Below are 115343 nucleotides of genomic sequence, written 5' to 3'. Positions count from 1 at the left end.
CATCTGCTCATGCACCATCGTGTGGCGCGTCACGCGATAATCGAAGTCGTCCTTCTGCGCCTTGGTCGGCAACTCGCCGTAGAGCAGCAGATAGCAGACCTCGAGGAAGTCGCCGTGTTCGGCGAGCTGATCGATCGGGAAGCCGCGATGCAGCAGGATGCCGGCATCGCCGTCGATGAAGGTGATCCCCGATTCGCAGCTTGCGGTTGAGGTGAAACCGGGATCGTAGGTGAAGGCGCCGGTGGTGCTGTAGAGCGAGCCGATGTCGATGACGTCCGGCCCGACCGTCCCGCTTCGCACCTTCAATTCGTGCGTCTTGCCGGCGAGCTCGAGCCTGGCGGCCGACTCGCGCTTTTTGCTGCCCGGTTCCGGTTTTGTCGCAGCTTCGCTCATTCTCAACTCCTTTTGTTCCTCATGCCGGCAAGGCAATTCCTGCAAACGACACGTCGAAGTCACCGGAATGCGCGAACTCGCCACCGCATTTTAGGAGGTGCGTGCCAGATTGGGCCAAGCCCAATGTTGCACTGCGAAACACACCTTTCAATGCCAATCTTCTTGGGCCAGCTCGCTCCTAATCGATTTGATCCCCAATGCGCGCCAGGCTTTCCTGACGGCCCAGCACGGCAAGCACGTCGAACACGCCGGGCGAGGTGGTGCGGCCGGTCAGCGCGGCTCTCAGGGGCTGCGCCACGGCGCCCAGCTTGTGCCCGCCGGCCTGCGCGAAGTCGCGGATCGAAGCCTCGGCCGAGGCGGCGTTCCAGTCGCCCTGAACAGAAGACAATGCGCCATGCGCGCCGCGCAGAATCGCGCGCGCATCCGCGTTGAGCAAGCCCGCCGCCTTCTCGTCCAACGGCAACGGCCGCTCGACGAACAAGAACGCCGCGCCGTCGACCAGTTCCACAAGAGTTTTTGCCCGCTCCTTAAGGCCGGGCATGGCGGTAAGCAGTTGCGCCTTGCGCCGGTCATCGAGCTTTGCCGCGAGCGCCGGGCCGCCTTCGAGATAAGGCAAGGTGGCGACGAAGATGTCGAACAGCGCCCGGTCGTCCATCTTGCGCATATGGACGCCGTTCAGCGCCTCGAGCTTGGCGAAGTCGAAGCGGGCCGCGCCCTTGTTGACGTCGCCGATGTCGAACCAGGCGATCATGTCCTTAATCGACATCACCTCGTCGTCGCCATGGCTCCAGCCGAGCCTGGCCAGATAGTTGAGCAGAGCCTCGGGCAGGTAGCCCATGGCGCGATATGCCTCGACGCCGAGCGCGCCGTGCCGCTTCGACAGCTTGGCGCCGTCGGCGCCGTGGATCAGCGGGATGTGCGACATCGATGGCACATCCCAGCCCATGGCGTTGTAGATCACCGTCTGGCGCGCGGCATTGGTCAGGTGATCGTCGCCGCGGATGATGTGGGTGACGCCCATGTCGTGATCGTCGACGACGACGGCATGCATGTAGGTCGGGACGCCATCGGAACGCAGGATGATGAAGTCGTCGAGATCCTTGTTGGGGAAGCGCACCTCGCCCTGCACGCGGTCGTTGACGATCGTCACGCCCTCGGTCGGCGCCTTGATGCGGATCGCGCCCTTGACGCCTGCCGGCGCCTCGGAGGGGCCGCGGTCGCGCCAATGGCCGTTGTAACGCGGCGGCAGGCCTTTGGCACGTGCGGCCTCGCGCATCGCCTCCAGCTCCGCCGGCGTCTCGTAGCTGTAATAGGCCTTGCCCATGCGCACGAGCTCCTCCGCCACCTCGCGGTGACGCGGCGCGCGCTCGAACTGCGAGACGGCTTCGCCATCCCAGGAGAGGCCAAGCCAGGTCAGCCCGTCGAGAATGGCGGCCGTGGCGGCTTCGGTGGAGCGCTCGCGATCGGTATCCTCGATGCGCAACAGCATCGTGCCGCCGGTGTGCTTGGCATAGAGCCAGTTGAACAGCGCCGTGCGCGCCCCGCCGATATGCAGGTAGCCTGTGGGCGAGGGGGCAAAACGGGTGACGACCTTGTCGGACATGGAACTCTCGAGGAAGCGCTGAAAAATGCATGTTTCGCGCAGACTTCCACGCGACCGGCGTTCATGTAGCATAGGCGGTCTGGGGCGCAAGGGGCAGACCCGATGGCTGGACGTGGCCGGGGCGCGGAGGAGGGCGGGGGAACGACAGCAGGCGTCAGCGAACGCCTGATGTTTGCTCATGCCGTGCCCGAAGAGGGAACGCCGCTTTCGCTTCCGGCGCCGCGTCCGCCAGCCGGGCTTCTGCCGACTGGCGGCGGCATGTTACCGCCAGCATCGCCGACAGCCAACGACGGCCGGATCCGCAGACAGCTTGGCCGCGTTTCGCTTCCTGCTCTGCGCCGAAGCGTTGCGGTCGCCGCCACCACCGAGCTCGACCGTGGCGTCGGCTTTCTGCTGGTGCCGGTGTTCCTGGCAGCCGGCGTGATCTGTTACTTCTCGCTGAGCGCCGAGCCGGACCTCTACAGGCCGCTCGCGGCGGTCGCCCTGATGGCGGTCTGCGCGGCGGTCTCGCGTTCCCGGCACAGAACGCACCTTGTCTTCATGGCGGCGTTTTTCTGCGCCTTGGGCTTTCTCGCGGCCAAGGTGGAGACCTGGCGGATGGCGACCCCGATGCTGGGTTCCGAAATCCAGACACGGCTGACGGGCCGCCTCGTCACCGCCGAGGCGATGGCCAACGGCCGTGTCCGGCTCACCATAGATCTGATATCCACGGAGCGTCCGAAGCTGCGCTACGCGCCGAACCGCATCAGGCTGTCGGCGCGCAGGATCCCGTCCGGCATGACAGCCGGGTCGATGCTGACCGGCTATGCCAAGCTGCTGCCGCCGACAGGTCCGGTCAGGCCGGACAGCTACGACTTTTCGTTCGACAGCTATTTTGCCGGCATCGGCGCCAGCGGCTTTTTCCTGGGCGATCCGAAACTTGTCGCGCCGACCCCGACTGCGGCAACGGAAGTGCCGTTTGGCGCGCGCGTGGCATCGGCCATAGAAAATGCTCGCGAGGGGATTGCCGACCACATCAGGAGCAGCATCGGGGGTTCCGAGGGCGAGATCGCGGCGGCGCTGATCGTCGGCGTTCGTGCCGGCATTCCGGAACAAATCAACGAGTCGATGCGGCGGACCGGCATCTACCACATCATTTCGATCTCCGGCCTGCACATGGCGCTGGTCGCCGGCACGATCATGGTCCTGCTACGGGGCGCCTTCGCGCTGTTTCCGGATTTCTCGTCGCGCCGGCCGGTGAAGAAATATGCCGCTGGCATCGCGCTGGCGTCGATCGCCGCCTATCTCGTGATCTCCGGCATCGTGGTGGCGGCCGAGCGAAGCTTCATCATGCTTGGCGTGATGCTGGTCGCCGTGCTTTTCGACCGCGCAGCGCTGACCATGCGCAACCTGGCGATCTCTGCCATCGCCGTCATCCTGGTCTCGCCGCATGAAGTGGTCGGCCCGAGCTTCCAGATGTCCTTCGCTGCCACCGCCGCCCTGGTCGGCGCCTATGCCGGCTTTGCCGACTATCGCGCCGGCAAAACGACCGCGCCGCCGGCAAAGCGTTCGTTTCTCGGGTTCCTATCGCGAAAACTGGCGATTGGAGCGGGTGGCGCCGCCGTGACGTCGCTCATCGCGGGCAGCGCGACATTGTTGTTTGCCATCTGGCACTTCCAGCGGGTGTCGCCGCTCAGCCTGCTGGCCAATCTGGCGGTCATGCCGATCGTCTCATTGGTCGTCATGCCGTTCGCCGTGCTGAGCGCGCTGGCCATGCCCTTCGGCTTAGACGGTCCCTTCCTCTTTGTCATGGGCAAAGGCCTGACGGCGATGATCACCATTTCGGCATGGATTTCCGAGCGCTCACCGGTCGACGCCGTCGGGCTGATCTCGATCCAGTCGGTGCTGCTGGCGACGGTCGCGCTGGTCATCGCGACCATGGCTACCACCTGGCTGAGGCTTGCCGCCGTACCTTTCGCGCTCGCTGCGCTGCTGGCCATTTCGCACGTCCGCACACCGGACGTGCTTATCTCGGAGGATGCGCATCTGGTGGCGATGCCGATCGGCGGCGGCGAGCTTGCCGTCAATCGCGAACGCTCCAACGAGTTCACCACCGACAACTGGAAACGGGCGCTGAAAGCCGAGGAGATCGTGCCCCCGGAAAGGTTCGCCAAAGATACGCTGGACATTGCCGATCCCGTCGACCTGCCGCCCGGCTCGCCCTTCTATTGCAGCGGCGATCTCTGCATCGGTCGGCATCCTTCCGGCGCGATCGTCGCGCTCGCCGAGACCCGCGACACCGCCCGGCCGGCCTGCGGCTTCGCCGACCTCATCGTCATCAACGACGCCACGGCCTATAACCCTTGCCGCGATCCGCGTGTGCTCGTCGTCACCAAGCGGCAGCTGGCGCGCGACGGCAGCGCCGCCGTTTTCTTCGATCCGCAATCGGCAACCGCGCGGCCAACCGTCCGCTACGCGGTCGTAGAACCATACCGACCCTGGCACGAGCAGCGGAAATACACGCGCGAGGCGAGGGGACTGGCGCCCTATAAGCAGCCGGAAAAACCAGCCGCCGCACCGGCCCAATAGATTGTCGTCCGGGCGAAGACGGCGAGCAGTTCTGCTCAGTAGCGGCGAATAAGTCCGACGAGCTTGCCCTGAACCTTGACCCGGTCCGGTCCGAAGATCCGGGTCTCATAGGCCGGGTTGGCGGCCTCGAGCGCGATCGAGGCACCCTTGCGGCGGAAACGCTTAAGCGTCGCCTCCTCATCGTCGACCAGCGCCACCACGATCTCGCCCGGGCTTGCGGTGTTGGCATTGCGGATGATGACGGTGTCGCCATCGAAGATGCCGGCCTCGATCATCGAGTCGCCCTTGACCTCCAACGCGTAATGCTCGCCGCCCATGATCATGTCCGGCGGCACCGAGATCGAATGCGTCTGGTGCTGGATGGCGTCAATCGGCACGCCGGCGGCGATGCGGCCCATCACCGGAATGGATACGGCCGCCGCGGCCTCGTCGTCATTGCTTGGCGTCGGAGTGCGCGATGGCGTCGTCGGCTTGACCTGGCGACTGAGATTGCCTTGGCCGCCCTGGATGACGCTCGGCGAAAACTTCTTCGCGGCATTCAGGCCAGGCGCGATTGAGTCGGGCAGGCGCAGCACTTCCAGCGCGCGCGCCCGGTTCGGCAGCCGGCGAATGAAGCCGCGTTCTTCCAGCGCCGTGATCAGCCGGTGGATGCCGGACTTGGAGGCAAGGTCGAGCGCCTCCTTCATCTCATCGAAGGATGGAGGAATCCCGCTCTCCTTCAGGCGTTCATGGATGAACATCAGGAGTTCATGTTGTTTGCGCGTCAGCATCGGCGGCCCCCACGGGTTCTGAAACCAGAATCAGAAAAACAAACCCAGAACAAACACTATCTGTTCCAGTTGTGTTCCGCAACCGTTTAAAGTTTAGTGAATTTGTTAAGGCTGCCGAAACAATGTCGTATCCGGTGACGGCCGGCTGCCCCTCGTGGGGCAGCGGCATTGATTTCGCTCGATTTTGGAGTTCCCCTTACGCTGAAATACAACCCGCCACGATCACGAAGCCGTGGTTGGGATCACGTCGGCTCTACCGTAAGCGCGTGGCACCGTGAACGAAACGAACCCAAAATGCCAACCTTGGCGAAGTTCCGATCCGCAGTCTTCGCCGTCTATGGACCAGCTAACATAGGACCAAAGGTTCTTGCCCTGTCGCCGACGGTGGTGAGACAACCCCCTTGGCCAGATCGAAATGGAGGCGGCAGCACAATGAGGGGAATTCCTGATCTCGCCGAAGTCGAGGCGATGGATGCCGCGGATCCGCTGCGCGCCATGCGCGATCGCTTCGTCTTGCCGGAAGACGTCATATACCTCGACGGCAATTCGCTGGGCGCTGCTTCGATCGACGCCTTCAGCGAGATCGAGACTGCCGCGAGGCAGGAATGGGCGCGGGATCTCATCCGCGCCTGGAACACCGCCGGCTGGTTCGATATGCCCATCGAGTTGGGTGACCAGCTAGGGCGCCTGATCGGCGCGAAACCCGGCCAGACGGTCGTTTGCGACACGACTTCGATCAATATCTACAAGGTCCTGCATGCGGCACTTGCAATGCTGCCCGAGCGTTCGGTGATCGTTGCCGAGGGCGACAGCTTTCCGACCGACCTCTACATGGCGGAAGGCGTCGCATCGACGCGGCCCGGCACGGTGCTGCGGCTCGAAGGCACCGATGCCCCGACGATTGAGGAACTGGTTGACGATCGCGTCGCGGTCATCCTGGTCAACCACGTCAACTACAAATCCGGCCGGCTGCGCGACATGGCGGCGCTCACCCGCAAGGCTCATGAAGCCGGTGCGCTGATCGTGTGGGACCTCTGCCACACGGCGGGTGCGCTGCCGGTGGATCTCGACGGCTCTAATGCCGATTTCGCCATTGGCTGCACCTACAAGTATCTCAATGGCGGGCCGGGCTCACCGGCCTTCATCTACGCCGCGAGCCGCCATCACCGCGACATTCGCCAGCCGCTCAGCGGCTGGTGGGGCCATGCCCGGCCTTTCGCGTTCGAGCAGGGCTACGCTGCGCGCACGGGCATCCGGCGGTTCCTGTGCGGAACGCAACCGGTGCTGTCGATGCGCGCGCTGAAAGGGGCGCTGGATATGTGGAACGATGTCGACATAAGGGCCGTGCGGAGAAAAAGCGTCGCGCTGACGGACCTGTTCATCCGGCTTGTCGAGGCCAGATGCGGCGGCTTCGGTCTTGAGCTGGAGAGCCCGCGCTCAGGCGCAGAACGCGGCAGCCAGGTATCGTTCGCCCATCCAAATGGCTACCAGGTGATGCGCGCCTTGATCGAGCGCGGCGTGATCGGCGATTTCCGCGCGCCATCCACCATCCGTTTCGGCTTCACGCCGCTCTATGTCGGCTACCGCGATGTCTGGGATGCGGTCGAGGTGCTGGAGGACATCCTGCGCACTGGCATCTGGCAAGACGCACGCTTTGCCGTCAAAACAACCGTTACCTGACTTTGAATCGGCGATGCCGAACAAATGACCTGATCGCGGAGACACCGTTGCTGGGACATCGTATTGTCGACTGGGATGACGCCTATGCAAATGGCGCCAATATCGCGGGCGGCGACCGCTGGCCGGCTGCGTGGGATCGGCCGGCGCGGGCGTTTCGCGAAAGGCTGCTGTCAGAGGGCAGGGCGCGGCTCGATGTTGTCTACGGCGAAGCGCCGCGCAAGCGCTTCGACCTGTTTCTCCCGTCTGCGGCGCCAAGGGGGCTCGTCGTGTTCATCCACGGCGGCTATTGGATGGAGTCGGACAAGAGCTCCTGGTCGCATCTGGCTGGAGGCGCGCTCGGCCGCGGCTTTGCCGTCGCCATGCCCTCCTACACGCTGTGCCCGCAGACCAGGATCAGCGGCATAGTCGGCGAGGCCGCGGCAGCGATCGAGAAGGCGGCGGCCATGGTCGATGGTCCGCTGATGCTGACCGGGCACTCGGCCGGCGGGCATCTCGCCAGCCGAATGGTGACCACGGTCTCACCGCTATCATCCGATGTGGCGCGGCGCATACGCCAGGTCGTTTCGATTTCAGGCCTGCACGACCTTCGGCCGCTGATGTTCACAGCGCTGAACGAGACCCTGAACATCGACGAGCCGGAAGCGCGGAGCGAAAGCCCGGCATTGTTGCGGCCTCGACAGGGAGCCTGCATCACCTGCTGGGCCGGCGGCGGCGAGCGTGCGGAATTCCTGCGCCAGAGCGCGTTGCTCGCCAACATCTGGACCGGGCTCGGCGCCTCCACCCGTTCAGTGGTCGAGCCGGACCGACATCATTTCAACATTGTCGATGGCCTCGCCGACCCGGATCATCCCCTGACCCGTACGCTGGTGGACGAATAAGGGCTACGATCGACTTCGTCGACGTATCAGGATCGACTTCGTCGACGCCTAGCGCAGCATGAGCACGCTGCATTCAGCGCCGGCTTCCGCCGCCGGCGCAAAGGGCTCGCGCACGATCAGGCCGTTGGCGTCGGCGAGCATCCGCAGCATCGAGGAGTCCTGGATTCCGAAAGGCGTCGCGACCAAGGTGCCGGCGTCCTCGCGCACGACGGCGCGCACATAGTCCTGCCTAAGGTCGTTGGCCCGCATCGCGGTGCCAAGCCGGGCCGTTCGCATATCCTGATGGTGATCGCGGCCACCGAGCCGGGCAAGCAGCGGTTTCAGGAAGAGTTGCGAGCAGACAATGCTTGCCACCGGATTGCCGGGCAGGCCGATGCAGCGGATATGGCCAAGCCGGCCAAACATCAGTGGTTTGCCGGGGCGCATGGCAATCTTCCAGAAATCGAGCTGCATGCCTTCGCCGGTCAGCACGCTATGGACGAGGTCGTGGTCGCCGACCGAGGCGCCGCCGAGCGTGACGATGACATCGGCGTCCGCCTCGACCGCTTTCCGGACCAGCGCGGCAATCGCCTCCTGGCGGTCGGCGGCGATGCCGAGATCGAGCGCGAGCGCGCCGACCGACTGGGCGGCGGCTCCAACGCCGTAGGCATTCGACGAAATGATCTGGTCGGGGCCGAGCGCGCTGCCCGGGGGCAGCAATTCATCGCCGGTGGCGATGATCGCGACCAGCGGCCGGCGCACGACGTTCAGGGCTGGGTGGTTGGCCGAGGCCGCCAGCGAAAGGGCCGCCGCATCGAGCACGCGGCCCTTTTCGAGCAGCACGTCGCCCCGGCCGAAGTCGAGCCCGCGGCGGCGCACATTGCGTCCTTCCGCGGTCGGCTCCGTCACTTCGATCCTGCCATTGCCGAGATCGCGGACGTTTTCCTGGATGACGACCGTGTCGGCGCCCTCCGGCAACGGCGCCCCGGTGAAGATGCGCACGGCCTGGCCTTCCCCGACGGTTCCGGAGAAACCGCGCCCGGCAGGCGCCATGCCGATGACCTCGAGTAGCGCCGGCGCCGAGGCGACATCGCAGAAGCGCGCGGCATAGCCGTCCATCGCGGAGGCATCGAAAGGTGGCTGCGTGCGCAGCGCGACCACCGGCTCGGCCAGCACGCGACCCGCCGCGTCAGCCAGCGGAACGCGCTCGCCCGGCAGAGCCGTCACGCCGTCGAGCAGGCGTTCGAGCGCCTCGGTGACCGGGAGCAAGGCCATTATGAACCTGCCTTGTAGTCGCCTGATTTGCCGCCGGTCTTCTCGACCAGCCGGACGCCGGAAATCACCATCCCGCGGTCCGCTGCCTTGGCCATGTCGTAGATGGTGAGGCAGGCGACTGAAGCGGCGGTCAGCGCCTCCATCTCCACGCCCGTCTTGCCGGTGACGCGGGCGAGCGCGGTGACCTTGAGACCTGGCAAGGAATGGTCCGGCTCGATCTCGACGGCAACTTTGGTCAGAAGCAGCGGATGGCAGAGCGGGATCAGTTCGTGCGTCTTCTTTGCGGCCATGATGCCGGCGATACGGGCAGTCCCCAATACGTCGCCTTTCTTGGCGTCGCCGGCCAGGATCATCTCCAGCGTTTCCGGCTGCATGGAGACAAACCCTTCAGCGACTGCCGTGCGCGTCGTCTCGGCCTTGTCGCCGACGTCGACCATATTGGCTTCGCCTTTAGCGCCAAGATGAGTAAGGGAGGCCATCCTCAAACGGCCTCGGCACGCGCCTTGCCGGTGAGCAGCAGTTGCGTGGCGGCGGCCACGTCGGCCTGCCGCATCAGGCTCTCGCCGACCAGGAAGGTGCCGATCTTGCTCTTCTCCAGCCGGCGGCAATCCTGATGCGTGAAGATGCCGCTTTCACTGACCAGCAGCCGATCCGCCGGCACCATGGCCGCCAGCCGCTCCGAGACGTCGAGGCTGGTTTCAAAGGTTCTGAGATCGCGGTTGTTGATGCCGATCAGCCGCGACGAAAGGCGAAGCGCGCATTGCATTTCGTTTTCGTCGTGCACCTCGACCAGAGCGTCCATGCCGAGCTCGAAGGCGGTCGCTTCCAGGTCCTTGGCAAGCGCGTCGTCGACGCTCGCCATGATGATCAGGATCGCGTCGGCGCCCCAGGCGCGTGCTTCGTAGACCTGGTAGGGATCGAACAGGAAATCCTTGCGCAGAGCCGGCAGGCGCACCGCTGCCCGAGCGGCTGTCAGGAATTCGGGAGCGCCCTGGAAAGACGGGGCGTCCGTAAGCACCGAAAGGCAGGCGGCGCCACCTTGCTGGTAGGCCTGTGCCAATGACGGCGGATCGAAATCGGCGCGGATCAGGCCCCTGGAAGGGCTGGCCTTCTTGATCTCGGCGATCAGCGCAAAACCGCCGTCTCGGCGCTTGGCTTCCAGCGCGGCAAGGAAGCCGCGCGGCGGCTCGGCGTCCCCGGCCTTCATCTTGATCTCGGCGAACGACACGGCGAGCTTCGCCGCGGCGATCTCTTCACGCTTGTAGGCTTCGATCTTGCGCAGGATATCGGACAAGGGGTCTATCCGTTCGAAATCTCGATGAGCTTGTCGAGCACCGCAAGCGCGCGGCCGCTGTCGATCGCTTGCGCCGCCGCCGCGATGCCGTCGGCCAGCGTCGTCACCTTGCCGGCCACAACCAGCCCGGCGCCGGCATTCATCAGCACCGTATCGCGATAGGCGCCGGCGGCTCCGCCAAGCATATCGCGCAATTCCTTGGCGTTGTAGGCCGCGTCGCCGCCGCGCAGCTCTTCCTTTGTGTGTCGCTTCAAGCCGACGGCTTCCGGCGTCAGGGTGAAGCTGCGGATTTCGCCGCCGGCAAGCTCAGCCACCTGGGTCTCGCCCGTCGTGGTGATCTCGTCATAGCCGTCGCCATGGACGACCCAGGCGTGATCGGCGCCCAGCGCCTTGAGCGTCTCGGCCACGGGCATGATCCACTCCGGCAGGAAGACGCCGACCATCTGGCGGCTGACGCCGGCGGGGTTCGACAGCGGTCCGAGCAGGTTGAAGATGGTGCGCGTGCCGAGCTCGACGCGGGTCGGCCCGACATGCTTCATCGCCGGATGATGCGCCGGAGCGAACATGAAGCCGACGCCGGCCTCATGGATGCAGCGTCCGATCGTCTCCGGCGGGATGTCTATTCTGACGCCCAGCGCCGTCAGCACATCGGCGGAGCCGGTCAGCGAGGACAGGCCGCGATTGCCATGCTTGGCGACCGGCACGCCGGCCGCGGCAATGACGAAGGCTGAAGCGGTCGAGATGTTGACCGAATGCGAATTGTCGCCGCCGGTGCCGACGATGTCGATGGCGCCTTGCGGCGCCTCGACGCGCAGCATCTTGGCGCGCATCGTGGCGACCGCGCCGGAAATCTCGCCCACCGTCTCGCCGCGCACGCGCAGCGCCATCAGGAAGCCGCCGATCTGGCCGGGCGTCGCGTCGCCGGACATGATGATGTCGAACGCCTCGCGCGCCTCCTCGAAGGAAAGCGCGGTGCCCGATGCGACCTTGGCTATGTGTGTCTTGAGAGCGCTCATCGTGTCTGTGCTTGCGAAACCGCGTTCGGATCGATGCGAACGTCATATTGCGACTGCAACTGCGCCACCAGCTGGTCGAGCAGATCGTCGGACATGCCGGCGCCGAAGGATTTCTGCGCGTCGTCCGGCACCGCGCTGCCATCGGCGCCTGCCGGCTCGAAGACCTCGGCGACCTTGAACAGGATCTGGCCGTCGCCGGTGGGCGAGGGGATCAAACCGGTACCGCCTTCGCCGACGCCGAACATGGCCGCGGCGCCTTCCTTGCCGAAATCGGCATCGTCGGCTTCGCGCTTCAGGCCGCGCTTGGTCTGCTTGTCAAGCTTGAGCTCGCCGGCGATGACGTCGAGCGCGGTGCCTGCCTTGAGGCGCTTCTCCAGCTCCTGAGCCTTGGCGTCGAGCCGCTTGTTGGTCTCGGCCTCCGTCCAGTCGGCGACGACCTTCTTGCGGACCTCATCCAGCGTGCGGTCGCGCGCCGGCGTGACCGACTGCACTTCGTAGAAGACGAAACCGTTGCCGGCAGTCGTCAGGCCTTCGTTCTCGGTATTGGGCTCCGCCGCGAACACCGACTTAATCAGCTCGGCCGATTCCGGCAGGTCGTTGACGATCGTGCCGTCCGGCCGCTGGCCGGTACGGTCGATGGCGTCGATGGTGACGACCTTGAGCTTCAACTTCTCGGCGGCCTGGGCCAGCGAGGCGCCCGAGGCGCGGGTGTCCTCGTAGCTGTCATGCACATCGAGCAGGATGCGGCTTGCCTCGCCAAGCGCCAGGTCCTTGCGGATCTGGCCGGACACTTCCGAAAGCGGCTTCACCACCTGCGGCTTGATCTCGGTGACGCGCAAGAGCACGGGACCGAAGGCGCCCTGGACGACCTGGCTCACCTCGTTGGCATTGAGCGAGAAGGCGGCATCGGCCACCGCCTTGTCGGCGATCTTGTCCTTGGCCAGTGTGCCGAGCAGCGTGTCGGCCTGCGTCTTGCCTTCGGCGGTGACGAGCTTGTCGAAGGTAGCCCCAGCCTTCAGCGAATCCAACGCGGCCTTGGCCGCATCCGGCGTCTTGAACACCAGCTGCTCGATGGTGCGCATCTCGGGCGTCGTGTAGCGCGCGATGTTCTTGTTGTAGTCCTCGCTGATCTGCTGGTCTGTCACCGCGGACGGATCCATGATGTCCTGCGGCTCCAGCCGGACATAGGAGAACTTGCGGTATTCCGGCGCGGCATAGTTCTTCTTGTTGGCGTCGAAATAGGTTTTGAGGGCGCTGTCGGACGGCGCCTCGATCGGCTGCACCAGCGTCTTGGGCAGCACGACATAGTCGATCGTGCGATCCTCGCCGCGATAGAGAGAAACCGCCTTCAGGAAAGTCTGCGGAACCTTGAGGCCGTCGGAGATCGCCTCGACGATCTGCTGGCGCACGGCCACCTGCGAGCGGTTTCTGAGATAGTCCTCGGGCCGCATGCCGAGCTGGCGCAGCAGATACTCGAAGGTGCGCCGATCGAACTGGCCGCCGGGGCCTTTGAAGGCCGGATCCTCGCGCGTCAGTTCGGCCAGCCGATCCTTGGAGAGGCCTAGCCCCAGCTTGCGCGCCTGTTCGTCGAGCACTGCGCCCGAAACGAGTTGCGCCAGCACCTGATTGTCGACACCGAGCAGCTTGGCCTGTTCGTGGGTGACGCGCTGGCCATATTGCTGCGACAGAAGGCTGAGCTGGCGGTCGTAAGCGAGGCGGTACTCGTTGATCGAGACCTCCGTGCCGCCGGCCGTGATCACCGCGTGATGGCCGCCCAGCACGCCACCCACCATGCGCGTGGTCGCGCCCCAGGCGAGGAAACTCACCACCAGCAAGGACAGCAACGCCTTCGCGACCCAGGTGCCTGCCGCGCTTCTCAATATACCAAGCATGCATACTTCCGATTTTTGCGCATTTTCGCGTGCGCCGAGTCTGAAACAAGCGCAATAGCGCCCTTCCGGCCCACTGTCGATTGCTTTGTGACCTGATTTTGGTAGTGAGGGCGCTGCTTAATGTCGCTCGGAGAACGCCCCCATGACCCCTGGAATCCGCCCGCTTGTCGCCGGCAATTGGAAAATGAACGGCACCAGCGCCTCGCTCAACGAGCTGCGGTCGATAGGCAACGGGTTCATGAGCGGGCTCGACGCGGAGACCGAAGCGGTCGTGTGCGTGCCGGCGACCTTGCTGCAGCGCGCCGCCGAGATCCTGTCGCGCACGCCGGTGCGTGCCGGTGGAGAGGATTGCCATCCCAAGGAGAGCGGCGCCTTCACGGGCGAGATTTCGGCCGAGATGCTCAAGGATGCCGGCGCAAGCCACGTCATCGTCGGTCATTCCGAGCGCCGCGAGCTGTTCGGCGACGACGATGCAATGGTCCATGCCAAGGCGTCGGCAGCCTGGCGGGCTGGGCTGGTGGCCATCATCTGCATCGGCGAGACGCGCGCCGAGCGGGAGGCGGGCGCCACCCTTGACGTCCTGTCGCGCCAGCTTGACGGTTCCGTGCCGGCGAGCGCCACCGCCGCCAACACCATTATCGCCTACGAGCCGGTCTGGGCGATCGGCACCGGCCTGACGCCGACCGCCGCCGATGTCGCCGAGGCGCATGCGCATATCCGGGGCAAGCTGACCGCGCTGCTCGGCGATGCCGCGGCCAGGACGCGCATTCTTTACGGCGGCTCGGTCAAGCCTTCCAACGCGGTGGAACTGCTCGGCGTCGACAATGTCGACGGCGCGCTGGTCGGCGGCGCCAGCCTGAAGGCAGCCGACTTCCTGGCCATAGCGGAAGCTTATATGAACATGGCTTAGCCTGCGTTGATATTCAGGTGATGCCGGCCTGCGAACGATGGTTTCCTGCGCTTCCGGTGCTCACGTACTTTAGTACGCTCCGCTCCGGTTCTCGGAAACCACCGTTCTCGGCTCGGCCTGACCTGAATCTCAACACACCCTAGCCGTCTCCCGGGCTCGCGTGGGCTAAATCGTTGTAATGGCCGCATTGGTTCCCATATTCCCGGCCACGGGCTTGGAAATGCCGCCAAAGCATTGTAAGGAGCCGCCTCCAAATCATCGGTCGTATGCGCGCTCGCGCAAGGCCTCGCCAGGATAAATTATGGAAACCGTACTGATCGTCGTCCACCTCATGGTCGTGCTCGCCCTCGTCGGCGTGGTGCTGCTGCAGCGCTCCGAAGGCGGCGGCCTGGGCATCGGCGGCGGTTCCGGTTTCATGACCGCTCGTGGCGCCGCCAACGCGTTGACGCGCGCCACCGCGATCTTGGCGGCAGCCTTCTTCGTGACGTCGCTGGCGCTGTCGATCCTTGCCCGCTACGGCGAAAAGCCGATCGACATCCTCGACCGCCCGGCAACGTCCAGCCAGGGCAACGGCGTGCTCAACCAGCTGCCGGGATCGAACGGACCGGTGGGCAGCTCGCAGCCCGCAGCCCCGGCCGGCGGCTCTGCTCCCGCGGCTCCGGCTGGCGGTGCGACGAGCACCACGCCGCTTGCCAACGGCGCCACAGCGCCGGCTCCGGCCACAACGCCTGCTCCGGCGCCCGCGAATCCGAGCACCGCGCCGGCGACCAACGGCGTCACCTTGCCGGTCACCCCTCAGGTTCCGAACCAGTAGCCGGACAAGCACTGCCGCGATCTGTTGTTCTTTGAACACAGTCGCGGCAAATGCGCGCCCGATCCCGAAGATTCAACCGGGCGTGGCGCCTGCCTCAGCTTGAGGCGATGACAGCTAATCGATTATAGATTGCGCGCGGCACTTTTGGCGTCCTTGGGGGACGCCGGGCGACGCCGTGGGCAACACGCATTGAACGATCGGATCTTCGCCATGCAGCTTCGCAGCTTCATCATTTTGGGAGTCTGTGCCGTCCTCGGCATGGGTTCCGCGGCCCTTGCCGGGCCGGCAAACATGGTCTCCTCCCCGTCGGTAGAGAAAACCGACGCCATTCCCGTTGCCGCCGCCAAGAGCGACGCATCGCAGCTGAGGCTTCTCAAGAAGAAGAAAAATCCGACCTCGGATGATCTCGCGCAGATCGGCAAGCTCGAGGCCAAGATCGCCGCCGACAAGCAGGCGGCAAACGATAAGGCGCTCGAGGCTCGCAAGATGGCGATGCGCGAGGCCGCCAAGGCCAAGGCTGACGCGGCGCGCCAGGAATGGCTCGCCAAGAAGGGCACTGCCGCGACGGCTGAGGTCGCCGACGCCAAACCGGCCAAGAAGACCACCAAGATCATCGCGCCGCTGGACCCGGTGGCGCAGATCATGCCGGTCAAAGCCGAGGAGCCTATCCCGGCTGAGGTCATGAACATCACCGCTACCGGCAACAATGGCGAGTTGCGCAGTGAGCAGCCCGGCCAGAAGCAGACGAGCAGCGGCGGGCTGTTTGCCGGCCTCTTCGGCGGCTCGTCGGTGACCTCGATCAGTTACCTGCCCGAGACCCGTGCGCTTGATTCGGCGCTGGCCAAGAAGGCCGCCAAGCGGCCGTTCAAGGTGAAGCCGGAATTCGTGCCGCAGGACGTCACGTTCACCGGTTATGAGCCGGGCACCATCGTCATCGACACCAGCGCGCGCCGCCTCTACCTCGTCGAGTCGTTTTCCACGGCACGCCGCTATGCCATCGCGGTCGGCCGCGAAGGCCTGCAGTTCAAGGGCACGGTAGCCGTCGGCGACAAGCAGGAATGGCCGCGCTGGATACCGACGCTCGACATGCAGAAGCGCGAGCCGAAGCATTACGGCCAATACAAGGACGGCATGCCCGGCGGCGGCGAGAACCCGCTCGGCGCGCGCGCCATCTATCTCTATGACGGCAAGAAGGACACGCATCTGCGCATCCACGGCACAATCGCGCCGCAGTCGATCGGAACCAGCGCCTCCAATGGCTGCTTCCGCATGATCAACGAGCACGTCATGGACCTCTACAGCCGCGTCAAGATCGGCACGAAGGTTGTTATTATCTAAGGCTTTCCGTCAAACTGCCGAAAGGGCCGGCATCGCCGGCCCTTTTGTTTTGACTGAATCCAAGCCCGTGCGGGCCCCGTCGCCATTTTGGGAAAAAGCGTTCGCGGCGGTTTTTTCTCTGGCGGAATCAATCAGGCCGCGTTAAGCGATGACTCCCATGGCGCGATATGTATTCATCACAGGCGGCGTGGTTTCCTCACTCGGAAAAGGCATCGCCGCAGCAGCTCTTGGGGCTCTTCTGCAAGCGCGAGGCTATCGCGCGCGGATCAAAAAGCTCGATCCTTATCTCAATGTCGATCCCGGGACGATGTCGCCGTATCAGCACGGCGAAGTGTTCGTGACCGATGACGGCGCCGAGACCGACCTCGATCTCGGCCATTACGAGCGATTCACCGGGCGCTCGGCGAACCAGCAGGACAACATCACCACCGGCCGCATCTACAAGAACATCATCGAGCGCGAGCGGCGCGGCGACTATCTCGGCGCGACCGTGCAGGTGATCCCGCACGTCACCGACGAGATCAAGCATTTCGTACTGGACGGCAATGACGACTACGATTTTGTGCTGTGCGAAATCGGCGGCACGGTCGGCGACATCGAGGCGATGCCGTTCCTGGAAGCGATCCGACAGCTCGGCAACGACCTGCCGCGCAACAACGCCGTCTATGTGCATCTGACCCTGATGCCTTACATCCCGACGGCCGGCGAACTGAAGACCAAGCCGACGCAGCATTCGGTCAAGGAACTGCGCGGCATCGGCATCGCGCCTGACATCCTTTTGGTGCGCGCCGACCGGCCGATCCCGAAGGAGGAGCGCCGGAAACTTTCGCTGTTCTGCAACGTGCGCGAAAGCGCCGTCATCCAGGCGCTGGACGTGCCGCATATCTATGACGTGCCTTTGGCCTATCACCAGGAGGGCCTCGATTCGGAAGTGCTGGCGGCCTTCGGTATCGACCCGGCGCCGAAGCCCCGCATGGAGCCGTGGCAGAAGCTTTCCAACCACATCCACAATCCGGAAGGCGAGGTGACGATCGCCATCGTCGGCAAATACACCGGCCTCAAGGATGCCTATAAATCGCTGATTGAGGCGCTGTCGCATGGCGGCCTCGCCAATCGCGTCAAGGTCAAGCTCGACTGGATCGAAAGCGAGATCTTCGAGAAGGAAGACCCGGCGCCGTGGCTGGAGAAGGTGCATGGCATCCTCGTTCCCGGCGGCTTCGGCGAGCGCGGTTCGGAAGGCAAGATCCTGGCGGCAAAGTTCGCCCGCGAGCGCAAGGTGCCTTACTTCGGCATCTGCTTTGGCATGCAGATGGCCTGCATCGAGGCGGCCCGCTCTCTGGCGGGTGTCGACCATGCGTCGTCGACCGAGTTCGGCCCCACCGACGAGCCCGTCGTCGGTCTGATGACCGAGTGGCTGAAGGGCAATATGCTTGAGAAGCGCAGGGCCGCAGGCGATCTCGGCGGCACGATGCGGCTTGGCGCCTATCAGGCCGAGCTCGCCAAGGGCTCGAAGATAGCGGATATCTACGGCGACACGCAGATTTCCGAGCGCCACCGTCACCGCTACGAAGTCAACATCGACTACAAGCAGCGGCTCGAAGATTGCGGCCTGGTGTTTGCCGGCATGTCGCCCGACGGCGTGCTGCCGGAGACGGTCGAATATCCTGACCACCCATGGTTCATCGGCGTGCAGTATCACCCCGAACTGAAGAGCCGCCCGCTCGACCCGCATCCGCTGTTCGCGAGCTTTATCTCGGCTGCAGTGGATCAGTCGCGGCTCGTCTAGGCGTGCTGATATTCAGGTGAGGCCGGCCTGCAAATGGCGGCTTCCTGCGCTTCCGGTGCTCACGTACTTCAAGTACGTTCCGCTCCGGTTCTCGGAACCCACCATTTTCGACTCGGCCTGACCTGAATCTCAGCACGCCTTAGCTCCGGCCTGCGTGCCAGCTATGCGGACCGTAATGCAAACTTATGTCGCGCTGCTCTACAGCATCATCCTGGGCGAGGGGCGGCGGGTGGTCATGTCCGACCTGAAGGCCATGGCGGAAAGCCTCGGGCTGAAAAACGTCCGCACGCTGGTTGCGACAGGCAATCTGGTGTTCGAGGCGCGCACAGGCGAGCTTTCAAAGCTCGAGGGCCGGCTGGAAAAGGCGTTCGAGAAAAGCTTCGGCCGGCATGTCGACATCATCGTGCGCCGTGCCGAGGACTGGCTGAAGCTTGCCGCCGCCAATCCATTTCCGGGCGAATCAGCGGACACGGCCGATCAGGTTGCGGTGCGCGTGATGCGCGAGCCGCTGCCGGCGGACACCGTCGAGGCACTCCAGGCCTATGCCGCCGCCGACGAAAAAGTATTCCTAGTCGACGGCGATATCTGGCTTGTCTTCTCGCGCGAGCGGCCGAGCTCGCGGCTGCTTGCCGCCGCCAATCACAAGCGCCTCGGCATCGGCACGTCGCGCAACTGGAACACGGTGCGCCGTCTGGCGGAGTTGGTAGGCAGTAGGCAGTAGAGTGGCATTCTCTATTGCCTAAGCCCTACTGCCTACTGCCTTGTTTCAGGCCTTGGCGGTCCTTGCCCCGGCGCCAAGCGCCATGGTGCGCAGCACGTAGTAGACGGCGCCGGCGATCGCCACGCCAAAGAACCAACCATAGACGCCCCACCAGGACGGCAGCCAGTTGGTGAAGTTGGGCAGGATCGAGGAGAAGATGGCGCCGATGCCGGCAGCGATGAAGGCGTTGACATGCCACCCGCTCTGGAAACGGAACTCGCCGTCTTCGCGATAGAGTGCTTCGACGTCGACTTCGCTTTTGCGGATCAGGTAGTAGTCGACCATCATCACGCCGAAGATCGGTCCCATCGTCGCGCCGATGACGTTGACGAAGGAAGCCGCACTGCCTTCCCATGGCGCGAAGGGATAGAGCACCAGCGCGATCAGCGCCGCGATGTAGCCGCCCTTCTTGAAGTCGATCTGGCGCGGGAAGACGTTGGAGAAATCGAACGCCGGCGAGACGAAGTTCGCCACGACGTTGATGCCCAGCGTCGCCACCGCGAAGGTCAGCGCGGCAAGCGCCGCCAGGAACCAGCTGTCGAACTTGGCCGAGATCTGGTCGGGATGCAGCAGCACCTCATGGTAGACGTCATAGGCGGCGATCGTGGTGACGCCGGCGACCAGCGAGAACAGGATGAGGTTGACCGGCAAGCCCCAGATGTTGCCCTTGCGCAGCGCTGCATTGTCCGGCGCGTAACGGGCGAAATCGCAGAAGTTGAGGTAGAGAGCCGAGAAATAGGTCACCCAGATCGCTGCCACCGCGAACAGCGCGGTCCAGGACCCAGGCTCGCCCGGAACGCCGGCATCCTTGGTCTTGTCCAGCAGCACATCCATCGGGATGTCGCTGGTGAAGGCGAAAGTGCCGGACTTCACGCAAAGATAGATGGCCAGGATCAGCATCATGATCCACACGGCCGGGCCGGCCCAATCCTGGAAGCGACGGACGGTTTCCATGCCCTTCTGGATGATCAGCAACTGCAGCGCCCAGATGATGATGAAGCAGATCACCTCCAGCGTCGAGTGTCCCAGAAGGTGCGAGCTCTTGTTGAACTCGTCGAACCATTGCAGGCGCGTCAGCAGCGCCACGATTGCGCCCGACGCCGCGGCCGTCTGGGCGCCGTACCAGAAGCAGGCGACGATCGCCCGCACCAGCGCCGGGACGTTGGCGCCCCAGATGCCGAAGGAGGCGCGGGCAAGCACGGGGTAGGGTACGCCGGTCTTCACGCCGGCATAGCCGACCATATTCATCAGCGCATAGATAATCAGCGAGCCGATGCCGATGGCGATGATGAAGTTGACGAAGCCGCCGCAGAACAGAAACAGGCTTGCCGCCAGGTAGTAGCCCCAGAGGCTGTGGACGTCGGAGGTCCAGACGTTGAAGATCGAAAACGGTCCCCAGTTCCTGACCGTTGCGGGAGCCAGATCCTCATTGTAGAGGTCAGGCGATGCGCCTTGAATGGTCATTGCAAATGTTCCCCTTTTTGCAAAACGCGCCCTCACGCGTTGACCGCGGAGGTTAAGCCTGACGCAGGGTAACCGGCAAGCAACCCATTTGCCGGCTTTCGCCTTAAAGATATTCAATGAGAATCGCCGTTATCCGGCGGCTCCAGGCCTGCATTGGCTGAGTCGCCAATTGATTTTCGCGCATGTCAGGCGCGGGCCCGCGTTTCGAACTTTTTCCATCGGCAACCAAATTTGTTTGGAACCGATTCGCGGGACGTGCGTTTATTGCGGTTCGACTGCGCTGCGGTCGACCGGGAGGATAATTATGGATCGCTTGCATTTCTTTACCCCAGTGCGAATTGCGCGTGGGCAGGGATACCCTGTGGAGGAAGTCGATAGCGTCTCCGAGGCGATGGTGTTCCTGCGGAAGTGGCCAACGGGACGGCGCGGCCCGGTTTATCAATGCGCCCTGAATTGCTGTGCGGCGGCACTGTCTGGCAAGATGTCGGCCGAGGAAGCGCGCAAAGCCTTTGTCGGCTTTGCCCGCATCACCCGGCTGCTCGACGACGACATGGCGCTGCCGCTGGGCGGCGCATCGATGGACAATGTCCACGCCTTGAGGCGCTAGCGCCGTCACGCCCCCGCGGCTGCGCCTGACAGATGCGATGATGAGGCGTCGGCTTATGGCCGACGTCGCTGTGCTGTCGTCGGCTCAGTTTTCCTTGAAAGAGCGTGTGAGCGAAGCCTGCACCGGGGCCAGCATATAGTCGAGCAAAGTGTGCTCTCCCGTCAGGATCATGACCTCCGCCGGCATGCCGGGCGACAGGTGCACGTCATGCAGCTCTGCGAGATCGGCGGTGTCGACCTTGACCTTGGCGAGGAAATAAGGCTCGCCGGTCTTTTCGTCCGTCAGCCGGTCGGCCGACACCGATGTGAGCAGGCCATGGATTTGCGGCAGATGCCGGCTCGGATAGGCCGACAACACCACGCGAGCCGGCATGTCAGGATGTACCACGTCGATATCCGCCGGCTTGATGCGTGAATCGATGACCAGATTGGGCTCGTTGGGAACGATATCAAGCAGCGCCTGGCCGCTTGCGATCACGCCCGATTCGGTCGTCATGCGCAGGTTCATCACCGTTCCGGCGATTGGTGCGACAATGTCGGTCCTGGCCAGCACATCCTGGCGCGAAGGTAATTGGCTGCGCAGTTCAGCCAGGTCTCCTCGCACTTTTGCGAGATCCTCATTGGCGCTCTCGCTGTCCTGTTGGCGCAGGTTGAGGAGCTGGAACTCGGTCTCGCCGATCTGCTGGTCGTTGTGTGCCACTTGCGCGCGGTTCGACGCCTGATTGGCGCGGATCTCGGCCTGGGACCGCTGCAGCGCCAGTATCCGCGGCAGCCGCTCCAGTCCCTGTTTGTACATTTCCTGCGCTGAGGCGATCTCCTGGTCGATCAGCCTGAGCTGCTCGGCCTCGGCGGCAATCACCTCCCTCGATCCTGTACTTTGCTCCTGGATTTGCGCGATGCGCTTGTTGAGGATTTGCGTGCGCCCCGCACGGGTCGCCAGGCGGCTGTCGAGCAGCGCCTGTTCCTCGGCTACCACCTTTCGCGCCGTCTCGCTGTCGATCGATGTCAGCTCCTTGGGGAAGGTGATCCGGTCCTGCCCGGCAAGCTCCGCGACCAGGCGCGCTTCGGTCGCCAGCAGTCGGATATAATGGCCTTGCAACTCGTCATAGCGACCTTGGGCGTCGGTCGTCTTCAGGCTGATCAGCACCTGGCCGGCGTTCACCTTGTCGCCTTCCTTTACGTGGATCGCGCCGATGATGCCGCCCTCCAGATGCTGGACGGTCTTGCGATAGCCCTCGGGGCTGACAACGCCGTTGGCGACGACGGCGCTTGCCAGAAGAGCGACGCTTGACCACGCGGCGGTGCCGCCCACGAAGACGATCGCCGACACATAGCCCAGCATGCGCGCTGGCCGCGTCCGTCGGTTCAGGTCGCGGCCGCTGGCGCGGAGGGCAGGTGACCGCCGCCGGACCAAGCCTGAAACCAGCAGCAGGACGAGCACGCCGGCGGCCGCAATCATTGTGACGCGCGTCGGCTGGTTCAGGCCGCGGAACCAAATCGATGCCGCGGCGACCAGATCGCCTGCGGAAATGGACAGCCTGTCCGCCAACGCGCCCAAGCTATCCATCAGCCTGTCCAGCATCGTCGAGAAGTCGCCAAGTCGATCACCGCCCATGGCTCACTCCCCTGCCTTCAGGTTTGCTGGCGCATTGGCGGCGATCTTGTCCCGTATGGCGGCCGGCACCGGGATGTGCCTGGGCTGGCCTGCCAGCGCGCCGAGCACCTCGTCGCGCGTGCCGAACATCGAAAGGGATCCGTCGCGGATGAGGGCGATATGGTCGGCAGTGCGCAGAAGATTGGTCTGATGGCTGATGATGACCACCGTGCGGCCCCGCTCCTTGAGCTGCTGGAGCACGTTGAACAGCGCCACTTCGCCTTCGCCGTCGAGGCCGGTGTTCGGCTCGTCGAGGACGATCAGCGGCGGGTCACCGAATAGCGCCCGGGCCAGCGCGATGCGCTGGCGCTGGCCGCGCGATATCCGGGCCCCATGCGGTCCGACTTCGGTGCGATAGCCGCTCGGCAGCCGCAGGATCATTTCGTGGATGCCGGCGAGTTGAGCCGCGGCTATGACCGCTTCGCTGTCGACGTCGCGCAGGCGGGCGATGTTCTCGGCGATCGTTCCAGGGAACAGCTCGACCTGCTGCGGCAGATAGCCGATATGCTGGCCGAGTTCCTCCGCAGGCCAGTTCCAGACTTCCGCGCCATCCAGCCGGACGTGGCCGAGCGAGGGCCGCAGCGTGCCGACAATGAGACGGCAGAGCGTGGTCTTGCCCGAGCCGGATGGGCCAATGACGCCGCAGGTCTGGCCGGGTTCGACGCCGAAGCCTATCGCGTTCAGCAGCGCCTGCGACGTCCCTGGCGCACAATAATGCAGGTTTTCGAGCTTCAGCCGGCCTTGCGGGCGGGGCAGGCTGACGCCGGCTGTTTGCATCGACCTGGTCTCGGCGAAAAGCTTCATCAGGTTGCGGCGCGCGGTCCGCGCGCTGACCAGACTGCGCCAGGCGCCTATCGAGCGCTCTATCGGCGCCAGCGCGCGGCTGAGCAGGATGGAAGCCGCGATCATCGAGCCGGGTGTCAGCTCGCGACGCAGGACGAGATAGGCGCCGAGCCCCAGCACGGCCACCTGAAGGGCGAGACGCAGCGAACGCGACAGGCTGCCGATGATGGTGGTGCGCTGTAAAATCCGGGTCTGGATGTCGATCAGCGATTGCTGGTTTTGCTCCCACCGCCGCAGCGCCGGCCCGGACATGCCGAGCGAGCGCAATGTCTCGGCGCCGTCGACGAATTGACCGACGGCGGCCTGGCTGCGGCGAAGCCCCGCTGCCGCATCCTGGCCTTTGCGGCGGGTGAGGAAATCGTTGGCGAGCGCGGCGCAGAACAGGAGCACGGCGCCGGCAAGGCCGACTACACCCAATGCCGGATGCAGAAACCACATGAACGCCAGGAAGACCGGCGTCCATGGCGCGTCGAGGAAAGTCAGTATGCCATCGCCGGCAATGAAGCCGCGCAGATCGCCCACGTCCTTCAGGCCGGTTTCGAGGTTGCTGCCGGCCAGGCGCGCCTCCATGGCGCGTTCGATCACCGGAACGCTGAGTTGGTCGTCCAGCCACTGGCTGATATGGCCGAGCATCATCCGGCGGGCGTGTTCCAGCAGGCCATAGACGGCGATGGCGCCGATCACGGCAAGGGTAAGCCATAGCAGCGTGTCGATCGACCCGCTCGACAGCACCCTGTCGTAGATCTGCAGCATGTAGACGGTGCTGGCGAGCAGGAGGAGATTGGTAAGCAGGCTGAAGAGAAGGAGGGCGGGCACCTGATGGCGGGCCAGATGCATCACTTCCTGGAATTGCGGTCTTGGCTGCATCACGGATACCCTCCGCTTCGATGCCGTTTGTCAGTGCCCGGCCCTGGCGTTGAATTGGCGTCTGGGCCGGTGTCGTTACGGGGGCAGCATTGGCTGCCCCCGTAAGGTCAGGCGTCAGGCGATGTCGACCAGAATGTGCTGCACCGCTGTCGTGTCGCCATCCGCGTCCGCGATCTGGACGCCGAAGTCGAGGTGCGCGTCCGGTGTCGTGGTCTGCGTCGAGGTGAAGCCGAGGTCCACGATCTTCAAGACGTCGTTGTCGGTCGGGTCCCAGTTCACCAATGTGGTTTGAGAGCTGCCGCCACCCGAGCCAGTGGCTCGGTTCAGGTCGATCGCCGTGCCGTCGCCGGTGATTCCGTTGCCGGACTGCATGATCTGGGCACCCTGGATCACCCAATTCTCGCCGACACCATTGTAGTCGTTCCTCTCGATGATGATGAGGCCGTCGTTATTATCGAGTGGGAAGTCCGCTGCGTATGCGGTGGGCACCTGCCCCATTTTGTAGATGTCGGCGTTCTCGATGTAGATCGCCTTCGTGGTATGCACGCTACTGTCCGTGCTGCTGACGAGCTGAAGGATGACCATCAGGTCCTCACTGGTGCCGATCCCGTCGAACTTGATGGCCATGTCGGCCGCCGTCTGGCTGGGGGTGACGATCTCGGTGCCGATGCCGGGGCTGGTGTCGAAGAACCGCAGCGTCAGCAACTCGCCTTTCTGGATGGTGTCGCCCGCGACCCCGTTCGTGCTCTGGGTGGCAGACACCCAGTCCTCGTGGTTGCTGGTGACCAGATCGCCAGGGTTCCACGCGGTGTCGGTGGGTGTCGCGTTGTCGCTGTCGCCGGTGGAGTTAAGACCGAACTTGATGGTATTGGTGACCGAGTTCGCCGTGAACTGCACGAAGAAGTCCCGGTCGGTCGTTTCGGGAGTGCTGTCCGCCTCGAAGAGCTTCTCCACCACAATGTTCGGGTGGCCGACATTGCTCGTGGGTTCCTTGGATAGAAGCTCACTGGTGTGCAGGATGTCTTTGGTGAAGCCCTCCACCGCGTCGTTCAAGGTGATGGTGTAGGTGTCAGCAGTCTTGTTGAAGACTAGGGTGCCGCCCGCCGTGGCCGTTTGGTCGCCGGCCGTATTCGGGTCGCTGTCGTACGATATTTGCCAGTTGAAAGTTGCCTGGGTGGCGTCTTCCGACTGGAGCGTCGCGGACGAGCTAATGAACGGCGTCTGCGTGTTGGGGACAAGACCTGTGAGGTTGCCACCAAGGCTGAGCTGGATGCCGCTAGCCACGACGTCCTGGTCGACAAAGTCCGAGTGCGTGGTGTCGTAGAACGCGGCTGGGTGGGCATCCGCGCCAACATCGTAGCCGAAGGCCCCGGTGGCCGACGCGTTGAGCGTGTTGGCCAGCGTCTCGTGCTGGATACCTGGGGTAACGGGGTCCCCGTCGAACGGCACCGTGATCGTCGGCCCGTCGTCCTTGAAGACGAGGTTCTGGCCGATGTTGAGTGTGGCCGCCTGTTGATCGCCATCCTTGTCGATGATAGTCGCGGTGAGTTGAATCAGGTTATCCGCGTCCAGCGTCTTGCTCTCGTCCGGGTCGCTGGTCGGATGGACCACTGCCCGGAGCTGATCCAGGGTGACGCTACCGGTACCGCTAACGGAGACTGTGAACACAAGGTCGTTGCTTGTGGCGGTGCGACCTTCGATGATGGCACCATTGAGCGAGAGGACGACCGCCTGGCCGGTTAAGGTGTCGGTAAGTCCGGTCGAGCCCGCTGTAAAGGTGAGCGCATAGGTCACCGTGCCGGCTCCGTCTGCCCCGAAGGCCGAGCTGAAGTTCGCTGCAAAGCTCTTGGTGTCGTTGGTCGTAAGAACCGTGTCATCGACAGTCAGCGTCGGCTCGGTGCCGGTCGTCGAGATGCTCGGCCCGTCGTCCTTGAAGTTGAGGTTCTGGCCGATGTCGAGGGTGGCCGGTGCGTGGTCACCATCCTTGTCGGTGACGGTCGCGGTGAGTTGGATCAAATTGTCGGCTGCCAGAGTCTTGCTCTCGTCCGGGTCGCTGGTGGGATGGACCACCGCGCGGATCTGATCGAGGGTGACGTTGCCCGAGGCGTCGACAGAGACCGTGAACACGAGGTCGTTGCTCGTGGCTGTGCGACCTTGGATGGCGCCGCCACTCAGCGAGAGGACGACAGGCTGCCCAGTCGCGGTGTCGACAAGTCCGGTCGAACCTGCCGTAAAGCTAAGCGCGTAGGTCACCGTGCCCGCCCCGTCTGCCCCGTAGAGCGGGCTGAAGTTGGCGGCAAAGCTCTTCGTGTCGTTGGTGCCAAGAATCGTCTCGTCAACGGTCAGCGTCGGCTCGGTGCCGGTCGTCGAAATGCTTGGTCCATCGTCGTTGAAGTTGATGAAAGAGCCGACTTGTTCGTTGTAGGCGTTGGCCACGTTCCCAGCAAAGTGCACTTCCTTGACGTCGAAATAGTCCTTCTCCGTGTCGATATTCTTGATGGTGAATCGGTCGAACGTTCCGCCCGAGCCGCCCGCGGTCGTGAAATCGACGGTCACGCCCTCGCGGACGTTGTGCAGGACCATTCCGGTGCCGCTGAGATCAACTGTTATGCCCAGGGCGGCGGCCGTCGTCGCGACGCCGTTCAGCTTGAACGTCACTCCGGTGATATTGATCTCGGTATCGTTGTCGTCACCCGGCAACACGGAGCCTTTCGCGTTGTCGTTATTGTTGTAGGCGTGGACCTCAATATCGGCCACGGTGTTGGTGGGTGTGGACTGCGAGATCGAGAAACCTGCGCCGGAGACGTTCTCGATGTGGTCGGTGTAGTTGGGCGCGAGCGGCGTGTCGGTAAAGTTCTTGCCAGCGCTCTGGGTGCCGCCATTTATCAGATCGATCTGAAGCTCACGGCCGAAGCGTACATCCTGGGATGAGACGCCCAGGCCTTGCGTGCTGACGTTGACTTCAGCCTGCACCCCATTGTCGTGAGCGGTGACAAGGATCTTCTGTGAGCTCGCGACGTCGGCGTCGAGGATGTACCAATTGTTGTGTCCGGGAGGGGCGTCGCCGAGCTGGCTGAAATTGAGCACGGTCGTTCCCGTGACCGATGCGAACACCTTGTTGAGCAGATCGATTTGGTCGTTCGGGTTGGTTGCATCCGGATGGAACAACGGCACATACTGAACCAGGTACAGGTCTGCATTGGTGGCGCTGGTGCTGGCCAGCCCAAACGAGAAGGCGAGTGGGCCGGTCGGGGCGGGCATGGTGGCCGCGTTTGAGGTCCCAATGACGCCGATCACAACGTTTGGGTGAGTTTGATCTTGGAACAGCCAGACATAATTGCCATCGACCGTCCGGATGCCGCTGTTGACGCCGACGGTGGTCGAAAACGGAGTTCCGGAGGCATTCTGCGTGAGAATAACCGAGGTGATGGTTTCGCCCGCATTTGCCGTGGCGATCACGAAGTCGCTCTGGAAGGCGACCTCGGGTGAGGCCAGCCCTCCCGGACCGTCGAGGCCCAAGAGATAGGTAAGCGTGTCGTTGGTGCTGTGCGGCGGAAGGGCCGGGTTGATGTCGTCATCCTGCGGGCCGGTGGTCTCGTCGATGATGATGTCTTGAGCTGTGATATCGAGTGCCATTGGAAATTCTCCCTGGTTTCAATGCGGCAGCGCGATTTCAGCCCCAACGCTGGCAACCGGCCGCACGGACGCGCATCCGCTGGCCAGGCCAGCGCTACGCGCCATCGTTAAAGAAAACTGGAGTGGTGAATTGACTCTCGGGAGGGGTAGAGGGGGTTCGGAGGAGCCGCCGCTGATCCTCCGCTCCTTGCCCCGTCAGACATTGCTGGGGGGATGCGTCCTGTGCGCATCGGCAATCCGCCCACGGCGGGCGCCGAAGATAAATGATGAGGGCATACTAACCGCCCCTCCCCAACAGGCATGACTGCCTGCACGCCTCCACTGCCCATATTATGAGCAGCTAATGTTTACTCTTATTTGTGGAAAATTAAAACTGGACTATTGATTTTTTAATAACTATGTGACTGGGGAAAATGGTCCCTCTCGAATGGGACTTATGTCCCTGTTCATCGAAGTATCTGAAAATAAAAGAGAATGCGGTATATTGCGCTGACAGATTTGATTATGACAGGGGCAAACAGCATTGAATAGGCTTATGCAGACGACGCTCGCCATAGCACCAATGATGGATCGGGCAGATAGCTAAGTAATATCAGATGGTTGCGGGCAGCCGTGTGCAAAAATCGCACACAAACGTTCTGCTTCTCTTCTTTTTTCGTTCCCACGACGGAGCCGCCGACAGTCCCATTCGGACGCTCTCTTGCCGCCGATGTTGGCCGTTCCATCGCGAATGTTCGCTGCGATATCCATGGGCCTTAAAGTCCGATGCGGCATCCAATTTCCCTGGGGTTCCTGGAACTTTCGGAATCTGGGTCGCACCTCAGCCCGAATTGCGGGTGCTTATGGACAAAGCGGGGTATTAGGTTCGGTTTTTGGTCGGTTTGTAAGGCACCGGCTTATGATATGGGCGGTGTTCGGATAGCGCGCTTCATCACACATTTCCAATATGAACGACAGCTTTGCGCCTCACTTTGGTCATTAAAGTTAGCTGTGCCCCTGCCTAAAAGCGGACGTCGCAGGCGACCGCGCTGGAAGTCATCATAGCGCCACTAGCAGACGATCCGCTTGGCGCCAGAAACGGCCCCTACTTCAACAGGTCGAGAGGCCGCGCCCCGCCTGCAAATTGTTCATGTGAGATGAAGGTTCTGCACTTCGTAGGTCCAGACCCGAAACCCTTTGAGAACATGCGGGCCGAAGGAGTTGATGAGCGGAATGTCGGCCGCATCGCGGCCGCGGGCGACGACGATCCTGCCAATCCTGGGCGTGTTGTTTCGGGGATCAAAAGTATGCCAAGCACCGTCCAGGAAGACCTCGATCCAGGCGCTGAAGTCCATGGGGTCGACGACCGGGACCCCGATGTCGCCGAGATGTCCGTTGACGTAGCGTGCAGGAATATTGAGGCAGCGGCACAAAGTCAGCGCGAGATGGGCGAAGTCGCGGCAGACGCCTATGCGTTCCTGGTACGCCTCGAAGGCCGTTCGCGTCGATCTGGCCTGCATGTAGTCGAATTGAATATGACCGTGGACGAAGTCGCAGATTGCTTGCACGCGGCCCCAACCTGGGGCAGTGGCGCCAAACATGTCCCACGCCGCCTGGCTGAGACGATCGGTTTCGCAGTAGCGGCTGCCCATTAGGTAGACAAGGCAGCCGTCCGGCAAATCCCACACCGCTACTTCGCGGGCAGCTGGCAGCAGCCTGTCTATCTTGCCGTCATCCTCGATCGTTGCATCGCCCCATATCGTCAGGTCGCCCGCGGGCGCGACAAGCCGGCGGCATCGGTTGCCAAAGAGATCATGGTAGGTCGATGTCGGAACATCGGGCGTGGTGAAGACCGTTTCGGGGATCCTGATGTCGGCCGCGCGGTCGTCGTGGACCGATAGCAGGCATACCAATGCGGTCGGTTGCTGGCAGGTCAGCGTGATCTCATAGCCGTAGCGGATCAGCATGTGGATCTTTCCTGCCGGAAATCAGCGGGGGTCAGAGTGCAGGATTCGCGACGGTTGCGGGAGTAGGCTTGGCAAGCAACATCATGGATGGACATCAGCAAGGCCTCGAATGCTGAAAGGTATCTTGTTTCAGCAGGCCCGGTCTCGGCCAAGGCGATATCCGATTTCGCGAGCGCCTGACATCGACCAAGAAGCAAGCCGTCATGATCGGTGAGGCCGACGGCGTTGCGCGCTGAAAACGTGGAAGTCGGTCCAGGAGCGACCAACTTCCACTCGACGGCCATTTGATGGTCCATAGAAATTGCGCCCGGACGCGCCGCCCTCATTTTCCCAGACCGCAAGCGCGGCGACGTTGCGGGTCCGACAGCTTTCGTCGTTATGGCCACTCATGATGTTAGCCGATCCTCATTACTCGCCTTCCCCGGCGAGAACGCCCGAATAGAGCGTTGCGCCATTCGCATCGGCGATCGTCATGGCGTCCGGCCGCTGCGGCATGTTCAGGGTCCCAGCCAAAAGCCTGGCGATTTCGATCGCATCGTCGAGGTCGGCGGCTTCCGCGGCCTCGCGGCCGAGCACGGCATGCGCATCGTCCGCTTCTCGGGTGCGATAGAATTCGATCATGATCTTCATCATCATCCATCTCGCTGTGTCAGTTCTCGCCTTAGCCGCGAGGGGTACTGATGTCAGGAAGTCTGGTGTGGGCGCCGAACACGCTTTTAGGCTTGGGCAGGGCCTTTTCCTGCTTCGGCTTCCTGATTTCCCGGCTCGAGCGTTTCGGTCCCTTTGCCATGTGCGAACGTCCTTTCGATGAGCGTTATGGTGTCACCCGGCGATGTGGCGACCGGTTCGAGACTGTCTTGCGTCGCCACCCGTTCATGAGGTTCGCCGTCGTTGCGGATGCGGTACTGCGCCGAATCTTCCCTCGGCGGGAGTCTGGCTGTGATCCGGTAGATTTCCGAAGTCTTTGGAAACGTGCCGAAGCCGCCCTTCAGCCGGACAGCCTGTCCGAGGGCAAATAGATGCGTTGCGGCTTCGCGGCGGACCGGGTGTGGGTTGCGTTGCATCATCGTGGTTCTCATCATTGTCTCTGGTCCTGCTCCAGTGCGGCTTTGAGCGATGCCGGTTCGATCGGCACCATCTGCCGCGTAGCACCGCTTGCGGAGATCGCCGGCAGGTGAATGAAGGTGGCGACGCGGCGCCACGCGATCAGGGAAGCTCCTTCGAGGGCTTCCTCGTCGTGATCGACGCGGTAATCCCCGGGTGGTTGCGGTGCATCAAAGCCGGGCAGCGAAAACGCCGACTTGAAGCGAACGATAGTTGGTGTGGTGCGGCTGGTCATTTGTTGCGGCTTTCAGCGGAAACCCGCGCCTGCGCGTTTCCCTATCATTCCCACTCGAACCACCGGAATGATGCCCGACGCTGCCAGTACATTCGTGGTCAGCGTCGATGTCATTCCAGGGGTTCGAACGGAACGAAATGTGCGCCGGACCGGCGCTGCACTCGTTTTCGAGAATTCGGTGGTGAATGGCGGGGCTCTGACACAAAGCCAACTCGACCAAATCAACGAGTTTTACCTATGCGCCTCATTTGAGTTCTAAACAAGGTCGAGACGCTTTTTATTTGTCCCTTGAAATAACAGACGCACGCCCGCAGAATTCAAGCCGGCAGAAAATTTCCCACAAGTACGGATGAATTTCTGCGCGGCTCGAATTATTTCATTCGAATTCTTGGCCATCGGCGAGAAATAATTCTGGCACTCCTATCTATCGAGTGCCAACCCGCCTATACAGAGGCAGGGGCCGCCCAATGCCGGCCACAGAAAGAAGTTCCCATGAAATTCCGGCCACTCCACGACCGCGTCGTCGTTCGCCGCGCCGAAGGCGATACCAAATCCAAGGGCGGCATCATCATTCCCGACAATGCCAGGGAGAAACCGCAGGAAGGCGAAGTGATCGCCGTCGGCCCGGGAGCACGCGACGAAAGCGGCGCCTTGATCGTGCCCGATGTGAAAGCCGCCGACTTCATCCTGTTCGGCAAATGGTCCGGCACCGAGGTCAAGATCGATGGCGAGGACCTTCTGATCATGAAGGAAGCCGACATCATGGGCATCATCGACAAGAGCGAGACCGGCATCGTCGACAAGACAATGGCCGTCAAGAACGCCGCCTGACCGGGCAGTCTTCACGGCAAGCCGCGCACTCCAATTTTCGAACGGGATCAACGATCATGTCTGCCAAGGAAATCAAATTCTCCACCGACGCGCGCGACCGCATGCTGCGCGGCGTCGAGCTCCTGAACAACGCCGTCAAGGTGACGCTCGGCCCCAAGGGCCGCAACGTCATCATCGACAAGGCTTATGGCGCGCCGCGCATCACCAAGGACGGTGTGACGGTGGCCAAGGAAATCGAGCTTACCGACAAGTTCGAAAACATGGGCGCCCAGATGGTGCGCGAAGTGGCCTCGAAGACCAACGACCTTGCCGGGGACGGCACGACCACCGCCACGGTGCTGGCCGCCTCGATCCTGCGCGAAGGCGCCAAGCTGGTCGCTGCCGGCATGAACCCGATGGACCTCAAGCGCGGCATCGACCAGGCGGTCACCGCCGTGGTTGAGGAAATCAAGGCGCGGGCCAAGAAGGTCAAGTCGTCGGCCGAGATCGCGCAGGTCGGCACCATTGCCGCCAATGGCGATGCCAGCGTCGGTGAGATGATCGCCAAGGCCATGGACAAGGTCGGCAATGACGGCGTCATCACTGTCGAGGAAGCCAAGACCGCCGAGACCGAGCTCGACGTCGTGGAGGGCATGCAGTTCGACCGCGGCTATCTCAGCCCGTATTTCGTCACCAATGCCGACAAGATGCGCGTCGAACTGGAAGAGCCCTATGTGCTTATCCACGAAAAGAAGCTCGGCAACCTGCAGGCGATGCTGCCGATCCTCGAAGCAGTGGTGCAGGGCGGTAGGCCGCTGCTGATCATCTCCGAGGACGTCGAAGGCGAGGCGCTGGCCACGCTGGTCGTCAACAAGCTGCGCGGCGGCCTCAAGGTCGCGGCCGTCAAGGCGCCGGGCTTCGGCGATCGCCGCAAGGCGATGCTGGAAGACATCGCCGTGCTCACCGCCGGCCAGATGATCTCGGAGGATCTCGGCATCAAGCTCGAAAACGTCACCATCGACATGCTCGGTCGCGCCAAGCGCGTGCTGATCGACAAGGACACCACCACGATCATCGACGGCGCCGGCGCCAAGGCCACCATCCAGGCGCGCGTCGCCCAGATCAGGGGTCAGATCGAGGAAACCACGTCCGACTACGACAAGGAAAAGCTGCAGGAGCGGCTGGCCAAGCTCTCCGGTGGCGTTGCGGTGATCCGCGTCGGCGGTGCTACGGAGTCGGAAGTCAAGGAAAAGAAGGACCGGATCGACGATGCGCTGAACGCCACGCGCGCGGCTGTCGAGGAAGGCATCGTGCCCGGCGGTGGTGTGGCGCTGCTGCGCGCCAGGTCGGCGCTCAAGGGCCTGACCAGCGCCAATATCGATGTCACCGCAGGCATCTCGATCGTGCTCCGGGCGCTCGAAGCGCCGATGCGCCAGATCGCTGAGAATTCCGGCGTCGAAGGGTCGATCATCGTCGGCAAGCTTGCCGACAGCAAGGACCACAATCAGGGCTTTGACGCCCAGAACGAGGTATATGTCGACATGATCAAGGCAGGCATCGTCGATCCGGCAAAGGTGGTGCGCACGGCACTGCAGGATGCCGGCTCGATCGCAGCGCTTTTGATCACCGCCGAAGCCATGATCACCGACATTCCGGCCAAGGATGCCGCACCTTCACCTAGCGGCGGCGGCATGGGCGGAATGGGATACTGAGACCTTGGCGCCAGGAGACGGCCGTGCGTGAACCGACGCTACCCCCAGCGTTCGGCAGGCTTGGGGTCAAGTCGCCGGTCGCCATCGTGGCGGCTTCGGCCACATCCAGCAATATGACGAACCTGGCGGCCCGTATGCGAGAAGGTCTCTCGTCGCGCAGGGGCCTGGCTTTGAACCTCGGCGTGGCGCTGTGGACAGTACTTGTCCTGGCGGCGGTATTTTTCATTCTGCAAACCTGAACCGATCGGCGGCGGGCGAAAACGAAAGGACGCGGAATTTGGTAAACCGCCACGGGCTTCGTATGGACCATCCGGACAGCTGGACCGTTTTCGACGTCTTCACCGGCCAGGCCGCCGAGTCCGATCACAAGATCATGGTCGGCATCAATGCCGGCCAAGCGTACGAGATGGTAGCCGGCTGAGCGATCAAGACGCCAAGCGGCGGGAAGAGGCCGGCCGCTGACTTGTACCGATGTACCAACGAATAAATCCGCCGGAATGTCGGGGGCCTACAGTGCCATTGTCGCTGGCCAGAACATGGGCACCGGCGCTTGAGAGCGTCCATCATACTCCCGCCCCTCGATGGGAGCCGGATTATGGACAACGATCATTCCGCCGATGTGATTTCGACTTTTGACTGCAATATCGTGCGCGACGCCTTCAGAACATCGGTCATCGAAAATCACATCCCTGAGAATCAATGGCAGGGAAACGCCGCGCTTCTGATCCGCGATTAGGCCGGCAACTCCGATTTTGATTCGGCACTGCTGGCCTGGATCGTACGAAAGTAACCTTGTCGCCGTGCATAACTTGCCGGAGCGGGCAGCTGCTCCGCGCTCGCTTTCATTTTTTGCCTGAAAGGATAACGAGATACTTGAAACCCCGGATGCTCCGGTCGTAACGATCGAGCCAATCGTCGAGGCCGCAAAAGTCCTATCGAAGCGGCTGACGACCAGAAGCGACGAAGCCGCAAGACGAAAGATCGCCGACACCGACGGCACGATGCGGTGGGCGCGTCACCTTGCTGAAAGCAACCGCCTGCTTTAATGCGCCTACGTCGGCTTTGGATCAGGTCGAGACTTCAAGGCGCTCACGGTAAACGTCCGCTATCGCGCATCCGAAGACCTGAAGCTCCCTTTCGGCATCCGGCCCCGAATGAGAAAAAATCGACTTTCCCTTCAATCGCACCGGGATCATGTCGCACCGTCATCTGGGTGGCGTGGTCGTTCCGGTGGCTGCCACGAACGGCAGATAAGCGCCTAAGCGGACGTTTTGCGGGGCGGACCGGAAGGACGGCACAGCGATGCTCGTCGGTATCGCGCAGTTCGGCTGCGCCAGGACCTGAGGATACTAGCGACCGTAGGCGAACTTCGGGGTGTAGCTCGCGAGCTATACGTGGCCGATGAGTTCGACATCGCTGTGCATCTTTGCGCCTGCGGTTGCGGTACGAAGTTACGACGCCGCTCGGCCCTCCTGAATGGCGAGTGACCTATGCGAACGGTGGGCCTACAGTCGTTCCCTCAATCGGGAACTGGCAGTTGCCGCGCCGCTCGCACTCCGTCATCACAGGCGGAAAAGTCCTGTGGGCAGGCCAGTGGAGTGAATAGAACATCAACGCGGGCCGCATCGCGGAACAGCACCGAGGCGAGACCTACTATGCCGCTCGCCCGCACAATCGCAAATGGTGGGTCCGATTTGGCAAGTGGCTGCGCGGCCTGTTTAGTGGTGGCAGGAACTAAGGTCGGTTACCGAACGGCAGCTATCTGCAGGGTCCGCTCCAGGACCGGACAGTCAGCAGTCGGCCCCAGAGCGGCGACCCGCACCGTTTCTCCTTCGGCCGATCAAGGCCGAGGAGAACTCAAATGGGCCATTCTCAGTTCGATGATGCTAGCCGGGAGCGCGCAGCTTGTAACGCTGGAAAGAAGGTGGGAACCAAGCGTCCGCTCACGCAGAAACAGATCTGGGCCGTCCGCTTCTTCCTCGATCGCGAGCGCCGTATTCGTGACCGTGCGCTGTTCGATCTTGCGATCGACAGCAAGCTTCGCGGCTGCGACCTGGTTAAGATCTGGCAACGAGATTCGGCGGCAACGCGCCTGATGTCGGGCAGAGATCTTCGCCTCGCCTTTTCCCGGAAGCAGACATTGCCGGAGACCATACGGGTAGGTCGAAGTCGCTTCAGAACCAGAAACAAACGACAATAGCTTAGATACGGCTGGGCTTGCGGTGCAAGTCAGCCCATTCGCCGGGAGCTCATCGCCGACTAAAGGACGGTCAAGCGGCTTTCATGGCGTTGCAGATTTCTTCGACCAGCATGGCGGCCGAAATCGAGCCCGGGTCCGGGTGGCCCAAAGAACGCTCGCCGAGACGTGCGGCGCGGCCGACGGTTGCGACCATGTTGCGTGTCGCTTCTGCTCCCTGTCGGGCAGCCGTGACTATGGCATCAGCATTCTGACCATCGAGTGCGGCATCGGCGGCCGGTCCCCAGGCATCGAGCATCGTCTTCTGGCCGGGTTCCGCCTTGCCACGCTGGACGATGCCGTCGCGCATCGCCGCAATGATGGTCCGCAGTTCGCCATTCGGCATTGATCCGCGCGGACCTGCGGCCTTGCCGGCGCGCAGAAGGGCGGTCGCATAGAGTGGCCCTGAGGACGCGCCGACTGCGTTGAGAAAGCCTTTGGCGGCGGCATTGAAGACGTCCTGCAGCGTGCCCTCGGTAGCCTGGGCCGCATCGGCCGCGGCTTTCATGCCTTGTTCCATGGCAATACCGTGGTCGGCGTCCCCAATGACCCCGTCAAGGGCGCAGAGCCTGTCGCGCTCAGTTGCCATCCGCGCAGAGATGGTGCCGAAAAGAATTTTCAAATCCGCGGTCGTAAACTCCATCTCGCTCAACTCCGGAACATGGCGCAGTCGCAGGGATGGTCGATCATGCGCTGCAATTCGTCATCGAGATGCATGATGGTAATCGACGCGCCGGCCATGTCGAGCGACGTGCAATAGGAGCCGACAAGCGTCTTGTGGACCGCCAGTCCGGCAGACTTCAAGCGCTCCGCGATCCGCGCGTTCAGGATGTAGAGTTCCATCAGCGGTGTTGCGCCGAGCGAGTTGACCAGAACAGCGACACGAGAGCCGGCCGGCGCCTCCATTTCCGCCAGGATCGCGTCCATGATTTCGTCGGCGACATCATTGGCCGAACGCAATGGCCCGCGCCGCACCCCCGGTTCGCCATGGATACCCATGCCGATTTCCATTTCGCCAAGGGGAAGATCAAAGCTCGGCTTCCGCGTCTGCGGCAGGGAACAGGACGAGAGCGCCACGCCCATGGTGAAAGTGCGGTCGTTGGCGTGCCTGGCGATCCGCTCCACCTCGTCCAGCGGCATCATCATGTCGGCGGCAGCACCAGCGGCCTTGAAGATGAACACGTTGCCGGCCACGCCGCGGCGCTTTTGCCTTTGGTCGCGCGGCGCCGACGCGATGTCGTCGGTGGTCAGCACCGTGCGTGCCTCAATGCCTTCCATCTCCAGCAGCTCGGCGGCCATGTCGAAGTTCATCACGTCGCCGGCATAGTTGCCATACATGAACAGGACGCCTGCACCGCCGCTCGCGGCCGTCGCCGCGTCCACCGCCGGCTGCGGAGGGGGCGAGGCGAAGACGTTGCCGATCGCTGCGGCATCCACCAGTCCCTTGCCGACATAGCCCAGGAAGGTCGGCTCATGGCCTGAGCCGCCGCCGATCACCAGCGCGACTTTGCCGGGCCGCGGGCCATTCTTGGCAACGACCGCGCGCGGGGCGTTGTCAGGGCGCCAGAGATGCTCGGGATGGGCGGCCATGATACCGACCAGCATTTCGTCCACGGCGGCATTGCCGTCGTTGATCAGCTTCTGCGTCAGGCTCATTCGTGTCTCCCTGTATCGTCTCCGATCGTGAGACTAGAGTGTTTCGCGACGGCGGGGAAACGGTCTTCTTCTGGTCCAAGCAAGGTCGCGAAGCATGAAGCCGCGAAGTCTCAGCGGGCGTTGTACTTTGCGTCGACCTGGTCGATAGCGGCAACATTGCTTGCCGACCGCCCCTGCGGATCGAACGTCTCCTTCAGGAAGGCATCGGCGATCGACTTCGCCAGTTCCGTGCCGATGACGCGCGCGCCCATGGTGATGATCTGGGCATTGTTCGACAGCGCGGCGCGTTCGGCCGAATACGTATCGTGGGTCAGCGCCGCGCGGATGCCTGGCACCTTGTTGGCCGAGATGCAGACGCCGATGCCGGTGCCGCAGATCAGGATAGCCCGGTCATATTTGCCGGCCAGCACATCGCTCGCGACCCGGTCTGACAGGTTGGCGTAGAATAGATCGGGACCGGCCCCGGTGCGCGACACCTCCGACACCTCGTGCCTGTCCTTCAGGTAATCCGCGAGAACCTTGGCCAAGCCTTCGCCGGCGCTGTCGCCTGCAACCGCGAGCTTCATGATCGTCTCCTTCATAATGTTGCGGCGCATCTGGACAGGATGTCGAAATAACCCTCGACAGCCCAGGCGGAGCGCCCGATGAACAGCCCGTCGACATGCGGGCATGCGATTAGTTCGGCGCAATTGCCGGGATTGACCGAACCGCCATAGAGGCAAGGGACACGGCGCCCGAGCACGTCTTGGGCAGTAGCGACGATCTCCGCTTGGCGGGCGTCGGCATAATCCGAGGTTGCTGGAATGCCGTTTGCACCGATCGCCCAGACCGGCTCGTAGGCGAGCAGGATCGGCGCGCTCTTCTGCATGGCGCCGAGCTTGGAGAGTGCGCCGCGCACCTGCCTGTCGAGAACCTCGCTGGAAAGGCCGGCCTCGCGTTCGGCCAATGTCTCGCCAATGCAGATCAGCGGAATGAGGTCGTGGCGCACCGCGGCTTCCGTCTTGAGGGCCACGGTTTCGTCGGTTTCGCCGAAATGCTCGCGCCGCTCGGAATGGCCGAGCTCGACGATGTCCAGGTTGCAATCCCTGAGCATCACCGGCGAAATCTCGCCGGTCCAGGCGCCTTCGTCGGCCCAATGCATGTTCTGCGCGCCGACTTTCACGGACGTACCCTCAAGCATCGCCTTGACCTCGCGCGCGGCGGTGAAGGGCGGGATGACGAAGCGTTGGATGCGCGGATCGCCTTGCGGATCGGCAAGCAGCCCGCCGGCGAAGGCCTGCGCCTCGGCAAGCGTCTTGTTCATCTTCCAACTCGTGCCGATCCAGATTTGAGGCATCTGTGTCATTGGTCAGTCCTTTGGCGGCGATCCGAATGCGGGCGGGTGCGGCATGGCGCTGTCACGCGCCGGAACCGTCGCGGATGGCCAGGAAATAACGGTCGGTTCCGACCTGCCCGCCTTTCAGCGCGACCTCCAGCCCGTCGATTGCGGCGATGCTGGAGTGGGCGACGCAGAGCGGCGAGCCGGGCGACGCCGGCAGCGGCATCCTGACCGTCAGCGCATCGACTCCCATCTGCCCGAGTGCATGGCTGGAGGTATCGCCGCCGGCGATGATCACGCGCTTTAACTGATGCGCAATGGTGAGTTCGCGCAGCAATTCGCCAAGGCCGCGGCCGAGCTTGTGGCGCGCGCCTTCCTGGCGGTCGATCTCGGCGCCGCGATCGGCGGCAGGGCCGAGCGCGGTGTAGAGGATGACGCTTCGACCCGCTTCGAGGCTGGTCCTGCCGGCGGCGATCGCCTGCGCGATCGCCTTGCCGGAATGCTCCGAGACAAGCTCGACCGGGTCGACCTCGATGCCGTCGAAACCGTCGCTCATCGCATGCCGGATCTGCCGCTCCGTCGTCGGCGAGCAACTGCCCGACACCACAGCGATGCGCCCGGCGGCGCCCGGTGCGGGAAAATCTGTGCCGGCGCCCGAAACCGTGCTCGCCCATTCGGCAAGCAGCGCATATTCGATGCCGGAGGAGCCGACGACGAAATATCCGCCCGGCTTGCGGGCACGCCAGATCTCCTTGCCGGCCAGCGCCTGGGTCTCGGGGCTGTCGACATCGATCAACACGATTGCGGCGCCTTCGGCGGCCAGCCTGTCGAACGTCTCCGCTCGCGCGGTCGAGCGCAGCGTCGCCAGATCGAGCAATCCGGAGGCAAGCCCGGTCTGTCGTGACAGGTGGACGAGCAGGTCGGATTCGTTCATTGGCGTCGCGGGGTGCCGGCTCATCACCGGGTGTCGGTCGATGCGATAATATCTGTTGCGATACGCGGCGAACAAATGGCCGAACGCGGTGTAGCGTTTGAGCTGCGGCGCACCGACCACCAGCGGCACGCTTTCTTGAGCGAAGACCGAGCGGCCGATCTCGATCGCCCTGCCGATGCTGCCGATCGTCGGGCTGGAATCGAAGGTCGAGCAGACCTTGTAGTGACAGAGTTCGGCTTGAAGCGCTTTCAGCCAGACGAAAGCATCCTTGAGATGCGTGTCCATCCATTGCGGGGATTCGCTTCGGCTGGTGCCGGCGAGCCCGACGGCGCGACAATGGGCGAAACGCTGAAGCAGGCCGGCATCCGGCTTGCGTATGAAAAGCACGGTCGGCACGCCGCCGAGTTCCAGCGCCTCCATCACGTCGGTCGAGCCAGTGAGGTCGTCGCCGTAGTAGCTGAGGAGCAGGTCCTGCATGCTCAGGCCGCCTTGCCGTCGGCGAATTTCTCGATCGAGCGCGCCAGTTCCACATGGGCTTTGGCAAATTCCGTCAGCGGAATGCCCTCGACCGCTGCATGCCAGGCCTGCAGCACGGCGCGCACGCCGGCGCCCGGTCCGTCCGGATGGCTGACGATACCGCCGCCGCAGAGGTAAAGCAGGTCGATCGTGCGCCCTGTGCGTCGATAGGTTTCCGGCGCCTGTCCACCCCATTGGCCGGAGCAGGCCACAGGCAGCGCGCAATCCTCAGGCGAAAACACCGGCGTCGTCACCGCCTCGAAAGAGCGGATGAAGGAGTCATCCGGCTCCCAGTATTTCGAGCCGATGCCATTGATCTGGAACTGATCGACGCCCAGCAGCCGCCAGAACTGCTGCCAAACCTTGAAATCCATGCCGAGGCCGGGGTGGCGGGTCAGGATGTCCCAGCCATTGCGATGCGCATGCAGCGCCAACCCGGAACGCTTCCTGAGGAAAGCCATGCCGCCGAAGCCGATGGAGTTGATGTTAACCACCGCGCAATTGCCGCCGGCCTCGAGCACCAGATCGTGGTTGCGCATCATCTGGTCCGGATCGGCATGCGAGATGCCAAAGGCATACATCACCTTCTTGCCGGTCTTCTGCTCGTGGTCGAGGATCAGCGGCATGATCGCCTTCACGCGTTCCGGCAGCGGCGAATAGGCCGGGCTCATCAGCTTCTCGTCGTCCTTGATGAAGTCGACGCCGGCCCCGATCAGCTCGCCCACGATTTCAGCCGTCTCATGCGGCCTCAAACCAAGCGCCGGTTTGACGATGGTGCCGATGATCGGGCGGCCTTCGACGCCGGTCAGCCTGCGACTGCCGGAGATACCGAATTGCGGGCCGGGATGGGCGCCCTTGAATTCTTCCGGCAGCTTCATGTCGATGACCCGGACACCGGACAGGCCCCTGATCGAATAGGTGCCGCCGATCGCAATCGTCATCAGTGCCGCGAGATCGGTGCCGATCGCGTCCAAGGGGAAGGCGATGTCGACATCGGCACGCTTGAAGGGACCGCTGCCGGCCTCGGGAATGGAAGGTTGCGCCGTATCCGGCAGATGACGGATCGCCAGCACGCGCGCCGCCACGCGCGCCTTCAACTCCTCGGTTTCACCCGGCAGCGCGACGAAGGTGCCGGTCGACTGGTCGCTAGCGATCTTAGCCGCCAGTCCCTCGATGCTCCCCGAGGTCTCGATGCGATAGGTGAGGGTGATCATGGCCGGCAATACCCATTCGAAATGCCTGGAAAAGAATTCCCTGAGTCCAAAATCTGGTATAATGAGTACATAAGCATTGCAAGCAATATCCTGGCTGGCGCGGCGCCAAAGGACGATGGACATTCCGCAAATTGCGGTCACGGTGCTAGATTGGAAGCAGGGCCAAGGGAGTGATTCGCGGCGATGAACCGTTCGGAACCGATCGTCCGACGCAAGCTTTCCGATGAAGTCTTTGCCAGGCTGAAGCGGCTGATCACTAGCGGTGAATTGCAGCCGGGCGATGACATGCCGTCCGAGCGCGAACTGATGGAGCGCTTCGAGGTCGGCCGGCCGGCGATTCGTGAAGCGATGCAGGCACTGAGCAATATGGGCCTGGTCGCCATCTCGCATGGCGAGCGTGCCAAGGTACTGCAGCTCACCGCCAAATCGATCATCAAGCAGGTCGACGGCGCGGCCAAGATCATTCTGTCGTCATCGAAAGACACGCTGGAGCATCTAAAGAGTGCGCGCATCTTCTTCGAGCGCGGCATGGTCAAGGAAGCGGCGGAGAAGGCCACGCCCGAGGACGTTCAGCGGCTCAGGGCAACCGTCGCCGAGCAACGTGGCGCGCGCGGCGATGCCGAGGCCTTCATCTCCGCCGACATGAAGTTTCACACCCAGATCGCGGCGATCTCGGGCAATCCGATCTATGTCGCGGTCAGCGAGGCGATGCTCGGCTGGCTGAAGGAATACCACACGGAAATGCTGATCTGGACCGGCAAGGAAAAGTTCACGCTGACCGAGCACGAGGAGATCATCGGCCGCATCGAGAAGAAGGATGCCGACGGCGCCGAGAAGGCGATGATCAAGCATCTCGAGCGCTCGCGCGCCCTGTATGTGATGAACTCCGAGAAGTAGCTTCAGCCGATCCTGGCTACGGCATAGGCGGCCATTGCCAGGGGCCCCGAAACCGCGCCTGGAGCAAGCCTGCGCGCTCCCGCTCCATCCCAGATCGTAACCGGACCCGCCGCTCCGCCCGCGAGCGCCGAGGCGTCGACGGTCACATCATCCGATGTGACGTTCGCCAGCCAGACCGTGATGGCGCCGGCTGGTGAGCGGCCCGCCAGAACGGCCACGCGATCGTCGCTCACGCGCATGGCAATTTGCGAATGACCAGCCAGTGCGACCAGGCCCTGCAACACGTGGAAGACCGGTCGCGGCTTTCCCTCCTCGGCGGGCTCGCCGGTTGTCGCCAGCACACCGAATGGCCCGGTGAAGCCGGAGAGCGTCAGCATCTCCAACCTGGCCGGCGCGACGCGCGCGGCGTAGCCGATCGTCCACGCGGCGGCGAACAAGCCGGCATGACGCGGATCGCGATTGGCCATTGCGATGCGCTGGCCGTTTGGATTGTCCTTGGTGGCGCCGCCATAAGGATTCTGCCGCATGGCGATCGTCGACGGGCCGATGCGATAAGGCTTCGCCCCATAGATCGACCTTGTCGACTGAGTGATGAAAGGCAGCGCCTCCAGCGACTGCATGACACTGAGATCGTCCGCCGCGTGCACGATCGGACAGGTGCAATGGGTGATGAAATCGAGCTGGCCGGCGGGAACGCGCTTGCGGTTGAGCTCGGTGAAATAGCTGAACATGCCGCCGCCGAGACGGATGTCCGGGAAGGCGCGCCGCGCGGCGCCATAGACGTCCTCCAGCGGCGGACAGGCCGGCCACGCGCTGCCCGGCGGTGTCGACTGCCGGTCGACAGACGGCGAGACCGCGACGGCATCGAGCCGTAGGCCGGCCCGGCGCACCATGTCGGCGACACCGGAGAGCTCGGCGTCGAGATCGCCGGCGCAGGCGACCACGCATTCGAGCGTTGTGGAGGCCGGGTATGCTGCGGCGAGCCTGGCATAAGCCTGCAAGGCGTCCCGGCCGTGGCCGCGTGTCGAATCGTAATGGAGGAGGAGCTGCTGTGGGCCAAGCTTCTTGAGCAGCGGAAGGTTGCCCAATGCCGCTTCGACATCTTCCGGATAAATGACCAGGCCGACATCGGGCAGCTTCGCGCCGGTCTCGCCTGGTTCGATGCGGACCGGCTCGGCGCCGATCGCCTTGGCAGTCTCCTTGGAGCCACCGGTGATGCGCAGGCCGATCGTCTGTCGCATCGGCTGGCCGGCCGGCAGCATATAGGGCCATGGCAGAGCGAGCGGCCGCACATAGGTCTTGTAGGAGGCATCCGACCAGTTACGCTGGTCTTCCATCTCGAAAATGTCGCCTTCCATCAGGCATTCGGCGCTAACGCCCGGCCGCACCTGATGAGTGATGGCGCGCATGTCTTTGAAAGGCTGCCAGGGGTCGATCAGCAGCGGCAGCTTGGTATTTACGATGGTGCCGTCCGTGTGCTCGACCTTCACCGGGCTGCCGGCGAGGCCGGCGATCGGATGCAGGATGCAGAAACCGCAACGGTTGGTCTCGAAATCGCTCTGGGGCAGGGCGGTAACATCGAAGCTGAGCCGGCCATCCGCATGGCCGTCGATCGCGGCTTGGAAGCCGAGCCTGCTTCCGTCCGGCCCCTCGCAGCTTGCCGAGTAGCGCACCCAGAAATGGTCGTCCTTCTGTTCGATGGCCAGATCCGCCAGCGCAGGTTCATAAGTGCCCCAGTCACGGTCGCGCACGATATAGGCGATGGCGCGCAGCACCTCGGTGCCGGCGTGGCGAATGGTGCGCAGATTGCCGTTGACGAAATCGGCGCTAAGCGGTCCTGCGCTGAGCCTGACAGGCTCGGCTTCGACCGCGTGCGTCCCGTAGAGCAGGAACGGATCAGCGGTCATTTGAGCAGCTCGTTGATCCGTACCGGTTGCCGGCTGGCCGCACCGGCATAGGCGGCCTCGACCAGCGCGAATGTCTTGAGGTTATCGGCGCCGCAGGTGGCGGGTTCCTTGCCAGCGGCAAGGCAGTCCACCCAGTGCTTCTGGATCGCCGCGACGCTTTCCTGGATGTTGTGCCACGGCCGCGACGCCCAGGAAAGCAGCGGCGGCGAGACGTCGGTGACGCTGGTGCCGCTCCTGCCGGTGACCGTCAGGCGGTAGCCCTGCGCCAGGCGGATCGTGCCGTCCGTCCCGTCAAGCTCGATCAGTGTCTCCGGGAACGGCTCGGTGGCAAGCTTCGTCGCATAGCTGCAATCGACCACGGAGGTTGCGCCGCCCTCATGATCCATCAGCATCGTCGCCACGTCTTCGCCGGCGATGGCTGGATTGACGCGCGCAGTACGCGCCGTGAGGCTCAATACGTCGCCGAGCAGGAAGCGTGCGATGTCGAGGATGTGGATGCCGAGATCCTCGATGATGAAGCGCTTGCCCGTTGCTAGATAAGGCTGACCGGAAAACACATCATAGGCCGAGCGGAACGAGATGCGCCCGAAGAACGGCCTGCCGATCTCACCGCTGTCGACAACCGCGCGCGCCGCCTGGATCGGCGACTGCCAGCGGAAGTTCTCGTGCACCATCAGCGGCACGCCGGCATCCGCGCAGGCTTTCACCATGGCCTTGGCGTCGGCCAGCGACGGCGCAAACGGCTTCTGACAGATCACGGGCACGCGGTTGGCCGCAGCCATCTCAACCAGCGGCCGATGGCTGCCGACGGTGGTGGCGATGTCGACGAAGTCGAGCGTCTCGCCGGCAAACATCACGGCCGCATCGCCATAGCGCCGCTCGATGCCGAACTGGTCGCCGACGATCCGTAGTCGCTCGGGGTCGCGATCGCAGATGGCGACGATCGAGGTGCCGTCTATATCGCGCCAGCCATGCATCTGGTTGACGGCGAAGAAGCCGCAGCCGATCAGCGCTCCACGCAACTCAGCCATGCTCAACCCACCTTCGCCATCTGCATCAATGTCACGCGGCTCTGCAGCCGGCGCTGCGCCTGGTCGACAACGACGGCGACGATAATGACGAGACCCTTGATCACCATCTGCCAAAACGAGCTCACCCCCATCATCACCAGCCCATCGGAAAGGATGCCGATGACGAAGGCGCCGACGATGGTGCCGCCGATCGTGCCGCGGCCGCCCGACATCGAGGTGCCGCCAAGCACCGCCGCCGCAATGGCGTTGAGCTCGAAGCTTTCGCCCGTGGCCGGATGCGAGGCCATCAGCTCGGACGAGATGATGAGGCCGACGATCGCCGCGCAGAGGCCGGAGAACATGTAGACGAACATCTTCACCATATTGACCCGCACCCCCGAGATCCGCGCGGCGCGCTCGTTGCCGCCGACCGCGAAGATGTGGCGGCCGAGCGGCGTATAGCGGGCGAGATAGGCCGCTCCCAGCGCCACCACTACCAGTATCCAGATCGAGACCGGCAGGCCGAACAGTTTGCCGGCGCCGAGATAACCGAAGCCGGTGGTGCCGAGCTCCGGCTTGCCGACGAGGTTGGGGAAGGTACGGCCGTCCGACGACAAGAGCGCCAGTCCGCGCGCGACATAGAGCGTGCCGAGCGTGGCGATGAAGGGCGCGACGTTGAGCCTGGTGATCAGTAGCCCGTTGACGGCGCCGATCAGGATGCCGACGCCAAGCGTGATCAGCGCGATCTCGATGACGTTGAAATAGACGGTGTAGCCGATCTGCAAGTCGATGCCGTTGAGCACCAGATAGCCGGCAACCATGCCGCACAGGCCGACGATCGAGCCGACCGACAGGTCGATGCCGCCGGTGATGATGACAAAGGTCATGCCCATGGCGAGGAAAGCATTGAGCGCCACGTGCTTGGCCATCAGGATGAGGTTGCCCGCCGAGAGGAAATTCGGCGCCGCGATCGAGAAGAACACCAGCACGGCGATCAGGGCGATGAAGGTCCGGAGCTTCATCAGCGTCAAAAGCATGGAGCCGCTCGACACGGATGGCGCGGCAGCCTTGGCTGGGATGTCGGTCATCGGGTTTGCTCTCCGTGTACGGGGCCATGGCCAAGCGCTGATGCGGCGACGATCGCCGCTTCCGTCGCCTCGGCGCGGTTGAACATTCCCGTCAATTTTCCGTTGCTCATCACCGCGATGCGGTCGGACAATGCCATCACCTCGTCGAGGTCCGAAGTGGCGAAGAGGATTCCCAGGCCGTCGCGCGAAAGCTTGCGCATCGTGCGGAAGACATCGGCCTTGGCGCCTACATCGATGCCGCGGCTGGGCTCGTCCATCAAAAGCACTTTCGGTCCGGTGAGCAGCGCCTTGCCGATCACAACCTTCTGCTGGTTGCCGCCGGACAGTGATGACACCTCCTGCGCCGGGTCGGCCACCTTGATCGCCAGCTCGCGCACCATCTGCGTGACAGCCTGCTTCTCGGCGCCGCCGCGAATGTGGAACAGGCTGACGAAGCGCGACAGGCTGGCCAAGGTTAGGTTGCTGGCGACGGACAGGATCGACACCAGGCCCTCGCGCTGACGATCTTCCGGGATCAGCGCCAGGCCGCGCCGGATGCGCCGCGTCGTGTCGCGCTCCTTGACCGGCTTGCCGTCGATGAAGATCCTGCCGCTGGCTTGGCCGTGGCGACCCATGATGCAGTCGAACAGTTCGCTGCGCCCGGCGCCCATCAGGCCGTAGATGCCTAGGATCTCGCCGGCGCGCAGCGACAGGGAGACATGGTCGACCGCCAATCCGCCGGTGACGCGCGGCAGGCAGATCTCCTCGGCGCGGAAGATCTCCTCGCCCGGCTGATGACCATCGGCCTTGGCGAAATCCTTGGCGTCGGAGCCAATCATCTGCCGCACGATCCACTGCGTGTCGACGTTCTTCATCTCCTCCTGGCCGGTGATGCGGCCGTCGCGCAGCACGGTGATGTAGTCGCCAATGCGGATCAGCTCTTCCAGCCGGTGCGAGATGTAGACGATGGCGACTCCGCGCGCCTTGAGATCGGCGATCACCTTGAACAGGATCTCGACCTCGGCCGCACTCAGCGCCGAGGTCGGCTCGTCCATGATCAGGACGCGCGCGTCGAGCGAAACCGCCTTGGCGATCTCGACCAGCTGCTGCTGGCCGATGCGCAGATCCTCGACCGGCATGTCCGGCCGGATGCCGGCTTCGAGTTGTTCGAGGAACTCGGCAGCGCGCCGCTCCTGCGCCTTATGGTCGATCTTGCGGAAGCAGTTGGTCAGCTCGCGGGTGGCGAAGATATTCTCGGCGACTGTGAGGTTGCCGAACAGGTTCAGTTCCTGGAACACCATGCCGATGCCGCGGCCGACTGCATCTCCCGAGGACGAGAACGAAACCTCGTTGCCGTCGAGCAGGATTCGGCCGGCGGTTGGCCGTTCAACGCCGGCGATGATCTTCATCAGCGTCGACTTGCCGGCGCCGTTCTCGCCGACCAGCACGTTGACGGCGCCCTTGCGCACCTCGAAATTGGCGTGCTTGACCGCCACGGTGCCGGCATAGACCTTGGAGATGTCTTCCAGCTTGAGTATGACGTCGTGATCGGAGCTCATGACTTCGGCCCGATCTCGGCCTCCGCCGGCGTCACCAGCGGCAGGTTCTGGCTGCTTTCGATCGTGTAGGCGCCGAGCACCTTCGCGGTCCGGCCCTCGAGTGTATCACGCGGCAGCTTGGACAGCACGGTCTTGTCGGCATGGGCATTGAAGGCCTTGCCGAACTGGGCGAAGTCGATCTGGTTGGTGAAGTCGTTGAACTGCACGAAGTCCAGGCTGTCGCGAAGTGCAGTGCCGCGCATCGCCGGCCCGATCTGCACACGCGCATCCGCTTTGCCGTCGCCATCGACGTCGACATCGATGGTCGCCGCGCGCGATTGCGTGTTGGCGGCGACGATCTTGCCTTCGACCCGAACCGCGAAAGTCCATGGCGAATTCGCCTGCTTCTTCGCATTGCCGTATCTGGCGCCGGCGGCGACTTGATCGGTCTTGGCCAGCGCATGGACCTCTGCGAACGGTCCTGCCTTCTGCTGCAAATAGGGAATGACCTTCGAGACCCAGATGTCCTCGACCATCTTGTCGGGATTGAAGGCCGTACTGTTGGCGCTATCGCCGCCTTGCGCCGACAGTGTCGGCAGGATCTTGCAGGCGCTAATGCTGAGACCAACGAGCGCGGCAACGGTCAGCCCAAGGGTGAGCCAGGTCAACTTGTTCGGCATGGCGTTCGAAAGACACCCGGATAGTGAAAATGGAGGCGAGGGACGAACGCGTTCGTCCCTCGCAGCTTCTATCGGGCTGGCTCAGTTCTTGAGCGCGAAGGTCTCCAGCTTGGGAGCATTGTCGCCGTTGATCAGCACGCAGTCCATCAGCTGCTTTTCCTTCTCCGGCGACTTCTTGTTCTTGATGAAGTCGCTGGCCTGCTCGACGGCCATCTGCGCCTGGGCGTAGGCCGGCTGCAGCACCGTCGCCTTGATGCCGCCTGACGTGATGGAATCGCGCACATCGTTCGAGCCGTCGAAGCCGACGACGATGACGTCCTTGCGGCCGGCTGCGGCCAACGCCGCATAGGCGCCCATCGCCATCGTGTCGTTGCCGGAGATCACGCCCTTGATGTCCGGGTTGGCCTGCAGGATGGACTCCATCTTGGAATAGGCCTCGGTCTGGCTCCAGTTGGCCGACTGCTGCGCGACCTTCTTCAGGTCCGGATAGTCGTCGATCACGTCGTGATAGCCCTTGGAGCGGATGCCGGCATTGGTGTCGGACTCCTTGCCGACCAGTTCGACATAATTGCCCTTCTCGCCCATCAGCTTGACGAATTCCTGCGCGCCGAGCTGGGCGCCCTGGTAGTTGTTGGAGACGATCTGCGCCACGGCGACGCCGGTGGCGTTGATCTCGCGGTCGATGAGAAAGGAGGGGATGCCGGCGTCCTTGGCTTTCTGCACGGCCGCGACAGTGGCGTCGGCGCCAGCATTGTCGAGGATGATCGCCTTGGCGCCGCGACCGATCGCCGTGTCGATCAGCTCCGACTGCTTGTTGGCATCGTCGTCATGCACCAGCACCAGCGTATCGTAGCCGAGCTCCTTGGCCTTGGCCTCGGCGCCGATGGCTTCCGCCTTGAAGAAAGGATTGTCGTGCGAAGGCGTGATGATGGCGATCAGGTCCGCCGCATAGGCAGGCATCGCGGTGCCGAGTGCGAGCACGCCGGCGAAAGCCGCAAGCGTCATTCTGCGATTGAGTTTCATAAAGTCCTCCCGTTGAAAAACCTGCCCCGGACGGCCGAGGCGATTGTCTGCGTCTGAATTAGTTAGGCAGTGCGGGCCGCGCCGCTCGGATTTTGAAAGTCTTTGCCGGCTTTCATCCGAACCTTGTCTCGCTGCTCTCCCCGCCGCCCGTCACTCCTTCGTGGTCGGATTTCCCAAAAATCCGAGCCAGGGCAGCTAAAGCTAGCTGGTATGATGAGTCAACCACTAATTCAGGTGATCTGTACCTAACCTCGACTTCGCATCAGGTTATGCGCTGGATGCTGGCTGCGATCTCTTCCGGTTCGAAGACCCGCTTCCAGTCGTCGCGCATGAGCACCGGCTTGCCGAATTCGATAGCCTTGTTGCAGGCGTCCGAGAACACACCCTTGGTTTCACCGAAGATGACGGCGCCGAGCACGTTCATGTGGCCAAGCAGGAAGTCGAGCGCCGCCTGCCTGTCGACGCCGCGCGCCACCACCTCGTCGACGGCTTCTTTCATGACGACGAGCAGCGAAGCACATACCGTCTCCGACAGACCAGGCTCCAGTAGCGCCATTTGCTCAACGGTCAAGCGATGCGAGCGCATCACCGGCGCCCAGATGATCCGAGCGATCTCCTCGCCCTTGGCATAGTCCTGCTCCGGACCCTGCATCAGGGCGCTGACGAAGTGCTGCTTGGCCTTGACGCCGCCGAAGAAGTCCTTCTTGGCCGCCATGTCGGTTTCGTCATTGAAGATCGGCGGATGGCAGGGATGGGTGACGAAATAGGTGAGGTCGGAGCGCTTCGGCAGATGGCCGGCAAAAGGCGCTGCCGCATCGAGCACGATCACCATCGTTCCCGGGACGAGTTTGCTCTCGATGCCGGCCGAGACCTTGCCGATATGCGTGTCGGGAACCGCCAGGATCACCACGTCGGCACCCTTGAGCGCTTCATCGACGCCGACCGTGTCGATGCCGAGCCCGGTCTTCAGGCGCTCCTTGCCCGGCTCGCTGATCTCGACATGGCGGATGGTGTAGGGCGAGCCGCGAAAATTGGTCGACAGGCGATAGCCCATTTTGCCGCCGGCACCCAATAGCGCAATCGTTGTCATCAATCTGCTCCTGACGTTCAGACGAGGGGCCGCGCCAATCGTCATCTCGCATACTGGTATGATCACTCTACCAGAGTTTGGCAAGAGGAATTGTCTATGACTTGTCTGTCATCTCGGCTGGACCGTCGCCGCCGGCGCTTTCGTCGTCGCCTCCGGGTCCTTGTCGCCGTCCGCGAGGTCGGCGGGCGTGCGCCGTGCCATTGCCTGGCGCCCGGCCAGCGCAAGCACGAAGATAACGACGATGCCTTGCACGATGTCTTGCGCGCCCGGAGGCAGACCGATGATCTGCATGGTGGTGACGATGAGGATGAGCAGGATGCTGGCGAAGAGCGTCCCTAAAGCCGTCGCCGATCCGCCGAAGATCAGCGTTCCGCCTAGCACCACCGCGGCAATCGACTGCAGCAGATAGGGCTGGCCCATCTCCAGGAAGGCGCCGCCGATATAGGCTCCGAGCAACAGACCGTCGAGCGATGCCAGCACCGAGGAGATGACGAAGGCCGATGCGACCACCGGACCGTTGCTGATGCCTGCGAGCCGGGCCGCGGCGCGGTTCTGGCCGACCGCTGACAGCAGTTGCCCGAACACCGTGTAGCGCAAAACGAAGGAGGTTGCGGCGACGCCGAGAATGGCGATGACGGCCATGATCGGCACGCCGGAGATACGGCCAGTCGCCAGTTGCTTCAGTGCCGGGCTGACCGCGAAACCCGGGATCGCCTTGTTCGATAAGAGCGTTGCGGTCGCCAACACATAGCCGGTCGCCAGCGTCGCGATGATCGCCGGAATGCCGAGCCCGACGACAAGCAGCGAATTGAGCGCCCCGACGGCCAGGCCGAGCAGGATCGCGGCGATGACGCCGATGGCCAGGTTGGCATCCTGTCCCTTGATGGTGAGCAACGCGACGAAGGCGCTGAGCGTGATTACCGAAGCGACGGAGAGATCGACGTTGCCGCGCCCGGTGGTCACCACGAACATCTGGCCGATGCCGACGATCGTCAGGAAAGATGCCGACAAAATGACTCCGGACAAGCTGGACAGGCTGAAGCGGTTGGTGACCACGGAGAGCACCAGCCACAACACAAGCACGCCGATCGCCGCCCAGATCCAGCGGTTCCGCTGCGCCCAGATGCCGAAGCTGGCAAATGCGTTCATGACTCGCTCCGGCGGTCTGCGGTCAGGCTGCGCAAGGTGAGCAGCGCGATCAGGATCAACCCTTGCGTGGCGGCGTTGTAGTCGCTGCTGACGCTGAGGGTGCCCAGAAGTGCGCCGATCAGCGAGAGCGTCACCGCGCCGGCGACGGCGCCGACCGGCGAAATGATGCCGCCGAGGAGCGAGCAGCCGCCCATCACCACCGCGGCGACGCTGAGCAGCGTGAAGGAATTGCCGGAGTTGATGTCGCTCGCCGTGTTGATGGCCGTCAGCGACAGGCCGGCAGCGCCCGCGAACAGACCGGCGATGAGATAGCGCACCAGTGCATAGCGGGTCGGCGACCATCCTGAGCGGATCATCGCAGCCGGGTTGTTACCGAAGCCACGCAGCACCACACCGAGCGGCAACCGGTCAATGGCGAGCACGATCAGTGCCACGGTTGCGATCATGATGATCGACGTCGGCATGAAGCCGATCGACCAGCCGAAGAGGGTGATCAGCCAGTCCGGGCTTGCGCCGCCGGGTGTCGGCTGCAGCGCGTAGCCGATGCCGACCCAGATGAAGGATGCGCCCAGCGTGACGACGATGGCCGGGATCTTGCGCGCCTGGATAACGCCGCCAAGGCCGGCATAGGCGGCGAGCGCGGCCACCAGCGCCAGCGTGCCGAGCCATGGCTGGTCGTAGAGCAGTGTGGCGCTGAGCACGCTGACCAGGCCGGCGAAGGCGCCGACGCCGAGGTCGATCTCGCTGCCCCCGACGATGAACATCTGCGCCGCCGTCACCAGCACCAGCGACAGCGCCGGCATCAAGAGAAGATCGAGCCCGAAAGTCGAGGCGACAGCCGGATTGATCGCGATCATGATGGCAAGCACGGCGGCAAGCCCGATGAACGGCGCGGCATTGACCAGTTTGCGCCCGAGTCCCGCCATGACGGTCCGCTTGCTGGGGGTATTGGATTGGCCGGCCGCCGGTTGCGCGAAGGAGGCACCGACGATGGCTTGCTCGGTAATAGCCTCGCCCGCCAGCTCGCTGACGATACGGCCGCCGGAAAAGACCAGCACGCGGTCGCAGGCAAGCAGTTCCGCATCCTCGGTCGTATGCCAGATCAGCGCTCTGCCGCCACGCGCGACTTCGTTGCAGAGCCGATAGAAATCCTGTTTGGTGGCTATGTCGACGCCGCGTGTCGGATCGTCGAGCAGGATGATCGGCGTGTCAGCGACCAGCGCCCGCGCCACCAGTGCCTTCTGCTGGTTGCCGCCGCTGAGCTCGGTGATGTTGGACTGAAAGCGCGTGTCGTCGAGCCGCAGCTTGCTGGCGGCGCCTTTCGCCGTATCGCTGTTGGCGCGCTCGGAAACGACGCCCAGCGCCGACCGGCGGGCAAGCGCGCCAATGCTGATGTTGCTGAGCACGCTCCACAGCGGGAACACGCCTTCCTTCTGCCGGTCACCGGCGATGAAGCCTGCCTCGGCATACCTGGCGACGGTCGCCTGCTGTTTCCGGTCGGGCTTGAAGATCGCGTGCAGCAGATCCTTCTGGCCGCTGCCCTCGAGCCCGGCCGACCCGACGATCTCGCCGCGCACGATGTCGAGGTCGCGGCCGAGCTCCGACGTCAGCGCTCCCGAGAGCCGCACCAGCACGTCCTGCGAGGATGCCGCGGCGACGCTGTGCTGATGGATCGGATTGGCGTCGCCACCCATCAACTGCACCAGCTTGCCGATCGAGGCATTCGAGGCGTGGCCCTGCCAGGCCATGCGGCCGTTGCGCAGCACCACGACTTCGGTGGCGATGTCGATGATCTCCTGCAGCTTGTGGCTGATGAAGATGAAGGCGAGTCCGGCCTTTGCGCGTCCGCGGACAAAGGCTCTCAGCTGCTTCGAGCGGTCGAGGTCGAGAGAAGAGGTCGGCTCGTCGAGCACGATCAGCGTGACGCTGGGCGTCGCCGCGGCGCGTGCGATCTCGACCATCTGACGTTCGGCAATGGTGAGATGGCCGACCTCGGTATCGGCGTCGATGCCGTTGCCCGGGAAGACGGCGTCGAGCGCCGCGCGGGCGCGGGTTCGGTACAAAGCCCGCCAGCCCGGCCGGCTTGCCGAGTCGCCAGGGGTCTCCAGGAAGAAATTCTCGGCGACAGACAGGTTGGCGCATAGCGACAGCTCCTGATGCACCATGCGGATGCCACGGCGCTGCGCTTCGCCAGTGTTGTAGGCTGCGAAAGGAACCTCTTCGCCGGCAAAGGAAATCGCGCCTAGCGTCGGCCACATCGCGCCGCACAGAATGCGCATCAGCGTCGACTTGCCGGCACCGTTGCCGCCGACGAGCCCGATCACGTCGCCGGCCCGCACAGACAGGTCGATCCCCGCATTGGCCAGCGTCGGCCCAAAACTCTTGGTGATCCCGCTCAGCGAAACGACGCTCGGTCCAGCAGGGGCGGCAGCGGTGCCCTGTACGGCAACGGCGATGTGGGACATTCGTCCTCCGGTTTTGCGCGGACAACGATCGGGCGCGGCCGTGCGGCAGCGCCCGATCCCGAACTGCCTGGCTTATTTGCTGAGCAGGTTCTGCTTGACCCAGTCCAGCGAGTAGCTCGGGCTGATGATCTGCCCGCCCGGCAGCTTTGCATAGTCCTTCAAGTTGCTCGCATCGACCGTCGCCACCGGCATGATCATCAGCTTGGGCGCATTGGCGCCCTTAAGCAGCGACAGCCCGAGCCAGAAAGCGGCGCCGCCGATGCCAGGCGTGGTGTTCATCGAAACCGTTTGGTAGCCGTTCTTGGCGTTCTCCTCGGCCCACCATTTGACGAAGTCGGTGCCGCCGCCGCCTTCGATGATCGGCATCTTGTCCTTGTAGTCGCCGCCATACTGGACGAAGGCCTGGGCGATGCCGACATCGTCGCTGCCGCCTTGGCCGAGCACGGCGTCGACATGCGGCAGCGAGGGCAGCACATTGGCGATGGCCGCCTGCGCAACCGAAGCGGTCGCCTGGCCGTAGACCGTGGCTACCACCTTGATGTCCGGATACTTGGCCAGCACCGACTGTTGCGCATTGAACATGTCGTTGTCGGGCGCCGAGCCCTTCACACCGCGCACCTGGATGACATTGCCCTTACCGCCGAGCATCTTAAATACGGCTTCGGCCTGGGCCGCCTTGTAGCCCTTGAAGTCGAAATTGAGCTGGTAGTTGCACGGCGCCGATGCGACGGAATCGAAGGAGATCACGATGATCCCGGCTTTGCAGGCCTTCTCGATCACGCCGTTGACGGCGGTCTCCGAGGCCGCGTCGACGGCGAGCACGTCAACCTTCTTGAGGATTAGTTCGGCGATCTGGCTGTTCTGCTGCGCGACCGAGCCGTCGCCGTTCATGACGATGTAGTCGGCGATTTGCCCGGCGGCCTTGGCTTCCTTGGCGGAGGCTTCGAACGCCTCCACCATCTGGTGCCGCCAGGTGTTGCCATAATAGGCGTTGGCCAGCGCGATGACCGGCGCGTCCTGCGACGCCATTGCCGGTAGAACCGAAACACTCGCCAGCGCGGCGGCAAATGCCGCCACAGTTGCAAACTTCATGGATATCTCCTCCCAAAAAAACCGCCCAACCCGGTCGGTCGTCTGTCATTTCCCTTACAGCGTCTCTTCCGAAGATGCCATACCATCTACATGTTATACCAGCATACCAAATAGGCAAGCCGGTAGCGGAACTTGTTCGCTTCCGATCGTCGGGAACGAAATGGGCCTGTCGGTTAAGTCTGTCCTCAGTCTGCGGGCCGGCTTCGGTGCCGGCCCTGCGGCATCCTGCGCGCCGGTTTGTGGCTCACGCAAGGTGGACATTAGGTCATCATATATGTAATGTCAATTGACCGGCAGGGCTTGTTTGCCCGTGCGACTCGCTGTCGATATGCCAACAAGGATTACGGAGGGGCGGATGGAACCGGTCCAGAAGAAGAAGCTGTATGTCGAGGTGCTCGACCGGCTGTTGGCCGCGATCTCGACATCGGAGTTTCCGCCCGGTTCGCAATTGCCGTCGGAGAAGGAACTGATGACGATGATTGGCGTGGGCCGGCCGTCGATCCGCGAAGCGATGCAGTCGCTGCAGCAGATGGGCCTTATCAGGATTTCGCATGGCGAACGCGCACGCGTAATCAATCCGACGCCCGAGGTGATTGTCGACCAGGTCTCAGCGGCGATGGTCATGATGCTGGCGACGAACTCCCGCGGGCTCGAAGAACTGAAAGAAGTCAGGCTCTTGCTGGAAACCGGTCTGGTCAGGATCGCGACACGGCGCGCCACGGCCAAGGGCCTGGAGCGACTTGCCGAGACCTTGCGCCATTTGCGCGAGGCAAAGACCGATCAGGCGCGATTTGTGACCGCAGACATGGAGTTTCACGCCGTCATCGCGGAGATGAGCGGGAATTCGATGATCGCAGCTGTGGCCAAGGGAATGCTCGAGTGGCTTTCCCGGTTCAAGCGGGATCTCGTCGCCATGAAGGGCGCCGAACGCCTCACAGTCGAGGAGCATGAACGAATATACAAGGCGATTGCCAGCGGCGATGCGGAAGGCGCGAGCGCCGCTATGGCTGAACACATTGGCCGCGCCAATGAACTCTATTCGAAGTTGGCCGGCGGTGCCGGCGGCTAAATTGCGCGCTTCTGAAAACTTTTTTGCCACCCAAAACTCATGTGATGACATAATGTCATTTTGGTGCTAACGCTCCCTCCATGAGTGATGTCACAGCTGGAATAGCCGCATCGAATGGTCGTCTCTGCGCCACCTATTTGATCGAAACCCGCTATCCGTTAGAGGTCGCCGCAACCGCAATGGCCGGCGAACAATCCAGCGGGACCTTCCGTGCCGTTCCGGGAGAGACACCGGAGCTGCTGAGGAGATTTGGAGCGCGCGTCGAATTCATCGACGATGTCGTGGAAGTCGAGAATGAGGCCTTGCCATTTTCGCGGTCTCCGAAAACCCTGAAGGCCGGCAAGCCGCTCCGGGCAAAGGTCGGACTCTCCTGGAATATCGAGAATACGGGGACCGTCCTTGCCTCGGTTTGGTCGACAGTTCTCGGCAACTTGTTCGAGCTGCATCATTTCTCGGCCATGCGGCTGCTGGACGTTACCTTTCCGGATCTTTTTACGGACGCTTACTCCGGGCCGGCTTTCGCCGTGGAGGGAACGCGTCGGCTGACCGGCGTGGAAGGGCGCCCCTTGATCGGCACGATCATCAAGCCGAGCGTCGGTCTCACGCCGGAAGAGACGGCTGCCCTTGCCGATACGTTGATTGCCGCCGGTATCGATTTCATCAAGGACGACGAATTGATGGGAGATCCTCCGCATTCGCCATTCGAGCAGCGGTTCGAAGCGGTGATGGCGGTTATAGACAGACATGCCGACAGAACCGGTCGCAAGGTTATGTACGCGGCCAACCTTTCGGGAGATGTCGACGCCATGCGGCGTCGGTTGGATATGATCGGTCGGCGCGGCGGGACCTGCGCCATGCTCGTCTTGAATTCCGTCGGTCTGTCGGGCGTCATCGACGTTCGCCGACATTCAGCTGTCCCTCTTCACGGGCATCGCGCAGGCTGGGGCCTTTTCAGCCGTTCTGTCGATATCGGCATGAGCTATCTCGCCTATCAGAAATTCTGGCGGCTGGCCGGGATCGACCACATGCACGTCAACGGGCTGTCCAACAAATTCTGCGAGCAGGATGCGTCGGTGATGGCCTCGGCCCATGCCTGTCTCACGCCGATGTTTGGGCGCGCGGACCGTCCCGACATGGTCATGCCGGTATTTTCGTCCGGACAGACTGCGGTGCAAGCGGCCGACACCTTTGGCAGGCTCGGCTTGAACGATTTCATCTATTGCTGCGGCGGCGGCATCATGGCGCATCCGGGTGGGCCGGCTGCAGGCGTGCGAAGCCTGCATGATGCTTTCGACGCCGCTGCCGCAGGCATTCCGGCACGCGACTATGCCGCCAACCATCCGGAACTCGAGGTCGCGCTGCAGGCGTTCGGGTGAATCTGCGCCATCCGGGCGCCATCAACGTGAAAATGGGAGAGAAGAAATGAGGACATCCGTAGCGGTGCTTGGAGCCGGAGGGAAGATGGGCTTCCGCGTGACCCGCAAGCTGGTGGACGCGGGCTACGATGTCCGCGCCGTGGAAGTCGGCGAGGCAGGCCGCAAGCGGCTGGCCGACGCCAACCTCAGCGCCGTCGCCATGGAGGAAGGCATTCCCGGCGCCAAAGTCCTAGTGATGGCTTTGCCTGACAACATCATCGGCCAGGTGATGCGGCAGATATCGCCGATGTTGGCCAAAGGCACTATGATCCTCATTCTGGACGCCGCGGCACCCTACGCCGGCGATCTTCCCGGGGATCGGCCAGACCTGACCTACTTCATCGGCCACCCCTGCCATCCGCCTTTGTTCAATGACGAGACGGAGTGGGCGGCGCGTCGCGATTATCACGGCGGCATCGCCAGGCAGTCCATCGTCTGCGCCCTGATGCAAGGCCCGGAGGAGCACTACGCGCTTGGCGAAGAGGTGTGCAAAACGATGTGGTCGCCGATCATCGAAAGCCACCGGGTCACGGTCGAGCAACTGGCGATACTCGAGCCGGGCCTGTCCGAGATGGTTGCGATGCCCTTCGTCGACACGATGGTCGAGGCTGTGGAGGAATGCGAGCGTAGATATGGCATTCCCAGACAAGCCGCTCTTGACTTCCTCATCGGCCATCTGAATGTCGAGATAGCCATGTGGTTCGGCTTCTCTCCGAAAGTGCCCTCGGACGCCGCGCTGCGCCTGATGCGCTTCGCAAAAGGCGTCGTGGTCCGCGACGATTGGCGCGAGGCCCTCTCTCCAGCCAAGGTGAAGGAAGCCTCCGAACTGATCGTCTACGGCAAAGGAGCCTGAGCGCTGCCTCCGATGCCCAGGACCATATCGGTATCGACTGCGCTCTTTGACGGCTATTCGATGGAACTGGCCATCGGGGAAATCGCGCTGGCCGGCGCCATCCATGTCGAGCCGGCCTTCATTCGCGGTTATGTCGATTTCGAAGAGGGCATGTTCACCACCACGAACGCCTCAAGGCTGAGGGCGACGGCGGAAGCTGCCGGGCTTGGGATCAAGGCCGTATCGGCTCATCTCGACCTTTCGGGGCCGGATGCGGTGGATGCCTTGTCGCGGCGCATCGCCTTTGCTGCCGGTTTAGGCGCATCCTCCCTGATTACCAATGCCGGGCCGATGACAAAAAGGGCGGGCATACGAAAGGCGATCGATGCCGTTCTGCCGAGGCTGGAGCAATCCGGTGTCGCTCTTGCGCTCGAGAACCCTGGACATGGCAGGGGCGATTTACTTGGCAATGCTCGGATGGGAGCAAGCTTCGTACGCGACATCGGATCGCGCCTAGTCCGCCTCAATCACGACGCCGGAAACGTCTTCACCTATAGCCATGAGGCAACGCAGCCCGCAGAAGATATCGCGACAGCCATCGACACGATTGGTCATGCACATCTCAAGGACGTTGTCAGCCGCGACGCAGGATGGACGTTCTGTGCTCTCGGCGAGGGCGCTGTCGATTACCTGAAATATTGGCGGATGCTCCCTCCGGCGCTTCCAGTCAGCATCGAAATGCCATTGCGATTGGAGCGCCCTCAGCGCCGCGACCCGCAACGGCGAAAGACCCCTGTCGATATCCCGACCATTCGGGCCACGCTGCAGCGCTCACTGCGTTTCGTGAATTCGCTGGAGGCCGCCAGGAACAGCGCTGTGTGAGCCGCGACGGTTTTGTCCAGGCGATGTTGGTCCAGCCGTGCCGAATGGCTGCTATCGCATTTACGAGGCCAGAAGCTGTCGGTCTTCTTGCGGTCCCAGACTCCAACCGAGTAAGTACGTAGGCGTTCCTCCCGTGGCCAATCATGCCCGAAGGAGAAACGAAATGGGACATTCCCTTTATGACCCCACCGCTCACGATCGCCGCGCATGGAACGCGGGCAAGAAGGTCGGAACGAAACGCCCGCTGAAACTCGACAGATATGGGCGATGCGCTTTTTTCTCGATCGGGAGCGGCGCAGACCACCTGCTTTCCATCTGTCGAAATGAGCGGCGATGGTTTGAATCTGGCTGTGATTGAAACCGTCCTAACCGGGCCGATCAAACCGGTCGCGCAACATGCTCCAAGGCAGCAGCATGTTGGGCGCGTAGCGCAGCAAGCCGTGAAGGGGGATCGGCGCCGGCGGCGCAAATGGCAACGGCAGGTCGCGCCCTTCTGTCCCGGCGGCCCACTCGGCGAGCACCCTGCCCATGGCCGTGGTCATGGCGATGCCGCGTCCATTGCAGGCACGGGCCGCCATCAGACCTGGGCCGAGGTCGATCAGATGCGGCAGGAAATCCGGCTCGACGGCGGCGATCCCCGACCAGCTATACTCAAGCGGTGGCAAGTCGGGCAGTTCCAGCCGTCTCGCCAGTCGCCGCCAGATTGTCCGCGGCACGCGCCTGTCGGCGCCCGCGCTTACCACATGCATGCCGCCGCTGATGAGCCGGTTCTGGGCATCGAAGCGGAAGGTGAGAAGATTGCGTCTGGTGTCGGAGAAACCCTGGTCTCCAGGCAGCAAGCGCTGGCGCGCCTTCGACGGCAGCGGCGCCGTCGCGATCTGGAACACCTTCAGCGGAAAATAGGTCCGCTGCAATGTCGGATTAAGCGCGCCGCCATAGGCGTTGGTGGCGATCAGCACCTTGCCGGCACGCAGCGAGCCGGACGGAGTCGTCAACGTCCAGCCGTCGGACAATCGGTCGATCGATGTGACACGCGAGTGCTCGAAAATCCGTGCGCCGGCGTTCTCGGCCGCATCGGCCAGTCCGCGCGCGAAATGGACCGGATTGAGCACGCCGCCTGAGCGGTCCATCCAGCCGCCGGCATAGCCTCGCGCGCCGGTCAACGCTTCGGTCTGGTGGCTGTCCAGTATCACCGCCGGCCGGCCGCGCTCCGCCCATTGCCTGGCGCGGGATTGGATTCTCTCGAGAGCAGCCGATGAGTGCGCCGCTTGTATCCAGCCGTTCTGGACGGCGTCGCAGGCGATGCTATGCCGCGCGATCAGGTTGAACACGAGGTCGGCGCTGCCCGCGGCGACCCCGATCAGCCGCTCGCCGCGCTCGGCACCGAGATGCGCCAGGATCGCGTCCGGATCCATTTTGGCGAAGTTTGGCACGATGAAGCCAGCGTTGCGGCCTGTGGCGCCCCAGGCGATGATCTCTGCTTCGAGCACAGCCACCGAAAGGCCTTTGCTGGCGCCATGCAGTGCGGTCGACAGGCCGGCAAAGCCGCCGCCGACGACGGCAAGATCGACATCGAGGTGATCTTCCAGCGCGGGTCGGAGGCAGTGGTGGCGGCCGACCGCGTGCCACAGGGAAAGCGCTTCGTGCCGCGCCATTGCGTTCAGGATCCACTTTCGCTGGCTGTGGCTTTCGTCCGCTTGCCGAAACGCGCCCGACGTGGCCGCTCACCAAATACGCCGTTCGGCCGAACCAACAGGATAACGCATAGCATAACGCCGATGGCGACGATTTGCAGTGATGCGGCTCGCGCCTGTTGTTCCGGTGCGAAGAGCACGCTCGTGAGCGCGCCTGAACCCGCCCATATCGCCCAGACCAGTACGCTGCCTGCAACGGCGCCGGCGTTACTCCCAGAGCCGCCGACGATCAGCATTACCCAGACCTGGAAGGTGAGGATCGACAGGTAATTGTCGGGAGCGATGAAGCCGATGAAATGCGCCTGAAGTGCGCCGGCCAGCGCCATGATAGCGCCGCCGACGGCGAAGGCCTGGACGCGGTAGAAGCGCGCGCTCTTGCCGAGCGAAATCGCCGCTCGTTCGTCCTCCCGCAGCGCCTTGAGCACACGGCCCCATGGGCTGCGTGACAGATGCTCCAAGGCCAGATAGGCGATCAGCGTGACAGCCGAGACGACAGCAAGGTTCGACAGATTGAACAGCAGCGGAGTTTCGGCGAGGCTGCCGAAGGGACGCGGGATGAAACCGATGCCGAACGGCCCGCCGGTCAGCTTCTGCGCGTTGAGTGCGACCAGTTGCACGACCACCGCGACACCGAACGTGGTGATCGCTAGATAGTCGGACCGCAGACGCAGCGTCGCTATGCCGGTAAGGGCTGCGGCAACGCCGCCCACCACCATGGCGCCGGCCCAGCCGGCAAGGATCGGCAGGCCGAAACCGCCGAGGCGCGCGGGGTCGTCCGGTGTCGTCAGCAGCGCCGATGTGTAGGCGCCGATGGCGACGAAACCGGCGAGGCCGACATTGAACAGGCCCGTCAGCCCCCATTGCAAATTGAGCCCCAGCGTGACCAGCGAGAAGATCAGTGCAGTGCTCAGGAAGAAGGCGCCATAGCCGATGAGATCGATCATCTTTCCCCAACTCCGAAAAGGCCGATCGGCCGCACGAACAGCACCGCCATCAGGATGATGAAGGAGACGGCGGCGCGCCATTCGGCACCGATCAACTGCACCGCGCCGGCTTCGGCGAGCCCGATGATCAGGCCGCCGAGTACCGCGCCCGGGATGCTGCCGATGCCGCCAAGAATGGCGGCGGCGAACATCGGCAGCAGCATGTCGAAGCCCATGAACGGTCGGATCTGCACCAGAATGCCAATCATCACGCCGGCCACGCAGGCAAGCGAGCCGCCGACGATCCAGGTGACGCGCACCACCTTGGCGACGTCGATGCCGACAATGCGGGCCAGCGCCGCGTTCTGGCTTAGCGCCTGCATCGAGCGGCCGGTCTGCGTGCGCGTCATCAGCAGATGCACGCCGAGCACAAGCACGGCGGTCAGCAGCAGCAAGGCGATCTGGTCAGGCGTGATGCGGATGCCGAAGCCGATCGGCATGGCGATCTGGATCGCGCGGCTGAAATAGGTCGGCCGTGAGGTGAAGGTGAACTCCAACAGGCTGCGCAGCGCCATGGAGGCGCCGAAGCTCGCCATCACGACGATGATTGCCTGGCCTTGCGAGCGCAGCCGCGAGAACAGCACCTTGTCGAGCAGCAGCGCCAGCAGGGCAGTGAACGCCATGCCGACGACCAGGGCGACGAGCAGCGACCAGCCGAAGGACAGTGGCCCGATCGGCGCCACCTTGCCGAAGGTCGCGCCGATGGCGCTGACCACGGCCAGCGTCGCATAGGTTCCCCAGGCCATGAAGTCGCCGTGGGCGAAGTTGGAGAAACGCAGGATAGAATAGGTGAGCGTCACGCCGATGGCGCCGAGGCCGATCATGGAGCCGGTCAGCAATCCGTCGACGATGAATTGCAGGCTCATGCCGCGCCTCCCTTGTGATGCTGGGGGCGCTGGCGGAGATAGAGTTCGGCGACGACCGGATCGCTCCACAATTCGGAGGCGACGCCCTCATGCCGGTCCTTGCCCTCGACTAGGACATAAGCGCGGTCGCCGATGGCAAGCGCTGCCTTGGCGTTCTGCTCGACCAACAGAACGGTGACGCCGGATCTGCGGATGCCGGCCAGCATCTCGAACACGACCGACACGAATTTTGGCGACAAGCCGGCCGACGGCTCGTCCAGCACCAGTACCTTGGGGTGGACGATCAGCGCCCTCGCGACGGCGAGCATCTGCCGTTGCCCGCCGGACAGATTGCCGGCGGCGGTGCGGCGCTGGCGGACGAGGTCGGGGAAGGCGGCATACATCTCCTCGATGCGGGCGGGGATTTCCCGCCGCTCGAGGATGCCGCAGGCTACTTTGAGATTGTCCTCGACCGACATCAGCGGAAAGATGTTTTCGGTCTGCGGCACGAAGGCAAGGCCAAGCCGCACCATGGTGTGGGCGGGTGCTGCGGTGATGTTCTTCCCGTCCAGGAAAACCGTGCCGCCGGTAATCGGGACGAGGCCGGCGATCGCCTTGATGAACGTGGACTTGCCGGCGCCGTTGGGGCCGAGGACGACGACGATCTCACCCTTGCCGACCGTGATCGAAGCGCCGCGCACGATCGGCATGCCGGGTTCATAGCCGGCTTCGAGATTGCGGACATCGAGGACGGTCACGCTCATGCGGCGCCTCCCAGATAGGCTTCGATGACGCGCGGATCGCGGGCGACTGCTTCCGCCGTGCCCTCGCTGAGCAACTGACCGCTCGCCATTACCAGGACGCGGTGGCAGAGCCGCGCCACCATGTCGATATTGTGTTCGATCAGCAGGAAGGTGATGCCTCGCGCATTGATGTCGTGGATCCGATCGATGATGACCTCCAGGAGCGTCGCGTTGACGCCAGCCGCCGGTTCATCGAGCAGGATGATCGCCGGGTCGGCCATCATGACACGGGCGAGTTCGAGCAGCTTGCGCTGGCCGCCGGACAGCACACGCGCCGGCTCATACGCGAGGTGGGTGAGGGCGACGAGCTCCAGCAGTTCGAGCGCCTTTGTCCGGGCGGCTCTTTCCTGCGCCGCCACTCGCCAAGGCGTGACGAAGTTGGCGAGCAGCCTTTCACCGGTCTGCCCCTGCGCTGCCAGCATGATGTTTTCGATCAGCGTCAGGTTGGGCAGCGGTCGTGGAATCTGAAAAGTGCGGCCGAGCCCTCGACCGATGCGCAGGTGAGCGGCTTCACCGGAGATGCGCGTGCCGTTGAGAAAGATATCGCCGCTGTTCGGCAATATGCTGCCGGCCAGCAGATCGAACATGGTCGTCTTGCCGGCACCGTTCGGTCCAATCAGGCCAAGGATTTCTCCGGCTTTGACATCGAAGGAGACATCGTTGACGGCGACGAGACCGCCGAACTGCCTGACGACGTTCCTTGCCGTCAGGACCGGCGCACGGCTCTCCCGCCCCTGCCGTCTGGTTGCCTCGCTCATAAAACCCTCTGGCCGAAGACGCGCGTTGTCGCCTTCCCATTTTGATTTGTGATCACACTTGCTTTGATCACGCTATTCGGCTTTAATTTCCTCCGCAAGCCGAAAACCGGGCCCAGAGCGGAATTCCATGCACAAGACTGCCACCGAAAGGAACAACGAGACGATCGCGGCCCAGCTTGCGCCGGTGGGCCGCGAAACGGTGCAGGATCGCGTCTATTCCGAACTGCGACGGGCCTTGATTGGCGGCCTGTTCGAACCAAGCCAGGTGCTGACCATCCGCGGTCTGGCCGATGCGCTGGTCACCTCGACGATGCCGGTGCGCGAGGCGCTCGGGCGGCTGATCACGGAAAAGGCGCTGGAGGCGTTGCCCAACCGTTCGGTGCGCGTGCCGCCGATCACGCTGGATCGCCTCGACGATCTCTTGCGAGCCCGCATCCTGATCGAAGGCGAGGCGATAGCGCTTGCCGCCGCTCGCATGGTGCCGCGCCAGATCTCCACAATCGAAACCATTCTCGGCGAATGGGATGAGATGCGGGCGCTGAAGCACAAGAAAGATGTCGACCGCGAAGTGACGCTCAACCAGAGCTTTCATTTCGAGATTTACCGCTCCTGTGGCTCGGCCGTACTGATCCCGATGATCGAGAGCCTGTGGCTGCAATCGGGGCCATGCATCCGCGTCGCCATCTACGCCTTTTCGGAAGCCGGTGAGGTCGACACCGCCCAGTATCACCGCCGCATTGTCGAGGCGCTGGCCACGCAGGACGCACGGGCGGCGCGCGAGGCGCTGGTCGCCGACATCAGCCGGCCCTTCACCTTCTTGCGCAGCAAGCTGCAATCCGCGGCTGGGAAAGATCAGACATGACCTCTATCCGGATCACCGAGCCACGCTCGAAGCTTGCCGTCACGGCGCTGTTACTGCCCGAGAAGGCGCCGGAAAACGCCGCTTTTCTCACGGCGTATCTCGCAACGCCACGCGTCGTCCCAGGCATCCACGCCATGTGGACTGGACCTGAAATTTCCTGTCCGGTTCCATCAGCCGACCTCGAAGGCCAAGCCTATGCCCGGCCGCTGCCGGCGGAGAACGCGACCCTGACGCCGCAGCCCGGCGATATCGTCTTGTCCTACGTGCCGCCGCACATGTGGGGTGGCAACCCCAATGCCATCTTCGACATCGGCCTGTTCTACGGGCAAGGGGCGCGGCTTCTGTTCCCGATCGGCTGGCTGGCCGGCAGCGTGGTGGCGCAGGTGCGCGCCGAAGAGAGCGATCAGTTCGCCGCCGCATGCGGGGCGATCCGCCGCAACGGCGCCTGCGATATCAGCTTCATCGTGGTGGAGGCCTGACATGACCGACGACAGCTTCGAGCTCTTCGATCTTCGCGTCGAGGCGATCGTCCCCGAAGGCAAGCCGATTTATTGCGGCGCCAAGGCCGGCGACTATTTCGAGCTGAAGGGCGAAACGCTGTCGATGCCGGCAGGGCAAGGCTTTTCGATCTATTCGCTTGCCGCCGTGCTGCCGCTGCTTGCGGCAAAGCAGCGCCCGACCCAGAAGAATGATTGGATGACCTCGGACGCCGAGATCGCTTGTCCCGACCCCAATTGCTCCAGTCGGCTCAGGATCGTCAGGCTGGCCAAGCGGCGATTCAGCCATGCCGAAACCACGGCCGAGCCGCTGCCGAAGGAGAATAACGAGGGATGAGTGCTAAGACCTTCGAGCTCGGTCCAGGCTACAAGATCTCGCGCGTCATTCGCGGTGGGTGGCAACTCGCCGGCGGCCATGGCGCCATCGACGGCAACCAGGCGGTGGCCGACCTCATCGCTACCTTCGATGCCGGCATCTGGACCTATGACTGCGCCGACATCTACACCGGCGTCGAGGAACTGATCGGCGCCGCCCGCCTGCGGCTGGCCGATGAGCGCGGCCTTGATGCGGCGGCCAGGATGAAGGTGCACACCAAGCTGGTGCCCGACCTCGAGCGGCTGGCCACCATCAGCCGCAACTATATCAGGGGCATCGTCGACCAGTCGCTGCTCAGGCTGAAGACCGAGCGGCTTGATCTCGTGCAGTTCCACTGGTGGGACTATGCGCAGCCTCGTTACGTCGAAGCGATGGGTTGGCTGGACGAGCTTCGATGCGAGGGCAAGGTGCACAATCTCGGCACCACCAATTTCGACACGCCCCGGCTCGCTGAAATCCTGGCCGCCGGCATCCCGCTGGTCAGCCAGCAGCTGCAATATTCGGTGCTCGACCAGCGGCCTGCGCACAGCCTCGCCGCAGTTGCGAAGACAAACGGCGTCAGCTTCCTCTGCTACGGCTCGGTGGCCGGCGGCTTCCTCAGCGAGAAATGGCTTGGCGTGGCCGAACCCACCACGCCGCTCGAAAACCGCTCGCTGGTCAAATACAAGCTGATTATCGATGATTTCGGCGGCTGGGATCTGTTCCAGCAAATGCTGCGGGCGCTCAAGTCCGTCGGTGATCGCCATCGGGCCGACATTGCCACCATCGCCAGCGCATGGGTGCTGGAGCAGCCGCGAGTGGCCGCCGTGATCGTCGGTGCCCGCAACCAGGCGCATGCATTGGCAAATGCGAACATCATGGACATCGAGCTCGATGCCGACGACCGCGCACGGATCGCTGCCGTCATCGCGCAAGGCGCCGGTCTTGAGGGCGATGTCTACGCGCTGGAGCGTGACCGCCACGGCCGCCACGGCTCGATCATGCACTACAATCTCAACGCGGGCCGGGTTTGAAAACGATGGACGGAAAGCTGTTTTCGCGGGCCAGTGCCGAAGTCATCGACCTGCATCGCTTCTTCGCCGACTGGTTCGTTGCTGCGCGCGCCGATAGAGTGCATTTCGGCCGCTTCGAAGCCGCCATGGGGGAAGGATTGACGGTGATCGCACCAACCGGCCAGATCCTCGACCGTAAGGCCGTCGTTGAGCATGTCCGCTCCAGCCGCGCCACATGCGACGATGGCTTCGCCATCTCGATTGAGGACATCAAGCCCGGCTGGCAGGCCCGCGACACGATCGTCATCCTCTATGTCGAGGCGCAGTTGCGTGGCGGCAAGCACAGCCGCCGCCAGTCGAGTGCCGTCTTCACTGCTAGTTCATCGGCGCCCAATGGCGTCCAATGGCGGCATCTGCATGAAACCTGGCTGCAGGTGCCGGAACACTGACACTTTCGAGACGTCAAACCAGTTCGTGTAACTAAAGGGGAACAACAATGAGAAAGACGATACTCCAACTCACCACCGCGCTCGCTCTCGTCACGATTGCCAGCGCCGCGCAGGCCGCCGATTGCAAGATCACCGTCGGCCTCGTCATGGAACTGACCGGTCCCGCCGGCGAATACGGCCAGGCCGGCGCCAAGTCTGTCGAAATGGCCTTCCGCGACATCAACGACGCCGGTGGCGTGAGCGGCTGCGATCTCGTCACCGACACGCGCGACAGCCAGAGCCAGGGCAACATCGCGGTCGATGCCGCGACCCAGCTGGTACAGGTCAAGAAGGTGCCGGCCATTATCGGCGGCATCATCTCCTCGGTGTCGATCCCGATCCTGACCTCGGTCACCGCGCCGGCCAAGATCGTCCAGGTCTCGCCGGCTTCGTCCTCGCCGACGCTGACGGCACTCGGCCGCGAGGGCAAGACCAACGGCATCTTCTTCCGCACCATCACCTCGGACGCGCTGCAGGGCGTGGCCGCGGCCAAATACGCCCTCGACAGGGGCTTCAAAAAGCTGGCGATCATTCACGTCAACAACGATTTCGGCGTCAACATGGTGGCCGAATTCTCGCGCGCCTATAAAGCGCTCGGCGGCACCATCGTTTCCGACACGCCCTACAATGAGAAGCAGTCGAGCTATGCCTCGGAAGTGACGGCAGCGATGGGAGGCGAGCCGGACGGACTTTATCTCGTCAGCACGCCGGTCGATGGCGCCACCATCGCCCGCACCTGGATATCGCAAGGGGGCGTGCAGAAATTTCTGCTCAATGACGGCATGAACAGCCCTGACTTCATCGAGTCGGTCGGTGCCGACTATTTGAAGGATGCCTATGGCACATCGTCCGGCACCAGCCCGACCGCATCGACCGAGTATTTCACCAAGAACTACAAGGCGTTCTCCGGTATCGAGCCCTCGAATCCGGCGGCCGACCGCTCCTATGACGCCGGCGCCATCGTTGGCCTTGCCATTGCCATAGCCGGCTCAGAGGATCCGGCCAGGATCAGGGATGCCATATACAAGGCGGTCGACCCGGCCGGCACGCCGATCTTTGCCGGGAAGGAGGAGTTCGCCAAGGCACTCGGCCTGATCAAGGACGGCAAACCGATCCGCTATGAAGGCGTCATCGGTCCGGTCGTCTTCGACAAATTCGGCGACATCACCGGTCCGTTCCGGTTGTGGAAGATTGTCGACGGCAAAGTGACCACCGATGGTGAAATGACCACCGACGATGTCAATGCCCTGCAGGCCAAGCTGCAGTAAGCTGGACAGTGCTACCGGCATCGACAGCATTTCATCGCGATTGCTGCCGGTATCGCTTGAGGCGGACCGATATCACTTGCGCGGCATGCGATCGCGAATAGGATCGGCCGGCTGCAATTCTTTTTTCGTTTACCAGGACGGAGCCGCCGACAGTCCAAATCGGGCGCTCTTTTGCCGGCGATATTGGCCGCTCCATCGCGGACGTTGGCGGCGATAGCCGTGAGCTCAATGTCCGAGGCGGCATCCATTTGTCTGGGGTTCTTGGAAGCTTTCGAACTTTCTGGGTCGCGCCTCAGCCCGAATTGAGGGTGCTCATGGACAAAATGGGACACTGGTCAGCTGACGCAATTCCAACGAGACCATGGCCTGATGAGCCGATGCAAGTGGCCGCTCCGCATAACTAGCGGCTACGCGGGCCATGGCAACGCCGCGCTCGGCGTTGTCGCGCGATTCCTCCGTCGGCATTCCATGGTGAGTTCTCGAACCCCACGAACATGACCGCCAGCCCGATGGATGCCGCCAGGCGACGGTTTCACCGCGACTGAATGCCGAGCCGACCAAGACCGTGTCGGCGCAGAGTCGGTGGCGTTGAAGGCCGGCAAGGAAAACATCGCGATCGTCACGCCGACTTTCCTGATCGCGCATAGCGCCCGAGTGCGAAAAGCAGCCGCAGCTGCCCCATATCGCCAAAGTCTCCCCGTCAGTACCATTCGGCAAGCGCGCCATGCTAGAACCATCCAGGGAAGGCAACGCGTGCCGCCGTCGCCAGCGGTGGGATGTCCTCGTCGGGGACCGAAGAATAGGGCCACAATAGCTTGGCCCTGATCGAACTCCAACTGCCGGCTGCCGCCATTGCCTTGTCGAGGGCGGCGTCGCTGACGGCGTAGCGTGCCCGAAATGGTAGGACGTGGTCCGCGAGAAAGGCCTGTACGCGTGCTTGCATCTCGAAGGCCGCTTGTTCCCCGGCTCGTATCTGCGCCCACCACTGCAGTGCGCCTTTCGGGCTAAGGCAGGCGATGTTCGAATAGCTGCCATGCGCACCGTTCGCGTAACCGGTTGCCAGCGTGTGGCCTGGCACGAACACCGAAAGGCCCGACAGTTCGCGCCGCATGCCGGCGTACCAGGTGGCGTCACCGCCGGGGAGTTTTGCCCCGACAAGCGAGGGTACCGCGGTGCCCAATGCGGCAATACTTTCTAGAGTCAGCCGCCGCTTGGCGTGGGGCGGGTTATAGAGCACCAGAGGAGTGCTCGGCGCTGCCTCGGCCAAGCCCGAGACGAAACGCAGCACTTCTTCGTCGCTTGGTGGCCACCAGTCCGGCAAGGTGAATTGCACTCCCGAGAGTCCCAATCCCGCAACCCGCTTCAATCGCTCGCATGCAACTCGCGGATTGGACTGGCTGATGCCGATCTGGAATGGGATTCTCGCGGCACCGGCGACTGCCGCCACCATCTCGCTCAGCCGGTCGAATTCTGCTTCAGTCTGGCAATGGAATTCACATGCCGTGCCGTTGGAATAGACGCCGTGAACGCCGGATGCGCAGAGCCGCGCGACGGTTTCTTGCGTGACGCTCCAGTCGATATTGCCATCCAGGCCCACGGCCAGCATCACGGCGCCCCAGATGCCGCGCGGCGCGTGTTCGGGGAGGGCGGAGAGATGATCACTCATGGTCCGACTAGCGCAGCGTGAAGGAGAGCGGCATGAAGTCTCCAAGATTGACCTCTATGCGACCCCTCCTTGGAGCGATCAGCAGCGGCGACAACGTGGTGATCACCATGCCTTTTTTGAAGCTGCCGAAATGATCGTCGGCCATTCCGGCGAAAGCGATGATGGGAGAAGGGGCGTCGCCAAACGAGTATTTGGCGATCTCGCGCTGGCTGATCGCTCCGTCGCTGGAAAGCGTGATCGCCATCCCGTCGACCTTCGGCGCTTGCGCCAGTGTCTGCCTGCCGATGACGTAACCGCCTGTGACCATATTGTCGGCCAGCGGCCGAACGGGCCGGCTTTGGTCCGGTCGTCGATGCGAGAGCCGATGAGCTCGATGCCGAGAATGAAATGCTGGATGGTCTGCAACACGGCCGAGCGGCCAGCTTTGGCGATCTCAGGCGTCAGGTCGGCGCCGAGCCTGACAGCCACTTCGATCTCGAGCCCGGCGAGGTCGCGTTCGCCAAGTTCGATCGTTTCGCCATCGCCGATAAGCATTCCGGCGGGGATCGCCGCAGCCATCGCGATACCATCGGGCGGCATGGCCACCTTGGCGACGGGCACGCGCTCTCGGAGCTGCTTCAACACCGCGCCTTGAACGGCCATCGCATCGCCGCGCGTCAGGTCGACCAAACGCGACCCCGGTACGCGTCGACGCGGGTTTCTGTGAGCCTCGGCGATGGCCTCGGCAATCGTATCTATGTCAGCCGGCATCAGCGATTGTTTCCTCGCGGCGGGATTTGTCCGAGGCGTGGGCTGCCTCGATGATGCCGATGAGATTGCGCCCATAGGCGCCCGTCACCGGTACCGGCTTGTTGTCGACGATAGCGTCGCGCAACGCTGCCCATTCGCGTTTCACCGCATTGTGCATCCAGGCGGGCTCGAACGAATCCGGCAGGTCGGTCCACACGGTATCGCGACCAATCATCGTGCCGCGATCCATGTCGATGCGTAGCGTGCCGCGCTCGCAGACGAGATCCATCGCAAAGCCGACCGCACCGTTGCGATAGCCAATACTCTGCACCTGGCCCAGGCCGCCACGTTTGAAACGCAGCGCCAGCATCGACGTGTCATCCGCTTCCTGTTGATGGAATTTTGCGCCGAGCATGGCGCTCACCGAGATGACTTCGTCATCCATCAGCCAGACGAGACGGTCGAGCGCGTGAATGCCGGCCGTCATCAGCATGCCGCCACCGGTAGCGTTGCGCAGGTGCCAGTCGCGCCGGTTGTGCTCCATCCAGAGCTTGATCATCCAGCTCGACGCGATCAGCGGCCGTCCGATCTCGCCTGCCTCGATGACCTTCTTGGCTGCCATGCAAGGTTTCGAGAAATGCAGGAGGTGGGCGACCATCAGCTTGACGCCGCTCTGCGCCACAGCCGCATTGATTGCATCGCATTCGGCTACAGTTCGCGCCATCGGCTTTTCGAGCAGAATGTGCTTGCCGGCCTTGGCCGCGCCGATCGCCATTTCGGCATGCAGCGCGTGCGGGGCAGCGATAACGACGGCATCGACGCCGCTGTCTTCGAGAAGTTCGCGCCAGTCGGTGTAGCCCTTGCCGCCATACTCGGCCGTGAAAGCCGCCAGCGCCGTCGCGTTTCCACGGCAGGCTGCGACGAGGCGGATGCCGTCGACCTCCTTGATTGCGCGTGCATGCGCGGCGCCAAAATCGCCCGCGCCGATAATGCCTAATGCAATCATCGTCCTGCCTTCTGATATGCGGCGTCGATCAGCGACATCGCCGCAACATAGTCGTCTATGGAGATTGCCGGCGCAGCGTTTCGCCGCAACCGTTCGAATGTGTCGCGCATGCTGAGGCGGTAGCGAGTAGCCGGCAGTTCGACCGGCAGGTCCACAACCGCAGCGTCGTCGAGAGTTGCGCAGATCGCCTTGTCGCCACGGTCGATGAGGGTGGCGTTGGCGGCGACGATGCGCCATTCGAAATCCCCACCAGGGAGCATTGAAGCGAAGGTATAGCCCGCCTCAATGGTGAACACCGCGCCGGCATTATCCTCGAGCACCAGCAATGCGTAGTCCTCAACCGGAGCCCTGTGGATGCGGTTGCCCATCGATACAGCTTTGAGATGGAGCTCTCCACTGGCCAGACTCAGCGCTGCATCGACACCGTGGATGCCCAGATTGCGCAATGCGCCGCCTCCGCCAATCGCGGGATCGACCACCCAGCCGACACCATCGGCGGCATAACGCTCTGGCGGCCCGTTGACGACGCGGAAATGGCCGTGCGCGACTTGGCCGGCGCGGCCTTCCCTTCGCAGTCTCTCAAAGGCGATCACCGCCGGGCCAAAGCGATTGGGCAAAGGCACGCCGACGAAGGCTTTTCGTTGATGGGCTAGGTCTCTCAGTTGCATCAGCGGCGCCGTGCCGGTCGCTGCCGGCTTCTCGAGGACAAGCGGGACGCCGGCTTCGATTATCCTGCGCGCCCTGGCCGGCACGTTCGAAGGGTGTCCCATCAGCAAGATCAGATCCGCAGGTGTTGCAAGGATGTCTTCGAATGCAGCAATCGCCCTAAGCGAGTTGCGCGCTGCAAAGCCCCTTGCATGCGCCTCGTCCTCATCCCACACGCCGATGATTTCAGCGCCGGCATCGCGCGCCGCATCGAGATGCAAGTCGGCGTGCCAATGGCTAATGCCGGCCAAAACGATTTTCATCTCCTGGTATTTCCTGGTGCACTTGCAGGATATCCTACAAGTCGTTATAGGACAAGTCGTCAGCCTCTCAAGCGAAGTGGTTATCGGCGTCGGACAGCAGTGGAAACAGGAAACAAGATGCCGGTATTGAAGTCGATCGAACCGCTTAGCCGACCACCGCTTTTGCATGTGACCGTCCAGGAGAGCCTGCGGAATTATATCGAGGCGAACAGGCTCAAGGCAGGCGACCCGTTGCCCCCGGAGACCTTCCTGGCGCAGCGGCTCGGCGTTGGCCGCAATTCGGTCCGCGAAGCGATCAAGGCGCTGGAATCGATCGGCATCCTGGAGACGCGTCGTGGCATCGGCGTGTTCGTCAAGGAATTCTCCTTCAAGCCACTACTCGACAATCTGGCTTATGGCCTGCAGGACTCGCTGCGCGATGTCGAGGAACTGCGCGAGATTCGCCGTGTGCTCGAGACCGGGCTGATCTCCAAGACCATCGAGATGATCAGCGCCGAAGACATCGACGAGCTTCGCCGGTTGACCGAAAGCATGCGCCAGCGCGCGGAGCGCAGCGAGAGCTTTGCCGAAGAGGACCAGCAATTCCATCAGATGCTGTTCCGCTGCCAGAACAACCACATGCTCAGCGCATTGATCGATATCTTTTGGGTGGCGTTCAACAAGGCCTCGGATTTCACCAATCTCGACAATCCGACGCCGCTCGCCACCTGGCGCGATCATCATGAAATCGTCGAGGCGGTCGCCGCCAAGGATGTCGACCGGGCACGTAGCCGGCTCGACGATCACTACAGAGGCATCCAGCAAGTTATCGCCAAAAACCGCACAACCTGAAAAATGCCAAGGGAGGAAACCATGCGCATCAAGACGATAGCCATCGCTGCCGCGCTGCTGTTCGGCACCGGCCTGCCGACCATCGTGCAGGCGCAAAGTCCAAAGACCATTGCGGGTGGTTTCGACGTCGGTCCCGGCGGCTTCCCCAAGAACTTCAACCCGCTAGTCGCGACTGGCGGCTTCACGTGGCTCAGCACCTATTTTGAACCGCTGGTCATCTGGAATGCAGGGCTGACCCAACTCGAAGGCGACCTGGCCAAGAACTACACGGTGAGCGCCGACCAGCTGACCTATACGTTCAACCTGGTCAAGGAGAGCTGGCACGACGGCAAGCCGTTCACGTCGAAGGACGTGAAATTCACCATCGACCTTGCCAAGAACAAAGCTTCCGGCAGCCTGTTCGCGGCACGCCTCGGCGATATCGCTTCGGTCGAGGCGCCCGACGACAGCACCGTAATCATCAAGCTGTCGAAGCCGAACGCCTCCTTCCTGTCCATTCTTTCGCAGGTGCTGATCCTGCCGGAACATGCTCTTGCCGGAATGCCGCCGGAGTCGCTGGCAACCAGCACCTGGTGGTCGACCAATCCGGTCGGCACAGGTCCGTTCAAGTTCAAGAAATACGTCACCGACCAATATGTCGAACTGGCCGCGGATGACGATTATCGTGGCGGCAAGCCGAAAGTCGACGTGCTGATTAACCGCTATTTCGAGAGCCCGGCCGCGGCGGTCGCGGCGCTGCGTGCTGGTGAGATCCAATTCACCTATGTCGAGCCTGACGACGCGGCGTCGTTCAAGACCGATTCCAACTTCAAGGTGATCGAAGGCGGCTCCTACGTGGTCAACTATATCGGTCTCAACCAGCAGGTCGACCTGTTCAAGGATCTCAAGGTTCGTCAGGCGATCATGTACGCCATCGACCGTAACGCGATCATAGAGAGCCTCTATGGCGGCGCAGCCAAACCAGCCAACTGCGGCTTTGTGGCGCCGCAACTGGTCCCCGAAGGGCTGGAAACCTACGCCTACGATCCGGCCAAGGCCAAAGCGCTGTTGGCAGAGGCGGGCTGGGACAAGATCAACGGCGACAAGCCCATCACGTTGCTGACCTATTACGGCTCTCCGCAGGCTGCCAATGTCATGGCAGCCATCCAGTCCATGCTGTCGCAGGTCGGCATTAACGTCGTGCCGCGTGTCGTCGATACGCCGACCTACAATGGCATCGTCTACAAGGGAGGCACGCCGGACTGGAACGCATTTCCCATGGTCTATGCCGGCCTGCAGAATGGCCCGAACCCGGCTGGCATCAATCCGGGCCTGAACAAGTCGCAGATTCCGCCCGCCGGCTTCAACACCATGCGCATCAAGTTCGACGATCTGAGCGCGGCTTTGGACAAGGCGCTCGGAGAAACCGATGCATCCAAGCTCGATGCCGCTTGGCGGGATGTTTGCAAGGTGATGAACAAGGACCTTCCGTGGGCAACGCTGTGGGTGGCCAATCGCTACGGCGTTGCCTCCAATAAGCTGAAGGATTTCGTCTGGACGCCTGCACCCGCTGGCGGTCCTTACGCCGCTCATCCCGAGGCCTGGGACATTCAGTGAGCAGGCGGGTCTCCCGGCCCGCCACAAGGGCCGGTTTCCTCTGGGATTCGGCCCACACCATCCACTTGCGGAAAGCCAATGCTGAGCTTCATAGCCCGCCGCTGCGCCACAGGACTGTTGATGCTGGTTGCCTTGAGCCTCCTCATCTTCATCTTGTTGCGCCTGTCGCCTGGCGATCCGATCGACGCATATATCAATCCTTCCGTGCCGATGTCGGCTTCCGATCTCGAGACCCTGCGCGATCGCCTCGGTCTCGATCGGCCGCTGCCGCTTCAGTATTTCGGCTGGGTGCGTGCGGCTCTGTCGGGTGATTTCGGCTATTCGACCCAGCGCAACGGCGTGCGGGTGTTGCCGCTGGTGATGGAGCGCATCGGACCCACGGCTCTCCTGATGGGCACGGGGCTGGCGATCGCCATCATCGTCGGTATCGCGAGCGGTATCTACAGCGCCGTGCGCCGCAACGCCTGGCCCGACATTGCGATGTCGGTGCTGTCGTTCATCGGCATATCGAGTCCGGCCTTCCTGACCGCTCTGCTTGGCCTCTATTTTTTCTCGGTTCTGCTGCGCTGGGCGCCGTCAGGCGGCATGCAGACCGCGGGCGCGCCATTCTCGATCTCCGATGTGCTTGCCCACCTAATTCTGCCGGCATGCCTGCTGTCGATCGGCCACGCGGCGCTGATCATGCGTTATATGCGCGCTTCGCTGCTCGAAGTGCTCAACCAGGATTATGTCCGAACCGCCCGGGCCAAAGGCGTGCGAGAGTTCTGGGTGATCATCAAGCACGCCACCCGCAACGCGCTCTTGCCGGTCATCACGCTGATCGGGTCGACCATTGGCATCGCGATCGGCGGCGCGATCTTCCTGGAGAGCGTCTTCAACTGGCCAGGCATGGGCTTGCTGCTGGTCAATGCCGTCGGCACGCGTGACTATCCCGTCATCATGGGTGCCACGCTGGTGATCGGTGTCTGCGTCATTCTGGTCAACATTCTCACCGATGTTGTCTACGCCTTTGTCGACCCGCGCATCCAGGTGGGGTGATGACGATTGCCGAGATCGAACCACCCATGCAGCGCATCAAGGGTCCATTGCGCCGCGCACTCGGCCGCTTCATCGAGAACCGCGCCGCGCGGGCCGGTCTGGTCATCGTGATCCCCGTACTGATAGCGGTCATGACCTACCACTGGTGGTGGCCATACGCTCCTAACGCCATCGACCTGAAGGCCATGAACAAGGGACCGTCCGCCACCCATTGGCTCGGCAGCGACGGCGTCGGGCGGGATGTTTTCGCGCGACTTCTGCAGGGTGGTCGCATCTCGCTGCTGGTTGCCGTCTGCTCGGTCGCGATCTCCACCGTTATTGGCTTCCTCATCGGTGCTATCGCGAGCTTCGGCGGCCGCATCATCGATGCAACCGCGATGCGCTTCGTCGATCTCGCCATGACCTTGCCGCCAGTCATCTTCTTGCTGGTTCTTGCCTCGATCGCCGGCACCGGCATCGCGCCGACAATCCTCGTCATCTCGCTGCTATCGTGGCCGGTTCTGTCGCGCATGGTCAGGGCCCGCCTCCTCGAACTGCGCGAGCGCGATTTCGTCGTTGCCGCGCGCGGCATGGGGGCAGGGCTGCCGCATCTCCTGTTTCGCCACGGCCTGCCCAATTGCATGGACATCCTCGTCGTCTACGCAACTTTGCAGATCGCCAACGCGATCCTGTTGGAAGCTGGCCTCTCTTTCCTCGGCCTCGGCATCGCACCACCCGAAGCGAGCTGGGGCAATATGCTCAATCTTGCCCGCTCCACCGTCGTCCTCGAACAATACCCCTGGCAGTGGATGTTCCCCGGTGCCGCCCTCGTACTCACGGTCCTCGCCATCAATTTCATTGGCGATGGGCTGCGTGACGCTTTCGATCCCCGATCCGATCTCAACTGAAGGTTTTAAAATGCCACTTTTTACCGGCGTCGTGCCGCCAGTCGTTACCCCCCTCAACAACGACTACAGCATCGACTTTCCGTCGTTCACCCGGACGCTGGAGAACCTGCTCGACGGCGGCGTCCACGGACTGTTCGTGCTTGGCTCGACCAGCGAGGTGGTTTTCCACGACCAAGCCGGGCGCAAGGCGATCATCGAGCACGCAGTGAAGGTCAACAACGGCCGCGTTCCGATCTTCGCCGGCGTCATCGATCCGACCACCGACCGTGTCATCAACCATTCGAAGATCGCCAGATCGGCCGGGGCCGATGCAATCGTGGTCACCGCGCCCTTTTACACGCGCACCAGCCAGCCGGAGATCATCGATCATTTCCGCTACATCAAGGATGCGATCGACATCCCGATCATTGCCTATGACATCCCGGTCTGCGTCCATATCAAGCTCGATCGCAAGACGACGGTGACGCTTGCCAAGGAAGGCACCGTGGCCGGCCTGAAAGATTCCAGCGGCGACGATGGCAATCTGCGTTATGTACTGAAAGACATGGCCGGCGATGCCGGCTTCTTCGGCATGACCGGCTCCGAGATCATGGTCGATACTGCTCTCGCCATGGGTGCGCATGGTGTTGTGCCGGGCATCGCCAATGTCGACCCGCACGGCTACGTCAAGATGTGGAACCTGATGCAGGCCGGCAAGCATGCCGAGGCCCGCGTCGAGCAGGAACGCCTGCTGAAGCTGTTCGAGATCGTCTGGATCGCGCTCGGGCGCACCAGTGCCGGTTCAGCCGGCGTCGGCTCCTTCAAGACCGCCATGCGCAGCCTCGGCATCATCGCCACCAACAGGATGGCCCGCCCGCAGCGCGATCTCAATGCCGAGGAAACCGCCAAGGTCGACGCGATCCTGCGCGACGTCGGCCTGCTTGGCTGATCATGGAAGCGCCGATCCTCCAGATTGCCGGATTGCGTGCCGTGTTTCGCATTGCGGGGCGCGACATTGCGGCCGTACAGGACGTTGATCTCGAGATCGGCTCCGGCGAGACCGTGGCGCTGGTCGGCGAGTCCGGTTCGGGCAAGTCAGTCACCAGCCTCTCCATCATGGGGCTCCTGGCGCCGAAGATCGGCCATATCGCTCACGGCCATATCTCGATCAGACGACGCGACGGTTCCGTCACCGAGCTGACCGGGCTGGACGCGGAGCAACTGCGCCGCGTGCGCGGCAACGATATCGGCATGGTGTTTCAGGAGCCGATGACCAGCCTGAACCCGGTTTACACTATCGGCGAGCAGATCGCCGAGCCGATGCGCATCCATCTTGGCAAATCGCATCGCGAGGCGGCAGCCGAAGCGGTGCGCTTGCTGATGCAGGTCGGCATCCCGGACCCCGCGCGGCGCGCGAAACAATACCCGCACGAACTCTCGGGCGGCATGCGTCAGCGGGCCACCATTGCCATGGCGCTCGCATGCAACCCGACATTGCTGATTGCCGACGAACCGACGACGGCGCTTGACGTGACGATCCAGGCGCAGATCCTCGATCTGCTTGCCACTCTTCAGGCGGAACGCGGCATGGGCATCCTCTTCGTCACCCACAATCTTGGCGTTGTTGCGGAAATCGCCGACCGCGTGGCCGTCATGTATGCCGGCCGCATCGTCGAGACCGGCCCGGTTGGCGAAGTCTTTGCCCGGCCGCGCCATCCTTACACGACAGGCCTGATGCGATCGGCACCGCGACTTGGCCAAGCAACGGTGCTGAAGGCGGCCGGCACACCGCTGCCGACGATTGCCGGCAATGTCCCCTCGCTGGCCATGCTGCCCGGAGGCTGTTCTTTTGCTCCAAGGTGCCCGATGGCGATCGACTCCTGCCGCGCCGCCGTGCCGCCGCTGTTGCAGGTATCGCCGACACAAACGAGCCGCTGCATCCGCTGGGAGGAGCTATGAGCGCGCCGGCTCCTTATCTGTCCGTTCGCAACCTGACCAAGCATTTCCCGCCGACAGCGTTCTCGCGCGGACCTGTGGTCAAGGCACTGCAGGATATTTCATTCGACATTCCACGTGGTCAGGTGGTCGGGCTGGTCGGCGAATCCGGTTCCGGCAAGACGACAATTGGCCGTTCCGTGTTGCGGCTGATCGAGCCGACCTCAGGCGAGATACGCTTCGACGGCAAGGACATCGTCAAGCTCGGGGCAAGGGAGCTTCGACGTCAACGGCGCAACATGCAGTATATCTTCCAGGATCCCTTCGCCAGCCTGTCGCCGCGCATGACTATCGGCCAGATCCTCACCGAGGGCCTGGATATCCAGGGCATCGGTAGTCGGCCCGAGCGCCGCGCCCGCGCCGAAAAGGCGCTCGCCACCGTCGAACTGCCGGTCGATGCCTATGACCGATACGCGCATGAATTCTCGGGCGGCCAGCGCCAGCGCATCGGCATCGCGCGAGCCCTTATGCTGGAGCCCGAGTTTATCGTCGCGGACGAACCGGTCTCGGCACTCGACGTGTCTATTCAGGCCCAGGTGATCAATCTTCTTCGCGATCTCCAGGTCCGGCTTGGCCTCACCATGCTGTTCATTTCGCATGACCTCGCCGTTGTCGAATATATCTGCGACACGGTCATCGTTCTCTATCTCGGACGCATCATGGAAGTCGCGCCCGCGACCGATCTCTATGTCCGGCCTGGGCATCCCTACACACGGGCATTGCTGTCGGCCGTCCCATCGCCAGATGCGTTCGCCAGGAAGCAACGGCAGATACTGAAAGGCGACATCCCAAGTCCCGCCAATCCGCCGTCGGGATGTGTTTTCAGAACGCGCTGTCCCGCAGCGATGGCTGCCTGTGCCGGCGCCGTGCCACGGCTACGGGAGATAGCTCCTGGACGTATGAAGGCATGCATTCGCGACGACATAGGCTGAACATGGCAGCCTAAAAATTGGAGTAGTTCTGATACGTTTTTGGGACATTCACAGTCAGCGCGCAGTTGAGCGGGGAGGTGTCCGTTTCTGTACCCGCAATGGGGCGGAGGAGGTTGGAAATATAGGGGATAAGTCCGGGCCAGAGATGCCGCAACTTCGTGGTCAGGTTGATCGAGGACGCCGCAAAGGGCGCGTAACGAGCCTGCTGCTGTCCATGACGAAAAGAGCGGGCCGGCACGAAGAGCCGGTCGTTGCGCCCACTCAGTCGCAGGCGGGAGCAAAAAAGGCCATCCCGGTATATGCGGAGGTGGACGGCCTTCTTTGCAATACTTCACACCTTAATAGGCCTTCTTCGCGGCGCTCCTCCTGTGCTTCACCGGGCATTTGTGCTTCTTGGTCGCCTTGCAGGCCTTCGTTACGTGCTTCTTAGCCTTCTTCATGGTCATAGCATCCGAAGCGGGTGCAGAGCCAGTTGCGGCCGTCGCTGCTGGCGCTGGCTTCGTAGCCGCGGCGGCGTCGTTAGGGCTGAGAACTGGCATCGAGACGGCGAGCGCGAATGCAAGACCGACGGCAGACAGAAGAGACTTTTTCATGTGTCTATTCCTTGTTTGGCAAGTCGGGGGTTGAGCGTCACCCATCAGGATCGATGGGTGTTACTCCAAGCAGCTTCAAAGCTTTCGCGAGCATCCGGATTCCCTGCGCCTCCTTCTTCTTGGCGCAGTACCGGTTTCCCTTTCTCTGAAGAGCTTTCGCCGCGGTGACCTGCGTTGCCGCGGCATGCGTTTTGAGGGCTTCGTCGACTTGACGGCTGAGAATGGTGCAACGCTCGGTCCGGGTGAGCGGCGCCGCCTTTGAGGTGGAGGGTCCGGTCGCTGCCGTAGCGAGCGACAAGCTGAGCAACGCACCCATCAAGTTGATCGAGATTCTGTGCATCGCTTGTCGCAAACCCGAGCAAGTGCAGCACTGCTGCAGCCGATGAACTGATCCCTCCAGAGCATGATACGCTTGAATGATTTCTGCAGTTTTTCCTGAATGTTTCTGGATTGTGTCTGCCCTCGTGCGGAAGGTTCGCTGCCGCAAATGCCGAAGGAGCATGCGCCAAAACTTGGTGGTGGCATGACACGGATCATTCACGCCTGCGGTGGTGCCAATTGAGCTGTCGGGCAGGAAATCAATAGTTAGAGCCGGCGGTCGGTTTCGTTCGATAGCCTCCGACAGTGCGGCGAGCGGGCGGAGGGAGTTAGCCCGCCTTTAAAGATAAGCGCTGCTATTTGCAGCCGTTACCGGCCGTTCGCACCCAGTGACTGCGGCGAGTAAAGGTCCTATTTTTGTTAGATTAGAAATCCATCTCGGTGGATCATTAGCGGTTCCTAAGCCGGACAACACTAACCTCTGCCGATTGGTAGGGGATCGCGGATGAATGCCTTCAGGCGAACAATAGGCTTCGGCCTAACCTATCTGCGCTCTTTCCCTTTCGACCGCATCAAGATCGATCGTAGCTTTGTCAGCCTGATTTGTGAAAGCAGCGAAAGCCGGGCGATCGTCAAGGCCGTCGCCGAACTTGGGGCCACTCTCGGCATGACCACGACAGCCGAGGGCGTCGAAACTGAGGAACAGTATCAGTTGATCAGGGAGAATGGCTGTACCGACAGGGTTGGCTGTTCGGTCGCCCCTACCTCAGTCTAAGGTCTTTGCCCTATTCGAAGAAGCAGCCCATTTGAGAGCTTGATAATCGATCAATGGAGCAAGATTGGCGTGCGATGCGATCCATACAGGTCGTACGGCTAGCCACGGCTTGGTTCAGGCAGGCGGGTTCGCCGGTTCGTGAGGTCCCCCGGTCAGACGCTTGTGCTTCTCGAACAGGTGCAGCTTTTCGGGGTATCCAAGCCTCAGCGCCGCGTTGCAGGACGGGCATTTGAATGAGGATATGGTTTTAAACCACGTGCCTTTTCGAACGATGGGGCGTTCGCACCGTGGGCACTCAAAGGTGAGATATTCGTCGTTAAGCTCTTGGGGAATCGGCAATCCGGCACCTTTAGGCTGATGGATGCCCACCATCGTCGCAGGTAATGGTGGGCATCCATGAACTGGCGATGAAGGGACTATGCTCGCCAGCACTCCCAAATGAAGATCTACGGAATATGTTGCGTCGTCGGGACTTATGAGTTGGCGGATAAGACGTCTGTCCGACGCGTATTACGACTGACGGGCAAGACACAGGTGTCGGGGGAACAACTCGGGCTTTTGCGCTGTTCCCGAGTAGCCTGCCGCGCACGTTGCCACTTCGCGCCCCAGGCTACTCCAGTACTGCCCGCTGGCTCTGGCCGGCGGGCTTTTTGTCGGACGGCGGCCTAGCCGTGCACAGCCTCCGTTTGCGGTATGTAGAGCGCATTCCCTGATGGGACTTTCGCCGCGACCTGAAGCGTGAACAGGAGATGATTTTCATCGTCCGTCACTTTCATGATCCGAGGCTTCGTATACTTCCAGAAAGAATGTTTGCTCTCGTTTATCATCTCGCCGGCAGCCCGCACGGCTCCTTCCTTGCCGCGGGAGATTGACACCATCTACGTCGGAGATGAATTAGCTGTTGTCGACGTCGAAATAATAGGTCGTGATGATGCTCTGCCCTTGGTCGACAGGCCCAAACCATCCGGTGCAACTTTGTTTCTCGCAGCTTGGCAACCAGAGAAGGCACGGGACAGTGTCATCGTGTTTGAGGGATCAATCGAAACCGGGGGAATTCTCATGAAGAAGACTTACGAGCAGCCGACGCTGGGTCGCAAGGCGAAGCTTTCCGCAATCGTCGCGGTCCCACCTGTGCCGCCGCCTCCGCCCTGATCTATCGAAGCTCAGGCGAACTGGATAAGCCCGCTACTTCCGGCCGGCGGGTTTTTTAATGCGCGGATTTCCATGGAAGTCATTTACTCAGGATAGGACTCGCGCCTGAGACGAATACCACGCCCGCCGATTCGAATGCTTGACGGATGGCTGCGACCTTCAACGGGCGCGGCGTCCTAATACCATTCTCAAAATCGCGTATGGTGCCCTCACTCAGATTGCACTTGGCACTCAGACGGACTTGTGACCAGTTAAGCAGGGCTCGCGCGGCCTTCGACTGCTCTGGAGTCAGCTCGGCCACCATCTCAGCTGTCCATGTCTAGCGGCTTATGTCCCGACTGACCGTGCCAACTTGCCGAAGGTCCGCGAGACCCTTATCAGCGGCAGCGGCTTTCTTGCTTGTTGCCATCGGAGTTCTTCCGGTTGGGTGAAATCACCCTTGACGGGTACAAGCTAACTCCGCGGCGAACCGCCGGTTCCAAACCATTACGGCGTTGCCGACCAGACCGGGCCAGCCACTCCGCCTTTGCTTTGCCAAACCCTTCGGCGGCGCACGCGATCCCACAGCGCTTTTTCTGATCGCAAGGTTCCGAAGCCGCCGCACATGTTGGGCCCGGTCGGCCATCAGTACGATAGCGAGTTTGCCGGCCCCACGCTGCGCCCCGATGCGCCACTGGATGGCGCCCAAAGTGCCTCATACATTACGAACGTGATCAGGGGTTCGAGTCGGGAGAGCACTACCGCCTTTCCCCCACTCGGAGAGCGTACGATGTTTTCTACAGCGTCGGGCGTGATGGGTCTGTCTTGGTGCTGCGAAGACCGGTAGGACCGGGAGAGTCTGACACGCAAGCTACCTGCGACGCGAACGGCAGTTTTGCGACCCATCTCGATCATCGAGGTGACTTTTGCCGCTTCTTAAAAGCAGACTTCGCCTGCGAAAGGATGGCGGCGTCCGGTGACACCTGAAAGCGGTTTCATCTTCAAGGCCACAGCGCCATCATGCGGGGCAAATCTACCTACTGGTGGCTGGCGAATCTCGGGTCGAAGGCAGACTGGCCTCGAGGAAGCGATGCCAGGCGCCGCCAAGAACAAGCGCGGTTTCGGCCGCACCGAACCCCGCCGAGGAAAGGCCTTGCGCCAACTTCGGGAAATCGAGGCTCGATCTGAACCAGGATGGCTGCTGCGGGAAACTTGCCGCCGCCTGTGTCTCGCGGGTCCAGCGGCCTTCGCGCATCCAGCGCACCACGCTGTCGGGCTGGTCCTGGCAGAGATCCGAGCCGATGCCGAGATGGTCAGGTCCCATGATCCCGGCCGCTTCCGCAGCCATTTTCCCGAACTGCTCCAGCGTCGTGTCCGAGCCGTTCGGAAGGTGCAGCGGGTAGAGCGAAAGGCCGAGCAGCCCCTCCTTTGCGCGCAATGCCTGCAAGAGGGCCTTGGAGACATTGCGGTTGCTGTCGCGCAGCCAGCGTGGATTGGCGTGGCTGACGACCACCGGCTGCTCGGAGAGCGCGATCGTCTCCAGCGCGGTCCGCTCGCCGGCGTGGGACAGATCGATGATCATGCCGAGCCGGTTCATCTCGGCGATCACCTCGCGCCCCATCCGCGTCAGGCCGCTGTCCTCCTTTTCCATCCAGCCGCAGCCGAGCAGCGACTGGTTGTTGTAGGTGAGCTGCATGAAGCGGATGCCGAGATCGAAAAGCATCTCGATCAGGCCGATGTCGTCCTCGATCGGCATCGGGTTCTGCAGGCCAAGCAGGATCGCCGTCCGGTTCGAGGCCCGCGCCTCCTCGATGTCGCCCGCATCGCGCGCCAGGAGGATCAGGTCCTCATTATCGCGAAGCCAAGTGCGCCAATCGACGAGATGGCGCACCGTCTCGCGAAAGCCTTCGTGATAGCCGACAGTGGCGTGGACCGCGGTCAGTCCGCCCCGGCGCATCTCCTCGAAGATTGCGCGCGACCACTTGCAGTATTGCAACCCGTCGATGAGCACCTGCGGCGCGTCGCTGGTCATTCGGGCGCGCCCGCGTGGATGTAGGACGTTTTGACCTGGGTGTAGAACTCGACCGCGGCGCGGCCTTGCTCGCGCGGCCCGTAGCTCGAGGCGCGGACGCCGCCGAACGGCACGTGATAGTCGGTGCCGGCGGTCGCCAGGTTGACCATGACGCAGCCAGAGCGCGAGGCGTGGCGGAACTTCGTGGCGCGCGCCAGCGAGCGTGTGGCGATGCCGGCCGTCAGCCCATAGGGCGTATCGTTGGCAAGAAAGATCGCCTCGTCGAGATCGTCGGCGGTCATCACGCAGGTGATCGGCGCGAACATCTCCTTCTGGTTGATGCGCATGCGCGAACGGCCGTTGAGGAACACTGCGGGCGCCATGTAGTGGCCGCGATGCGCCAGATCGAGCGCCTCGCCGCCGGTCGCTAGCTCGGCGCCCTCGCTGATGCCGAGCGTCACATAATCGAGATTGGCCGAGAGCTGCTCGGCGCTGACGACCGGCCCCATCTGGACGCCGGCCTCGAGCGCATGGCCGACCCTCAGGGCCTTTGTTTTCGCCAGCAGCTTCTCGACGAAGGCGTCATGCACCGGCCGGTGGACGATCAGGCGGGACGAGGCCGTGCATTTCTGACCGGTGCCGCCGAAGGCGCCGTTCACGGCAAGGTCGACGGCGCGATCGAGGTCTGCATCGTCCATGATCACAAATGGATTCTTCGACCCCATTTCGAGCTGCAGCTTCACGAAGCGCGCGGCGGCGAGCGCGGCGATGCCGGAGCCGATGGCGCCGGAGCCGGTGAAGCTCAGCCCTTGTATGTCGGCATTGGCGGCAAGCTCACGGCCGATCGTCGATCCTGAACCCATCACCAGGTTGAACAGGCCCTTCGGGATCGCCTGCCGGCTGATGATCTCGGTGAGCGCCCAGGCGCTGGCCGGCGTGACGCTGGCCGGCTTCCAGATAACGGCATTGCCGAAGGCTAGCGCCGGCGCGATCTTCCAGGACGCGGTGGCGATGGGGAAATTCCAGGGCGAAATGATCGCGACGACCCCAAGCGGCTCGCGCTCGATCAGCACATCGACGCCGGCCCTGACGGAATCGGACGAGGAACCCAGATTGCGCAAGGCCTCCGCGGCGAAATAGGTGAAGAACTGGCCGGCGCGATAGACCTCGCCGACGCCCTCGGGAAGGGTCTTGCCCTCCTCGCGCGACAGCAACTCGCCAAGCTCCTTCGAGCGCGCCATCAACTCGCGTCCGATGGCGTCCAGAACGGCGGCTCGCGCTTCCAGCCCGGCCGCCGCCCATTTCCGTTGCGCGCCTTGCGCCGCCGCGACGGCGTCATGGATGTCGGACGGCCGTGCCTGCGCGAAACGCCCGACAACATCGGTCACGTCGGACGGATTGATATCCTCGACCCAGTCGGCACCGTCGCGCCACTCGCCTGCAACGAAGTTCTGACCGCTCAGCATCCTGTTCGACCTGCATCAATTGGGTTGACAACGACCTAACCAATGCGGTGAACTTCAATCAAGCTCAATTTTTGGCACAAATGTTCAGGCAAGCTTAACAGTGACCAAAACCATCAGCCTGACCGGCATGCGCAGCTTCGTCGCGGTCTATGAGACCGGCGGCGTGCGCGCCGCCGCCGACCAGATCGGCCGCACGCCCTCGGCCGTGTCGATGACCCTGAAGCAACTGGAGGACGATATCGGCGCACCGCTGTTCGAGAGCGAACGCAAGGGCGCGCTCTCGCCTGTCGGCCGTGTGGTGCTCGACGAGGCGCGCGCGATGATCGCCCACTACGACCGCGCCTGTCTGGCAATGACCAGCTACGCGGCGGACCGGCAGGGGCGCTGCGAGGTGGCCAGCGTGCCTTCGGTCGCGGTGACCTTGCTGCCTCGCGCCATCGCCAAGCTCCGCGCCGAGGGCGGCCAGTTCGACATTCATGTCCGAGACAGCGATTCCAGCGCTATCGTCGAGGCGGTCGAGAACGGCATGGTGGAGGTGGGCTTGTGCGTGCTTGCGATCAGGCGGCCACAGCTTCGTTTCGAGCCGCTGTTCCATGAGCCGCTCGATTTCGTCTGCCCGGCCGACCATCCCCTGGCAAGATCGAAGCGCCCGTTGAAATGGGCTGAGCTCGACGGCGAGAGCTTCATCCGCAATGGCGCGGCCGCGGCACTGGGGCTTGCCGAGACCGAAGCGCTTGCCGCCGGCTCCAAGCTCACCGCGACCAATGTGAGCTCCAATCTGGCGATGGTGGAGGCCGGGCTCGGCGTCACCATCCTGCCCCGGCTCTGCCGCTGGAAATCGAGCCACGACGTGCGCTTCCTGCCGCTTGCCGATTCGCGTTCGAGCCGCACCGTCGGCTGGATCGCCAAGAAGGGCCGGAACCTGCAGCCGGCGTCGCTGCGCTTCATCGAATGCATCCGCCTGCAGACGCGGGCGAGCGAAGGGGAGTTCGGCTATGCCGCGGCATGATCGGTGGGTGAGGGGATGACACGCCTGACCCAAGCCCGCATCGAAACGCTCGCGCGCGCTGCGCTGATGCGGCACGGCGCAAGCGAGCGGCAGGCCGAGGCGCTGGCCGCCGGCATCGCCGCGGCCGAACGCGACGGCCTGAAATCGCATGGGCTCATGTATCTATCGACCTATTGCGAACACCTGATCTGCGGCAAGGTGCTGGGGCAGGCCGAACCACGCCTGACGCGGCCGACTCCGGCGGTCGTCGCCGTCGATGCCGCCAACGGCTTTGCGCATGCGGCCATCGCCCTCGGCCTGCCGGCCCTGATCGAAGCGGCGCGATCGCAAGGTGTGGCGGCGCTCGCCATCCGCAACTCCTATAATTGCGGCGCGCTCGGCTATCACACCGAGCGGATCGCCCAAGCCGGCCTGGTCGGGCTAGGCTTCACCAACGCGCCGGCCTCAATCGCACCCTGGGGCGGCCGCAAGGCGGCCCTCGGCACCAATCCCTGGTCGCTAGCTGTCCCGGACGGGCAGGGCGGGGCGCGCTTCGTCATCGACCAGAGCGCCAGTGTCGTCGCCAAGAGCGAAGTCATGAAGCGCGCCCGCGCGGGTGAGCCGATCCCACCCGGCTGGGCCTTCGACGCAAGCGGCGATACGACGACCGATGCCGGCGAAGCGTTGAAGGGCACGATGGCGCCGGCGGGTGGCTACAAGGGCGTCGGCTCGGCGCTCTTGGTGGAGATCTTCGCCGCATGCCTGACGGGGGCGAACCCCGGGCTTGTCGCCAGCCCCTTCTCCGGCACCGCCGGAGGTCCGCCCGGAACCGGGCAGTTCTTTTTGGCGGTGTCGCCCGACGCAACGTCGGCCGGGGCGTTCTCGGGCAACCTGGAAACCATCGCCAGCGCCTTCGTCGGCGATACGAGGCTTCCGGGCACAAGGCGCTTCGGCGCGCGCGAACAAAACAGCAGAGACGGCATCGAGGTGGCGGCCGAAGCGCTCGCCGCGCTTGAAAGGCTGGCCGGGACCGCCGCATGACGGCGATTCCGCTGCGCCCGCCGGAAATCGTCATGCGACTGCAGCGGCTTGGCGCGGCGCATCCGACGCGTCTCAGTTTCCTGCGCCAATTGATCCGCCGTGCCACCAGTGAGAAATGGCGTGTGCGCAAGCACCTGTTCGACCTCGACGACAACGGATTTGGACGCGCGGTGTATGCCGTCGAGACGCCGGCAAGAACCTACAGCCTGGTCGCGTTCTCGACGCCGCTTGACGACGAGAAGCGGTCCGACCGGGTGATCGCGCAGGCTTGGGATACGAGCTACGTTCTTTACGACGGATTGCCGGATGCCGCCGAAATCGCGCGGCTGGAGGCGAACGCTCCGCTGCAGGAGGCGGGCCGATACACCAGAAGCGAGCTGGTGCTGGCGCGCGCCAACAAGAGCGTGCGGCTGTTCGAAGACGTGGCTTCAACGCTGGCTCAGGGACGGCAGCCTGACGAGGAGCAACTGCTTGGCGTCGGCTATCTGCTACGCACCACGGCAGTCTACGGCAACGGCAAGTTCGGCATCGCCGACCGCGACGAGATCGCCGCGCGTCCGGAACTTGCCGGGTCTTTCCAGGCCGAGATGCTCACCGTCTGGTTGATCCGATCCTTCACGCTCGATCTGGTCGATCACATCGCCCGTCGCCGCAATCCGGCCGGCGCGGCAAGACTGGCGCCGGAATTGCGCCGGGCGCTCGGGGTCGGCAACGCGACGGGACTCGGCATGGCGCCCTTCCTCGTGCGCCACCCGCTGCTGACGCATAGCTGGTTTCTGGCCCGCGAAACCGCTCTGGCGCGGGTGCGCGCCGAACCGCAGGCCGCCGTGGCGGAACGCAGAATTTTCGCGCAGGCGCTCGCCGACCTGGCGCAGCGCGTTGGTCGCTGGCACAGCGACGACGACCGCCAGGCCGCCGCCACCCGGTCCCTAGCCGCCGATCTCGACACGCTGGCCGAAAATCTCGACCGGCTCCTGGCGAAGCCGCGGCCGTGGGATGCGGTCTATCGCTTCGCGGAAGAGCAGTTCTCCCTGGAAGGGCAGGAGGCTTGCGTCTCCCTGGTCCTCGAGCCGCATGGCGCCTTGGTCGACGAGCTCGGCGACACGATGAAAGCCGACGAGACGCCCGGCCATGCCATCGACGGCGCCATGGACTGCGGCTCGCTGCGCCAGGCGCTTCTCGACTGCTATTCATGGGCGGGGGCAATCGACTTCACAGAGCCCTCCGCTAATGCGCGCTTCTGGTATGTATCGGCGGAGAAGCTCGAGCCCCGGCTCGGCGAGCGGTTCGAGGAGGACGGCGCCGAGCTCGAACAGCCTTTGGCCACCGCGCGCGACGCGCTCGGTCTGGCGGCCGCGCTGGCGCAGGAGCCGGCCTCGGCCAGTGTCGCGGAATTCCTGCTGCGCCGGCCCGAATGGCGCCATGCGGTGCGGCGCACCCAGATCGTTGCGAAATTCCCCTATGCCGAGATTCACGATAATCTGATCGGCGCCGATTTGCGGCCCGTCGACATATTGCGCGCCAAGCTGGCGTTCTTCGGCGCGCGCAGCTTCGATCCCCGCTCGGACCGCTGGCTGCGGATCGCGCTGTTCAGCGGCGAGCCCCTGATCGAGGAGGTCGCCAGCGCCGCATCGGCTGGAGAAGCCGCGTGATCGACCTGTCGCTCAACGAGGTGGAGACGCTCAGCGCCAAGACGGCGCGGGGTGCGGGATTTTCCTGGGGACTGGCCGAGGATATCGGGCGCGCGGCGCGCCGGCTCGCGGTCGAGGACGACAATTGGGGCATGGCCATGCTGAGCCTTGCCGAAAACACGCAGTCCTTCGCGGTGCCCGACCCTGCCCGCGCTGCGCGCTGGCGAAAAGGCAATGCCGACAAATCTGCCGAAATGCCACTCTGTCCGATCCGAACCGCGGCCCTGCTGCTCGACGATCCGCTTCCGGCGAGCGCGCTGCCGCTGGCGATCATTGGTGTCGGTCTGCCGGTCTGGCTCGACGCCATGCTGCGCCGCTCGGCCATGCGCGTCGCGCGACCTGCGGGGCTGGCGAAGCGCGCCGATGTCGTCATCGAACATCGCGCCGAAATCGAGCGGCCGGCCACAGGCCGGCGCGGCGCGATCGACGAGCGGACGCTTGCCGCGCTCAATTCCTTCGCTGTCAGAACCTATGTGCCGGAAAGCGAGCGATCGCGCATGCGCGGAGCTGGCGGAGGCCGGGTGGACGATGAATAACAACAAGGGGAGAAGAAAATGAGTGCAGCCGACGGCCAGAAGATCGCCATGCGTGGGGCGGGCTACTACTCGGCCAACACCGTCGGCGCCAAATACGTCATCGACAAGGTCGGCGATCTCGTCGTCAAGGCAGTCGCCGGGATGCCTCGGCTGGCCGATGGCCAGCCATTCGCCGTCGCCGATTTCGGCGCGGCCGACGGCGGCACCTCGATGGACATGATGCGGCGGCTGGTTGGCGCCGTTCGGGAGAGGGAACCGGATCGGGCGATATCGATCACCTATACCGACCTGCCCCATAATGATTTCTCGACCCTGTTCCGGCTGAGCCAAGGACTGTTGGGAACCTCCACCGAGGTTCCGCTGGCGGAGACGCCCGGCCTCTACATCTTCGGCAGCGGCACCAGCTTCTACCGCCAGATCCTGCCGGACAATTCGCTGTCGTTCGGCTTTTCCGCCACGGCGATGCACTGGATCAGCAAGCGGCCCTGCATGATCGCCGACCATGTCCAGGCGGTCGGCGCGACGGAAGCCGAGCGGGCGCAGTTTCGCGCCCAGGGGCTGCGCGATTGGGAGATGATCCTGCTGGCGAGGGCCCGCGAGCTGAGGCCCGGCGGCCGGCTGGCGCTGGCCAATTTCTGCGTCGACGAGGAAGGGCGCTATCTCGGGCATACGACAGGGGTCGACATGTTCGACAGCTTCGCGCGCCATTGGCGCGATCTGCTTGCGGCGGGGCGGATCAGCGAGACGGAATATGTCAACGCGACGTTCCAGCAATTCTACAAGACGCCGGACGAGTTCGCAGCACCCTTTCGCGATCCCGTTTCGCCGGTGTCGCAGGCCGGGCTGAGGCTGGAAAACATCTTCACCATGGTGACGCCGTGCCCCTATGCCGAGGCCTTCCGGGTCCATGGCAACGCGCAGGATTTTGCCAGGGCCTATGTGCCGACGCTCCGCTCCTGGTCGGAAACCGTTTTTGCGAACGCGCTCGATCCCTCGCGTCCCGCCAATGACCGTGCCGCAATCGTCGACGATCTTTACGGCGCTTATGAAGCCGACGTAGCGCGCGCCCCCGAAGGCCACCGGATAGACTACGTCCATTGCGTGACGGAGATCGTCAAATCGTAAGGGATATCGAGAGTTTGCGCGCCGCTTCCTGAAAACGTCCAGATGGCGATCCTCCGGGCCAGCTGAATGTCCATTCTTGAAGATTCATGGGCTCAAGCTGCCGGTCGGCTTTCGGCCTAAAAGCCGGCACCGGACGGATCTACAATCAAACTTGTAGCGCGCCGTGTGCGCGACACCATTGACGTCGTTGTCGACAATTCAACCACAGCGTCGTCGAGAAGCGCCCGCTGAGCTTCTAGCGGCGGAAGGCGCCATTCTGTAGGTCAAGCATTAGCTTGACAAAGTCCGCTTTCAGTACGTGTCCTGCTCGAGGCCGCCGGATTCCCAAACCGCATTCATCCTGGGAGCTTATCTGCTGGAAGCCATGGATCGGTAGACTGATATCGGCTCGGATCAGCTCGGGACCGGCAAGTTGAAGACACCCAAGCACTGAGCACAGTGAGCGACTTACCCCGCCTTTAAAGGTAAGTGCTTGTTTCTGTTGGAAGCCGTTACCGCTGGCCACCATTTCGTGTCGAAAGGTGGCCAACAAAGATTCCGCCGACCACGCAAATCTGCCTATTGGATCGCCGCCATTGCGCGCCCGCGATTATTCGCTATGATGAAAAGCGTCATAGACGGAACGGACATGAAAAAAAACTTCGCAACCGAAATGGCGACCACCAAGGATCTCGCCGACGTCGCTCGCCTGCTGAGTTGGGCCTTCGGTTTCAGCAAGGCGAGGTCGCAAGAATACATCGCCAATATTGGGGTCGAGGCGCTGCGGCTCAGTCGCGGCGAGGACGGTTGTCCGGTCCTATGCGCGGGTCTGCTGCAGACTGCGCATATTTTCCACGGCAAGCCCGTGCGCGCGGCCAACATCGTACACGTGGCGATCGCGCCGGAACGGCGCGGAGAGGGCCTTGCCGTGCCTTTTGTGGATGCTCTCTGCGATGAGGCGAGGAGCCAGGGCGCCGCGATCGCCACTCTCTTTGCCTCAACGCGGCCGGTCTACCGCAAGGCCGGCTTCGAGCTTGCCGGGCACGAGATCGTCTATGAGGCGGCAACAGCGGCACTACCTTCCGCGAGCCGGCTCGCCTTCGATCGCATCGAACTCGACGATTCGCGCCTGGCCGGCGCCTATGTCGCAAAGACACTTGGCGAATCCGGGTTGCTTGCACGCGCTGCCGCGCATTGGAACGAGTTGCGGCGTGCCCCAACAGATTCGCTCGCCGCCTATCTCGCCGAAGGCGAGGCCGCCTATCTGATACTCGACATGGCTGACAAAACTTGCCTGACGGTACGGGACTGGTCCGCCGCTTCGCCCGAGGCGGCACAAGGCTTGCTTTCCTTTCTTGCCCGCTTCCGCTCGGTCTATCCGGCGGTTCGCTGGCATGGCGCGCCACAAGACGATCTAGTGGCGGCGATACCGGACAAAGGCTGGCGCCTTGCGCGCCAGGAGGAATGGTTGTTGCGGGTGCTCGATCCAGCGACGGCCTTGCGCCAGCGCGGCTACCATGTCGACGAGGCAAAGCTCGCGCTGCGCATCGGCGATATATCGCTCGAAATCGAAATTCGCGAAGGCGCCGCCGAAGTGCGCGAGGGGGCTGATTTATGTGGCCCGGCCGTGCGCATGGATGCGCCGGCCTTCGTCCAGCTCTTCACGGGCTTTCGCAGTGCCTCGAAATTGGCGCAGTATGGCCTCGTTGCAGGCGACTCGGCTGACATACGTCGCTGTGATCAGCTGTTCGCTGGACCGCCGCCCTGGGTGGCTGAGCATTTTTGAGCATGGTTCGGCCAGGATCCTGCTCGCACCGAGAATCTTCTGAGGGGTCTCGCATGACACACGCGCTGATAGCCTCGCTGAGAGCAGCGGCGGGCGATATGACGCCGGCGCTGGCGCGCGTCGCCGAGGCGGTGCTGGCGCAGCCCGACACCACCTTGCGCCAGAGCATCACCGAGCTTGCCGAGACATCGGGATCGTCCGAGGCGAGCGTCATGCGCTTCTGCCGCGACCAGGGCTTCTCCGGCTTTCAGGACTTCAAGCTGGCGCTGGCGAAGGAACTCGCGACCGACGAGCGGGCCCGGGACAACGGCTCGCCGTCCGACGACATCCAGCGGCTGGTCGATACCGCGATCACCTCGCTGCGCGAGACCGAGCAACTGATCGTCCGGGAAGACGTGGCTACCGCTTCGCGAAAGCTCCTCGATGCTTCCGTGGTCGAGTGTTTCGGGATCGCCGCCTCCGCCGTCACGGCACAGTATCTCGCCTACAAGATGACCCGCATCGGCAAATTCAGCCGCGCCTTGGGCGACGCGCATCTGGCGATGATGGCAGCGGGAACCGCGCAGCACGGAACTGTTCAGGTGGTGATATCCAGCTCTGGCTCGACCATCGACGCCGTGCGCGTGGCAGAGCTTGCCCGCTCCAAGGGCGCCTTCGTCATCGGTATCTCCAATCGCTCGAAGAGCCCGCTGATCGCCGTCTGTAACCTGGCTTTAATAGCCTCCTGGCCGGAGACGCCGCTCACCGGCGGCGCCTTCCCGTCGAAGATCAGTCAATTGCTCATCGTTGACGCACTGGTCGCCGAGATGACGAGGCAGGATCCGAAGCGGCTGGTCCAGCTCAGCCGCACGGCGGAGGTCGTGAGTGACCGCAGCTTCTGATTTGCCGGTGCTCGCCATCGATGTCGGCGGTACCAAGATAGCCATCGCCGAGGTGAGCGGCGACAGGATCGCCAACCGGCGGCAGGCACCGACGCCGCGCACCGGCAAAGGCGACGATCTCATCGCAGCCATCGCCGAGCTGGCGCCGGACGGCGGCTTCGGTGCGGTCGCCGTAGCCACCACAGGCATTGTGCGCTACGGCGCACTGACCGCGCTCAACCCTCAGACCCTCCCGATCGAGGACGGCTACCCGCTGGCTTCGGCGATCGAACGGGCCTTCGGCATGCCGCCGCTCGTCATTAACGACGCGCAAGCCGCCGCCTGGGCCGAGTTCACGCTCGGCGCCGGCACGGGTTTTCCCAACTTCGCCTTTTTCACTGTTTCGACCGGCATCGGCTGCGGCCTAGTGATAGACGGCCGGCTGCAAAGCGGGGCGAGCGGGCTTGCCGGCCATGTCGGGCACACACGCTCCGAGCCCGGCGGAATCCTCTGCGGCTGCGGCAGGCGCGGCTGCCTGGAGACGGTCGCCTCGGGTACGGCGCTGGCGCGGGCAGGCAGCGCGCGCCTTGGCCGCAAGGTTACGACGCCGCAGCTGTTTGCGGCGGCGAAAGAAGGCAGCGGCATTGCCGCGGAAATCATCGCCGGCGCGGTCGTCGCGCTGGTCGACGCCTTTGCCGACCTGACGGCCTCCGTCGATATCGACTGCTTTGCTGTCGGTGGTGGAGTCGGCCTCGCCGGCGGCTTCATCGAGGCGCTGCAAGTGCGCTCGCTCGATCTGCCGCGCGTTTATCGGCGCCCCATCGTTGCCGCGCGGACTGGCGCCGATGCCGGCCTGCTTGGCGCAGCTATGCTGGCACGATCGAAAAGTTCTGACGGAAATTTTCATCAGAAATAACTTCTTGACAAAAAGTTTCATCTAGGCTTGGTTAGAGCGGTAATGCTCTTCCAGGAGAAGCCCCGGTGCAGGCCAAGCAGCGCGATTTGCTCGCCACACTCGATCGAACGCTGGTTGTGTCATGCCAGGCCGAGCCTGGCCTGCCGCTCGACGCTCCCGGACACATCGCCGCGATGGCGCGCTCCGTCATGTTGGGCGGCGCCACCGGCGTGCGCATTGAGGGCGCGGCCAACATCGCCGCCGTTCGCGCCGCGGTCGAGGTGCCGCTGATCGGCTTGATCAAGGCCAGGCGCGACGACACCGAGGTCTACATCACGCCGACGCTCGACGACGTCGCCGCGGTTATCGAAGCCGGGGCCGACATCGTCGCGATCGACGCCACTCGTCGGCCGCGACCAGCCGAGCTGACGGCGATGTTCTCAGCCATTGCCGCGAAAGGGCGTCTGTCGATGGGCGATGTCGCCACGCTCGACGAGGGCAAGCGCGCGCTGGATGCCGGCGCCGACCTCGTCAGCACCACCATGGCCGGCTACACGGACTATTCCAGCGATCAGCACGGCCCCGCCTTCGCCTTGATGGAGGAACTCGCCGGCGCCGGCGTGCCCTTTGTCGCCGAGGGGCGCATATGGTCGCCGCAGGAGGCCGTTCGCTGCTTCGAGCTCGGCGCCCGCTTTATCGTCGTCGGCGGCGCGATCACACGGCCCGACGCCATCACCCGCCGCTTCGCCGAGGAGGTCGCCGCCTGGAACGCCCGTCCGCAACTGAAAAGGAATCCATCATGATCAAGCGCCGTCGCGTGGCCGTCATCGGTGCAGGCTTCATGGGCTCTATGCATGCCGGCATCTTTGCCAACATGGTGGGCTCCGAGCTCGCGGCCATCGTCGATCCCAACCGCGCGCTGGCCGAGGCGGTAGCCGCTAAAGCGCCGGGCTGCAAAGTCTACGACAGTCATCAGGCGTTGCTCGGCTCGGAGCGCGATCTCGACCTCGTCTCGATCTGCACGCCGGACAATCTGCATCTGGCGCCGGCGGTTGCGGTCGCCGAAGCTGGCATCAACGTCTTCGTCGAAAAGCCGATCTCGTCCAACGTCGACGACGCCCGGGCCATCATCGCCGCCTGCGAGGCGGCAGGCGTAAAACTCGGCGTCGGCTATCTGCTGCGCTTCGATCCCCGCTATGCCGCCGCCAAGGAGCTGATGACATCGGGCAAGATCGGCGAGCCGATCCACATCTATACTAGGCGCAACAGCGCCCGCACCGAAGGCCCGAAGCGCTATGGCGGCAAGCTGCCGCTGGCGCTGCATGTCACCGTCCATGACGTCGACATGGTGCTGTGGATGCTGGAAGGTCAGCGGCCCGTCTCTGTCTATGCCCAGCAGACCGACAAGCTGCTTGGCTCCTCGGGCACGCAGGACAGCATCGCGGCGATCGTGCGCTTTTCCGGTGGAACTGTCGTCAATTTCGAGAGCGCCTGGTCGCTGCCGTCCGGCGCGCGCCACATGATCGACGCGCGCATGGAACTCATCGGTACCGACGGATCCTTCGAAGTCCAGTGCGGCGACAGCGGGCTCTATTTCGCCAGCAATGAGGGGTCGCGCGAGATCGACACCCAGCATTGGCCTTTGCTCAACGGCCGCATCGACGGCGACCTTGCGCGCCAGCTCGGCGGCCTCATCGACTGGCTGGACGGCGCGGAAATGCCGATCGCCACTGGCCGGGAAGCCCTTCGTTCGCTCGAACTCACCCTTGCCATGATGCAGTCGGCCGAGAGCGGCGAAATCGTGCGCCTCGATTGAGCACAATCGAACGAAAGGCGCTGTTGCAACGAGGCCAAGCGGCCCAACAATGGGAGACGAAAACATGCTGAACAGACGCAATCTACTTATGCTTGGCGCGGCCGCCGCCGCGCTGGCGCTTGCCGCGCCCGCCTCCGCCGAGGACAAGCCGTTCAACGGCGTTCAGATATCGGTGCTGCTCGAGGGCCATCCGACCACCGACGCCATCCAGAAGATGGTGCCCGAATTCAAGGACAAGACCGGCATCGATGTCGCCATCGAGGTCGTGCCGGAGCAGGACATAACCGCCAAGGAGCTGCTCGAGTTCTCCTCCAAGTCGGGCCGCTACGACGTCGTCCAGAACAACATCATCTACCTGCCGGGCTTCGTGAAGTCCGGCTACATAGTGCCGCTCGACGATTTCCTGGCCAAGCACAAGGAGAATTTCGACAAGACCGATTTCGTGCCCGGCTATTTCAACACCAATGTGCTGGACGGCAAGGTCTACGGGCTGCCGGTCTATGGCGAGAGCACCTTCGTCATGTACCGCAAGGACCTGTTCGAGCAATACGGGCTGGCCGCGCCCAAGTCCTTCGAGGACATTGAGAACGCGGCGAAGACCATCTCGGAAAAGACCAACAAGCAGATCGCCGGCATTACTATGCGCGGCCAGCAGGGCATCCAGGGCGTCTATGTCTGGGCGGCCTATCTGTGGGGCTTCGGCGGCTCCTTCTTCGATGCGAGCGGCAAGTCGGCACTGGCGACGCCTGAGGGCATTGCCGCGCTCGACGCTTTCACCAGGGTGTTGAAGAACTATGGCCCGGTCGGCGTCGCTAATTTCGGCTGGGAGGAGAACCGGCTGCTCTTTCAGCAGGGCAAGGCGGCAATCACGCTCGATGCGACCGTCAACGGCGCCTACAACGAAGATCCCGCCGTCTCGACGGTGGTCGGCAAGGTCGGCTATGTGCCGGTGCCGATGAAGTCGGCTTCGCCCAAGGGCGGCTCGTCCTCGCTCGCCGTGCATTCGATGTACGTCTCGGCCGAGTCGAAGAACCAGGAAGCGGCAGCGCTTTTCGCCGCCTGGGCGACCGCCAAGGAGCAGCAGCTGAAGTCGATGGAAACCGATCCCAACTCCGGCGTGACCTCGCTGTCGGCGCTCAACAGCGACAGCTTCGGCAGGCGCTACGGCGCCTTCAAAGAAGGCATGATCGCGGCCATCAACGCCGGTAATCCCCAGTATCTGCCCACAGTTGAGAAGGCGAACGAGATCATCAACAACACAGGGATCGCCGTCTCCAAGGCGCTCGCCGGAACCGCAAGTGCGGCCGACGCCTTGAAGGAAGCCGACGACGCCAACAACGCCGCACTCGCCCGCTAGGGCGAGAGGCGTGCCCTGCCGCGTGCGCTCCCTGTGCGCGGCAGGGTGAATTCTCAGGTTGATCCGATGAGACCCGTGGCCCCAGCGTCCGATCCGACAAGACATTTCTTCCAGCCGATCATCGTCTGCCTGACGGTGGCGTCGGTGGCGCTGACTCTGTTCGTCATCTGGATATCGCTACACGACCTTTCGCTGATGAGGGCGGGCCGGGAAAAATTCGTCGGCCTCGACAACTACATCCGCTTCCTCGGCGATCCGCGCGCCATGGCGGCACTGTGGCGCACCGTGCTCTTCACCGTGCTCGCGACGGTCATCGAGATCGCGCTCGGCCTTGCCGTAGTGCTCTTCCTCGACCGCGATTTCGCCATGAAACGGTTGGTGCGCACCCTGCTGCTCGTGCCAATCATCATGACGCCGGTGGTCGTCGGGCTCACCTGGCGGTTCCTTTTCGATCCCGCCACCGGCATGGCGAACTATCTCCTGTCGCTGGCAGGCATCTCCCAGGTCGACTGGTTGGGCAGCCCCCAGATAGCGCTGTTTTCGGTGCTGATCGCCGACATCTGGCAATGGACACCTTTCGTCATTCTCCTGGTGATGGCAGCGCTTGAATCGGCACCAACCGACCCGCTCAACGCCGCCCGGGTCGATGGTGCGCGCGAATGGCAGGTCACCTGGTATGTGCTTCTTCCCATGCTGCGCCGCGCACTCGCCATCGTCGCGCTGATCAGGGCGATCGACAGCATCAAGGCCTTCGACCTTTTCTACATCATGACGCGCGGCGGGCCGGCGCTGTCGACCGAGACGCTGAACTATTATGGCTATATCGCCGCCTTCACCAATTTCGATATCTCCTATGCCTTGGCCATCGCCATCATCCTGACGGTGTTCACCAATGTCGCGCTGCTGACCATGTACAGCGTGCTTTTCCCCAAGACGGGGGAGCGCTGATGGCCAGGCGCGCGCTGTTCTATCTCGGGCTGGCCCTGCTTCTGCTGGCGGTGCTGTTCCCCCTCTACTGGGTTGTCGTCACGTCCTACAAGACGACCCGCGATGCCTTCGCCATCCCGCCGGTTTGGCTGTTCAGTCCGACGCTGGACAATTACCGAACGGTCTTTGCCAATCGTGGTTTCCTGAGCGCCTTCGCCAATTCCTTCATCGTCTCGATCCTCTCCAGCGCGCTTGCTGTCGCCGTCGGCTCGGTGGCCGCCTACGGGTTGGCGCAGCAGCCGGCGGAGTTGCGCCGCGCTCGGGAGAAATTCATTCTCAGCCTGCGCATCGCGCCGGCGCTGCTCTTCGTCATTCCGATGTATTATCTGGCGACCCGCATCGGCGCGCTCAACAAGCACTGGCTGCTGATCGCCGCCTATGCCTTCGTCAACGTGCCTTTCGCCATCTCACTGCTCATCACCTTCTTCGATGACATTCCGAAGGAGTTGCGCGACGCCGCGCGCGTCGACGGCGCACGCGAGTTTTCGATCTTCTGGCACGTCTATCTGCCGGCGGCGCGGGGCGGCATTGTCGCGACGCTGATCCTGTGTGTGCTCTTCACCTGGAACGAGTTCTTCGTCGCATTGGTGCTCACTGGCCGCGACACCCAGACACTGCCGGTCTCGATCACCTCGTTCCTGACGTTCCAGGGCATCCAGTGGGGCGCGCTCACCGCGGCCGCCACGCTCATCATGCTGCCGATGATCGTGCTCGGCATCCTGGTGCAGGGGCAGGTCGTGCGCGGCATGACGCTCGGCAGCGTGAAAGGCTGAACTTCAGATGGCGCAACTCTCGATACGGTCGGTCTCGAAATCCTATGGCGCGGTCCAGGTGCTGGACGACGTTTCAGTCGAGGTGGAGGAGGGGTCCTTCGTCGTCCTGCTCGGCCCGTCCGGTTGCGGGAAATCGACGCTGCTGCATGCGGTGGCCGGCCTTAACCCGATCGATTCCGGCGCCATCGTCATCGGGGACCGCAATGTCACCAACCTGCCAGCGCGGGACCGCGATGTCGCAATGGTGTTCCAGTCCTACGCGCTCTACCCGACGATGACGGTAGCACAGAACATCGCCTTCCCGCTGAAGATGCGCGGCCTCGACCGCAGCACGTCTGATGAGAAGGTTGCCGGCGTCGCGCGCCTGCTCCAGATCGAGTCGCTGCTTTCTCGTCTCCCACGCGAGCTTTCCGGCGGCCAGCGGCAGCGCGTCGCCATTGGCCGGGCGCTGGTCCGCGACCCGCGGCTCTTTCTGTTCGACGAGCCACTCTCCAATCTGGATGCCGCGCTACGCACCGAGCTTCGCGCCGAGATCAAGCGCTTGCACCAGTCGATCCGCCGAACCATGGTCCATGTCACGCACGACCAGACCGAGGCGTTGACACTCGCCGACAAGATCGTCGTCTTGAAGGCGGGCCGCATCGAGCAGACCGGCACGCCGCTGTCGCTCTACGACGATCCGGACAATGCCTTCGTTGCCGGTTTCATCGGCACTCCGCGCATGAACTTTCTCAAGGCGACGGTGGTCGATGACGGCAAGGCGCTCACGGCCGGCGAGGCGAGGATGGACATCACGCATTTGAAAGCCCGGCTCGAGAACGGCCGCAACGTTACGCTCGGCATCCGGCCGGAACATCTCGATGAGGACGAAGGTGTGGTGCTTTCGCTCGCCGTCGACGTCACCGAGCGGCTGGGTTCGACCTCATATGTCCATGGCGCGCTGCCCTCTGGCGAAACGATCGTCGCAGAACGACGCGAGGATCAGCCGCGCTTCGGCGAGACTATCACACTACGCTTCCAACCCACGCGCACCTGCATCTTCGATGGGGACGGTAGTCGCATTCGCTGACGCCCGGCACGATTTGAGTTGATGGAAGTTGCGGAACATGTGACCGGCAGATGCGGCGGAACCAGAGGCCGATACTTGCGGTGGCACAGGACCGCTACATCGTGACGGCGGGCTTGATCCAGTCCCCGCAACCAATTTTATCATAAATCAATAACCGTCCCGGTCCAACCGGGACGGTTATTGCGTTTCGGGGAAGGCAATCGCCGATTCGACGTTCATTGCGCGGTTGTGGCCAGCAGCTAGTCGGCGCGATGGTCTGGTCGAGGATACGCACGTCGCGGACGTTGATGACGACCTCAGCCTCAGCAGCGCGCCGATGGCCTGCCGGTTGGTTGAGTTGGGGTATTGTCAGCCACCACGGCCCGATGTCGGAAAAAGGCAGCTATGCGTCCCGTATGGGCCATTCAGGCGAACTACCGAAAAGCAGATCTCTCTGGCACGGTCGATGAGGCGCGCTGCCCCCCAACCCTGCAGTTATCCGCTCCCTTGGCAGCGCGGCTGACGTCACTGTGCCGAAACGATTCGCCCGCTATGCGGACCTCGTACGCTCAGAATGCTCTATTCAAAGCTTCGGAGGCGGAGATTGGTCTGATGGAAATCGATCGGGCGCAGTTCGGAGCCTCGCAATGTCCTTGCCGTCCGTGGATGGTGCCGATCCTCCACGGTGAGTTTCATCGCCCGAGCCTTCCTGCAGCTTGACCAGCAGATAGCCTGGATAGCGGATGACCCCGTCGAACTCGCGAGAGACGGTCTCCACGAACTTCATGACGCGCGGGCTGCGGTGTCTTTGCGCCGGGTAGAGCGCATAGATGGATCGCTTCTCGGAGCGCCAGGCGGGCAAGACGGGCACCAGCGCGCCGGCCTCTACTTCGTACTCGACGAAGAAATCGGGCAGGTAGCTGATCGCTGATCCTATTGCCGTGAAGTATTTCGTCATCCAATAGTCGTTGACTTTGAACTTGCCGATCGGTTTGGCCTCGGCGAGGGTCTTGTCTTTGCGCAGCCGCCACCGTTCGACCACGCTGTTGCGCATGTAGACCACGCCGTTCAGCCGTTCGATGTCGGCGATTGTTTCCGGTGTTCCATGCCGAGCCAGAAAGTCGGGGCTGGCATACAGTCCGTAGGAGATGGCGCCCAGGGTTCGACGCATCAGGGCCGAGTTTGGCGGCTCGCCAACATAGATCATGCAGTCGAAATCGAAGTCACCCACGATAAGCTTGTCGTTTGGGATGATCTTCACGTCTATATCGATGTCGGGGTTATCGCGCAGGAGGAAGTGCGCCGCAGCGCCGATGATTGCCGTCCCAAATTCGGAACTGGCTATAACACGGACACTCCCGCTGATGGACGAGTGAGCACGCTGCGCAGCGCTGGCGGCGTTCTCGCAACTGTCGAAGATGGCCACGCAATTGTCGAGATACTCCCTCCCGGCGTCCGTAAGCTCCAGCCCTCGGCGCTTTCGCACGAACAATTGCACCTGAAGCGCATCCTCCAATCTCTGCAGGTGGTGGCTGAGCGTCGATTTGGGAATGCTATAAGTGTCCGCGGCACGGGATATGCTTCCGGCGCGGGCGACCTGAACGAAACAGCTTATGTCTTTCAGTTCGTAAGGCAGGTGGCTTTCCATGTTCAAAATTCCGAACGAAGGGTTCGATGACGCGCTCTTTTATGGATTGAAGCGCCCGCCTAATGTCATCAGTGAGGCTGAGAATCGAGGAGTGGGGAAGAGTGCTGCGGCGAGCGGTCGTTTGACAAGTAGCAATAACAGGTCTGCGGCCTGCTGTCCTCGTCCATTGCGCATGGCCCTGCAGCAATAACTGCGACAATAGCTCAACTGCTCTTGTGGATCCCAACCATGAAGGTTTGGGCAAAGGTCACGCACGAGCGCCATCGAGCCTGGCGCAGCGGCTTCTTGTTGCGCCAGCCAGTAGCATCAAATGTTATTGCGTTCTTGGTCGGATGCCGACAGGTGGCCCAAAGTAGCCAACATCACAAAATGCCGTTCCATCGGAACGTGAGCGTGTAAATAACGTTGGGTCCTCAAACCCACAAGGCGGATACATTTTAGGCAATGCTAACGCATGACCCGTACTGCCGGCCAAACTAGCATGGCTCCTTCGAAGCATGATCAAGATGCCGGTCCTCACTCAGTTGGTTTGGATTCGATCCTTTCTATGGCCGACGCTTCGACGATATCCACAGAGCGAGGGGCGGCGGCATATTCGGTGACGCCGTCCGGATCGCACACCTTGCCGGCCGGTCACCATGTCGTTTGTGTCGGCCTCGAATCCGCGCCGGGCACGTGCGCCGGACTGGGCGACAGCAAAGCCGAGCGCTATGACGCTCCTGCAGGCGACATCATTGTCAAGCCGGCGCATCTCGAAGCTCGCCTCTACCTGGCGAAGGCCCGGGAAAGCGCGATCATCGTCTATCCGGATGACAGCCTAAAAGAGCTTGCCCGGCAGCAATTCGGCTCGGGCCAAGCCGAACTAGGGCCCCCGCCTTTCGGTGCTGTGGATCACACGGCCTTGCGCATCGCGCAATTGCTCAAAGCTGAACTGACAAAGGAGCACGGCCCCAGCGAGTTCTACGTCGAGCGCCTCATTGCAATCCTGGGCGTGCATCTCCTTCAAGCCTATTCCGCGCGCGACGACGTCGTGCCCCAACCTTTCAAGGGCGGTCTTACGCGGAAAGCAACGCGCAGCCTTCAGGACTTCCTGAAGGTCAATCTTGCACAGAAGATCTCCGTCAACGAGCTTGCGGCGCTAGCGAACCTGTCGCCCCGTCAATTTACCCACGCATTCACCAAAACTTTCGGAAAATCGCCGCACCGCTATCTGCTCGATCTGCGGCTTGACCACGCTGCCGGAGTGCTCGCGGAGCAGCAATTGACAATAGCCGATGTGGCCTATCTCAGCGGGTTCTCCAGCCAGAGCCATTTGACTGCGGCGATGAAGAAATACCGAGGCACCACACCGACCCGGTTACGCTCCTCGTCCTGAAACGGGCCGCATCCCGTTAATCCTATATTAGCATTGTACAACAACAGCTTGTGCCTTTGGAGTAACACTTTCATTCAAGGACGCCCGGGCCGCGATATGGATCGCCGTTTTCTGCAAAATTTCGCTTTTTCTTGAAATACGCGGCAGCGTTTCCATGCCTTGTTTTCAATTTGTGCTCTGATTCATCGGAGCACAATGCATTACTGCTTGCTAATTTAGGGGGAATACATGGCTGGGTTGGCCTGCGGCGGGACGATCCACGACCAGAAGGCCGCCGACGACGGCGGCCACGACCCGAGGTCGAAAACCGGCGACCTACATCCCGGGCGCGCATCCTCCCAAGCGCGTCGGGGTTCCAGGGGACGGGCGGCGAAGCAAGCTGACAGGCCGATCTTCTCGCAGCTGCTGCGCGGCGGGCGCATGACCAAGTGGAAGGGCGAGGCGGCGAGCTTTGCGCCGAACCTTGCCCACATGATCGCATCTGTCTCTCGTCCGCGTAGCGCCGCTGTCCTGCTCGCGCTTCTCACGGGCCTGGCGGCCAACCAGGCGGGCGCCGCGGATCTCTACTGGGACGCCGACGGTTCGGGACTTCAGCTTGGCGGCACCGGAACCTGGAACACCGCGGCGCCGGCGCTCTGGAACACCACCGGCAATGCCACGGCGGGCCCGTTCGTCACCTGGAACAACGGCACCCCGGACAACGCCATCTTCGCCGGCACGGCGGGGACGGTCACGCTTGGTGCGCCGATCACGGCTGGCAGCCTTACGTTCAACGTCAGCGGCTATACCATTGCAGGCGGTACGCTGACACTCGGCGGCACGACGCCAACGATCACGGCAGCCGGGAACGCCACCATCAGTTCAATCGTCGCCGGTACGGCAGGGCTGACCAAGGCCGGTGGCGGCACTTTGACTTTGTCCGGCAACAACACGTTTTCGGGAAATGTAAATATCAACGCCGGCACCTTGAGCCTGACCGGCACAAACACCTTCACCGGTGCAATCAACGTCAACACGGGCATTCTGTCTGTCAGCTCGAACGCCGCGCTGGGCAACGCAACCAACGTCGTAAACTTGTCCGCGGGAACGACTTTAAGTGCCAGTGGTTCGCTGAGTGGGCGAACCGTCAGCCTCACGGGCCAAGGCACCGTGCAGGTAGCAGGCGCCGGATCCGCCCACTACACCGGAAGCGGCGGGTTGAACGTCACCGCTGTCGGCAGCACCGGCTCGATCACTCTGAGCGACAACACGAACGACTTTGCCGGTCCGGTGAATTTTTTTGTGAACAGCGCGGCTGCGGCCTCGTTCACCTCGATAGGCAATATCGGCGAGGCCAGCGCCCTGGGCGCCGGGGACACGATCAGCTTGTCGGCCAACTCAGGTGTGTCGGGGCTCTATTATACCGGAACCGGGAATACATCCAACCGGAACTGGCAGATCAACACCGGTATCGGCGCACCGACCGCTCTTATCCAGAACTCCGGCAGCGGCCTCCTGAAGCTGACTGGCAATGTTTCGGTCACGGGGGGCACGGCTGTCGCATTTTCGGCGGCCAACGCCGATTTGCAGCTGTTGGGCGTTCTCAGCAGCTCAACGGCCAACCCGTTCAGGTTCATCGCCGGCGCCAGCGGCGCCATCACGCTCGGGGATGCCAATAGCTTTACCGGATCGGCTTCGATCGAAAGCGGTGTCGTGAAGGTCGGCACGCTCGCCAATGGCGGGGTGAACAGCTCTCTCGGCGCGGGCACGAGCATAGCGTTCACCAGTGGAACCCTCAGCTACACCGGCGCCGGCGCAAGCAGCAACCGTGCATTGTCGGTCAGCGGCGCGAGCACTGTCAGCAACGATGGTTCAGGAGCGCTGACGCTCAGCGGCACCACCACGCTCAATGCCGGCTCAACACTGACTTTCGGCGGCAGCTATGCCGGCGCAGACAACGCCTTATCCGGCGTGATCTCCGGAACGGGCACCCTCGCCAGCTCTGGCGCGGCCACCTGGGTGCTTACAGGCGCGAACACGCGCACGGGCGCCATCACCGTGAACGGTGGCACGCTGCGCGCCGGCAGCGCCTCGGCCTTCGGCACCGTGACCAATGTCACGGTCAACGGCGGCATACTGGACCTCAATGGCAACAATCTTGCGCCCACCTCGCTAAACGGCACGGGCGGCGCCGTCGCGATGGGGAGCGGCAACCTTACCCTCAATCTGGGCACCGGGGTCACCAACACCTATGGTGGCAGCATCACCGGCACCGGCGGCAGTCTGACCAAGCTCGGCGCAGGCACGCTGACGTTGACGGGCGCCAGCACCTATACGGGCGCAACGACGATCGGCGGCGGCACGCTGGCGCTCGACTTCTCGCCGGCCGGAGGGCCGACCAGCGGCATTATCTCTGGCTCGTCGCCGCTCGTCATGAATGGCGGAACGTTGACCGTCAAGGGTGCCGCAGGCGAGACGAATCTGCAGAGCTTCGGCGGCCTCACGATCACCACGGGCAACAACACGGTGAGCGCCACCTCCGGCGCCGGCGGCAGCACCACCGTCAGTCTTGGCGCCATCACCCGCACCGGCGGCCTCGCCAATTTCGTTCTGCCCACCGCCGGCGCGATTGCGACCAGCAATGCCGACGGCGCGCTCGGCGGCTGGGCGACGGTCAACGGCTCGGATTATGCCAAGGTGGTGGGCGGCAATATCGTTGCCTTTACCGCGGCCGATTACGTCAACCAGGACAATGCCAGCCTATGGCAGGCCAACCAGATCCTGAGCGACGCCGGCGGAGCGGCGAACACGCCCTTCTTCAACACGGTCGGCGCCAGCATCCAGATCGGCGGGCTGCAATATACCGCGGCCGCAAACTCGACGGTGACCGTAGCGAGCGGCCAAACCCTCGGCGTTGACGGCACCATCATCGTCGCACCCTCAGTGGGCGCGGCGAACCAGACGATCACCGGCGGTTCGATGACGGGCACGCTGGGCGGCGGCGTGCTGGGCGTCCAGCAGAACGGCACCGGCACCTTCACCATCGCCTCGACCATTGTCGACAACACCGGCATCGTCGGCTTCAGCAAGGCCGGGACGGGCAAGGTGGTGCTGTCCGGCAGCAATACCTACACTGGCGCCACGACCGTGAGCCAGGGGACGCTCTCGATCAATTCGGTCGCCAATGGCGGTGTCGCCAGCGCCATCGGTGCTTCGACCTCCGCTTCATCGAACCTGATGATCCAAGGCGCCACGCTCGAATATACCGGGCCGAGCGCCTCCACCGACCGCGGCTTCACCCTGGCCCGCTCGGGCGCCACCACCTCGGGCACGATCAACGTGACGAATGCCGCCGCCAACCTGTCCTTCTCCGGGCAGGTGGTGAGCCCCGACGGTGCCAATTTCATCAAAGACGGCGCCGGCACGCTGACGCTTGCCGGGGGCAACAACAACTATACCGGCACCACCACTGTCAACGGCGGCACGCTTGCGGTGACCACGCTCGCCAATGGAGGCATCAACAGCTCCATTGGCGCTTCCAGCAATGCCTCGACCAGCCTGGTCCTGCAGAATGGTGGCAAGCTGGGCTATATCGGCGCAACCGCCAGCACCAACCGCGGCTTCACACTCGGTGCGGGCGGCGGCGGCATTGACGTGATCGGCGGCACTGCGCTGACGATGAGCGGCACGGCGGCCGGCGCGGGAAGCCTCACCAAGACCGGCGCCGGAAGCTTGGTGCTGTCGGGCACGAACACCTACACCGGTGGCACCACCGTCAACGCCGGCATCCTGCGGGCAGGGTCTGCTCAAGCCTTTGGCGGCGACGCTGCCGGCGCGGGCGCTGGCGCTATGACCGTGGCTAGCGGCGCGACAGTGGACCTCGCCGGCAACAGTGTCTTCGTCGGTGGGCTCAATGGCGGTGGCAATGTCACGCTGGGCTCGGGCACCCTCAAGATCAATAGCAACGGCAACTTCACGGGCGTGATTGGCGGCACGGGCGGGGTCACCCTCGCGGCCGGCACCCAAACCTTCAGCGGCTGCGGCAACACCTATTCCGGGGCCACCACGCTGACTGGCAACAGCACCCTCAACGTCGGCTGCCTGGCCAATGGCGGCGAGCTCAGTGACATTGGCATGTCCGGCAGTGCGTCGACCAATCTCGTTTTTAGCAACGGCGCATTGAACTATACCGGCGGGACGGTCGCGACGAATCGCGGCTTCACGCTCCAGGGAGGAACGGGCGCTATCGGTGTGGCGAACGCGGCCACCACGCTGACCTTCAGCGGGCAGGCCACAGGTCTCGGTGCGCTCCGTAAGGACGGACCCGGCACGCTGATATTGTCCGGGACCAACAATTACAGCGGTGGAACGACGATTACCGGCGGCATCTTGCGGGCCGGTTCGACAAGCGCCTTCGGCACGGGCGCCGTGACGGTGAACAGTGGCGCGACACTTGATCTCGCCGACAACAACAACACAGTGGGCGGGCTCAACGGGGGCGGCAGCGTGGCTCTCGGAACGGCCACGCTTACCCTTAGCAGTGGCTTCAATTTCAGTGGAGCGATCACGGGTACTGGTGGCCTCACGAAAAGCGTCTCCGGCACGCAGACGCTCTCCGGCTGCAGCAGCACCTACGATAGCGTCACCACGATCACCGGCGGCACGCTTGCCGTGAGCTGTCTCGCCAATGGCGGGTTCGCAAGCTCGATAGGCGATTCCAGCGCCGCGGCAACCAACCTGGTGCTTAACGGCGGCACGCTGCAATATATCGGCGCCGCCGGCAGCACGGATCGCCAGTTCACGCTCGGAACGAGCGGCGGCACTCTCGATGCCTCCGGCTCGGGCGCGATCAATTTCACCAGCACGGCGGTAACACTGTCGGGAACGGGCAACCGCACGCTCACGCTCGCCGGCAGCAACACGGCCAACAACTCGCTTTCAGCGCGCATCGACGATCCCTCCGTGGGCGCCACGTCGCTGACGAAGTCCGGTGCCGGCACGTGGGTCTTGAACAACACGACCAGCACCTATACCGGCGTCACCACGATCAGCGGCGGGGTGCTTGCGGTAAGCAAGCTCGCCGACGGCGATCAGGCGAGCTCGATCGGAAAGTCAACCAATGCCGCGACGAATTTGGTGATCGGCAGTGGCTCGACGTTGCGCTATACGGGCGCGGGTGACGAGACGGATCGCCTGTTCACATTGCAGACCGGCATCAGCTTCATCGAATCCTCGGGCACCGGCGCGATCGTCTTCAAGAACACCGGTTCGGCCGCCTATACCGGCAGCGGAAACCGCACGCTGGCGCTGGGCGGCACCAATACCGGGCTCAACACGATGGGCGGCACCATCATCGATGGCCCCGGCGGCACGACCACGCTCGCCAAGAACGACAGCGGCACCTGGGTGCTCACCGGCAACAACACCTTCACCGGCAACACGGTCATCAATGACGGCAACCTGATCATCGGCAATGGCGGCACCAGCGGCAATGCCGGCGCCGGCAACGTCATCGTCGCCAATGCGACCTCCACGCTTTCCTTCAACCGCTCCGACACCTTCAGCTTCACGGGCACGCTGAGCGGTTCCGGCAACATCGCCCAGATCGGCACCGGCACGACGATCCTCACCTCGGCAACCAACGCGATCGGCGGCAACACGCGCATCGACGCCGGCACGCTGCAGGTGAATGGCGGCCTCACGAGCGCCGGGGGGATCACGATCAACGCTGGCACGCTGCAGAGCAACGGAGGGGGCGCCTCCATAACCACGCCGACGATCACGATGAACTCAGGCTCGAAGCTCAACGTCGGCGGCGGCACGGTCCAGGCCGCCGGCGGCACGCAGACGTTGTTCACGGGCGGGACCGGCGGCGCCACGATCAACATCACTGGCGGCGCGTTGCTCGGCAACGGCACGCTTGGCGGAGGCGGCAACAGCCTCAATCTTACCGCCGGTTCGCTGAATACCGGCGCAGCCGCATTGAATCTTGGCAGCGGCAACGACACTTTCCTGTTGAGCGGTCTTGCGACGATCGCCGGAGTCGGCGTGGACGGCGGTAGCGGCTCCGACACGCTGCAGGTGACCACCACCCTCAGCCGCACGCTCGACGGCGCTCAGATCACCGGTTTCGAAAGCCTGAACAAGCAAGGCGCAGCCACGCTGACGCTGACCGGCAATCACAGCTACAGCGCCGGCACGACGATCGCCGCCGGCACGCTGCAGATCGGCAATGGCGCTGTCGCCGGCGCGCTGACGACGCCGAACGTGACCAACAACGGCACGCTCGCCTTCAACCTGAACAATAACTACACCTTCGGTAGCGCCATCTCCGGCACCGGCGCGGTCAACAAGCTCGGCACCGGAACCACCACGCTCACCGGAACCAATACTTATACCGGCGCGACGAACGTCAATGCCGGCACGCTGCTCATCGACGGCAATCAATCCGGCGCCACAGGACCGACGACGGTCGCGAACGGGGCGACGCTGGGCGGCACCGGCACGATCGGCGGCAGCGTCACCGTCGTCGACGGCGCCACGCTAAGCCCGGGCGGGGCCGGCAACGCTCCAGGCACGCTGAGCATCAACGGCAACCTCGCGCTGGGGAACTCCAACCTCAACGTCAACTTCGGCCAGGCGGATGTCGTCGGCGGTCCGCTCAACGACCTGATCAATGTCGGCGGCAACCTCACCCTCGACGGCACGCTCAACGTGACGCAGAGCCCTGGCGGCAATTTCGGACCCGGCACCTATCGCATCATCAGCTACAACGGCTCGTTGACCGACAATGGGCTCAATGTCACGGACCCGAACTATTTCGTGCAGACTTCCGTGGCCAACCAGGTCAACCTCGTCAACTCGGCGGGGCTGCAGCTCAGCTACTGGGATGGCGATGCCGGCCCCCATTCCAACAGCATCGTCAATGGCGGCAATGGCACCTGGCGGGCCGCCGGCGACCAGAACTGGACCGATGCCAGCGGCAACTTCGCCGCGCCCTTCGCTAACGCCAGCTTCGCCATCTTCCAGGGTGCTGCCGGCACGGTGACGGTCGACAACACGAATGGCCAGGTGCGGGCCTCGGGCATGCAGTTCGCCACCGACGGCTACCTCGTCCAGGGCGGCGACATCGGCTTGGTCGGCCCGCAATCGATCATACGCGTCGGCGATGGGTCGGCGTCGGGTTCCGGATATGTCGCGACCATCGCCTCCAAACTGACGGGCGCGACCCAGCTGGTGAAGACCGACCTGGGCACGCTGGTGCTGTCGGGCGCCAACAGCTACAGCGGCGGCACGGCGATCTATGGCGGCACGCTGCAGGTTTCGACTGACGGCAATCTCGGCGATGCTTCCGGAGGGCTTTCGCTCGATGGCGGCACGCTGCACACGACGGCCGATATCGTTTCCGGGCGCGCCGTGACGCTCAATGTCGGTGGCGGCACCTTCGACACCGATGGGGCGACCAGCTTGGCATTGGACGGCACCGTGAGCGGCACCGGCGCGCTGACCAAGGACGGCGCCGGCACGCTGGTTCTCAGCGGCGCCAACAGCTACCAGGGTGGCACCGTCATCAATGGCGGCACGGTGCAGATCACCGCCGATGCCAATCTCGGCAACGCTGCCGGCAAGGTCACCTTTGATGGCGGCACGCTCTTCCAGCAAGGTGCAGCCAGCATCGTCGCCAGCCGCAACGCGACGCTTCTGGTGGGCGGAGGAACGTTCCAGGTCGACAGCACTGTGCAGTGGGAAGGCGCGGTCGACGGGGCAGGGGCGCTCACCAAGACGGGAACCGGCGCGCTGATCCTCGGCGCCGACAACACCTATGCCGGCGGCACGACTGTTGCGAGCGGCCTCCTGATGCTGGGCACCGGCGGCACGACCGGGTCGATCCTCGGCGATGTGGTCGACAACGGTACGCTCAGCTTCAACCGCTCCAATCTCTATGCTTTTGGCGGCACGATCTCCGGCAGCGGCGGCGTCACCCAGGACGGAACTGGCAACACCGTGCTCACGGCCGACAATAGCTACGCCGGCAACACGCTGATTGTCGGCGGTGGCGGGCTCTACATCGATGGCGACCAGAGCGCCGGGACTGGGTTGACCAACGTCAATTTCGGCACGCTGGGCGGCAACGGCACCATCGGCGGCGATGTCTTCGTCGACGTTGCGGGCCGACTGGCACCCGGTGGCCCGGGCTCAACGCCCGGCACCCTTACCATCAACGGCAAGCTCGAACTGGCTGACGGCTCGAACCTCGACTATTCGTTCGGCCAGGCTGGCGTCGTCGGTGGCGCCTATAACGACCTCACGGTCGTGCACGGCAATCTGACGCTCGACGGCACGATCAACGTGACGGAGGCGCCCGGCGGCAATTTCGGCCCGGGCATCTATCGCGTCATCAGCTATGACGGCGCTCTGACTGACAACGGGCTTGATACCACGTCGAGCGATCACGTCGTGCAGACCTCCGTTGCAGGTCAGGTGAACCTGGTCGATATCAGCGCGATGACGCTCAACTTCTGGGACGGCGATGCCGGGCCGAAGGCCAATGATGGCATTGACGGCGGCAATGGCACCTGGCGGGCGGCCGGCGACGACAACTGGACCGGCTCCGACGGCGACATAAACGCCGCCTTCTCGAACGGCAGCTTCGCAATTTTCGCAGGTAGCGCTGGCACGGTGACGGTCGACAACACCAATGGCCAGGTGCAGGCCGCGGGCATGCAGTTCGCTACCGACGGCTACTTGGTCCAAGGACAGGACATCGAGCTGGTTGGATCGCAGGCGACGATCCGCGTCGGCGACGGCACCCTGCCGAGCGCGGGCTACACGGCAACGATCGCCGCGACCCTCACCGGCGCCAGCCAGCTGGTGAAGACCGACCTCGGAACTCTGGTGCTTGGCGGCACGAACAACTACACCGGCGGCACCGCCATTCATGGCGGCACGCTACAGGTCTCGGCCGATGCCAATCTCGGCGACGCGGCGGGAGCGCTGTCGTTCGACAATGGCGCGACGCTGCAAAACACTGCCGCGTTCGGCTCGGCGCGCGACGTCACCCTCAACACGGGCGGCGGCACGTTCCAGACAGACGCCGCTCTCACGCTGTCCGGTCCGATCAGCGGCGCGGGCCGCTTCACCAAGACGGGCGGCGCGGCGCTGACGCTGACCGGTACCAATGCCTATGCCGGGCCGACTACCGTTGCGGCAGGCGGGCTCTATGTCGATGGCGACAACAGCCTGGCCACAGGGCTTACCTCGGTCGGGATCGGCGCCACGCTTGGCGGCAAGGGCACGATCGGCGGCAATGTCACGGTGGCCGACGGCGCGACGCTGTCGCCAGGATCTGCCGACGGCACGCCGGGCACGCTGGCCATCGCCGGCGATCTGACGCTCGCCGGCGGCTCGATCCTCAACTACAGCTTTGGCCGGGCGAATGTCGCTGGAGGAGCTCTCAACGATCTGACCACCGTCGGCGGCAATCTCGTTCTCGACGGCACGCTCAACGTGACTGTCTCGCCAGGCGGCACCTTCAGCCCCGGTATCTACCGCGTGTTCGATTACAGCGGGACCTTGACCAACAACGGCCTGTCCGTCGGCTCCATCCCGTCCTCGAACTATTTCGTGCAAACCTCCGTCGATCATCAGGTCAATCTGGTCAATGCAAACGGGCTGAACCTGAACTATTGGGACGGCGATGCCGGTCCGAAGTTCGACGGCACCATCAACGGCGGCAACGGCACCTGGCAAAGCTCCTCGGGCAACGACAACTGGACTGAAGACACCGGCTCGATCAACGCGGGCTATTCCGACGGCGCCTTCGCCATCTTCGCCGGGCAGGCCGGCACGGTGACGGTGGACAACGGGCTCGGCCAGGTAACGGCGGCCGGCATGCAGTTCTCGACCGACGGTTATGTCATCCAGGGCGGCGACATCGGTCTCCTCGGGCCGCAGTCGACGATCCGGGTCGGTGACGGCAGCAGCGCGGGCACAGGCTACACGGCCACGATCGCTTCGGCGTTCACCGGCAGTGCCCAGCTGGTGAAGACGGATGCCGGAACGCTGGTGCTGGCCGGCACCAATAGCTACACCGGCGGCACCGCGATCAATGGCGGCACGCTGCGGATCTCGGCCGATGCCAACCTCGGC

At 63.3% G+C, this 115343-nt stretch carries 99 protein-coding genes and 1 pseudogene (1 of these 100 running past the window's edge); 52 read left to right on the top strand and 48 right to left on the bottom strand.

The window, feature by feature from the left end:
- Nucleotides 1-393, bottom strand: partial view of a citrate synthase gene (gltA, locus tag LB552_RS00500; protein ID WP_095765367.1) — the beginning only. 936 nt of this gene lie to the left of the window's left edge; only the first 393 of its 1329 coding nucleotides appear in the window; the start codon lies at nt 391-393; its stop codon lies off the left edge, out of view.
- 178 nt (nt 394-571) lie between these two features.
- Nucleotides 572-1996, bottom strand: a complete 1425-nt coding sequence (gltX, locus tag LB552_RS00495; protein ID WP_224601195.1) for a glutamate--tRNA ligase — start codon at nt 1994-1996, stop codon at nt 572-574.
- Nucleotides 1997-2254: 258 nt separating this feature from the next.
- Here gltX and LB552_RS00490 point away from each other — a divergent pair, with 258 nt between their 5' ends.
- Nucleotides 2255-4564, top strand: a complete 2310-nt coding sequence (locus LB552_RS00490) for a ComEC/Rec2 family competence protein (RefSeq protein WP_411965283.1) — start codon at nt 2255-2257, stop codon at nt 4562-4564.
- A 35-nt stretch (nt 4565-4599) separates the two neighbouring features.
- Here the strand turns inward: LB552_RS00490 and lexA are convergent, their stop codons facing one another.
- Complete coding sequence (lexA, locus tag LB552_RS00485; RefSeq protein WP_140721410.1) at nt 4600-5334, bottom strand: transcriptional repressor LexA; 735 nt, start codon at nt 5332-5334, stop codon at nt 4600-4602.
- Between the two features lie 432 nt (nt 5335-5766).
- On the opposite strand from lexA, the gene kynU reads away from it, so the two are divergent.
- Entirely contained in the window at nt 5767-7014 is a 1248-nt protein-coding gene (gene kynU, locus LB552_RS00480; protein WP_224601191.1) for a kynureninase, read from the top strand.
- Between the two features lie 47 nt (nt 7015-7061).
- The gene (locus LB552_RS00475; RefSeq protein WP_095765372.1) at nt 7062-7892 is read left to right on the top strand and encodes an alpha/beta hydrolase; all 831 of its coding nucleotides are present in this window, start codon (nt 7062-7064) and stop codon (nt 7890-7892) included.
- Between the two features lie 48 nt (nt 7893-7940).
- On the opposite strand, the gene glp is transcribed toward LB552_RS00475, so the two are convergent.
- Genes glp through LB552_RS00450 form a run of 5 tightly spaced genes read right to left on the bottom strand, consistent with a single transcriptional unit; the run spans nt 7941 to nt 13348 of the window.
- Nucleotides 7941-9146 carry a gephyrin-like molybdotransferase Glp gene (gene glp, locus LB552_RS00470; RefSeq protein WP_224601189.1) on the bottom strand — a complete coding sequence of 402 codons (1206 nt, stop codon included), beginning with the start codon at nt 9144-9146 and terminating at the stop codon, nt 7941-7943.
- Nucleotides 9146-9625: a cyclic pyranopterin monophosphate synthase MoaC gene (gene moaC, locus LB552_RS00465; RefSeq protein WP_140696054.1), complete on the bottom strand. Its 480-nt coding sequence runs from the start codon at nt 9623-9625 to the stop codon at nt 9146-9148. Before moaC ends, glp begins: the two co-directional genes overlap by 1 nt.
- Nucleotides 9626-9627: 2 nt before the next feature.
- Nucleotides 9628-10440 carry an indole-3-glycerol phosphate synthase TrpC gene (gene trpC, locus LB552_RS00460; protein WP_224601187.1) on the bottom strand — a complete coding sequence of 271 codons (813 nt, stop codon included), beginning with the start codon at nt 10438-10440 and terminating at the stop codon, nt 9628-9630.
- A 5-nt stretch (nt 10441-10445) separates the two neighbouring features.
- Nucleotides 10446-11456, bottom strand: coding sequence for an anthranilate phosphoribosyltransferase (gene trpD / locus LB552_RS00455; protein ID WP_095765376.1), 1011 nt, complete (start codon nt 11454-11456; stop codon nt 10446-10448).
- Nucleotides 11453-13348, bottom strand: coding sequence for a peptidylprolyl isomerase (locus LB552_RS00450; RefSeq protein WP_224601185.1), 1896 nt, complete (start codon nt 13346-13348; stop codon nt 11453-11455). The genes trpD and LB552_RS00450 overlap by 4 nt, the downstream gene beginning before the upstream one ends.
- Before the next feature lie 142 nt (nt 13349-13490).
- On the opposite strand from LB552_RS00450, the gene tpiA reads away from it, so the two are divergent.
- The 5 genes from tpiA (at nt 13491) to LB552_RS00425 (ending at nt 18917) form a co-directional block, all read left to right on the top strand.
- Nucleotides 13491-14258, top strand: a complete 768-nt coding sequence (tpiA, locus tag LB552_RS00445) for a triose-phosphate isomerase (RefSeq protein ID WP_224544481.1) — start codon at nt 13491-13493, stop codon at nt 14256-14258.
- A 301-nt stretch (nt 14259-14559) separates the two neighbouring features.
- Entirely contained in the window at nt 14560-15072 is a 513-nt protein-coding gene (secG, locus tag LB552_RS00440) for a preprotein translocase subunit SecG (RefSeq protein WP_095765379.1), read from the top strand.
- A 210-nt stretch (nt 15073-15282) separates the two neighbouring features.
- On the top strand, nt 15283-16410 hold the full coding sequence (locus tag LB552_RS00435) for a L,D-transpeptidase (RefSeq protein WP_224601184.1): 1128 nt from the start codon (nt 15283-15285) through the stop codon (nt 16408-16410).
- A gap of 148 nt (nt 16411-16558) precedes the next feature.
- Complete coding sequence (locus tag LB552_RS00430; protein ID WP_140542386.1) at nt 16559-18196, top strand: CTP synthase; 1638 nt, start codon at nt 16559-16561, stop codon at nt 18194-18196.
- A gap of 175 nt (nt 18197-18371) precedes the next feature.
- Entirely contained in the window at nt 18372-18917 is a 546-nt protein-coding gene (locus LB552_RS00425; protein ID WP_224528668.1) for a DUF1697 domain-containing protein, read from the top strand.
- Between the two features lie 45 nt (nt 18918-18962).
- On the opposite strand, the gene LB552_RS00420 is transcribed toward LB552_RS00425, so the two are convergent.
- Nucleotides 18963-20420, bottom strand: a complete 1458-nt coding sequence (locus LB552_RS00420) for an NCS1 family nucleobase:cation symporter-1 (protein ID WP_224601182.1) — start codon at nt 20418-20420, stop codon at nt 18963-18965.
- 304 nt (nt 20421-20724) lie between these two features.
- Between LB552_RS00420 and LB552_RS00415 the strand changes: the two genes are divergently transcribed.
- On the top strand, nt 20725-21027 hold the full coding sequence (locus LB552_RS00415; RefSeq protein ID WP_095765383.1) for a DUF982 domain-containing protein: 303 nt from the start codon (nt 20725-20727) through the stop codon (nt 21025-21027).
- An 84-nt stretch (nt 21028-21111) separates the two neighbouring features.
- Here the strand turns inward: LB552_RS00415 and LB552_RS00410 are convergent, their stop codons facing one another.
- From LB552_RS00410 to LB552_RS00375, 8 genes are all read right to left on the bottom strand, one after another.
- A complete protein-coding gene (locus tag LB552_RS00410; RefSeq protein WP_224601180.1) occupies nt 21112-22641 on the bottom strand; it encodes an HlyD family type I secretion periplasmic adaptor subunit in 1530 nt (509 codons plus the stop codon).
- Nucleotides 22642-22644: 3 nt separating this feature from the next.
- Entirely contained in the window at nt 22645-24390 is a 1746-nt protein-coding gene (locus tag LB552_RS00405; protein ID WP_224602203.1) for a type I secretion system permease/ATPase, read from the bottom strand.
- 114 nt (nt 24391-24504) lie between these two features.
- Nucleotides 24505-28026 (bottom strand): DUF5801 repeats-in-toxin domain-containing protein, encoded by a 3522-nt coding sequence (locus LB552_RS00400; RefSeq protein ID WP_224601178.1) that lies wholly within the window; start codon nt 28024-28026, stop codon nt 24505-24507.
- 1127 nt (nt 28027-29153) lie between these two features.
- Complete coding sequence (locus LB552_RS00395; RefSeq protein ID WP_224601177.1) at nt 29154-29972, bottom strand: transglutaminase-like domain-containing protein; 819 nt, start codon at nt 29970-29972, stop codon at nt 29154-29156.
- Entirely contained in the window at nt 29966-30256 is a 291-nt protein-coding gene (locus tag LB552_RS00390) for a DUF1488 domain-containing protein (RefSeq protein ID WP_224601174.1), read from the bottom strand. Before LB552_RS00390 ends, LB552_RS00395 begins: the two co-directional genes overlap by 7 nt.
- 124 nt (nt 30257-30380) lie before the next feature.
- Nucleotides 30381-30605: a hypothetical protein gene (locus LB552_RS00385; protein WP_318012005.1), complete on the bottom strand. Its 225-nt coding sequence runs from the start codon at nt 30603-30605 to the stop codon at nt 30381-30383.
- 83 nt (nt 30606-30688) lie between these two features.
- A complete protein-coding gene (locus LB552_RS00380) occupies nt 30689-31054 on the bottom strand; it encodes a hypothetical protein (RefSeq protein WP_224601173.1) in 366 nt (121 codons plus the stop codon).
- Nucleotides 31051-31311 (bottom strand): hypothetical protein, encoded by a 261-nt coding sequence (locus LB552_RS00375; protein WP_140721212.1) that lies wholly within the window; start codon nt 31309-31311, stop codon nt 31051-31053. The genes LB552_RS00380 and LB552_RS00375 overlap by 4 nt, the downstream gene beginning before the upstream one ends.
- Before the next feature lie 492 nt (nt 31312-31803).
- On the opposite strand from LB552_RS00375, the gene LB552_RS00370 reads away from it, so the two are divergent.
- The 6 genes from LB552_RS00370 (at nt 31804) to LB552_RS29805 (ending at nt 36033) form a co-directional block, all read left to right on the top strand.
- The gene (locus tag LB552_RS00370) at nt 31804-32142 is read left to right on the top strand and encodes a co-chaperone GroES (RefSeq protein ID WP_224544547.1); all 339 of its coding nucleotides are present in this window, start codon (nt 31804-31806) and stop codon (nt 32140-32142) included.
- Between the two features lie 56 nt (nt 32143-32198).
- A complete protein-coding gene (gene groL, locus LB552_RS00365; protein ID WP_224601171.1) occupies nt 32199-33833 on the top strand; it encodes a chaperonin GroEL in 1635 nt (544 codons plus the stop codon).
- A gap of 23 nt (nt 33834-33856) precedes the next feature.
- The gene (locus LB552_RS00360) at nt 33857-34072 is read left to right on the top strand and encodes a hypothetical protein (RefSeq protein ID WP_224601169.1); all 216 of its coding nucleotides are present in this window, start codon (nt 33857-33859) and stop codon (nt 34070-34072) included.
- Between the two features lie 356 nt (nt 34073-34428).
- Nucleotides 34429-34569: a hypothetical protein gene (locus LB552_RS00355; RefSeq protein WP_224601168.1), complete on the top strand. Its 141-nt coding sequence runs from the start codon at nt 34429-34431 to the stop codon at nt 34567-34569.
- 747 nt (nt 34570-35316) lie between these two features.
- Entirely contained in the window at nt 35317-35439 is a 123-nt protein-coding gene (locus tag LB552_RS29810) for a DUF6527 family protein (protein ID WP_411962570.1), read from the top strand.
- A gap of 255 nt (nt 35440-35694) precedes the next feature.
- On the top strand, nt 35695-36033 hold the full coding sequence (locus tag LB552_RS29805; protein WP_411909040.1) for an integrase: 339 nt from the start codon (nt 35695-35697) through the stop codon (nt 36031-36033).
- 70 nt (nt 36034-36103) lie between these two features.
- On the opposite strand, the gene dhaL is transcribed toward LB552_RS29805, so the two are convergent.
- The 6 genes from dhaL to oiaX form a co-directional block, all read right to left on the bottom strand.
- Entirely contained in the window at nt 36104-36712 is a 609-nt protein-coding gene (gene dhaL / locus LB552_RS00340) for a dihydroxyacetone kinase subunit DhaL (protein ID WP_224528983.1), read from the bottom strand.
- Between the two features lie 5 nt (nt 36713-36717).
- On the bottom strand, nt 36718-37725 hold the full coding sequence (locus LB552_RS00335) for a dihydroxyacetone kinase subunit DhaK (RefSeq protein WP_224544491.1): 1008 nt from the start codon (nt 37723-37725) through the stop codon (nt 36718-36720).
- A 110-nt stretch (nt 37726-37835) separates the two neighbouring features.
- Nucleotides 37836-38291 (bottom strand): RpiB/LacA/LacB family sugar-phosphate isomerase, encoded by a 456-nt coding sequence (locus LB552_RS00330; protein ID WP_224544492.1) that lies wholly within the window; start codon nt 38289-38291, stop codon nt 37836-37838.
- A gap of 11 nt (nt 38292-38302) precedes the next feature.
- On the bottom strand, nt 38303-39061 hold the full coding sequence (locus tag LB552_RS00325; RefSeq protein ID WP_224544585.1) for a triose-phosphate isomerase: 759 nt from the start codon (nt 39059-39061) through the stop codon (nt 38303-38305).
- 61 nt (nt 39062-39122) lie between these two features.
- Nucleotides 39123-40454 (bottom strand): four-carbon acid sugar kinase family protein, encoded by a 1332-nt coding sequence (locus tag LB552_RS00320; protein ID WP_224528607.1) that lies wholly within the window; start codon nt 40452-40454, stop codon nt 39123-39125.
- A gap of 2 nt (nt 40455-40456) precedes the next feature.
- Nucleotides 40457-41707 carry a 3-oxo-isoapionate-4-phosphate decarboxylase OiaX gene (gene oiaX, locus LB552_RS00315; RefSeq protein WP_224528604.1) on the bottom strand — a complete coding sequence of 417 codons (1251 nt, stop codon included), beginning with the start codon at nt 41705-41707 and terminating at the stop codon, nt 40457-40459.
- A gap of 183 nt (nt 41708-41890) precedes the next feature.
- Between oiaX and LB552_RS00310 the strand changes: the two genes are divergently transcribed.
- Entirely contained in the window at nt 41891-42604 is a 714-nt protein-coding gene (locus LB552_RS00310; protein ID WP_224528602.1) for a transcriptional regulator NanR, read from the top strand.
- Between the two features lie 2 nt (nt 42605-42606).
- On the opposite strand, the gene LB552_RS00305 is transcribed toward LB552_RS00310, so the two are convergent.
- The 10 genes from LB552_RS00305 to LB552_RS00260 form a co-directional block, all read right to left on the bottom strand.
- Nucleotides 42607-44511, bottom strand: a complete 1905-nt coding sequence (locus LB552_RS00305) for a hypothetical protein (protein WP_224528601.1) — start codon at nt 44509-44511, stop codon at nt 42607-42609.
- The gene (locus LB552_RS00300; RefSeq protein ID WP_224528599.1) at nt 44508-45542 is read right to left on the bottom strand and encodes a Gfo/Idh/MocA family protein; all 1035 of its coding nucleotides are present in this window, start codon (nt 45540-45542) and stop codon (nt 44508-44510) included. The genes LB552_RS00305 and LB552_RS00300 overlap by 4 nt, the downstream gene beginning before the upstream one ends.
- Nucleotides 45543-45544: 2 nt before the next feature.
- A complete protein-coding gene (locus LB552_RS00295; protein ID WP_224528597.1) occupies nt 45545-46609 on the bottom strand; it encodes an ABC transporter permease in 1065 nt (354 codons plus the stop codon).
- A complete protein-coding gene (locus LB552_RS00290; RefSeq protein ID WP_224528595.1) occupies nt 46606-48147 on the bottom strand; it encodes a sugar ABC transporter ATP-binding protein in 1542 nt (513 codons plus the stop codon). The genes LB552_RS00295 and LB552_RS00290 overlap by 4 nt, the downstream gene beginning before the upstream one ends.
- Nucleotides 48144-48806 (bottom strand): DUF2291 family protein, encoded by a 663-nt coding sequence (locus LB552_RS00285; protein ID WP_224528592.1) that lies wholly within the window; start codon nt 48804-48806, stop codon nt 48144-48146. Before LB552_RS00285 ends, LB552_RS00290 begins: the two co-directional genes overlap by 4 nt.
- Nucleotides 48807-48887: 81 nt before the next feature.
- Nucleotides 48888-49829 (bottom strand): D-ribose ABC transporter substrate-binding protein, encoded by a 942-nt coding sequence (locus LB552_RS00280; RefSeq protein ID WP_224528588.1) that lies wholly within the window; start codon nt 49827-49829, stop codon nt 48888-48890.
- 262 nt (nt 49830-50091) lie between these two features.
- Nucleotides 50092-50919 (bottom strand): phosphogluconate dehydrogenase C-terminal domain-containing protein, encoded by an 828-nt coding sequence (locus LB552_RS00275; protein ID WP_224528585.1) that lies wholly within the window; start codon nt 50917-50919, stop codon nt 50092-50094.
- A 108-nt stretch (nt 50920-51027) separates the two neighbouring features.
- Nucleotides 51028-52068: an ABC transporter permease gene (locus tag LB552_RS00270; RefSeq protein ID WP_224528583.1), complete on the bottom strand. Its 1041-nt coding sequence runs from the start codon at nt 52066-52068 to the stop codon at nt 51028-51030.
- On the bottom strand, nt 52065-54533 hold the full coding sequence (locus tag LB552_RS00265) for an ATP-binding cassette domain-containing protein (protein WP_224601164.1): 2469 nt from the start codon (nt 54531-54533) through the stop codon (nt 52065-52067). Before LB552_RS00265 ends, LB552_RS00270 begins: the two co-directional genes overlap by 4 nt.
- 72 nt (nt 54534-54605) lie before the next feature.
- Nucleotides 54606-55625: an ABC transporter substrate-binding protein gene (locus LB552_RS00260; RefSeq protein ID WP_224528577.1), complete on the bottom strand. Its 1020-nt coding sequence runs from the start codon at nt 55623-55625 to the stop codon at nt 54606-54608.
- A 286-nt stretch (nt 55626-55911) separates the two neighbouring features.
- Between LB552_RS00260 and nanR the strand changes: the two genes are divergently transcribed.
- From nanR to LB552_RS00240, 4 genes are all read left to right on the top strand, one after another.
- A complete protein-coding gene (gene nanR, locus LB552_RS00255) occupies nt 55912-56694 on the top strand; it encodes a transcriptional regulator NanR (protein ID WP_224528574.1) in 783 nt (260 codons plus the stop codon).
- 80 nt (nt 56695-56774) lie between these two features.
- Complete coding sequence (locus LB552_RS00250; RefSeq protein WP_224601162.1) at nt 56775-58070, top strand: ribulose-bisphosphate carboxylase large subunit family protein; 1296 nt, start codon at nt 56775-56777, stop codon at nt 58068-58070.
- A 46-nt stretch (nt 58071-58116) separates the two neighbouring features.
- Entirely contained in the window at nt 58117-58962 is an 846-nt protein-coding gene (locus tag LB552_RS00245; RefSeq protein ID WP_224528568.1) for a phosphogluconate dehydrogenase C-terminal domain-containing protein, read from the top strand.
- 60 nt (nt 58963-59022) lie between these two features.
- Nucleotides 59023-59823, top strand: coding sequence for a sugar phosphate isomerase/epimerase family protein (locus tag LB552_RS00240; protein WP_224528564.1), 801 nt, complete (start codon nt 59023-59025; stop codon nt 59821-59823).
- Between the two features lie 365 nt (nt 59824-60188).
- On the opposite strand, the gene LB552_RS00235 is transcribed toward LB552_RS00240, so the two are convergent.
- From LB552_RS00235 to LB552_RS00215, 5 genes are read right to left on the bottom strand one after another with little or no spacing between them, the layout of a single operon-like run.
- A complete protein-coding gene (locus LB552_RS00235) occupies nt 60189-61478 on the bottom strand; it encodes an NAD(P)/FAD-dependent oxidoreductase (RefSeq protein WP_224528561.1) in 1290 nt (429 codons plus the stop codon).
- Nucleotides 61479-61483: 5 nt separating this feature from the next.
- Complete coding sequence (locus LB552_RS00230) at nt 61484-62461, bottom strand: branched-chain amino acid ABC transporter permease (RefSeq protein WP_224528556.1); 978 nt, start codon at nt 62459-62461, stop codon at nt 61484-61486.
- On the bottom strand, nt 62458-63366 hold the full coding sequence (locus LB552_RS00225) for a branched-chain amino acid ABC transporter permease (protein WP_224528553.1): 909 nt from the start codon (nt 63364-63366) through the stop codon (nt 62458-62460). The genes LB552_RS00230 and LB552_RS00225 overlap by 4 nt, the downstream gene beginning before the upstream one ends.
- On the bottom strand, nt 63363-64109 hold the full coding sequence (locus LB552_RS00220; RefSeq protein ID WP_224601160.1) for an ABC transporter ATP-binding protein: 747 nt from the start codon (nt 64107-64109) through the stop codon (nt 63363-63365). Before LB552_RS00220 ends, LB552_RS00225 begins: the two co-directional genes overlap by 4 nt.
- Nucleotides 64106-64906, bottom strand: coding sequence for an ABC transporter ATP-binding protein (locus LB552_RS00215; protein WP_224528548.1), 801 nt, complete (start codon nt 64904-64906; stop codon nt 64106-64108). Before LB552_RS00215 ends, LB552_RS00220 begins: the two co-directional genes overlap by 4 nt.
- Before the next feature lie 127 nt (nt 64907-65033).
- Between LB552_RS00215 and LB552_RS00210 the strand changes: the two genes are divergently transcribed.
- Genes LB552_RS00210 through LB552_RS00185 form a run of 6 tightly spaced genes read left to right on the top strand, consistent with a single transcriptional unit; the run spans nt 65034 to nt 69389 of the window.
- Nucleotides 65034-65768 (top strand): GntR family transcriptional regulator, encoded by a 735-nt coding sequence (locus LB552_RS00210; RefSeq protein ID WP_224528546.1) that lies wholly within the window; start codon nt 65034-65036, stop codon nt 65766-65768.
- On the top strand, nt 65765-66247 hold the full coding sequence (locus tag LB552_RS00205) for a DUF3830 family protein (RefSeq protein ID WP_224528544.1): 483 nt from the start codon (nt 65765-65767) through the stop codon (nt 66245-66247). The genes LB552_RS00210 and LB552_RS00205 overlap by 4 nt, the downstream gene beginning before the upstream one ends.
- A 1-nt stretch (nt 66248) precedes the next feature.
- Complete coding sequence (locus LB552_RS00200; RefSeq protein ID WP_140542327.1) at nt 66249-66602, top strand: TIGR04076 family protein; 354 nt, start codon at nt 66249-66251, stop codon at nt 66600-66602.
- On the top strand, nt 66599-67654 hold the full coding sequence (locus LB552_RS00195; RefSeq protein ID WP_224528542.1) for an aldo/keto reductase: 1056 nt from the start codon (nt 66599-66601) through the stop codon (nt 67652-67654). Before LB552_RS00200 ends, LB552_RS00195 begins: the two co-directional genes overlap by 4 nt.
- Before the next feature lie 5 nt (nt 67655-67659).
- Entirely contained in the window at nt 67660-68082 is a 423-nt protein-coding gene (locus LB552_RS00190) for a hypothetical protein (RefSeq protein WP_224528541.1), read from the top strand.
- A gap of 47 nt (nt 68083-68129) precedes the next feature.
- Complete coding sequence (locus LB552_RS00185) at nt 68130-69389, top strand: ABC transporter substrate-binding protein (protein WP_224528539.1); 1260 nt, start codon at nt 68130-68132, stop codon at nt 69387-69389.
- A gap of 727 nt (nt 69390-70116) precedes the next feature.
- Here LB552_RS00185 and LB552_RS00180 read toward each other — a convergent pair.
- Nucleotides 70117-71055, bottom strand: a complete 939-nt coding sequence (locus tag LB552_RS00180; RefSeq protein ID WP_224528537.1) for a dihydrodipicolinate synthase family protein — start codon at nt 71053-71055, stop codon at nt 70117-70119.
- A gap of 7 nt (nt 71056-71062) precedes the next feature.
- Nucleotides 71063-71299, bottom strand: a complete 237-nt coding sequence (locus LB552_RS00175) for a hypothetical protein (RefSeq protein WP_224528525.1) — start codon at nt 71297-71299, stop codon at nt 71063-71065.
- A 143-nt stretch (nt 71300-71442) separates the two neighbouring features.
- Here LB552_RS00175 and LB552_RS00170 point away from each other — a divergent pair, with 143 nt between their 5' ends.
- Nucleotides 71443-71859, top strand: a complete 417-nt coding sequence (locus LB552_RS00170; RefSeq protein WP_224528522.1) for a hypothetical protein — start codon at nt 71443-71445, stop codon at nt 71857-71859.
- On the opposite strand, the gene LB552_RS00165 is transcribed toward LB552_RS00170, so the two are convergent.
- Nucleotides 71795-72790 carry a Gfo/Idh/MocA family protein gene (locus LB552_RS00165; RefSeq protein ID WP_224528520.1) on the bottom strand — a complete coding sequence of 332 codons (996 nt, stop codon included), beginning with the start codon at nt 72788-72790 and terminating at the stop codon, nt 71795-71797. The two genes, LB552_RS00170 and LB552_RS00165, sit on opposite strands and share 65 nt — an antisense overlap.
- Complete coding sequence (locus LB552_RS00160) at nt 72787-73758, bottom strand: Gfo/Idh/MocA family protein (RefSeq protein ID WP_224528519.1); 972 nt, start codon at nt 73756-73758, stop codon at nt 72787-72789. The genes LB552_RS00165 and LB552_RS00160 overlap by 4 nt, the downstream gene beginning before the upstream one ends.
- Nucleotides 73759-73875: 117 nt before the next feature.
- Here LB552_RS00160 and LB552_RS00155 point away from each other — a divergent pair, with 117 nt between their 5' ends.
- The 7 genes from LB552_RS00155 to LB552_RS00125 all read left to right on the top strand — a co-directional run bounded on the left by LB552_RS00155 (nt 73876) and on the right by LB552_RS00125 (nt 81016).
- Nucleotides 73876-74589, top strand: a complete 714-nt coding sequence (locus LB552_RS00155; protein WP_140542389.1) for a FadR/GntR family transcriptional regulator — start codon at nt 73876-73878, stop codon at nt 74587-74589.
- A 21-nt stretch (nt 74590-74610) separates the two neighbouring features.
- A complete protein-coding gene (locus tag LB552_RS00150; RefSeq protein WP_224528517.1) occupies nt 74611-76185 on the top strand; it encodes an ABC transporter substrate-binding protein in 1575 nt (524 codons plus the stop codon).
- A gap of 78 nt (nt 76186-76263) precedes the next feature.
- Nucleotides 76264-77223, top strand: a complete 960-nt coding sequence (locus LB552_RS00145) for an ABC transporter permease (protein ID WP_224528515.1) — start codon at nt 76264-76266, stop codon at nt 77221-77223.
- Between the two features lie 26 nt (nt 77224-77249).
- Nucleotides 77250-78110, top strand: coding sequence for an ABC transporter permease (locus LB552_RS00140; protein ID WP_224528981.1), 861 nt, complete (start codon nt 77250-77252; stop codon nt 78108-78110).
- 10 nt (nt 78111-78120) lie between these two features.
- Complete coding sequence (locus tag LB552_RS00135) at nt 78121-79038, top strand: dihydrodipicolinate synthase family protein (protein WP_224528513.1); 918 nt, start codon at nt 78121-78123, stop codon at nt 79036-79038.
- Entirely contained in the window at nt 79038-80048 is a 1011-nt protein-coding gene (locus tag LB552_RS00130; RefSeq protein WP_140541243.1) for an ABC transporter ATP-binding protein, read from the top strand. The genes LB552_RS00135 and LB552_RS00130 overlap by 1 nt, the downstream gene beginning before the upstream one ends.
- Nucleotides 80045-81016: an ABC transporter ATP-binding protein gene (locus tag LB552_RS00125; protein ID WP_224528511.1), complete on the top strand. Its 972-nt coding sequence runs from the start codon at nt 80045-80047 to the stop codon at nt 81014-81016. The genes LB552_RS00130 and LB552_RS00125 overlap by 4 nt, the downstream gene beginning before the upstream one ends.
- A 338-nt stretch (nt 81017-81354) precedes the next feature.
- On the opposite strand, the gene LB552_RS00120 is transcribed toward LB552_RS00125, so the two are convergent.
- Nucleotides 81355-81609, bottom strand: a complete 255-nt coding sequence (locus LB552_RS00120) for a hypothetical protein (RefSeq protein ID WP_224528509.1) — start codon at nt 81607-81609, stop codon at nt 81355-81357.
- A 37-nt stretch (nt 81610-81646) separates the two neighbouring features.
- Entirely contained in the window at nt 81647-81949 is a 303-nt protein-coding gene (locus LB552_RS00115; protein ID WP_224528505.1) for a hypothetical protein, read from the bottom strand.
- Between the two features lie 516 nt (nt 81950-82465).
- Here LB552_RS00115 and LB552_RS00110 point away from each other — a divergent pair.
- A pseudogene (locus LB552_RS00110) lies at nt 82466-82663 on the top strand (EAL domain-containing protein); the annotation flags it as partial.
- Between the two features lie 849 nt (nt 82664-83512).
- The gene (locus LB552_RS00105; protein WP_224528502.1) at nt 83513-83854 is read left to right on the top strand and encodes a hypothetical protein; all 342 of its coding nucleotides are present in this window, start codon (nt 83513-83515) and stop codon (nt 83852-83854) included.
- 79 nt (nt 83855-83933) lie between these two features.
- Here LB552_RS00105 and LB552_RS00100 read toward each other — a convergent pair whose 3' ends face one another.
- The 3 genes from LB552_RS00100 to LB552_RS00090 all read right to left on the bottom strand — a co-directional run bounded on the left by LB552_RS00100 (nt 83934) and on the right by LB552_RS00090 (nt 87310).
- Nucleotides 83934-84158, bottom strand: coding sequence for a multiprotein-bridging factor 1 family protein (locus tag LB552_RS00100; RefSeq protein ID WP_224528491.1), 225 nt, complete (start codon nt 84156-84158; stop codon nt 83934-83936).
- Nucleotides 84159-84866: 708 nt separating this feature from the next.
- Nucleotides 84867-85865 carry a membrane dipeptidase gene (locus LB552_RS00095; RefSeq protein WP_224528488.1) on the bottom strand — a complete coding sequence of 333 codons (999 nt, stop codon included), beginning with the start codon at nt 85863-85865 and terminating at the stop codon, nt 84867-84869.
- Nucleotides 85862-87310: an aldehyde dehydrogenase family protein gene (locus tag LB552_RS00090; RefSeq protein ID WP_224528483.1), complete on the bottom strand. Its 1449-nt coding sequence runs from the start codon at nt 87308-87310 to the stop codon at nt 85862-85864. The genes LB552_RS00095 and LB552_RS00090 overlap by 4 nt, the downstream gene beginning before the upstream one ends.
- Nucleotides 87311-87410: 100 nt before the next feature.
- Between LB552_RS00090 and LB552_RS00085 the strand changes: the two genes are divergently transcribed.
- The 14 genes from LB552_RS00085 to LB552_RS00020 all read left to right on the top strand — a co-directional run bounded on the left by LB552_RS00085 (nt 87411) and on the right by LB552_RS00020 (nt 102213).
- Nucleotides 87411-88319 carry a LysR family transcriptional regulator gene (locus LB552_RS00085; RefSeq protein ID WP_224528478.1) on the top strand — a complete coding sequence of 303 codons (909 nt, stop codon included), beginning with the start codon at nt 87411-87413 and terminating at the stop codon, nt 88317-88319.
- Between the two features lie 15 nt (nt 88320-88334).
- The gene (locus LB552_RS00080; RefSeq protein WP_224528475.1) at nt 88335-89339 is read left to right on the top strand and encodes an Ldh family oxidoreductase; all 1005 of its coding nucleotides are present in this window, start codon (nt 88335-88337) and stop codon (nt 89337-89339) included.
- Entirely contained in the window at nt 89336-90991 is a 1656-nt protein-coding gene (locus LB552_RS00075; protein ID WP_224528471.1) for a hypothetical protein, read from the top strand. Before LB552_RS00080 ends, LB552_RS00075 begins: the two co-directional genes overlap by 4 nt.
- Nucleotides 90988-91566, top strand: a complete 579-nt coding sequence (locus LB552_RS00070; RefSeq protein ID WP_224528467.1) for a DUF3726 domain-containing protein — start codon at nt 90988-90990, stop codon at nt 91564-91566. The genes LB552_RS00075 and LB552_RS00070 overlap by 4 nt, the downstream gene beginning before the upstream one ends.
- Before the next feature lie 18 nt (nt 91567-91584).
- Nucleotides 91585-92691 (top strand): class I SAM-dependent methyltransferase, encoded by a 1107-nt coding sequence (locus LB552_RS00065; protein ID WP_224601158.1) that lies wholly within the window; start codon nt 91585-91587, stop codon nt 92689-92691.
- A gap of 472 nt (nt 92692-93163) precedes the next feature.
- Entirely contained in the window at nt 93164-94456 is a 1293-nt protein-coding gene (gene eis / locus LB552_RS00060) for an enhanced intracellular survival protein Eis (protein ID WP_224601156.1), read from the top strand.
- A gap of 53 nt (nt 94457-94509) precedes the next feature.
- Nucleotides 94510-95337: a MurR/RpiR family transcriptional regulator gene (locus LB552_RS00055; RefSeq protein WP_224601154.1), complete on the top strand. Its 828-nt coding sequence runs from the start codon at nt 94510-94512 to the stop codon at nt 95335-95337.
- Nucleotides 95321-96232, top strand: a complete 912-nt coding sequence (locus LB552_RS00050) for an N-acetylmannosamine kinase (RefSeq protein ID WP_224601152.1) — start codon at nt 95321-95323, stop codon at nt 96230-96232. Before LB552_RS00055 ends, LB552_RS00050 begins: the two co-directional genes overlap by 17 nt.
- Before the next feature lie 65 nt (nt 96233-96297).
- Nucleotides 96298-97014, top strand: coding sequence for an N-acetylmannosamine-6-phosphate 2-epimerase (locus LB552_RS00045; RefSeq protein ID WP_224601150.1), 717 nt, complete (start codon nt 96298-96300; stop codon nt 97012-97014).
- The gene (locus tag LB552_RS00040; RefSeq protein ID WP_224601148.1) at nt 97011-98027 is read left to right on the top strand and encodes a Gfo/Idh/MocA family protein; all 1017 of its coding nucleotides are present in this window, start codon (nt 97011-97013) and stop codon (nt 98025-98027) included. The genes LB552_RS00045 and LB552_RS00040 overlap by 4 nt, the downstream gene beginning before the upstream one ends.
- Nucleotides 98028-98091: 64 nt before the next feature.
- Nucleotides 98092-99384, top strand: a complete 1293-nt coding sequence (locus LB552_RS00035; RefSeq protein WP_224601146.1) for an ABC transporter substrate-binding protein — start codon at nt 98092-98094, stop codon at nt 99382-99384.
- 66 nt (nt 99385-99450) lie between these two features.
- Nucleotides 99451-100332, top strand: coding sequence for a carbohydrate ABC transporter permease (locus LB552_RS00030; RefSeq protein ID WP_224601144.1), 882 nt, complete (start codon nt 99451-99453; stop codon nt 100330-100332).
- Entirely contained in the window at nt 100332-101144 is an 813-nt protein-coding gene (locus LB552_RS00025; protein WP_224601142.1) for a carbohydrate ABC transporter permease, read from the top strand. The genes LB552_RS00030 and LB552_RS00025 overlap by 1 nt, the downstream gene beginning before the upstream one ends.
- Before the next feature lie 7 nt (nt 101145-101151).
- Nucleotides 101152-102213 (top strand): ABC transporter ATP-binding protein, encoded by a 1062-nt coding sequence (locus LB552_RS00020; protein WP_224601140.1) that lies wholly within the window; start codon nt 101152-101154, stop codon nt 102211-102213.
- 562 nt (nt 102214-102775) lie between these two features.
- On the opposite strand, the gene LB552_RS00015 is transcribed toward LB552_RS00020, so the two are convergent.
- Nucleotides 102776-103840 (bottom strand): LysR family transcriptional regulator, encoded by a 1065-nt coding sequence (locus tag LB552_RS00015; protein WP_224601138.1) that lies wholly within the window; start codon nt 103838-103840, stop codon nt 102776-102778.
- 454 nt (nt 103841-104294) lie between these two features.
- Between LB552_RS00015 and LB552_RS00010 the strand changes: the two genes are divergently transcribed.
- Complete coding sequence (locus tag LB552_RS00010; RefSeq protein WP_224601136.1) at nt 104295-105215, top strand: helix-turn-helix transcriptional regulator; 921 nt, start codon at nt 104295-104297, stop codon at nt 105213-105215.
- Between the two features lie 228 nt (nt 105216-105443).
- A partial coding sequence (locus tag LB552_RS00005) for an autotransporter-associated beta strand repeat-containing protein (protein WP_224601134.1) occupies nt 105444-115343 on the top strand: 9900 nt, incomplete at its 3' end.

This window comes from Mesorhizobium sp. CA7, assembly GCF_020165015.1.
In the GTDB taxonomy this organism is placed as follows: domain Bacteria; phylum Pseudomonadota; class Alphaproteobacteria; order Rhizobiales; family Rhizobiaceae; genus Mesorhizobium.
This window is presented reverse-complemented; position numbering and strand designations above follow the sequence as displayed.

What these genes read in the sequence shown, in the direction of transcription:
- LB552_RS00170 (WP_224528522.1), top strand. Translation starts at nt 71,443, where the DNA reads ATGCTGGATGGTCTGCAACACGGCCGAGCGGCCAGCTTTGGCGATCTC.
- LB552_RS00020 (WP_224601140.1), top strand. Translation starts at nt 101,152, where the DNA reads ATGGCGCAACTCTCGATACGGTCGGTCTCGAAATCCTATGGCGCGGTC.
- LB552_RS00115 (WP_224528505.1), bottom strand. Translation starts at nt 81,949, where the DNA reads ATGCACAGAATCTCGATCAACTTGATGGGTGCGTTGCTCAGCTTGTCG.
- LB552_RS00330 (WP_224544492.1), bottom strand. Translation starts at nt 38,291, where the DNA reads ATGAAGCTCGCGGTTGCAGGCGACAGCGCCGGCGAAGGCTTGGCCAAG.
- LB552_RS00015 (WP_224601138.1), bottom strand. Translation starts at nt 103,840, where the DNA reads ATGGAAAGCCACCTGCCTTACGAACTGAAAGACATAAGCTGTTTCGTT.
- LB552_RS00075 (WP_224528471.1), top strand. Translation starts at nt 89,336, where the DNA reads ATGACGGCGATTCCGCTGCGCCCGCCGGAAATCGTCATGCGACTGCAG.
- LB552_RS00290 (WP_224528595.1), bottom strand. Translation starts at nt 48,147, where the DNA reads ATGAGCTCCGATCACGACGTCATACTCAAGCTGGAAGACATCTCCAAG.
- LB552_RS00295 (WP_224528597.1), bottom strand. Translation starts at nt 46,609, where the DNA reads ATGACCGACATCCCAGCCAAGGCTGCCGCGCCATCCGTGTCGAGCGGC.
- LB552_RS00040 (WP_224601148.1), top strand. Translation starts at nt 97,011, where the DNA reads ATGATCAAGCGCCGTCGCGTGGCCGTCATCGGTGCAGGCTTCATGGGC.
- LB552_RS00155 (WP_140542389.1), top strand. Translation starts at nt 73,876, where the DNA reads ATGCCGGTATTGAAGTCGATCGAACCGCTTAGCCGACCACCGCTTTTG.
- LB552_RS00270 (WP_224528583.1), bottom strand. Translation starts at nt 52,068, where the DNA reads ATGAACGCATTTGCCAGCTTCGGCATCTGGGCGCAGCGGAACCGCTGG.
- kynU (WP_224601191.1), top strand. Translation starts at nt 5,767, where the DNA reads ATGAGGGGAATTCCTGATCTCGCCGAAGTCGAGGCGATGGATGCCGCG.
- LB552_RS29805 (WP_411909040.1), top strand. Translation starts at nt 35,695, where the DNA reads ATGGGCCATTCTCAGTTCGATGATGCTAGCCGGGAGCGCGCAGCTTGT.
- LB552_RS00415 (WP_095765383.1), top strand. Translation starts at nt 20,725, where the DNA reads ATGGATCGCTTGCATTTCTTTACCCCAGTGCGAATTGCGCGTGGGCAG.
- LB552_RS00165 (WP_224528520.1), bottom strand. Translation starts at nt 72,790, where the DNA reads ATGATTGCATTAGGCATTATCGGCGCGGGCGATTTTGGCGCCGCGCAT.
- LB552_RS00125 (WP_224528511.1), top strand. Translation starts at nt 80,045, where the DNA reads ATGAGCGCGCCGGCTCCTTATCTGTCCGTTCGCAACCTGACCAAGCAT.
- LB552_RS00180 (WP_224528537.1), bottom strand. Translation starts at nt 71,055, where the DNA reads ATGAGTGATCATCTCTCCGCCCTCCCCGAACACGCGCCGCGCGGCATC.
- LB552_RS00275 (WP_224528585.1), bottom strand. Translation starts at nt 50,919, where the DNA reads ATGACAACGATTGCGCTATTGGGTGCCGGCGGCAAAATGGGCTATCGC.
- LB552_RS00150 (WP_224528517.1), top strand. Translation starts at nt 74,611, where the DNA reads ATGCGCATCAAGACGATAGCCATCGCTGCCGCGCTGCTGTTCGGCACC.
- LB552_RS00335 (WP_224544491.1), bottom strand. Translation starts at nt 37,725, where the DNA reads ATGAGCCTGACGCAGAAGCTGATCAACGACGGCAATGCCGCCGTGGAC.
- tpiA (WP_224544481.1), top strand. Translation starts at nt 13,491, where the DNA reads ATGACCCCTGGAATCCGCCCGCTTGTCGCCGGCAATTGGAAAATGAAC.
- moaC (WP_140696054.1), bottom strand. Translation starts at nt 9,625, where the DNA reads ATGGCCTCCCTTACTCATCTTGGCGCTAAAGGCGAAGCCAATATGGTC.
- LB552_RS00175 (WP_224528525.1), bottom strand. Translation starts at nt 71,299, where the DNA reads ATGGCGATCACGCTTTCCAGCGACGGAGCGATCAGCCAGCGCGAGATC.
- LB552_RS00160 (WP_224528519.1), bottom strand. Translation starts at nt 73,758, where the DNA reads ATGAAAATCGTTTTGGCCGGCATTAGCCATTGGCACGCCGACTTGCAT.
- LB552_RS00140 (WP_224528981.1), top strand. Translation starts at nt 77,250, where the DNA reads ATGCAGCGCATCAAGGGTCCATTGCGCCGCGCACTCGGCCGCTTCATC.
- LB552_RS00245 (WP_224528568.1), top strand. Translation starts at nt 58,117, where the DNA reads ATGAGGACATCCGTAGCGGTGCTTGGAGCCGGAGGGAAGATGGGCTTC.
- LB552_RS00135 (WP_224528513.1), top strand. Translation starts at nt 78,121, where the DNA reads ATGCCACTTTTTACCGGCGTCGTGCCGCCAGTCGTTACCCCCCTCAAC.
- LB552_RS00100 (WP_224528491.1), bottom strand. Translation starts at nt 84,158, where the DNA reads ATGGTGGCCGAGCTGACTCCAGAGCAGTCGAAGGCCGCGCGAGCCCTG.
- LB552_RS00225 (WP_224528553.1), bottom strand. Translation starts at nt 63,366, where the DNA reads ATGAGCCTGCAATTCATCGTCGACGGATTGCTGACCGGCTCCATGATC.
- LB552_RS00185 (WP_224528539.1), top strand. Translation starts at nt 68,130, where the DNA reads ATGAGAAAGACGATACTCCAACTCACCACCGCGCTCGCTCTCGTCACG.
- LB552_RS00215 (WP_224528548.1), bottom strand. Translation starts at nt 64,906, where the DNA reads ATGAGCGAGGCAACCAGACGGCAGGGGCGGGAGAGCCGTGCGCCGGTC.
- LB552_RS00390 (WP_224601174.1), bottom strand. Translation starts at nt 30,256, where the DNA reads ATGGCCGTCGAGTGGAAGTTGGTCGCTCCTGGACCGACTTCCACGTTT.
- LB552_RS00210 (WP_224528546.1), top strand. Translation starts at nt 65,034, where the DNA reads ATGCACAAGACTGCCACCGAAAGGAACAACGAGACGATCGCGGCCCAG.
- LB552_RS00190 (WP_224528541.1), top strand. Translation starts at nt 67,660, where the DNA reads ATGGACGGAAAGCTGTTTTCGCGGGCCAGTGCCGAAGTCATCGACCTG.
- LB552_RS00450 (WP_224601185.1), bottom strand. Translation starts at nt 13,348, where the DNA reads ATGCTTGGTATATTGAGAAGCGCGGCAGGCACCTGGGTCGCGAAGGCG.
- LB552_RS00490 (WP_411965283.1), top strand. Translation starts at nt 2,255, where the DNA reads ATGTTACCGCCAGCATCGCCGACAGCCAACGACGGCCGGATCCGCAGA.
- LB552_RS00220 (WP_224601160.1), bottom strand. Translation starts at nt 64,109, where the DNA reads ATGAGCGTGACCGTCCTCGATGTCCGCAATCTCGAAGCCGGCTATGAA.
- LB552_RS00305 (WP_224528601.1), bottom strand. Translation starts at nt 44,511, where the DNA reads ATGACCGCTGATCCGTTCCTGCTCTACGGGACGCACGCGGTCGAAGCC.
- LB552_RS00080 (WP_224528475.1), top strand. Translation starts at nt 88,335, where the DNA reads ATGACACGCCTGACCCAAGCCCGCATCGAAACGCTCGCGCGCGCTGCG.
- LB552_RS00375 (WP_140721212.1), bottom strand. Translation starts at nt 31,311, where the DNA reads ATGACCAGCCGCACCACACCAACTATCGTTCGCTTCAAGTCGGCGTTT.
- LB552_RS00260 (WP_224528577.1), bottom strand. Translation starts at nt 55,625, where the DNA reads ATGAAGTTTGCAACTGTGGCGGCATTTGCCGCCGCGCTGGCGAGTGTT.
- LB552_RS00310 (WP_224528602.1), top strand. Translation starts at nt 41,891, where the DNA reads ATGAACCGTTCGGAACCGATCGTCCGACGCAAGCTTTCCGATGAAGTC.
- LB552_RS00355 (WP_224601168.1), top strand. Translation starts at nt 34,429, where the DNA reads ATGGACAACGATCATTCCGCCGATGTGATTTCGACTTTTGACTGCAAT.
- LB552_RS00435 (WP_224601184.1), top strand. Translation starts at nt 15,283, where the DNA reads ATGCAGCTTCGCAGCTTCATCATTTTGGGAGTCTGTGCCGTCCTCGGC.
- LB552_RS00280 (WP_224528588.1), bottom strand. Translation starts at nt 49,829, where the DNA reads ATGAAACTCAATCGCAGAATGACGCTTGCGGCTTTCGCCGGCGTGCTC.
- lexA (WP_140721410.1), bottom strand. Translation starts at nt 5,334, where the DNA reads ATGCTGACGCGCAAACAACATGAACTCCTGATGTTCATCCATGAACGC.
- oiaX (WP_224528604.1), bottom strand. Translation starts at nt 41,707, where the DNA reads ATGATCACCCTCACCTATCGCATCGAGACCTCGGGGAGCATCGAGGGA.
- LB552_RS00430 (WP_140542386.1), top strand. Translation starts at nt 16,559, where the DNA reads ATGACTCCCATGGCGCGATATGTATTCATCACAGGCGGCGTGGTTTCC.
- LB552_RS00195 (WP_224528542.1), top strand. Translation starts at nt 66,599, where the DNA reads ATGAGTGCTAAGACCTTCGAGCTCGGTCCAGGCTACAAGATCTCGCGC.
- LB552_RS00235 (WP_224528561.1), bottom strand. Translation starts at nt 61,478, where the DNA reads ATGGCGCGGCACGAAGCGCTTTCCCTGTGGCACGCGGTCGGCCGCCAC.
- LB552_RS00030 (WP_224601144.1), top strand. Translation starts at nt 99,451, where the DNA reads ATGAGACCCGTGGCCCCAGCGTCCGATCCGACAAGACATTTCTTCCAG.
- LB552_RS00065 (WP_224601158.1), top strand. Translation starts at nt 91,585, where the DNA reads ATGAGTGCAGCCGACGGCCAGAAGATCGCCATGCGTGGGGCGGGCTAC.
- LB552_RS00095 (WP_224528488.1), bottom strand. Translation starts at nt 85,865, where the DNA reads ATGACCAGCGACGCGCCGCAGGTGCTCATCGACGGGTTGCAATACTGC.
- glp (WP_224601189.1), bottom strand. Translation starts at nt 9,146, where the DNA reads ATGGCCTTGCTCCCGGTCACCGAGGCGCTCGAACGCCTGCTCGACGGC.
- LB552_RS00250 (WP_224601162.1), top strand. Translation starts at nt 56,775, where the DNA reads ATGAGTGATGTCACAGCTGGAATAGCCGCATCGAATGGTCGTCTCTGC.
- LB552_RS00370 (WP_224544547.1), top strand. Translation starts at nt 31,804, where the DNA reads ATGAAATTCCGGCCACTCCACGACCGCGTCGTCGTTCGCCGCGCCGAA.
- groL (WP_224601171.1), top strand. Translation starts at nt 32,199, where the DNA reads ATGTCTGCCAAGGAAATCAAATTCTCCACCGACGCGCGCGACCGCATG.
- LB552_RS00055 (WP_224601154.1), top strand. Translation starts at nt 94,510, where the DNA reads ATGACACACGCGCTGATAGCCTCGCTGAGAGCAGCGGCGGGCGATATG.
- LB552_RS00025 (WP_224601142.1), top strand. Translation starts at nt 100,332, where the DNA reads ATGGCCAGGCGCGCGCTGTTCTATCTCGGGCTGGCCCTGCTTCTGCTG.
- LB552_RS00405 (WP_224602203.1), bottom strand. Translation starts at nt 24,390, where the DNA reads ATGCAGCCAAGACCGCAATTCCAGGAAGTGATGCATCTGGCCCGCCAT.
- LB552_RS00395 (WP_224601177.1), bottom strand. Translation starts at nt 29,972, where the DNA reads ATGCTGATCCGCTACGGCTATGAGATCACGCTGACCTGCCAGCAACCG.
- gltX (WP_224601195.1), bottom strand. Translation starts at nt 1,996, where the DNA reads ATGTCCGACAAGGTCGTCACCCGTTTTGCCCCCTCGCCCACAGGCTAC.
- LB552_RS00420 (WP_224601182.1), bottom strand. Translation starts at nt 20,420, where the DNA reads ATGACCATTCAAGGCGCATCGCCTGACCTCTACAATGAGGATCTGGCT.
- LB552_RS00385 (WP_318012005.1), bottom strand. Translation starts at nt 30,605, where the DNA reads ATGATGAAGATCATGATCGAATTCTATCGCACCCGAGAAGCGGACGAT.
- LB552_RS00320 (WP_224528607.1), bottom strand. Translation starts at nt 40,454, where the DNA reads ATGCAGGACCTGCTCCTCAGCTACTACGGCGACGACCTCACTGGCTCG.
- LB552_RS00010 (WP_224601136.1), top strand. Translation starts at nt 104,295, where the DNA reads ATGACCCGTACTGCCGGCCAAACTAGCATGGCTCCTTCGAAGCATGAT.
- LB552_RS00400 (WP_224601178.1), bottom strand. Translation starts at nt 28,026, where the DNA reads ATGGCACTCGATATCACAGCTCAAGACATCATCATCGACGAGACCACC.
- LB552_RS00285 (WP_224528592.1), bottom strand. Translation starts at nt 48,806, where the DNA reads ATGCCGAACAAGTTGACCTGGCTCACCCTTGGGCTGACCGTTGCCGCG.
- LB552_RS00240 (WP_224528564.1), top strand. Translation starts at nt 59,023, where the DNA reads ATGGAACTGGCCATCGGGGAAATCGCGCTGGCCGGCGCCATCCATGTC.
- LB552_RS00425 (WP_224528668.1), top strand. Translation starts at nt 18,372, where the DNA reads ATGCAAACTTATGTCGCGCTGCTCTACAGCATCATCCTGGGCGAGGGG.
- LB552_RS00410 (WP_224601180.1), bottom strand. Translation starts at nt 22,641, where the DNA reads ATGGGCGGTGATCGACTTGGCGACTTCTCGACGATGCTGGACAGGCTG.
- LB552_RS00200 (WP_140542327.1), top strand. Translation starts at nt 66,249, where the DNA reads ATGACCGACGACAGCTTCGAGCTCTTCGATCTTCGCGTCGAGGCGATC.
- LB552_RS00325 (WP_224544585.1), bottom strand. Translation starts at nt 39,061, where the DNA reads ATGCCTCAAATCTGGATCGGCACGAGTTGGAAGATGAACAAGACGCTT.
- LB552_RS00205 (WP_224528544.1), top strand. Translation starts at nt 65,765, where the DNA reads ATGACCTCTATCCGGATCACCGAGCCACGCTCGAAGCTTGCCGTCACG.
- trpD (WP_095765376.1), bottom strand. Translation starts at nt 11,456, where the DNA reads ATGAGCGCTCTCAAGACACACATAGCCAAGGTCGCATCGGGCACCGCG.
- LB552_RS00265 (WP_224601164.1), bottom strand. Translation starts at nt 54,533, where the DNA reads ATGTCCCACATCGCCGTTGCCGTACAGGGCACCGCTGCCGCCCCTGCT.
- LB552_RS00035 (WP_224601146.1), top strand. Translation starts at nt 98,092, where the DNA reads ATGCTGAACAGACGCAATCTACTTATGCTTGGCGCGGCCGCCGCCGCG.
- LB552_RS00380 (WP_224601173.1), bottom strand. Translation starts at nt 31,054, where the DNA reads ATGATGAGAACCACGATGATGCAACGCAACCCACACCCGGTCCGCCGC.
- LB552_RS00120 (WP_224528509.1), bottom strand. Translation starts at nt 81,609, where the DNA reads ATGAAAAAGTCTCTTCTGTCTGCCGTCGGTCTTGCATTCGCGCTCGCC.
- LB552_RS00145 (WP_224528515.1), top strand. Translation starts at nt 76,264, where the DNA reads ATGCTGAGCTTCATAGCCCGCCGCTGCGCCACAGGACTGTTGATGCTG.
- secG (WP_095765379.1), top strand. Translation starts at nt 14,560, where the DNA reads ATGGAAACCGTACTGATCGTCGTCCACCTCATGGTCGTGCTCGCCCTC.
- LB552_RS00230 (WP_224528556.1), bottom strand. Translation starts at nt 62,461, where the DNA reads ATGATCGATCTCATCGGCTATGGCGCCTTCTTCCTGAGCACTGCACTG.
- LB552_RS00300 (WP_224528599.1), bottom strand. Translation starts at nt 45,542, where the DNA reads ATGGCTGAGTTGCGTGGAGCGCTGATCGGCTGCGGCTTCTTCGCCGTC.
- dhaL (WP_224528983.1), bottom strand. Translation starts at nt 36,712, where the DNA reads ATGGAGTTTACGACCGCGGATTTGAAAATTCTTTTCGGCACCATCTCT.
- LB552_RS00090 (WP_224528483.1), bottom strand. Translation starts at nt 87,310, where the DNA reads ATGCTGAGCGGTCAGAACTTCGTTGCAGGCGAGTGGCGCGACGGTGCC.